The organism is Flavobacteriales bacterium, assembly GCA_030584065.1.
GTDB lineage: Bacteria > Bacteroidota > Bacteroidia > Flavobacteriales_F > PHOS-HE28 > PHOS-HE28.
The window spans coordinates 2,352,056-2,467,398 of sequence record CP129489.1; the positions used below are offsets into that span (position 1 = coordinate 2,352,056).

The 115,343-nt window shown below is 65.3% G+C and carries 99 protein-coding genes, 3 tRNA genes and 1 other RNA gene (2 of these 103 running past the window's edge); 49 read left to right on the forward strand and 54 right to left on the reverse strand.

Annotation, left to right across the window (positions count from 1 at the left end):
- Positions 1-32 carry the start of a carbamoyl-phosphate synthase large subunit gene (carB, locus tag QY325_09935; protein WKZ65082.1) on the reverse strand. 2,779 nt of this gene lie to the left of the window's left edge, so 32 of the gene's 2,811 nt are visible here — the first part of the coding sequence; its start codon is at positions 30-32; its stop codon lies beyond the left edge, outside the window.
- A gap of 118 nt (positions 33-150) precedes the next feature.
- On the opposite strand from carB, the gene QY325_09940 reads away from it, so the two are divergent.
- From QY325_09940 to QY325_09955, 4 genes are all read left to right on the forward strand, one after another.
- A complete protein-coding gene (locus tag QY325_09940; GenBank protein ID WKZ65083.1) occupies positions 151-681 on the forward strand; it encodes a hypothetical protein in 531 nt (176 codons plus the stop codon).
- A 125-nt stretch (positions 682-806) separates the two neighbouring features.
- Positions 807-1,175 (forward strand): S4 domain-containing protein, encoded by a 369-nt coding sequence (locus tag QY325_09945; GenBank protein WKZ65084.1) that lies wholly within the window; start codon positions 807-809, stop codon positions 1,173-1,175.
- Positions 1,176-1,286: 111 nt separating this feature from the next.
- On the forward strand, positions 1,287-2,765 hold the full coding sequence (locus tag QY325_09950; protein ID WKZ65085.1) for a PDZ domain-containing protein: 1,479 nt from the start codon (positions 1,287-1,289) through the stop codon (positions 2,763-2,765).
- A gap of 55 nt (positions 2,766-2,820) precedes the next feature.
- Positions 2,821-3,195 (forward strand): phage holin family protein, encoded by a 375-nt coding sequence (locus QY325_09955; GenBank protein WKZ65086.1) that lies wholly within the window; start codon positions 2,821-2,823, stop codon positions 3,193-3,195.
- A 73-nt stretch (positions 3,196-3,268) separates the two neighbouring features.
- Here QY325_09955 and QY325_09960 read toward each other — a convergent pair whose 3' ends face one another.
- A complete protein-coding gene (locus QY325_09960; protein WKZ65087.1) occupies positions 3,269-4,069 on the reverse strand; it encodes a TIGR00266 family protein in 801 nt (266 codons plus the stop codon).
- Between the two features lie 88 nt (positions 4,070-4,157).
- Between QY325_09960 and QY325_09965 the strand changes: the two genes are divergently transcribed.
- Positions 4,158-6,272, forward strand: coding sequence for a thiamine pyrophosphate-dependent enzyme (locus tag QY325_09965; GenBank protein WKZ65088.1), 2,115 nt, complete (start codon positions 4,158-4,160; stop codon positions 6,270-6,272).
- 2 nt (positions 6,273-6,274) lie between these two features.
- A complete protein-coding gene (locus QY325_09970) occupies positions 6,275-6,913 on the forward strand; it encodes a hypothetical protein (GenBank protein ID WKZ65089.1) in 639 nt (212 codons plus the stop codon).
- Here QY325_09970 and QY325_09975 read toward each other — a convergent pair whose 3' ends face one another.
- Positions 6,914-8,698, reverse strand: a complete 1,785-nt coding sequence (locus QY325_09975; protein WKZ65090.1) for a M1 family metallopeptidase — start codon at positions 8,696-8,698, stop codon at positions 6,914-6,916. It abuts the gene before it with no gap.
- 530 nt (positions 8,699-9,228) lie between these two features.
- Between QY325_09975 and QY325_09980 the strand changes: the two genes are divergently transcribed.
- The 4 genes from QY325_09980 to trxB all read left to right on the forward strand — a co-directional run bounded on the left by QY325_09980 (position 9,229) and on the right by trxB (position 14,387).
- Positions 9,229-9,302, forward strand: a tRNA-Pro gene (locus QY325_09980).
- Between the two features lie 699 nt (positions 9,303-10,001).
- Positions 10,002-12,413: a TonB-dependent receptor gene (locus QY325_09985; GenBank protein ID WKZ65091.1), complete on the forward strand. Its 2,412-nt coding sequence runs from the start codon at positions 10,002-10,004 to the stop codon at positions 12,411-12,413.
- Positions 12,414-12,415: 2 nt separating this feature from the next.
- A complete protein-coding gene (locus QY325_09990; GenBank protein WKZ65092.1) occupies positions 12,416-13,390 on the forward strand; it encodes a DUF4249 domain-containing protein in 975 nt (324 codons plus the stop codon).
- A 52-nt stretch (positions 13,391-13,442) separates the two neighbouring features.
- Entirely contained in the window at positions 13,443-14,387 is a 945-nt protein-coding gene (gene trxB / locus QY325_09995; GenBank protein ID WKZ65093.1) for a thioredoxin-disulfide reductase, read from the forward strand.
- Between the two features lie 46 nt (positions 14,388-14,433).
- On the opposite strand, the gene QY325_10000 is transcribed toward trxB, so the two are convergent.
- The 4 genes from QY325_10000 to QY325_10015 form a co-directional block, all read right to left on the reverse strand.
- On the reverse strand, positions 14,434-15,351 hold the full coding sequence (locus QY325_10000) for a hypothetical protein (GenBank protein WKZ65094.1): 918 nt from the start codon (positions 15,349-15,351) through the stop codon (positions 14,434-14,436).
- A 50-nt stretch (positions 15,352-15,401) separates the two neighbouring features.
- Positions 15,402-16,121: a hypothetical protein gene (locus tag QY325_10005; protein WKZ65095.1), complete on the reverse strand. Its 720-nt coding sequence runs from the start codon at positions 16,119-16,121 to the stop codon at positions 15,402-15,404.
- Between the two features lie 112 nt (positions 16,122-16,233).
- Positions 16,234-16,626: RNase P RNA component class A (gene rnpB, locus QY325_10010), an RNA gene on the reverse strand.
- Positions 16,627-16,647: 21 nt separating this feature from the next.
- A complete protein-coding gene (locus tag QY325_10015) occupies positions 16,648-17,232 on the reverse strand; it encodes a Smr/MutS family protein (protein ID WKZ65096.1) in 585 nt (194 codons plus the stop codon).
- Positions 17,233-17,259: 27 nt separating this feature from the next.
- On the opposite strand from QY325_10015, the gene QY325_10020 reads away from it, so the two are divergent.
- The 7 genes from QY325_10020 (at position 17,260) to QY325_10050 (ending at position 24,628) form a co-directional block, all read left to right on the forward strand.
- The gene (locus QY325_10020; GenBank protein ID WKZ65097.1) at positions 17,260-18,024 is read left to right on the forward strand and encodes an energy transducer TonB; all 765 of its coding nucleotides are present in this window, start codon (positions 17,260-17,262) and stop codon (positions 18,022-18,024) included.
- Between the two features lie 301 nt (positions 18,025-18,325).
- Positions 18,326-20,470 carry a hypothetical protein gene (locus QY325_10025; protein ID WKZ65098.1) on the forward strand — a complete coding sequence of 715 codons (2,145 nt, stop codon included), beginning with the start codon at positions 18,326-18,328 and terminating at the stop codon, positions 20,468-20,470.
- Complete coding sequence (locus QY325_10030) at positions 20,400-21,878, forward strand: S8 family serine peptidase (GenBank protein ID WKZ67975.1); 1,479 nt, start codon at positions 20,400-20,402, stop codon at positions 21,876-21,878. The genes QY325_10025 and QY325_10030 overlap by 71 nt, the downstream gene beginning before the upstream one ends.
- A gap of 193 nt (positions 21,879-22,071) precedes the next feature.
- Positions 22,072-22,569 carry a hypothetical protein gene (locus tag QY325_10035; protein WKZ65099.1) on the forward strand — a complete coding sequence of 166 codons (498 nt, stop codon included), beginning with the start codon at positions 22,072-22,074 and terminating at the stop codon, positions 22,567-22,569.
- 85 nt (positions 22,570-22,654) lie between these two features.
- Positions 22,655-22,915, forward strand: coding sequence for a hypothetical protein (locus QY325_10040; GenBank protein WKZ65100.1), 261 nt, complete (start codon positions 22,655-22,657; stop codon positions 22,913-22,915).
- An 11-nt stretch (positions 22,916-22,926) separates the two neighbouring features.
- Complete coding sequence (locus tag QY325_10045) at positions 22,927-23,952, forward strand: hypothetical protein (protein WKZ65101.1); 1,026 nt, start codon at positions 22,927-22,929, stop codon at positions 23,950-23,952.
- A gap of 109 nt (positions 23,953-24,061) precedes the next feature.
- The gene (locus QY325_10050) at positions 24,062-24,628 is read left to right on the forward strand and encodes an NUDIX hydrolase (GenBank protein WKZ65102.1); all 567 of its coding nucleotides are present in this window, start codon (positions 24,062-24,064) and stop codon (positions 24,626-24,628) included.
- Between the two features lie 34 nt (positions 24,629-24,662).
- Here the strand turns inward: QY325_10050 and QY325_10055 are convergent, their stop codons facing one another.
- The 6 genes from QY325_10055 to QY325_10080 form a co-directional block, all read right to left on the reverse strand.
- Positions 24,663-25,568 carry a DUF2279 domain-containing protein gene (locus QY325_10055; protein ID WKZ65103.1) on the reverse strand — a complete coding sequence of 302 codons (906 nt, stop codon included), beginning with the start codon at positions 25,566-25,568 and terminating at the stop codon, positions 24,663-24,665.
- Between the two features lie 26 nt (positions 25,569-25,594).
- The gene (locus tag QY325_10060) at positions 25,595-27,001 is read right to left on the reverse strand and encodes a phosphoglucomutase/phosphomannomutase family protein (GenBank protein ID WKZ65104.1); all 1,407 of its coding nucleotides are present in this window, start codon (positions 26,999-27,001) and stop codon (positions 25,595-25,597) included.
- 66 nt (positions 27,002-27,067) lie between these two features.
- A complete protein-coding gene (gene mltG, locus QY325_10065) occupies positions 27,068-28,093 on the reverse strand; it encodes an endolytic transglycosylase MltG (GenBank protein WKZ65105.1) in 1,026 nt (341 codons plus the stop codon).
- Positions 28,094-28,096: 3 nt separating this feature from the next.
- On the reverse strand, positions 28,097-28,876 hold the full coding sequence (gene dapF / locus QY325_10070; GenBank protein WKZ65106.1) for a diaminopimelate epimerase: 780 nt from the start codon (positions 28,874-28,876) through the stop codon (positions 28,097-28,099).
- A gap of 31 nt (positions 28,877-28,907) precedes the next feature.
- Complete coding sequence (locus tag QY325_10075; GenBank protein WKZ65107.1) at positions 28,908-29,933, reverse strand: NAD(P)-dependent oxidoreductase; 1,026 nt, start codon at positions 29,931-29,933, stop codon at positions 28,908-28,910.
- Positions 29,930-31,045 carry a glycosyltransferase family 4 protein gene (locus tag QY325_10080; GenBank protein ID WKZ65108.1) on the reverse strand — a complete coding sequence of 372 codons (1,116 nt, stop codon included), beginning with the start codon at positions 31,043-31,045 and terminating at the stop codon, positions 29,930-29,932. The genes QY325_10075 and QY325_10080 overlap by 4 nt, the downstream gene beginning before the upstream one ends.
- 176 nt (positions 31,046-31,221) lie before the next feature.
- Between QY325_10080 and QY325_10085 the strand changes: the two genes are divergently transcribed.
- Positions 31,222-33,963, forward strand: a complete 2,742-nt coding sequence (locus tag QY325_10085; protein ID WKZ65109.1) for a right-handed parallel beta-helix repeat-containing protein — start codon at positions 31,222-31,224, stop codon at positions 33,961-33,963.
- A gap of 42 nt (positions 33,964-34,005) precedes the next feature.
- On the opposite strand, the gene QY325_10090 is transcribed toward QY325_10085, so the two are convergent.
- From QY325_10090 to QY325_10120, 7 genes are all read right to left on the reverse strand, one after another.
- Positions 34,006-35,277 (reverse strand): hypothetical protein, encoded by a 1,272-nt coding sequence (locus tag QY325_10090; protein ID WKZ65110.1) that lies wholly within the window; start codon positions 35,275-35,277, stop codon positions 34,006-34,008.
- Positions 35,278-35,293: 16 nt separating this feature from the next.
- Positions 35,294-36,286 carry a nucleotide-diphospho-sugar transferase gene (locus tag QY325_10095; protein ID WKZ65111.1) on the reverse strand — a complete coding sequence of 331 codons (993 nt, stop codon included), beginning with the start codon at positions 36,284-36,286 and terminating at the stop codon, positions 35,294-35,296.
- Positions 36,273-37,544, reverse strand: coding sequence for a hypothetical protein (locus QY325_10100; GenBank protein ID WKZ65112.1), 1,272 nt, complete (start codon positions 37,542-37,544; stop codon positions 36,273-36,275). The genes QY325_10095 and QY325_10100 overlap by 14 nt, the downstream gene beginning before the upstream one ends.
- Complete coding sequence (locus tag QY325_10105; protein ID WKZ65113.1) at positions 37,541-38,884, reverse strand: flippase; 1,344 nt, start codon at positions 38,882-38,884, stop codon at positions 37,541-37,543. The genes QY325_10100 and QY325_10105 overlap by 4 nt, the downstream gene beginning before the upstream one ends.
- 15 nt (positions 38,885-38,899) lie before the next feature.
- Positions 38,900-41,236 carry a polysaccharide biosynthesis tyrosine autokinase gene (locus QY325_10110; GenBank protein WKZ65114.1) on the reverse strand — a complete coding sequence of 779 codons (2,337 nt, stop codon included), beginning with the start codon at positions 41,234-41,236 and terminating at the stop codon, positions 38,900-38,902.
- Between the two features lies 1 nt (position 41,237).
- Positions 41,238-42,023, reverse strand: a complete 786-nt coding sequence (locus QY325_10115) for a polysaccharide biosynthesis/export family protein (protein ID WKZ65115.1) — start codon at positions 42,021-42,023, stop codon at positions 41,238-41,240.
- A gap of 146 nt (positions 42,024-42,169) precedes the next feature.
- The gene (locus QY325_10120; GenBank protein WKZ65116.1) at positions 42,170-43,339 is read right to left on the reverse strand and encodes an acyl-CoA dehydrogenase family protein; all 1,170 of its coding nucleotides are present in this window, start codon (positions 43,337-43,339) and stop codon (positions 42,170-42,172) included.
- Positions 43,340-43,438: 99 nt separating this feature from the next.
- Between QY325_10120 and QY325_10125 the strand changes: the two genes are divergently transcribed.
- The 21 genes from QY325_10125 to QY325_10225 all read left to right on the forward strand — a co-directional run bounded on the left by QY325_10125 (position 43,439) and on the right by QY325_10225 (position 59,359).
- Positions 43,439-44,491 (forward strand): anhydro-N-acetylmuramic acid kinase, encoded by a 1,053-nt coding sequence (locus tag QY325_10125; GenBank protein WKZ65117.1) that lies wholly within the window; start codon positions 43,439-43,441, stop codon positions 44,489-44,491.
- Positions 44,492-44,570: 79 nt separating this feature from the next.
- The gene (locus tag QY325_10130) at positions 44,571-45,794 is read left to right on the forward strand and encodes a Glu/Leu/Phe/Val dehydrogenase dimerization domain-containing protein (GenBank protein WKZ65118.1); all 1,224 of its coding nucleotides are present in this window, start codon (positions 44,571-44,573) and stop codon (positions 45,792-45,794) included.
- Positions 45,795-45,844: 50 nt separating this feature from the next.
- Positions 45,845-46,567, forward strand: a complete 723-nt coding sequence (locus QY325_10135) for a MotA/TolQ/ExbB proton channel family protein (protein WKZ65119.1) — start codon at positions 45,845-45,847, stop codon at positions 46,565-46,567.
- Between the two features lie 6 nt (positions 46,568-46,573).
- The gene (locus QY325_10140) at positions 46,574-46,969 is read left to right on the forward strand and encodes a biopolymer transporter ExbD (protein WKZ65120.1); all 396 of its coding nucleotides are present in this window, start codon (positions 46,574-46,576) and stop codon (positions 46,967-46,969) included.
- 102 nt (positions 46,970-47,071) lie between these two features.
- Complete coding sequence (locus QY325_10145) at positions 47,072-47,827, forward strand: hypothetical protein (protein ID WKZ65121.1); 756 nt, start codon at positions 47,072-47,074, stop codon at positions 47,825-47,827.
- Between the two features lies 1 nt (position 47,828).
- On the forward strand, positions 47,829-49,046 hold the full coding sequence (locus tag QY325_10150) for a folylpolyglutamate synthase/dihydrofolate synthase family protein (GenBank protein ID WKZ65122.1): 1,218 nt from the start codon (positions 47,829-47,831) through the stop codon (positions 49,044-49,046).
- A gap of 31 nt (positions 49,047-49,077) precedes the next feature.
- Positions 49,078-49,155 (forward strand) — tRNA-Val (locus tag QY325_10155).
- A 44-nt stretch (positions 49,156-49,199) separates the two neighbouring features.
- Positions 49,200-49,274, forward strand: a tRNA-Val gene (locus QY325_10160).
- 446 nt (positions 49,275-49,720) lie between these two features.
- The gene (locus QY325_10165; GenBank protein WKZ65123.1) at positions 49,721-50,230 is read left to right on the forward strand and encodes an RNA polymerase sigma factor; all 510 of its coding nucleotides are present in this window, start codon (positions 49,721-49,723) and stop codon (positions 50,228-50,230) included.
- Positions 50,230-51,717, forward strand: coding sequence for a phytoene desaturase family protein (gene crtI / locus QY325_10170; protein ID WKZ65124.1), 1,488 nt, complete (start codon positions 50,230-50,232; stop codon positions 51,715-51,717). Before QY325_10165 ends, crtI begins: the two co-directional genes overlap by 1 nt.
- Positions 51,714-52,556 carry a phytoene/squalene synthase family protein gene (locus tag QY325_10175; protein ID WKZ65125.1) on the forward strand — a complete coding sequence of 281 codons (843 nt, stop codon included), beginning with the start codon at positions 51,714-51,716 and terminating at the stop codon, positions 52,554-52,556. Before crtI ends, QY325_10175 begins: the two co-directional genes overlap by 4 nt.
- A 3-nt stretch (positions 52,557-52,559) precedes the next feature.
- Entirely contained in the window at positions 52,560-53,111 is a 552-nt protein-coding gene (gene idi, locus QY325_10180; GenBank protein ID WKZ65126.1) for an isopentenyl-diphosphate Delta-isomerase, read from the forward strand.
- 8 nt (positions 53,112-53,119) lie between these two features.
- Positions 53,120-53,800 (forward strand): GTP cyclohydrolase I FolE, encoded by a 681-nt coding sequence (gene folE / locus QY325_10185; GenBank protein WKZ65127.1) that lies wholly within the window; start codon positions 53,120-53,122, stop codon positions 53,798-53,800.
- Between the two features lies 1 nt (position 53,801).
- Positions 53,802-55,148 (forward strand): deoxyribodipyrimidine photo-lyase, encoded by a 1,347-nt coding sequence (locus tag QY325_10190; GenBank protein ID WKZ65128.1) that lies wholly within the window; start codon positions 53,802-53,804, stop codon positions 55,146-55,148.
- A 2-nt stretch (positions 55,149-55,150) separates the two neighbouring features.
- Positions 55,151-55,312 (forward strand): hypothetical protein, encoded by a 162-nt coding sequence (locus QY325_10195; protein WKZ65129.1) that lies wholly within the window; start codon positions 55,151-55,153, stop codon positions 55,310-55,312.
- A gap of 3 nt (positions 55,313-55,315) precedes the next feature.
- Positions 55,316-55,477, forward strand: coding sequence for a hypothetical protein (locus QY325_10200; GenBank protein ID WKZ65130.1), 162 nt, complete (start codon positions 55,316-55,318; stop codon positions 55,475-55,477).
- Between the two features lie 111 nt (positions 55,478-55,588).
- Positions 55,589-55,975, forward strand: a complete 387-nt coding sequence (locus QY325_10205) for an SRPBCC family protein (GenBank protein WKZ65131.1) — start codon at positions 55,589-55,591, stop codon at positions 55,973-55,975.
- A 4-nt stretch (positions 55,976-55,979) separates the two neighbouring features.
- Positions 55,980-56,471, forward strand: coding sequence for a sterol desaturase family protein (locus QY325_10210; protein ID WKZ65132.1), 492 nt, complete (start codon positions 55,980-55,982; stop codon positions 56,469-56,471).
- 62 nt (positions 56,472-56,533) lie between these two features.
- Complete coding sequence (efp, locus tag QY325_10215; GenBank protein ID WKZ65133.1) at positions 56,534-57,097, forward strand: elongation factor P; 564 nt, start codon at positions 56,534-56,536, stop codon at positions 57,095-57,097.
- A 112-nt stretch (positions 57,098-57,209) separates the two neighbouring features.
- Positions 57,210-58,133 (forward strand): UDP-3-O-(3-hydroxymyristoyl)glucosamine N-acyltransferase, encoded by a 924-nt coding sequence (locus tag QY325_10220; protein WKZ65134.1) that lies wholly within the window; start codon positions 57,210-57,212, stop codon positions 58,131-58,133.
- Positions 58,134-58,135: 2 nt separating this feature from the next.
- A complete protein-coding gene (locus QY325_10225; protein ID WKZ65135.1) occupies positions 58,136-59,359 on the forward strand; it encodes a PP2C family protein-serine/threonine phosphatase in 1,224 nt (407 codons plus the stop codon).
- On the opposite strand, the gene QY325_10230 is transcribed toward QY325_10225, so the two are convergent.
- The 11 genes from QY325_10230 to QY325_10280 all read right to left on the reverse strand — a co-directional run bounded on the left by QY325_10230 (position 59,352) and on the right by QY325_10280 (position 74,129).
- The gene (locus QY325_10230; protein ID WKZ65136.1) at positions 59,352-60,818 is read right to left on the reverse strand and encodes an O-antigen ligase; all 1,467 of its coding nucleotides are present in this window, start codon (positions 60,816-60,818) and stop codon (positions 59,352-59,354) included. The two genes, QY325_10225 and QY325_10230, sit on opposite strands and share 8 nt — an antisense overlap.
- Positions 60,819-60,820: 2 nt before the next feature.
- Positions 60,821-61,762, reverse strand: coding sequence for a hypothetical protein (locus tag QY325_10235; protein WKZ65137.1), 942 nt, complete (start codon positions 61,760-61,762; stop codon positions 60,821-60,823).
- Positions 61,752-62,798 (reverse strand): Wzz/FepE/Etk N-terminal domain-containing protein, encoded by a 1,047-nt coding sequence (locus tag QY325_10240; GenBank protein ID WKZ65138.1) that lies wholly within the window; start codon positions 62,796-62,798, stop codon positions 61,752-61,754. The genes QY325_10235 and QY325_10240 overlap by 11 nt, the downstream gene beginning before the upstream one ends.
- 38 nt (positions 62,799-62,836) lie before the next feature.
- Positions 62,837-64,294 carry an oligosaccharide flippase family protein gene (locus QY325_10245; GenBank protein WKZ65139.1) on the reverse strand — a complete coding sequence of 486 codons (1,458 nt, stop codon included), beginning with the start codon at positions 64,292-64,294 and terminating at the stop codon, positions 62,837-62,839.
- A gap of 47 nt (positions 64,295-64,341) precedes the next feature.
- Positions 64,342-65,190 (reverse strand): outer membrane beta-barrel protein, encoded by an 849-nt coding sequence (locus tag QY325_10250; GenBank protein ID WKZ65140.1) that lies wholly within the window; start codon positions 65,188-65,190, stop codon positions 64,342-64,344.
- Between the two features lie 761 nt (positions 65,191-65,951).
- Positions 65,952-66,512: a sigma-70 family RNA polymerase sigma factor gene (locus tag QY325_10255; GenBank protein WKZ65141.1), complete on the reverse strand. Its 561-nt coding sequence runs from the start codon at positions 66,510-66,512 to the stop codon at positions 65,952-65,954.
- A gap of 59 nt (positions 66,513-66,571) precedes the next feature.
- Positions 66,572-68,065, reverse strand: a complete 1,494-nt coding sequence (locus QY325_10260; protein ID WKZ65142.1) for a PKD domain-containing protein — start codon at positions 68,063-68,065, stop codon at positions 66,572-66,574.
- A 153-nt stretch (positions 68,066-68,218) separates the two neighbouring features.
- Positions 68,219-70,237, reverse strand: a complete 2,019-nt coding sequence (locus tag QY325_10265; GenBank protein ID WKZ65143.1) for a PKD domain-containing protein — start codon at positions 70,235-70,237, stop codon at positions 68,219-68,221.
- 90 nt (positions 70,238-70,327) lie between these two features.
- Positions 70,328-72,355 (reverse strand): urocanate hydratase, encoded by a 2,028-nt coding sequence (locus tag QY325_10270; protein ID WKZ65144.1) that lies wholly within the window; start codon positions 72,353-72,355, stop codon positions 70,328-70,330.
- 48 nt (positions 72,356-72,403) lie between these two features.
- Positions 72,404-73,891, reverse strand: coding sequence for a T9SS type A sorting domain-containing protein (locus QY325_10275; GenBank protein WKZ65145.1), 1,488 nt, complete (start codon positions 73,889-73,891; stop codon positions 72,404-72,406).
- Positions 73,892-73,928: 37 nt separating this feature from the next.
- Positions 73,929-74,129 (reverse strand): DUF5522 domain-containing protein, encoded by a 201-nt coding sequence (locus QY325_10280; GenBank protein WKZ65146.1) that lies wholly within the window; start codon positions 74,127-74,129, stop codon positions 73,929-73,931.
- Between the two features lie 192 nt (positions 74,130-74,321).
- Between QY325_10280 and QY325_10285 the strand changes: the two genes are divergently transcribed.
- Positions 74,322-75,308 (forward strand): glucosaminidase domain-containing protein, encoded by a 987-nt coding sequence (locus QY325_10285; GenBank protein WKZ65147.1) that lies wholly within the window; start codon positions 74,322-74,324, stop codon positions 75,306-75,308.
- Here the strand turns inward: QY325_10285 and QY325_10290 are convergent.
- The 7 genes from QY325_10290 to pheT form a co-directional block, all read right to left on the reverse strand.
- The gene (locus tag QY325_10290; protein WKZ65148.1) at positions 75,305-75,706 is read right to left on the reverse strand and encodes a group III truncated hemoglobin; all 402 of its coding nucleotides are present in this window, start codon (positions 75,704-75,706) and stop codon (positions 75,305-75,307) included. The two genes, QY325_10285 and QY325_10290, sit on opposite strands and share 4 nt — an antisense overlap.
- A 13-nt stretch (positions 75,707-75,719) precedes the next feature.
- Positions 75,720-76,409 (reverse strand): TrkA family potassium uptake protein, encoded by a 690-nt coding sequence (locus QY325_10295; protein ID WKZ65149.1) that lies wholly within the window; start codon positions 76,407-76,409, stop codon positions 75,720-75,722.
- Between the two features lie 6 nt (positions 76,410-76,415).
- Positions 76,416-78,176, reverse strand: a complete 1,761-nt coding sequence (locus QY325_10300; GenBank protein ID WKZ65150.1) for a potassium transporter TrkG — start codon at positions 78,174-78,176, stop codon at positions 76,416-76,418.
- An 87-nt stretch (positions 78,177-78,263) separates the two neighbouring features.
- On the reverse strand, positions 78,264-80,849 hold the full coding sequence (locus QY325_10305) for a hypothetical protein (GenBank protein ID WKZ65151.1): 2,586 nt from the start codon (positions 80,847-80,849) through the stop codon (positions 78,264-78,266).
- An 89-nt stretch (positions 80,850-80,938) separates the two neighbouring features.
- Complete coding sequence (locus QY325_10310) at positions 80,939-81,538, reverse strand: ribonuclease HII (protein WKZ65152.1); 600 nt, start codon at positions 81,536-81,538, stop codon at positions 80,939-80,941.
- Positions 81,539-81,543: 5 nt separating this feature from the next.
- Positions 81,544-82,743 carry a glycosyltransferase family 1 protein gene (locus QY325_10315; protein WKZ65153.1) on the reverse strand — a complete coding sequence of 400 codons (1,200 nt, stop codon included), beginning with the start codon at positions 82,741-82,743 and terminating at the stop codon, positions 81,544-81,546.
- A 74-nt stretch (positions 82,744-82,817) separates the two neighbouring features.
- The gene (pheT, locus tag QY325_10320; GenBank protein WKZ65154.1) at positions 82,818-85,328 is read right to left on the reverse strand and encodes a phenylalanine--tRNA ligase subunit beta; all 2,511 of its coding nucleotides are present in this window, start codon (positions 85,326-85,328) and stop codon (positions 82,818-82,820) included.
- On the opposite strand from pheT, the gene QY325_10325 reads away from it, so the two are divergent.
- Both QY325_10325 and QY325_10330 read left to right on the forward strand, forming a co-directional pair.
- A complete protein-coding gene (locus tag QY325_10325; GenBank protein WKZ65155.1) occupies positions 85,327-86,544 on the forward strand; it encodes a sterol desaturase family protein in 1,218 nt (405 codons plus the stop codon). The genes pheT and QY325_10325 overlap by 2 nt on opposite strands.
- Positions 86,545-86,634: 90 nt before the next feature.
- Positions 86,635-87,366 carry a lysoplasmalogenase gene (locus tag QY325_10330; protein ID WKZ65156.1) on the forward strand — a complete coding sequence of 244 codons (732 nt, stop codon included), beginning with the start codon at positions 86,635-86,637 and terminating at the stop codon, positions 87,364-87,366.
- Positions 87,367-87,369: 3 nt separating this feature from the next.
- On the opposite strand, the gene recG is transcribed toward QY325_10330, so the two are convergent.
- Positions 87,370-89,460 carry an ATP-dependent DNA helicase RecG gene (gene recG, locus QY325_10335; GenBank protein ID WKZ65157.1) on the reverse strand — a complete coding sequence of 697 codons (2,091 nt, stop codon included), beginning with the start codon at positions 89,458-89,460 and terminating at the stop codon, positions 87,370-87,372.
- Between the two features lie 49 nt (positions 89,461-89,509).
- Between recG and QY325_10340 the strand changes: the two genes are divergently transcribed.
- Both QY325_10340 and QY325_10345 read left to right on the forward strand, forming a co-directional pair.
- On the forward strand, positions 89,510-90,910 hold the full coding sequence (locus QY325_10340) for a hypothetical protein (GenBank protein WKZ65158.1): 1,401 nt from the start codon (positions 89,510-89,512) through the stop codon (positions 90,908-90,910).
- Between the two features lie 5 nt (positions 90,911-90,915).
- Entirely contained in the window at positions 90,916-92,316 is a 1,401-nt protein-coding gene (locus QY325_10345) for a hypothetical protein (GenBank protein WKZ65159.1), read from the forward strand.
- A gap of 34 nt (positions 92,317-92,350) precedes the next feature.
- Here QY325_10345 and QY325_10350 read toward each other — a convergent pair whose 3' ends face one another.
- Complete coding sequence (locus QY325_10350) at positions 92,351-92,890, reverse strand: SRPBCC domain-containing protein (GenBank protein WKZ65160.1); 540 nt, start codon at positions 92,888-92,890, stop codon at positions 92,351-92,353.
- A gap of 263 nt (positions 92,891-93,153) precedes the next feature.
- On the opposite strand from QY325_10350, the gene QY325_10355 reads away from it, so the two are divergent.
- Positions 93,154-93,531, forward strand: coding sequence for an RNA-binding protein (locus tag QY325_10355; GenBank protein WKZ65161.1), 378 nt, complete (start codon positions 93,154-93,156; stop codon positions 93,529-93,531).
- Between the two features lie 150 nt (positions 93,532-93,681).
- Positions 93,682-96,186 carry an outer membrane beta-barrel protein gene (locus QY325_10360; protein WKZ65162.1) on the forward strand — a complete coding sequence of 835 codons (2,505 nt, stop codon included), beginning with the start codon at positions 93,682-93,684 and terminating at the stop codon, positions 96,184-96,186.
- Between the two features lie 9 nt (positions 96,187-96,195).
- Here QY325_10360 and QY325_10365 read toward each other — a convergent pair whose 3' ends face one another.
- From QY325_10365 to QY325_10375, 3 genes are all read right to left on the reverse strand, one after another.
- The gene (locus QY325_10365; protein WKZ65163.1) at positions 96,196-97,164 is read right to left on the reverse strand and encodes an HmuY family protein; all 969 of its coding nucleotides are present in this window, start codon (positions 97,162-97,164) and stop codon (positions 96,196-96,198) included.
- Positions 97,161-99,371 carry a TonB-dependent receptor gene (locus QY325_10370; GenBank protein ID WKZ65164.1) on the reverse strand — a complete coding sequence of 737 codons (2,211 nt, stop codon included), beginning with the start codon at positions 99,369-99,371 and terminating at the stop codon, positions 97,161-97,163. The genes QY325_10365 and QY325_10370 overlap by 4 nt, the downstream gene beginning before the upstream one ends.
- Positions 99,372-99,532: 161 nt before the next feature.
- On the reverse strand, positions 99,533-100,777 hold the full coding sequence (locus tag QY325_10375; protein ID WKZ65165.1) for a T9SS type A sorting domain-containing protein: 1,245 nt from the start codon (positions 100,775-100,777) through the stop codon (positions 99,533-99,535).
- Between the two features lie 188 nt (positions 100,778-100,965).
- Here QY325_10375 and QY325_10380 point away from each other — a divergent pair, with 188 nt between their 5' ends.
- Positions 100,966-101,586: a DUF4190 domain-containing protein gene (locus tag QY325_10380; protein ID WKZ65166.1), complete on the forward strand. Its 621-nt coding sequence runs from the start codon at positions 100,966-100,968 to the stop codon at positions 101,584-101,586.
- Here the strand turns inward: QY325_10380 and QY325_10385 are convergent.
- On the reverse strand, positions 101,583-102,434 hold the full coding sequence (locus QY325_10385; GenBank protein ID WKZ65167.1) for a glutamate--tRNA ligase family protein: 852 nt from the start codon (positions 102,432-102,434) through the stop codon (positions 101,583-101,585). The two genes, QY325_10380 and QY325_10385, sit on opposite strands and share 4 nt — an antisense overlap.
- Before the next feature lie 75 nt (positions 102,435-102,509).
- Between QY325_10385 and QY325_10390 the strand changes: the two genes are divergently transcribed.
- Both QY325_10390 and QY325_10395 read left to right on the forward strand, forming a co-directional pair.
- Positions 102,510-103,844: a HAMP domain-containing sensor histidine kinase gene (locus QY325_10390; GenBank protein ID WKZ65168.1), complete on the forward strand. Its 1,335-nt coding sequence runs from the start codon at positions 102,510-102,512 to the stop codon at positions 103,842-103,844.
- Positions 103,841-104,542, forward strand: a complete 702-nt coding sequence (locus QY325_10395) for a response regulator transcription factor (GenBank protein WKZ65169.1) — start codon at positions 103,841-103,843, stop codon at positions 104,540-104,542. Before QY325_10390 ends, QY325_10395 begins: the two co-directional genes overlap by 4 nt.
- Positions 104,543-104,554: 12 nt before the next feature.
- Here QY325_10395 and QY325_10400 read toward each other — a convergent pair whose 3' ends face one another.
- The 10 genes from QY325_10400 to mraY form a co-directional block, all read right to left on the reverse strand.
- Positions 104,555-105,010 (reverse strand): GatB/YqeY domain-containing protein, encoded by a 456-nt coding sequence (locus QY325_10400; GenBank protein ID WKZ65170.1) that lies wholly within the window; start codon positions 105,008-105,010, stop codon positions 104,555-104,557.
- Between the two features lie 71 nt (positions 105,011-105,081).
- The gene (ftsZ, locus tag QY325_10405) at positions 105,082-106,770 is read right to left on the reverse strand and encodes a cell division protein FtsZ (protein WKZ65171.1); all 1,689 of its coding nucleotides are present in this window, start codon (positions 106,768-106,770) and stop codon (positions 105,082-105,084) included.
- A 47-nt stretch (positions 106,771-106,817) separates the two neighbouring features.
- Positions 106,818-108,110, reverse strand: a complete 1,293-nt coding sequence (ftsA, locus tag QY325_10410; protein ID WKZ65172.1) for a cell division protein FtsA — start codon at positions 108,108-108,110, stop codon at positions 106,818-106,820.
- A gap of 5 nt (positions 108,111-108,115) precedes the next feature.
- Positions 108,116-108,928 (reverse strand): hypothetical protein, encoded by an 813-nt coding sequence (locus tag QY325_10415; protein WKZ65173.1) that lies wholly within the window; start codon positions 108,926-108,928, stop codon positions 108,116-108,118.
- Positions 108,925-110,304: a UDP-N-acetylmuramate--L-alanine ligase gene (gene murC / locus QY325_10420; protein ID WKZ65174.1), complete on the reverse strand. Its 1,380-nt coding sequence runs from the start codon at positions 110,302-110,304 to the stop codon at positions 108,925-108,927. The genes QY325_10415 and murC overlap by 4 nt, the downstream gene beginning before the upstream one ends.
- On the reverse strand, positions 110,301-111,419 hold the full coding sequence (gene murG, locus QY325_10425) for an undecaprenyldiphospho-muramoylpentapeptide beta-N-acetylglucosaminyltransferase (protein WKZ65175.1): 1,119 nt from the start codon (positions 111,417-111,419) through the stop codon (positions 110,301-110,303). Before murG ends, murC begins: the two co-directional genes overlap by 4 nt.
- Positions 111,391-112,563: an FtsW/RodA/SpoVE family cell cycle protein gene (locus QY325_10430; GenBank protein WKZ65176.1), complete on the reverse strand. Its 1,173-nt coding sequence runs from the start codon at positions 112,561-112,563 to the stop codon at positions 111,391-111,393. The genes murG and QY325_10430 overlap by 29 nt, the downstream gene beginning before the upstream one ends.
- 33 nt (positions 112,564-112,596) lie before the next feature.
- Entirely contained in the window at positions 112,597-113,094 is a 498-nt protein-coding gene (locus QY325_10435) for a hypothetical protein (GenBank protein ID WKZ65177.1), read from the reverse strand.
- Between the two features lie 12 nt (positions 113,095-113,106).
- Complete coding sequence (gene murD, locus QY325_10440) at positions 113,107-114,441, reverse strand: UDP-N-acetylmuramoyl-L-alanine--D-glutamate ligase (protein WKZ65178.1); 1,335 nt, start codon at positions 114,439-114,441, stop codon at positions 113,107-113,109.
- Positions 114,438-115,343, reverse strand: the 3' portion of a protein-coding gene (gene mraY / locus QY325_10445) for a phospho-N-acetylmuramoyl-pentapeptide-transferase (GenBank protein WKZ65179.1). Its footprint extends 342 nt past the window's final position; the window shows 906 of its 1,248 coding nt (coding positions 343-1,248); its start codon lies off the right edge, out of view — the gene reads right to left on this strand; it ends in the stop codon at positions 114,438-114,440. Before mraY ends, murD begins: the two co-directional genes overlap by 4 nt.

Here is a 115,343-nt window from a genome sequence, read left to right on the forward strand (position 1 = left end):
AGGACGGACTTGATGCTTTGATCTTTGGGCATGTCCGGAGGGTATCCGGGTCGCGAAGGTAGCCGCGCCATACCGGCCGGGAATGGAATGTGGAAAAGGCGGGGGGATCGTGGAGAAAGGACGGATTCCTGGAACGCCTACTTTCGAGCCATGCGGTCCATTTCAATTGCTGCAATCGCCATTGGGCTTTGCCTGTTCACCGCCTCCTGCCGGAAGGAGAGCCCGTCTGACGCCTCCCACCAGAGTACGCCGTGCGGGCAGTTCGATGGGATCCTTAGGCGCGACATCAACGGCACCATCATCCCGATGCAGCCCGACTGGACCGATTGGCTCACCACAGATGATTGGTGCCCTGAGGCAGAGTCCTTGTTCCGCCCTGTTCCCGGGCTCTCATGGGCTGCTGAAGACACCAGCGCCCTGTTCGCTGCGCTACCGAACCCTGCGCAGAGCCAGTTCATGTTCGTTTGCGTCCGGGACTCGGCTGCTTACGTGGATGTGCGTGTCGTCCGCGAGAACATGCAAGTCCTGTTTCAGCTGGATTCGTTGACCGAACATCGGCTCATCTTCGACCTTGCTGGGGCCTCGGTTGCGCAAAGCGAGGTGATCCGTGTCTATTACCGCATCGTTCATCCCGATGGCACGGCGAATCGCGGCCACGGCGATGTGGAGCGCGCGCTCTAGCCTTTGGCGATAGTTTTGGAATCGTCCTGGCGGGGTCATCTCCATCATATTGCTGCTGTTGGCCGTAGGCCTTTATTCACCCGCACCTGACCACGGTCGAACCATAGGTCGACGCTACCGCCCCCATGCGCATCGACAAATTCCTCTGGTGCGTGCGCCTGTTCAAGACGCGCAGCCTGGCCACCGAGGCCGTGCGGCGCGAGCAGGTGCAGGTGAACGGCCGCGCGGTGAAGGCCAGCGCCGAGGTGAAGCCCGGCGACCGCATCGCCCTGCGCGAGCCGCCGATCTGGCGCAGCTGGGAGGTGCTGGCCCTCCCGCCCTCGCGCGTCGGCGCCAAGCTGGTGCCCACGCTCCTGGCCGAGCGCACGGATTTCGCCGACCTGGAGAAGCTGGAGATGGCGCGCCTGGTGAAGGCGCAGCATCGCGCGCCGGGCGAGGGGCGGCCCACCAAGCGCGACCGGCGCCGCCTGGAGCGCTTCCAGGACGAAGGCTAGCGTTCCGTCCCGCGCCCAACCGCCGGTCACGCGGCTTAACGTCTTTTCATTTCCCTTAACAGCGCTTCGGAAAGGCCCCGGATAGCTTCGACCCACCAAACCGTCAAGGCCATGCTCAAGGCATTCCTCTTCATACCGCTGGCCGCCGTGCTGCAGAGCGGACAGCAGGACCCGGTGCCGCCCGCGCCCGACCGCAAGGTGCGCATCGAGATCGTCAGCACCGAGAACGGCGAGACCAAGCGCATCACCAAGGAGTTCGATGCCTCCGACGACGCCCAGGTGGAACAGGCGCTGCGCGAGATGGGCGTGCTCAAGCACATGCGCATCGGGCCCGGCGAGCGCGACATCACCATCGACATCCGCGGCTTCGGCGCCGAGGAGGACGGCATGGCACGGCTGCGCTTGGCACCCGCCCCGCCAGCGCCGCCGGCACCACCGGCTCCGCCCGCAGCACCGCAAGAGCCGATGGCCTATCTCGGCGTGAGCACCCGGGGACTGGAGCAGGACGAGCAGGCGAAAGCGAAGGGGAAGCAGGGCGCCGTGGTCATGGAGGTGATGGACGGCAGCCCCGCGGCAGCCCTTGGCCTGAAGGAAGGCGACATCATCGTGAAGGTGGGCGGACAAGCAGTGGACGGCCCCCAGCGCCTCTCGGAGCTGGTGCGGGCGATGAAGCCGGGCGACGCGGTGAAGGTGGAATGGCTGCGCGACGGCAAGGCCATGAAGGACGGCGTAAAGCTCGCCGAACGCGAGGCGGAGGCCTACTCCTTCAGCTTCGATGCCGATGCGATGAAGGAACTGGCCGAGCGCGCGCACGCGGGTGCCTGGGCCAGCGAACGGCAGGCTTTCCTGGGCGTCACGCCCGCTGAGGGCGATGGCGGGCAGCCCGGCGTGGCCATCGGGAGCGTGGAGTCCGGCAGCGCAGCGGAACAAATGGGCCTGGCACCCGGCGACCGCATCACGGCGATCAACGGGGAGGCCGTGACCGACTTCCCCGGCCTGGCCGCGCGCATCAAGGCCATGAAGCCCGGCGACGAGGTGACCGTGAGCGCACTGCGCGACGGCATGGCCCAGGAGCGCAGCGGGACGCTGGGCGAGCGCCGCACGCACGCCTACATCAGGCATGGCGATGAGGGCTTCGAATGGCAGGGCATGGCCCCCGAGGACCGGGAGATGCTGCGCCGCGAGATGGATGAGCTGCGCCGCGAGATGGACGAGCTGCGCCGGGAGCTCGGCAAGGATATGAAGCGCGAGGTGCGCGTTCGCGTAGAGTCGCGTGCGCTCACAGCAGAGGAAAAGGCCCTGCTGCGCGACAAGGGCGTGGCGGTTGACAAGGAGCTGCAGCTCGACCTGCAGGTCTTCCCCAATCCGAGCGCCGGGTTCTTCCGGCTGCGGTTCGATGTGCCCGAGCGCGGCGACCTCAGCGTGGATGTGCACGACGCCAAGGGCGAGCGCGTCCACCAGGAGCGCATCGTGGGCTTCAAGGGCCGCTACGAGCGCACGCTCGACTTCAGCGACCGTGCCGCGGGCAACTACTACGTGGTGGTGGCCCAGGGCGGGCGCACCGCCACCGCCAAGCTGGTGAAGGAGTGAGCCGCTCCGGCGCTCACCGGGGAAGGGCCGCAGGGCCCTTTCCTATTTTCACCCCATGAACACGCTCGTTAAGCTGCTCATCAGCACCATCGCCGTGCTGATCGCCGACCTGCTCCTCCCCGGCGTCTCGCTGGGCAGCATGGACACCTTCAACGGCGTGCTCACCGCCCTCCTCACCGCGGCGGTGCTCTCCCTGCTCAATGCGCTGCTGAAGCCCATCCTCATCCTCTTCACGCTCCCGATCACGGTCTTCACGCTGGGCCTCTTCCTGCTGGTGATCAATGCGGGCATGGTGCTGCTCGCGGCCAAGCTGGTGCCGGGCTTCCATGTGGACGGCTTCTGGTGGGCCCTGGGCTTCAGCATCCTGCTCTCCGTGGTGCAGGGCCTGCTTCAGAGCTTCGACCGGAAGCAGCCGCGCAACGAGCCCTGAGCGGCCGCGCGGCAACGCCTAGGGCCGCCCCGGCGGAGCGGCCCTAGGATGCGACCCGGATGGAAGCGGCGGTTCAGTTGTCGCCGTCCAGCAGGCGTCCCAGCCCGCCGAGGATGCTCCCCTCCTCCTTGCCACGGCCACCGGCGCGCGGCGCGGCGGCGATTATGTTGTCCGCGAGCCTGCTGAAGGGCAGCGATTGGATCCACACGTGGCCGGGGCCGCGCAGCTGCGCGAAGAAGAGGCCCTCGCCGCCGAAGAGCGTGTTCTTGATGCCGCCCACGAACTGGATGTCGTAATCCACGGTCTGCGTCATGGCCACCAGGCAGCCGGTGTCCACGCGCAGGGTCTCGCCCGGGGCGAGCTCGCGCTGCACGGTGGTGCCGCCGGCGTGGATGTACACCTGGCCGTCGCCCTCGAGCTTCTGCATGATGAAGCCCTCGCCCCCGAAGAGTCCGGCGCCGAGCCGCTTCTGGAACTCGATGCCGATGCTCACCCCCTTGGCAGCGGCCAGGAAGCTATCCTTCTGGCACACGAGCTTGCCTTGGAAATCGCGCAGATCCAGCGGCATGATCTTGCCAGGATAGGCCGCCGCGAACCAGGCCGTACGGCGCACCTGGCTCTGGTTGGTGTAGGTGGTCATGAAGAGGCTCTCCCCGGTGAGCACGCGCTTGCCCGCGCTGAGCATCTTGCCCAGGAAGCCCTGCACCTGGCCGCGCCCATCGCCGAAGATGGTCTGCATGGCGATGCCCTCATCCATCATCATCATCGTGCCGGCCTCGGCGACAACGGTCTCACCGGGGTCGAGCGTGATCTCCACGCATTGCATGTCGTCACCGACGATGCGGTGATCGAGCTCATGGGCTTGGCGGTTCATGGTCATCGGTATTCTGGGGGCAAAGCTATCCCGGGCGGCACCTGCCGCCCCGCCGCCCATCCCGTACTTTCGCCGCTCACGCGCTGCCATGGCATCCACCGCAACGAAGAAGGACCTGAGGAAGCCCGCCCCCCCCGACCAGGGCACGCTGCTCCGCGCCTGGGAGCTCCTGTGCACGGCCAAGGCCATGACCGAACTGTACGAGGAGCACTTCAAGCTCACCAGCAAGTACGTGCATGCCACCAGCCGCGGCCACGAGGCCATCCAGCTGGCGCTGGGCATGCAGCTGAAACCGCAGGACTTCGTCGCGCCCTACTACCGCGACGACAGTATCCTCCTGGGCATCGGCATGGAGCCCTATGAGCTGATGCTGCAGCTGCTGGCCAAGCGCGAAGACCCCTTCAGCGGCGGCCGCACCTACTACGGCCACCCCAGTTTGCGCCGCGAGGGCATGCCGCGCATCCCGCACCAGAGCAGCGCCACCGGCATGCAGGCCATCCCTACAACGGGCATCGCCATGGGCCTGTGGTACAAGGAGCAGGCGGGCATCGCGCACGACCTCAACGGCTCGAAGGACCAGGACGCGCCCGTCGTGGTGTGCTCGCTCGGCGATGCATCCGTGACCGAGGGCGAAGTGGCCGAGGCCTTCCAGATGGCGGTGCTGAAGAAGCTGCCCATCATCTACCTGGTACAGGACAACGAATGGGACATCAGCGCCAGCGCCGACGAGATCCGCGTGGGCGATGCGAGCGAGTACGCCAAGGGCTTCCCCGGCCTGGAGGTGCGCAAGGTGGACGGCGCCGATTTCATCGCGAGCTACAGCACCTTGAATGAGGTGATCGGCCTGGTGCGCAAGGAGCGCCGCCCCTTCCTCGTGCATGCCAAGGTGCCGCTGCTCAACCACCACACCAGCGGGGTGCGCATGGAGTTCTACCGCAGCGAAGAGAACCTGGCCGAGCATCGCAAGCGGGACCCCTTCCCCCGCTTCTTCCAGCAATGCCTGGACAACCGGCTGCAGCTCGATGGCCTCAAGCAGATCGAGCGGAAGGCCATCGCCCGCGTGAAGGCCGACTTCGAGCGCGCCCGTGCCGCCGATGATCCCGCGCCGGCCGACCTCACCACGCACATGTTCGCGCCCACGCCGATAACGGATGAGCAGGGCGAGCGCGCACCCAAGGACCGCCAGCCCACCGTGATGGTGGACAGCGCGCTCTTCGCCATCCGCGAGCTCATGCAGGAGGATCCGCGCTGCCTGCTCTACGGGCAGGATGTGGGCGCGCGCCTCGGCGGCGTGTTCCGCGAAGCGGCCACGCTCGCGCGCGATTTCGGTGGTCACCGCGTATTCAACACGCCGATCCAGGAGGCCTTCATCATCGGCAGCACCGTGGGCATGAGCGCCGCAGGGCTGAAGCCGATCGTGGAGGTGCAGTTCGCCGACTACATCTGGCCGGGGCTGAACCAGCTCTTCACCGAGGTGGCGCGCTCGTGCTACCTCACCGTGGGCAAGTGGCCCGTGAGCTGCATCCTGCGCGTGCCCATCGGCGCGTACGGCAGCGGCGGCCCCTACCACAGCAGCAGCGTGGAGAGCGTGCTCTGCAACATCAAGGGCATCAAGGTGGCCTACCCCAGCACCGGCGCCGACCTGAAAGGGCTGATGAAGGCCGCCTACCACGACCCCAACCCCGTGGTGATGCTGGAGCACAAGGGCCTCTATTGGAGCAAGATCAAGGGCACCGAGGAGGCGAAGACCGTGGAGCCCAGCGCCGACTACATCGTGCCCTTCGGCAAGGCGCGCCTGGTGCTGGAAGCCGAAGCCGATGCGGTCGCCAAGGGCGAAGCAGCGGTGATCGTCACCTACGGCATGGGCGTGTATTGGGCGAAGGCAGCCGCAAAGGACTTCCCCGGCCGGGTCACCATCATCGACCTGCGCACCCTGGTGCCGGTGGATGAGGAGACGGTGATGAGCGCCGTGCGCGCGCATGGCCGATGCCTCGTCGTCACCGAGGAGCAGCTCACCAATTCCTTCGCGCAAGCCTTGGCATCGCGCATCGGTAATGCCTGCTTCGAGCAGCTCGATGCGCCGGTGCGCACGCTCGGCTCGGTGGACATGCCCGCGATCCCGCTGAACAGCACCTTGGAGGCCGCGATGATCCCGAGCGCGGAGAAGGTCGCAGCGGCGCTGAAGGAGCTCCTCGCCTACTGACCGTGGAGGAGCGCTTCATCCGCGTGCAGCGCACGGCGCGCTACCATGTCCTCGGCACCTTGGAGGCATCGCCTGAGATCTGGATCGTGATCCACGGCTACGGGCAGCTGGCGCGCTACTTCCTCAACAACTTCAAAGGGCTTGAAGAAGGCCGCTGCCTCATCGCGCCGGAAGGCTTGAGCCGCTTCTACCTCGATGCCCAGCACAGCCGCGTGGGCGCCACCTGGATGACCCGCGAGGACCGGCTGCACGAGATCGACGACCATGTGGCCTACCTCGATGCGCTGGTGGACGAGGTGCGGAAGCAGGCGATTCCTACCGCTTCGCTGAACGTCCTCGGCTTCTCCCAAGGGGTGGCCACGGCATCGCGCTGGATGACGCGCACCGACCATCGCATCGCGCGGCTGGTGCTGTGGGCGGGCTCATTGCCGTCCGAGCTGGATCGCGAGGCGCTGGCCCGATGGCGCGGCACAACCGTGGATGCCGTGCTCGGCGACGCGGACGAGTTCGCAAAGCCCGATCAGCTGGATGAGCAGGTGAGGAAGCTTCAAGGGGCTGGCCTGGACGTGAGGAAGCACCTCTTCCAAGGCGGCCATAAGCTGGATGCGGTGACGCTGGCCCGCGTGATCGAGGCGACGTGATCAGAAGCTCGCCGGAGGCCTATTGTCCTTCCACGCCAGCAGCTCATCGAGCGAGCGCACCGCCACGCTGTGGTAATTGGCGCGGGCATTCGCATAGATGGCCTGCGCCATCACCCGGCCCTTCTCGGTCTTGATGAGCGCCGTGTAGAGGGGCATCAGGAACTTGCGGCGGCCCACATCGGTGAGGAAGGAGTCGAGCTTGGCGAAGGCGGGATCATAATCGTTGCGGATGCACTGCTCCAGCCACGCGGCCAGCACCTCCGCATTGCCGGTTCCCGTGAAGCCGAAGGCCTTGTCGAGCTCCGCCATGCGAGCTTCCTCCAGGCCCTCGGGCAGGTGCCGCACGAAATGCATCCACTGGAAGGTGACCCACCCCTGCGTGGCCAGCGCGGCTGCCGGCGTACCCGCCGCCCAACGCGCGAGTTCGGCATCCACCTTCACGAAGGCATCGCTCGCCGGCTCGATGGCCGTCTTCGGCAGGCCCGGTGCATCGATCCATTCGCCCAGGTCGAGGCGCACCCCCTCGGGCTCCAGCAGCTGCTCCTGCAGATAGGCCGTGAAGGCATCGGTGGTCATGGTCTTGAACGCATGCGCGTCGAAGTAGCCGCGCAGGAAGGCATCGAAGCGCTCGCGTCCCACACGCTCCTCGATCAGCTTCAGCAGGGCGAAGCCCTTCTCATAGGCTACATCGTTCATGCCATCATCCGGGTCGCGCCCCTCCAAGTGGAGCCGCAGGTGCGTATCCCCGGCGCGGCCCTTGGCCTCCAGGGAGGCAAGCGTCCCGCGGAGGTCCTGCCGCCCCAGGAGCTGGAGCATACGGGCGTACTCATCGCCATAGACCGCCTCGCATATCCGGTTCTCGAAGTAGACCGTGAAGCCCTCGTTCAGCCAGAAGTCGTTCCAGGTGGCGTTGGTCACCAGGTTGCCGCTCCAGCTATGCGCCATCTCGTGCGCGATGAGCGCGGTCAACGACCGGTCGCCCGCGATGATGGTCGGCGTGGCGAAGGTGAGGCGCGGGTTCTCCATCCCTCCGAAGGGGAAGCTGGGAGGCAGCACGATCACATCGTAGCGGCCCCAACGATACGGGCCATAGAGCCCTTCGGCCACCTCGAGCATCCGCTCCATATCGGCGAACTCCCAGGCCGCCTTCTTCACGGTGCCGGGCTCGGCATAGACGCCGGTGCGCTCACCGATGCGCTCGAAGGCCAGGTCGCCCACGGCCAGTGCGATCAGGTAGGCCGGAATGGGCTGTTCCATGCGGAACGAATAGGTCCCGTCGCCGCTCAGCGCCTGCGGGTTCTCCGCGCTCATCAGCGCCATGAGCCCCTGGGGCACCTTCACGCGGGCCGTGTAGGTGAAGCGGATCCCCGGGCTGTCCTGGATGGGGATCCAGGTGCGTGTGAGGATGGCCTGGCCCTGGGTGAAGAGGAATGGATGCTGCTTGCCCGAGGTCTGCTGCGGCTGCAGCCACTGCAGCGCCCGCGCGCCGGGGCCTGTCCGGTAGCGGATGCTCACCTGCCTGGTGCCCGGCTCCAGCGCCACCTCCAGCGGCCGGCCCAAGAAGGTGCTGTCACCGAGCGTGTAGGCGGCCGCCTTGCCGTCGTCGAGGAGGACCTCCTCGATCGTGAGCCCTTCCGTGTCGAACACGATGCGGGAGGCATCCTTCACCGCGATGTCGTACCGGGCGGTCCCGCTCACCCGTTGGACTTCCATGTCCACTGCGATATCCAGGTCGAGGTGCGTGATGCGCGCCTCCTGCGGACGAGCGTAGCTGTGGGGGTCCATGGGCTGTGAAGGTTCGGTCGCGTGCGCGGCATCATCCGGCTTCCGGTCCTCACCGGAGCAAGCGGCGAGCAGGGCGGCCAAGGCAAAGGCCGCCGAAAGGTGTGTCTTCTGCATTTCCGTGGAGGGCGCCAAATGTAGAGGCCGCGGCAGCCGCTGGCGGGGGCCATTTGACCAACCGTTGAATGCGCCCGATGAGCGCCCGGCAATGGCCCACGCCCTTGGGTTCCGATGCGATCCGCACCGCGATGGGCTCCGGGAAGACCCGATCACTGCAAGGCCTGAAGCCTTGGTCCGTGCGGCCCACCCATCGGCTTGCACGGCGCGCTGGCGCATGAATCGGCACCCCTCCATGGGCAAGTCCTGCCGGGGAAGCCGCCGCTTTACTACATTCGCAGCCCCTGAATGGGGACCAACCTGCTCAAAAGCGCGCCCCGAGCGCCTTGGCGAGCCGGATGGCCAACGGGCCTAACGCAGCCCGGCAGCCGACGCCTACCAAGGGCGGTGGCCGCGATATGCGGGACAAGGCACTTCGGGGTGTAGCGCAGCCCGGTAGCGCACTTGCATGGGGTGCAAGTGGTCGCTGGTTCGAATCCAGTCACCCCGACCGGTGAACGAAGCCCGCAACGCCAGTTGCGGGTTTCTTCGTTCCGTACCACGGCGTGCTTGCACAAGCGGTCGCACGGAACGAAGGAACCAAGCGGCACGAAGGGCCGCCCGCTTCGGTTGCCGTGGCCTCCCCCTCTTGGAAAGACCGACCGAAGGGAGGTCAATCCAGTCACCCCGACCGGTGAACGAAGCCCGCAACGCCAGTTGCGGGTTTCTTCGTTCCTTACCACGGCGTGCTTGCACAAGCGGTGGCACGGAACGAAGGAACCAAGCGGCACGAAGGGCCGCCCGCTTCGGTTGCCGTGGCACCCCCCTCGGTGGGAATCGACCGGTCCATCGCCTGTGCGGTCCATGCCGTACACTGCACGCTTCTCCGGAGTCCGTGCAGACTTCGCCGCAGGCGGGCGAATCCGCCTCACATGAACGGAGTGGCCAGGGCCAGCGCTGCAACCGCCAGGTACACGGCGAGGGTGACCCAGGCGTAACCGTCCCTGATGGTGCTGGTGCGTGGCATGGCGGAGGTTCTACTGGAGCGAAAGTGCGACCGGCCACGTTCCCCGAGCGTTTCGAGCAGGTCAAATCGGCACGGCTTGCGAACATCGCGCTGTGCGTTGCTGTTGTTACGAGCGGCCGACCGGAGGTACCGACGGGACAGATTCCGTTGCACCCCTGGATACTTTTGGCGCCCCGTAAACGCATGCCCTACCATCGCGTCCTCCTGTTCGCTGCGGTCCTGTTCCAGGCTCTCGCGGCCTTTGCGCAGCGCTCTGCCACCGTCAGCGGCTACGTGAAGGACGCCTCCAGCGGCGAGACGCTGATCGGCGCCAACGTCTACATCAAGGAGACCATGCGCGGAGCCGCCACGAACGTGGCCGGCTATTACGTCCTCAACGTGGAGCCCGGCACCTGGACCGTGGCGATGAGCTATATCGGCTTCGAGGAGTTCACCAAGAAGGTGACGATCACCGGCGACCTCAAGCTCAACATCGACGCCCGCCCGAAGGCCATCATGGCGAAGGAGGTGGAGGTGGTAGGCGAACGCAAGCAGGACAACACGGAGGACACGCGCATGGGTACCGTCGACCTGGATGTGCAGCGGCTGCAGACCCTGCCTGTCCTGCTGGGCGAGGTGGACATCCTCAAGACCATCCAATTCCTGCCCGGCGTGAAGAGCAACGGCGAGGGGAACAGCGGCTTCTATGTGCGCGGGGGCGGTCCCGACCAGAACCTGATCCTGCTCGACAACGCCACGGTGTACAACGCCTCCCACCTCTTCGGCTTCTTCAGCGTGTTCAACGCCGATGCGGTGAAGAACATCGAGCTCATCAAAGGGGGCATGCCGGCGAACTACGGCGGCCGCATCTCCTCGGTGCTCGACATCAACATGAAGGAGGGCAACGAGAAAGCCTTCCACGGCCAGGGCGGCATCGGCCTAATCGCCTCCCGCCTCACCCTGGAGGGGCCGATCGTCAAGGACAAGGGCTCCTTCATCGTCTCGGGCCGGCGCACCTACATCGATGTGCTCACCAAGCCCTTCATCAGCGATACGGCGGCCTTCGCCGGCTCGGGCTACTACTTCTACGACCTCAATGCCAAGGCCAACTACCGCCTGGGCGAGAAGGACCGGGTCTACCTAAGCGGCTACTTCGGCCGGGACGTCTTCAGCTTCCAAGGCCAGGGCTCCAACGGGCCCAACTTCCGGATCCCCTGGGGGAATACCACCCTGAGCGCGCGGTGGAACCACGTCTTCGGCCCCAAGCTGTTCCTCAATGCCACGGCCACCTTCAGCGATTACAGCTTCGAGTTCGCCGCCAAGCAGGACCAGTTCGCCTTCAGCCTCTTCAGCGGCATCAAGGACTACGGGCTGAAGGTGGACCTCTCGCACTACCCCAACGCCCGGCACCAGCTGAAATACGGGGGGCAGTACATCTATCACATCTACACCACCAGCACGGTGAACGTGAGCAGCGGCGACACCGAATTCAACATCGACGCTCCGCCGAAGCTGCACGCGCACGAAACGGCGCTCTACGTGATGGATGACTTCGATGTGACCGATGCGCTCCGCATCAATGCCGGGGTGCGCTTCACCCGCTTCGACCATGTGGGGCCCTACACGGACTACATCCAGGACGACCGCGGCCGGACCGTACGCAAGGACGAGATCTCACCGGGCCGCCCCATCGCGAGCTACATGGCGCTCGAGCCGCGGCTGAGCATGCGCTACCGCACAGGCCCCAACAGCAGCATCAAGGCCTCCTTCAACCGGGGGCAGCAGTACGTGCACCTGGCCAGCTTCAGCTCCGTGGCCCTGCCCACCGATGTGTGGATCCCCAGCGGCACCCGCGTGAAGCCCCAGATCGGCACCCAGTACGCGGCGGGCTACTTCCGCGACCTGTTCGAGGACGTGGTGGAGGCCTCCATCGAGGTCTATTACAAGGACTTCGACAACCTCATCGAGTACGCCGAAGGCGCGCAGCCGCAGGAGAACGGGAACGCTAACTACGACAACCAGCTCGTGTTCGGCGACGGCTACAGCTATGGCGCGGAGCTCTTCCTGAAGAAGCGAACCGGCAAGTTCACCGGCTGGTTGGGCTACACCTGGAGCAAGACCATGCGGCGCTTCCCGGACATCAACGAAGGCCGTGAGTTCCCCAGCCGATGGGACCGGCGGCACGACCTCAGCGTGGTGGCCTCGTACGACCTCAACAAGCGCTGGTCCTTCGGCGCGGCCTTCGTGTACGCCACGGGGCAGGCCGTCACCATCCCCGTGAACCGCTACTTCATCGAAGGGCGCCTGGTGAGCGAATACACCGAGCGGAACGGCTACCGCATGGCCCCCTACCACCGCCTCGACCTGAGCGCCACGCTCAACGGCCGCGACACCCGCGAGGTGAAGGACCCCGCCACAGGCGAGGTGCAGCAGGTGCCCAAGCGCTTCACCAGCAGCTGGACCTTCGGCGTTTACAACGCCTACAACCGGATGAACCCCTACTTCATCTACTTCGATGCGGCGGGCAATCCGGCCGAAGGCAACTTCCAAGTGGTGGCCAAGCAGGTGTCCCTCTTCGCCATCCTCCCATCCGTCACCTGGAACTTCAAGTTCTGACCATGCGCCGCCACCTGCCCATCGCCCTGCTCAGCGCCGCCATCCTGCTGGCCGGCTGCGAAAAGGAGATCACCGTAGAGCTGCCCGACACCGGCGCCAAGGTGGTGGTGGAGGGCAGCATCGAGAACGGCCAGCGGCCGATCGTGCTGCTCACCCGCACCCAGAGCTACTTCGCCCCTACCAACCTGGCAGCCATCGCCGCGGTCTTCATCAGCGATGCCGATACGGTGACCGTCGATGACGGAACCACCGTGCACGGACTGGACCGCATCTGCAGCGCAGGCCTCCCGGATTCCGTGCTGGTCCTGGCTTCGGCGGCCACGGGAATCGACATCAACCTGCTGCGCGCGGCGAACATCTGCGCCTGGACCTCCACCGCGCCCGACGGGCTCGTGGGGGAGCCCGGCCGCACCTACCGCCTGCGCGTGCTGGCCGATGGCCAGGAGCTCACGGCAGTGACCACCATACCGCAGGTCGCTCCGCTCGATTCCGCCTGGTTCCGCCTGGCCAACGAGCGGCCCAACGACGACAGCCTCGGCTTCATCTGGGGCCGCCTTTCCGACCCGGACACCATCGGCAACGCCTACCGCTGGTTCGCCCGGCGAATCAACCTTGGGAGCAATGGCCGCCCGAAGGACGACCGCTTCATCTCCCCGTTGTTCGGCGCGTTCGAGGACCGCTATGTGAACGGATTGACCTTCGACTTCGACTACAACCGCGGCAACGTCGCCTTCAGCGGCGCGGAGGATGACAACAACGAGGAGAGCGGCTACTTCAAGCGCGGGGACACCGTGGTGGTCAAATTCGCCAGCATCGGCCAGGCGGAGTACCGCTTCTTCAACAGCTACTCCATCAACGTCACCTCGCAGGGCGATGCATTCAGCAACCCCTCGAACGTGCGCTCCAACATCAACGGCGGGCTGGGCATCTGGGTGGGCTACGCCTCGTGGCTCGACACCGTGGTGTGCGCACCGTGACGGCGGTCACGCGCAATGGCCGGGTCGCGGTTAGCTTTGCCGCCCCTGAACCATGAGCACACCTGAGCACGTCCACTGCCTGATCATCGGGAGCGGCCCCGCCGGCTACTCCGCTGCCATCTACGCCGCCCGCGCAGACCTGAAGCCCGTGCTGTACGAGGGCCCGCTGCCCGGAGGCCAGCTCACGCAGACCACCGAGGTGGACAACTACCCCGGCTACCCGGATGGCCGCACAGGCCCTGAGCTCATGGAGGACCTGAAGAAACAGGCGCTGCGCTTCCAGACCGACGTGCGCCACGGATGGGTGACCAAGGTGGATTTCTCCGGCCCCGTGCACAAGGTCTGGGTGGATGACACCAAGGAGATCCACGCCGATGCGGTGATCATCAGCACGGGCGCCAGTGCCAAATGGCTCGGGCTGCCCAATGAGATCCGCCTGCGCGATATCGGCGGCGGTGTCACCGCCTGTGCCGTGTGCGACGGCTTCTTCTACCGCGGCCAGACCGTGGCCTTGGTGGGCGCCGGAGACAGCGCCTGCGAAGAGGCCACCTACCTGGCCAAGCTCTGCCCCAAGGTGCACATGCTCGTGCGCAGCGACCGGTTCCGCGCCTCCAAGGCCATGCAGCACCGGGTGGAGAACACGCCCAACATCGAGGTGCATTTCAACACCGAGGTGAAGGACGTGCACGGGGCCGACCGCGTGGAAGGCCTGACCATCGTGAACAACAAGACCGGCGCCGAGGGCCGCCTGGATGTGACGGGCCTCTTCCTCGCCATCGGCCACACGCCGGCAACGCAGATCTTCAAGGGCTGGCTCGACATGGATGAGCAGGGCTACATCAAGCATGCACCGGACAGCACGCGGACGAACGTGCCGGGCGTGTTCGTGGCGGGCGATGCCGCGGACAAGGTGTACCGCCAGGCCATCACCAGCGCAGGCACCGGCTGCATGGCAGCCCTTGATGCCGAGCGCTACCTCGCCGCCCGGGGCCATTGAGCGGGCGCCGTTCGAGCGGCCTGCACGGGGGCGGCGTTCCGACGTCTCAGGGCACAGCCTGCCATTCTCCGTACTCCAGCCAGAAGCGGACCAGTTCCCGCTGCTTGAAGGGAATGTCCCAGTCGCCGTCGTAGTCGACGCGCACCGGTACCAAGGCATCACCGATGCGCACGTTGCGCACATGGATCGTGATGTCGAAATCGAGGAACACCGACGCATGCGCGATGCGGTAGCTGCGCGCGAGCACATCACCTGTAGCCTGGTCGAACCAGGTATCCATGGTCTTGATCACCGTGCGGCCGTCGCGGAAGCCGGGCTTGGCCTGGGCGCTGAAGACCCAGCAGGGGCGCCCGCCCCGCTCATCGGCCCAGATGCGGAAGTCGTAGAGCGGCGCCATCTCCGGGCTGAAGAGCGCGAGCTTGTCGCCGATGAAGGGCACGCTGGCGATCTCGGTGCCCGGGTCGAACATGAACTTCTTCAGCTCGCCCTTGTACTTCTCGAAGCGGTTCCCGCGCTCCACCTCCAGCCTCCTGCCGGCCACGGTGTTGTCGGCGGTGAAGGCGCCCTTCGGGAAGAAGACATCATCGTACATCTCCACGGTGAGATAGCGGTACTCCCCCTTGCGGTCGCGCAAGCGGCCCGTCTCGCGCACCGAATCCACCCGCTGCTCGGCCCGCCGGCCATCGCGCACGAGTCGCGCCCTCCGGTACATCGTCGCCGTCTCCCGATCGCCCTTGGCGCGCACGCGCACCTCGGAGCGCAGGAGGTGCGGATGATGGCGCGTGTTGAGGAAGGCCTTGTGGAAGGTGGTGTCCGTGCGCACGCGCCGGACGAAGGCCGCCACATCGAAGCCCTCTGCCTGGGCGGAGATCACCACCTCGTCCAATGCGATGTGCCGCAGCAGCGTGTCGGGCTGCGCCCTGAGCCCATGCGCCGCTGGCAGCACCGCCAGCAGGGCAATCAACGCCCGAACAAGGCAGCGCGGGCGGATGGCCTGGGTGCTCGACACGGCGTTCAGTGCCTGCGCGTTGGGCCGAGGCTGCCGTAGAGCTCGTACTTCTTCTTCACGTAGAGCAGGAACTCGTACTGCGTAAGCCCCTTGATCACCTCGTCCGGCACGGCGCAGAAGTCGATGAAGTCATCGAAGGCCTCATCGCTGAGGTTGATGATGTCGTACTCCACGTACTTCTGCAGCAACTCGCGGAGCAGCTCCCGTTTGCGGTCCTCATTGCGCATCTGGGCCACGAGCCGCTTGCTGCGCTCGCGGCGGCTGAACTCCTGGTAGAGGAAGGTGATCGGGCTCTGCAGGGCGTCGACCTGGCTGATGCGGTAGTCGCTGTCGCGGTAGCCGAGCTTCTCGATGTCCTTCTGAATCTGCTCCAAGGTGCGCGGGCTGAGCACCTCCACCTCCGGCAGGCGGACCACCAGCGGCAGCAGGCGCACCAGCACGCGGTACTCGGGCTTGGGCACGCTGTCGGCCATGGTGATCATGGCCGTGCGGTGCCCCACCGACCCGATCAGCAGCGTATCGGTGCGCAGTGCCTGCACCACGAAGCTGCCATCGGGATTGCCGAACGCCCCTGTGCGCGAGCGCTTGTTCACGATCATCAGGTCGTAGTACGCGCGGTCGTTGGCCGAGGAGGTCACCTGGCCTCTGATGGTGACGAGGTCCTGCGCCCAGGCCGCGGTGGGCAGCAGGGCCAGCAGCAGGACGAGGCGGACATGGCGGATCACGACGGCCAAAGGTACCGGGCCGCACGGGCCAACATCGGGCCAAGCGCGGTCGACCCGTGAAAAAAGGTGAAGGGCCCCCGCACAGGCCGTCGCCGTGCAGGAGCCCCTCATGAAGGCCTGTGCATCTGTAAGCCGGGTCCTGTATCCCGCTCGCACGGGACCCCCACCATCTATCTGGGACCGCGCTCACGCGCGGCCTCGATCGACCTACCCTCCGGGATCGGACGGGCCGCCCTTATCCGCCTTGCGGCGAAGCCCCGGTATACATGGTCTTTCAGCCCGTGGGGTTTACCAAGCCGCCGATGTCGCCACCGGCGCTGGTGGTCTCTTACACCACCTTTTCACCCTTGCCTGCCTTGCGGCCGGCGGTTTCCCTTTCTGCGGCACTTTCCGTGGCGCCGCTGTTCCCAGCGGCACCCCTTCCCGTTAGGAAGCACGGTGCCCTACGCTGCCCGGACTTTCCTCCGGCCCGCTTGCGCAGACCGGCGGTGGAGCGATGCACAGGATGCCAAGGAACGGAATGCGCCTAGCGATGGCGCAGGATGATCACCTCCGTGGCGCCCGATCCGTAGCGCCGCATGTCGGCGTCGTGGAACTGGACGCCATCGTAATACTGAAGCACCTTCCGCACCTCCTCGCGCAGCACCCCCTCCCCCACCCCGTGGATGACGATGAGCTTGCGCTTGCCGTTGCGGATGGCGCTCTCCAGCGCGCGCTCGAAATAGCGCATCTGGAACTCCAGCTTCTCCCCGTCGCTCAGCCGCCGCTCGTCGTCCACCAGCTCGTGCAGGTGCAGGTCCACTTCCGCCACGCTGTTGTCCTCGGGCTTCTTCGGCGTCTTGCCCGGCCTGATGGACGGGCGCTTCCCGCGCTTCTCCTCAAGGATGTCATTCGCCACCCGCATGCCCACGGCATGGTCCGACACCCGGAGATGCGCCTTGCGCTGCTCCTCCTGCACCGCCACCAAGCGCCGCTCGGGCTGCTCCAATTCGAAGCCGTCGTCCGTGCGCAGCACCACATGCCCGGGGCGGCCGGGCCGGAGCACCACCCCACCGCCCACCTCATCGATGTAGGTGACACGGTCTCCCGGCCTCAACTTTGCAGCGGACATGCCGCAAAAATACCGAACCCCAGCTCCATGACCCGTGCCCTGCCCTTCCTGCTGCTCGCTGCGGCGAGCCTCGCCGCCCATGCCCAGACGGAGGGCACCTGCATGGCCACCGGCGGAAAGGCAGCGCTCGACAAGCTGTTCGAGCAGGAGCTGCACTATCCGGCCGTGGCCCTGGAGGCCGGCATCAAGGGCGAGGTGGTCGTCACCGCACGCCTGGCCCCCAACGGGGAGGTGCGGTCGCTCCGGGTGGGCAAGGCGCTCTCGCCGGAGTGCGATGCCGAAGCGCTCCGCGTGGCGCGCATGGTGCTGTGGCGGCCGGCCACCGCCGGTGAGCTCTGCTCGGGGCAGGAGCAGCATCTCGCCATCCCCTTTGAACCGGGCCGCCATAAGCGCTGGGCCAAGGAACGCAAGGTCCGCACAGGCGAGCGCTTCACCCTTCCGGCGGACACGTCCCGCTCGGTGCATGCGCCCAAGCAGGTCGACTCCCAGGTGCAGCCCGCCATCCCCAATGGCATGAGCGGGCTGCCTTCCTACATCGCACGCGAGATGCGGTACCCGGCCGAGGCCATGCGCTACAGCCTGGACGGCACTGTGAAGGCCGAGTTCGTGGTGGAGCCCACCGGCAGCGTGACCAACATGCATGTGCTTCAGGATGTGGGAGGCGGCTGCACGGACGAGGCGCTGCGCCTGCTCTACCGCATCCCGTGGGAGCCGGGCATCAAGGACGGCCAACGCGTGCGCAGCAGCATCCAGGTCAGCATCCGGTTCGACCTGCCGAAGGAGCGCCGCTGAGGTGCCGCCTATCATGCCGCCATGGAGGAGCGCGGCCCTTGGAAGACCCTCAAGGTGTAGGAATGCTCCGCCGATATTGGCAGAGATGGGACTTGCATGATTCAACAGGACTTCTACCTTCGGTTTCAATTCATTTGGAGAATGCAACAGCCCAACAGCCCAACAGCCCAACAGCCCAACAGCCCAACAGCCCAACAGCCCGACAGCCCGACAGCCCGACAGCTCGACAGCTCGACCGCAGGCGCTTATTGCTGCTCTCTCCTCTGCATGCTCAGCAAGGAGTATCCACCAATCCTCCAGTTTGGTTCGTAGCGCCTTCAGCGCTTTAAGCTGGCGGCTGCTGATCTCCTTCTTCCTTGTCGGAATCTGTCTATTTGGCACGAATACCTCTAACGGCCAGTTCTATGTGAACAGGGATTGGGTGCAAGCGAATTGCCAACCCGCCGAATTGAATTGGGCGGCGAGCGTCAAGGATGGACAAGGGCACCTGGCGGTGGTGAGCAACACCACCGTAGCGCCCGGAGACGTTGATATCCTGGTCACGAAATACGGGCCTGCTGGCGATGTAATCTGGCAGCAGACATATGGAAGCCCAGGTGGCGGGCTGGATTACGGCATTGCAGCGACCGCGACAGAAACAGGCGGATTCGTGGTCACCGGAGTTGTTAGCCTGGCGAACAGCGCGCAGGATATTGTGGTCATGATGCTCTCAGGCAACGGTGATGTTGAATGGACTGCCCATTGGAACAGCCCGTACAACGGAGCAGACATTCCCGGCGCGATCCTGCGCACCAGTGATGGCAGCATCTACGTGGGCGGAGCAACTGCCGTGAGCCTGAGCAATAGCGACTTCCTATTGCTCAAGTACGCTCCGAACGGCACGCTACTCTGGTCGGCCACCTATGACTACAGCGGCTTCCACGATGGGGGAGTCGGATTGGCCAACGATGCCGATGGGAACCCCATCATCACCGGTGCATCGGCCAGCGACCCGTTGAATTGGGACTACGCAACGGTGAAGTACCATCGGCTCACGGGTGCCCAGATTGATGAGGCCCGGGTGAACATCCCCGGATTGGGGCTTGACCAAGTGCTCGCGTTCGACCAGGACGCGCAAGGTTCCGTCTACATCACCGGCTTCAGGGAGGTGAACGGGCAGAAGGACGCACAAACCGTGAAGATATCGAGCTCGTTCGAAGTGGACTGGGTCGTGAACTTCGACGGCGGAGGGCTTGATGATGCCGGCAAGGCCGTGAAGGGAGATGACCAAGGGAATGTCTATGTGGCCGGTTACACCCGGAAGAGCAACGGCGGCACGGACATCATGGTGATCAAGTATGATGGCTCCGGTACGGCCCTTTGGGAGAAGCGCTATTCCGCCTTGGACCCCACCCATGCCTGCGAAGCACAACGAATGGCGGTGACCAATGACGGAGGCGTCATCGTGGTCGGAATCGCGAACAATGGCGTCAACGACAATTTCCTGACGCTCATGTTCGGCGGAGACGGAGCGCTGCAATGGGATAAGGAGTACGATGGCCTTGCAGGCGATGACCGCGCGCTCGACCTCTTGGTAGAGGGCAACCACGTCTACGTATGCGGCCCTTCCCAGACCATCACGGGGCCGATGATGGCCACCTTGAAGTACACAGCCACGTTGAAGCCTGATGGCTGGCTATATGATACCGAAGGCAGTCCCCTTTGCGTAGCTGAAGAGGTCGTGGTGAAGTTCAATCGAAGCGTGATCAATTTGGATGCTGTTGATGACCCTCAATGGGAATTCGGAACCTTGGACAAAATCGTGTCGGACAGTCTCGCCGGTGCCATCGGGGAGAAGCTCGGCATAGGCGCTACAGCAGGACGAAGACTCCCTGTTTACAAAGTCTTCCGCTGGATGACCTCAGCGGACAGCATCACCATCACCCGGCTCGGCGAGGAAGAACCCGTGCCCGATTTCTGGACAACCTTCCTTCTCGGCATCGGCCCTGTGCTCGATGTGCAGGTTGCTATCGACAGCTTGAGCACCATGCCCGAGGCGATCTTCTATGCATGCGCCAATACGGTGTATGAGCCGACGAACCTGCCGAACGACCCCTTGCTGTCCAGGCAATACAGCATCGTGCCCATGGAGCCCTATCCGGATGCCAGCATCAACATGGAACCGGCATGGGGAATCAATACCGGCAACCCGGCTATCAAGGTCGGCGTGGTCGATCACACCACGTATGGAGACCATGAGGATCTCTCCGGGGTGGTCATTGGCGGGTTCGACTGGATGAGCAACACGCCCTATGAGCCGGGCTCAGTGGGCCAAACCGAACACGGCACCGCCTGCGCAGGCATCATCGCGGCCAAACGGAATCGGAATAGCCGGAATCGCGGGCGGCGATCACGACGGCACCGTTTCGCCCGGCTGCTCGCTCGTAAGCCTAGGCACCAATTATGAGAGCACGAATGCCGCAGTGGCCATCATTCACGGTTCGGGTGCTGTGCCAGGCAACTATTACCCAGGCTACGTGCCCGGCCAATTCCCATGGTACGGCGTGCATGTGCTCAACAATAGTTACGGTTGCTACTTGAACACCATCTTCTGCTACAACCCGCTCATGCGTGATGCCGTGCAGTTCGCCTACCGGAACAAAACGGTGTTCGCTGCCGCCCGTGGCAACTCGGGAACCACGGTAGGCTTCCTGCCCGCCACGCTGGGCGGCAACAACCTCAATGACCATGCTGTGCTCAGCGTGGGTGCCAGCGGAATCGATGGAGATTACATGTCTGGATCGACTCTTGGAGATTTATCCAGCAGCTTTAGCCAAGGCATGGACCTCATCGCACCGGGCACAGTTCGCCTGGTCACCTCCACAGCCGATGCGCCCTTCAACTTCGCGCAGTGCATACCGGCACCGACAGGCTACGATTGCTTCCGTGGCACCTCCGCAGCTTCTCCGCATGCTGCCGGGGTTGCGGCCCTCATGCACAGTGGGCATAACACCATCAGCAATGCCTACATGAACAATCTGGCGCCGGAGGACATCGAGCGCATCTTGGAGAAGAATGCCTATGACGTTGTTGGTGATCCCTTCAGCGGGTGGACAATCGGCTACGGTGCGTACAACGGCCATGGCCTATTGGATGCGGGAGCCGCGATGGAGCAGGTGGCCTATCCGTACTACGTGTACCACAACCAGCCTCCCGCCAGCTCCTCCTTCGTGCAGTTCCCGGACCAGCTGGTTTACCTGAGCGGCAATGCGGCTGGGCAGCCCAATGGGTACTACTATGCCACGCGTGTGGATGCCACGCACACCTATGTTGATGCGTTCCCGACCACTGATTTCATCATCGGCCATTGGCCGCGCGAGAGCAGCACCACAGGCTCCTTTCCGGAGAATAGCATCAGCAGCAGCTACGGCAGCACTTACGAGGCGGTGGTCACCGACCACACGGCCCAGATCACCATGACCACCACGGGCTGGTACATCATCGCCAGCAGCTCGGGTCAGGCGGTGTCCGCCTGGTGGCCCAGCAATCCCTTCCAGGCCAAGACCGCGTATTCGCTGCACTTGCACAAACAGCTCTCCGTAGGCGAATCGGAAGCGGAGGAAGGAGCTTCCGAGGCCACGCGCTTATGGCCTAATCCGGCCACGGATCGTGTGCAGATCGACTTCAACCACACGACTGCTTCGCCCGTGGATATCCTCGTGGTTGACGCTATGGGCCGGTTGGTGAAGCGACATCGCGTACCTGCCGGCGCAGACCGTGATGCAATCAGCCTGCATGGCTTGGCTCGCGGTGCTTATGCTGCGCGCTTCACCTGGGACGGTGAGATCAGTAACCATTCCTTCATCATCTACTAGTCCGGCCATGAGAACCCGAGCGTCCCTCTACTTGCTCCTCTTGGCCGCTGCCGCGTGCCGCAAACCTGAGCCTGTGCCACCTTGCCCAGCGAATGGCGACGCACCCGGCCCCTGTGGGTCGCATACGCCTTGCACCCCATTGCCCCAGCCTCCTTTAGGCGGCGATTGGACCTTGCAGATACAAGAGGATTTCGTGAAGCACGCAGTATTCAATCCGGCCAATGGTGACGAAATCCTGGTGCAACGTGATCCCAATGGTGGTGGGTGGGCGAATTCACAGTTCTATCGCTTGAACCTGAGCACAGGCACATTTCAACTCGTGCATGAGGGCGCATTCACATACAGTCCGGCTTGGGGTCCGAGCGGCTGGATCGCCTTCACCCAGGCCAGTGCACCCAACTGGAACATCTGGAAGGTTAAGTCCAACGGCGACAGCCTGACTCAACTCACGTTCACGGGTAATTGCTTCAGGCCGATCTGGAACCCGGACGGAACAGAAATCGGATACAGCACGGGAAATCTGTCACAAGCACCCCTGAATTCCCTGAGCATACGGATTGCCGCTGATGGCAGCGCCATTGACACCCTCTGGGATTGCATGGCATTCATGAACTCCACTGAATGGGTGCTCCCAAACATGACCATCAACTCTGTGCGGTATTGCCTTAGGCACCTGCACTTTCGAGAGTGATTGCGAATGGCACATCGCGCACGCTTTAGAGCAGACCCTGATTGACACCAGCGGACTGATTCAAGGGAGCACATACATCCCAGGGATGAATGCCGTACTCTGGTCGCATAGAACGGGGCTCTACAGGACGGATTTGGCTACAGGTGCCACTCAGCGCTTGGTGGAGACCTACAACTCGAGCTATTTCACGGATCTCGATTACTCGCTTCACACGGGCAAGCTGCTGGCCGTGCGCTGGCGTGCCAGCACCCCCGATGGCGTGATCCTGAACATGGAGAACGATGTGCTGCTGATGAATCCCGATGGAAGTTGCCCGCAGGTGATCCAGATACCATGGCCGCAGTAAGCCCTTGACCCATGCGTTCATCCTGCCTGTGCATCGGCCTGCTAGCCGCGCTAGCGGCCTGCCGCAAGCCTGAGTCTGTGTGTCCCGAACCGCCAAGCGCAGGCGCTGGGTGGCCGTGTGGCACGCATGCCGATTGCATCCCTCTCCCAGACCCACCGCTGGGCGGTGATTGGAACTGGCAGGTCGAGGAGAATTTCGTTGGCCACGCGGTTTTTAATCCGAATAGTGGCAACGAAATCTTGATTGAGCGCGTAGCGTATGGAAGCAACTGGACGAATTCGCAACTCTACAGCTATAACCTCAGCAGTGAAGTGCTTCAGTTGGTTTTCCAAGGCCCCCTGAGCGGCTCCAAATCTTCCTGGGGAACAAGCGGCTGGATCGCCTTCACCCAGGCCAGTGCCCCCAATTGGAACATCTGGAAGGTGAAGGCCAATGGCGATAGCCTCACGCAGCTCACCTTCAATGGCAATAGCTTCAGACCGCTGTGGAGTCCCGATGGCACACAGATCGGCTACGAGACCGGTGCGCTCGGTCCGCCGCAATACAACATGCAGAACATCAGGATGACCAGCTCTGGCACGCCAATCGACACACTGTGGAACACAGGGGCTTTCGCCGGCCAAGCGGTCTGGGCGTTGCCTAACAGAACATTCAATGTGTTCGCTTGGGTGTACTCATGCCATTGGGAGGGCAATCCCAGCACGGACCTGATCTACCAGCTTCCTGACTCGATCATGCAGAATGGCCTGCCTAAAGGTGCAGCTTACCTACCAGGCTCGCATAGCATGATCTGGTCTCATCTAACTGGGTTGTACAGAACCGACTTGACCAGTGGCGCTACCGAGCGGCTCTTGGCCACCTGCAACTCCAGCTATTTCATGGATCTCGATTACTCGCCGCATACGGGCAAGCTGCTGGCGGTGCGCCGGCGGGAGAGCACTCCCGATGGCGTTATCCTGAACATAGAGAACGATGTGATGCTGATGAACCCCGATGGCAGTTGCCCGCAGGTGATCCAGATACCATGGCCGGGGTGAGGCCTTGATGCACAAAGACGCGCAATTGGTGCGTTCAGCCCCGCTTGAGTCGGGAGTCCACCCTCATCTGCCGAAGGAGCGCCGCTGAGGTGCCGCCTATCTTGCCGCCATGGAGGAGCGCGGCCCTTGGAAGACCCTGAGCATCGAGGAGCGGTACAGCACGGCCTGGATCAGCGTGAGCCATCACGAGGTCATCGACCCCAGCGGCCGGGAGGGCATCTACGGGGTGGTCCACTTCAAGAACCTGGCGGTGGGCATCATCCCGCTCGATGCCGAGGGCAACACCTGGCTCGTGGGGCAGCACCGCTACCCCATCGACGCGTACAGCTGGGAGATCATCGAGGGCGGCGGCTCGCGCCAACGGCCTCCGCTGGAGAGCGCCCAGCGCGAATTGCGCGAGGAGGCGGGGATCGTGGCCGAGCAATGGACCGAGGTGCTGCAGATGGACCTGAGCAACAGCGCCAGCGATGAGGTGGCCATCATCTACGTGGCGCAGGGGCTCACCTTCCACGAGCCGGAGCCCGACCACAATGAGCAGCTGGAGCTGCGCAAGGTGCCCTTCGCCGAAGTGGTGGGCATGGTGATGCGCGGCGAGCTCCGCGACAGCCTCACCGTGGCGGGCGTGCTCAAGGTGGACCGCTTGCTGCGCGATGGCGCATTATCGCTCCGGGCTTGACCGGGAGTCGCGAAGGCCTCAGCCCCGGATCCCTTCAGAAGTGGAGCCAATGCCCCTTCCACTCCCCGTTGCTGCGGTATTCCAGCGCGGGCGCCGGCACCTTGATGCTGTTGGCCAGGAAGAGGAGCGTGCGCACCACGCGGCTCTTCGTCTTGATCCGCGTCAGGTCCACGTCGGGCGAGAGGTAGAACTGCCGGAACACAGCCGGGCCACCGACCTGCTCCAGCGGGTACGCGCTGATCATGCCCTCGGCGCCATAGCCCACGGCGATGTTGAGCCACTTCGGCAGGCGCGTGCTGCCGCTCAGGCCAGCCAGGTTGCCGCTGAGCCAGAGCGTGACGCCGTTGTAGTCCTTCAGCAGGCGATCGGCGAACCCTTCACCCAGCAGGTCGGGGCGCTGCGCTGCGTACGGCGTATGGCGGAGCGAGATCTTCAGCGCCATGCGCTGCTCGCCCCAAGCGGCATCCTGCGCGATGAAGAGCCCCGCGCCCGCGGCATTGGCGGCCATGTCGCTCCAAGAGAAGCCCCAGCCGGCCGAGGTCCCATCGAGGATCTCGATGCCGGTCATGAAGGCGAGGCCCACCGAGCCGCCGACCCACCGAGCCGAGCGGTCATTCGACCCGCAGTGCTTCATGGCCGCATGGCCCCAGGCCCCGAGCATGTAGCCGCTCAGCAGGTGGCCCGTCTTGTCCATCAGCAGCCACTCGTCCGAATCATCGAAGGTGCGCAAGGGGCCCCTGTCGTATTGCGCATACCAAGCCTGGTCGAGCCCGATGTAGGCCACCGTGGCCGCCACGCCCGCACCGGCGGAGATGAAGGCGATGCAGCGCTTGCAGGGCCGTTCGCACGCCACCGATGTGTCCGGCTCCTGGGCCGATGCGTTCCCGGACAGGAGCAACAGGCAAGTGCTCGCGCGGAACACGTGCTTCAGGAGCCGCATGGCGCAAGGTATCGGCGCGGCGCGCTTCAGGCGCCGATGGCCTGCTTGCACGCGGCCAGGATCGCCTGCGCGCCGGCCATGGTGCCCGACTCCGCGTAGCAGCGCAGCACGGGCTCGGTGCCGCTGGCGCGGATCATGAGCCATTGCTCGTCGTCGAAGTGGTACTTGTAGCCGTCGATGGTCTCCAGGCGGCGCACCTCCAGGTCGCCGAAGCGCGTGTAGGCGTTGGCGGCGCAGTTCTTCAGCACCTGCTGCTTCAGCGCCTCGCTGATGTGCAGGTCGTTGCGGTCATAGGCGAAGGGCCCCACGATGGCGTACACCTCCTGGATCAGCTCATCGAGCGTCTTGCCGCTCTTGGCCATGAATTCCCAGATGGTGAGCCCCATCCAGATGCCGTCGCGCTCGGGGATGTGCCCCTTGATGGCGATGCCGCCGCTCTCCTCGCCGCCCAGCAGCACATCCTCGGTGATCATCAGACCGCTGATCCACTTGAAGCCGATCTTGGTGACGCTGTACTCCAGCCCGTAGTGCTCGCAGAGCTTCTTCACCTTGGGCGTGGTGCTCACGGCCACCACCACCTTGCCGGTGAACTTCTTGTACTTCACCAGGTAGTGGATGAGCAGGAGGATGATGTGGTGCGAGTCGATGAACTCGCCGCGGCCGTTGTACAGGCCGATGCGGTCGGCATCGCCGTCTGTGGCCAGGCCGCAATCGATGCCGCCCTGCTTGATCAGCGCGCTGAACTCCTGCAGGTTCTTGTGGATGGGCTCCGGCGCCTGGCCCATGAAGGACGGGTTGTAATCGCAGTGAAGGAGCGCGGCATCGGGCAGCAGGCGGCGCACCACGTTCTGGCCGGCGCCGTACATGGCATCGTAGCCCCAGCGCATGCCGCATTCGCGGATGGCCTTCATGTCGAAGCTCTTCTCCACATGCTCCACGTACATGTCCTCGAGGGCGATGTGCTTCAGCAGGCCGTCCTTGCGCGCCTGGGCCAGGTCGATGGCATCCAGGTCCACGCCATGCGCATCGGGGATCATGTCCTCCACTTGCTGCACCTCCTCGGGGATGAGCGGACCGCCGTGGATGCCCTTCAGCTTGTAGCCGTTGTAGCTGGGCGGGTTGTGGCTGGCGGTAAGGATCACGCCCATGCCCGCCTGCACGCGCTGGGCGCCCAGGCTCACCATGGGAGTGCTGACGAAGCCCTGGGCGAGGTGCACCTCGATGCCGCGGCTCACGAACACCTTGGCGCAAGTCTGGGCGAAGAGCTCGCCGGCGAACCGGCAGTCGTGGCCCAGCACGATGCGGGTGTTGCCGGGGTGGTTGCGGACCACCCACTCCGCCACGGCCACGCTCACGCGCGCCACATTGTCCACGGTGAATTCCTGCGCAATGATGGCGCGCCAGCCGTCGGTTCCGAACTTGATCTTGGTCATCGATGGTGAATTGTCGCTGCGGCCCTTCCGGAGCGGCCGCGAAAATAGGTTTCCCGTGCAGCCCTGTCAGCGGTAGATCCGGCGCTCGTTCAGCGCCTTCTGGTAGCGGCGGGCGTTCACCAGGTGCTGCTCGTAGGTGCGCGCGAAATCGGTGTAGCCGCTCAGGTCGGCCCGCGCGCAGAAATACAGGTAGTCATGGCGGGGAGCGGTCAGCACCGACTCGATGAAGCGCGGCTCGGGCATGTTGATGGGGCCGGGCGGGAGCCCTGGGTTCTGATAGGTATTGTACGGCGAATCCACCAGCTTGTCTCGGTTCAGCACGCGGTTCACGCTGTCCAGCCCGAGGGCGAACTTGAGCGTGGGGTCGGCTTGGAGCGGCATGCCGATGCGCAAGCGGTTGAGGTAGACCCCTGCAATGGTGGGGGCATCGATCATGCGCACGGTCTCGGCCTGCACGATGGAGGCCAGGGTGGAGACCTCCGCCGGCGTAAGCCCGAGGGCTTCTGCCTTCGCCCGCCGCTCCGCGTTCCAGAAGGCATCGTACTCCTGGCGCATCCGGGCGATGAACCGCTCGGGGGTGGTGGTCCACCACAGCTCATAGGTGTTGGGCAGAAACAGGCCGATCATGGTCGCCTCATCAAGTCCGGCCGCGCGCTGCTGCTCCGGGTCGAGGAAGGCGCGGAGAAAGGCGATGGAATCGGGCTCCAGTGCATGGTCCAGCCGCCCGGCCAGCTCCTGCAGGTGGTCCACGTTGCTGAACGTGACCCGCACGGGCTCCTGCTCCCCCGCATGCAGCATGCGGGCCAGGGCGCGGGCGCTCATGCCCCGCCGGATGCGGTACCGGCCCGGTTTGATCCGGCCGCGCTCAGCCAGCCGGCGGAACACCTGTTCATTCCCCACGGCTCCGATGCGGCGCAGGCTGTCCATGGCGGCATCGAGGCCGGCTCCCGTGGGGATGAGCACCACGCGGCTCTCCTCCGCGAAGCGCGTGGCAGGCCCCATCACCCCGCGCCAAACGGCGAATGCAGCAATGCCGGCTGCGGCCGCCACAATGGCACCCGCGATGATCCACTTGCTTCTATGCCCCGCCATGCCTCAGGCCGCGATGGTGCCATCGAACACATGAACGGCCGGGCCGATGAGCCGTATCCTGTGCCAGCCCTCGCGATCCGCCCGTTCGGCCTCCACCAGCAATTGCCCCCCGCGCGTGATGACGCACGCGGGCGATTGCGATTCATGCCGTGCCATCGCGCTCAGCGCAGCGGCCACCACGCCGGTGCCGCAACTCAACGTTTCCGCCTCCACGCCGCGTTCAAAAGTGCGCATGCGCACCGTGCCTTCGCGCACGCACACGTAGTTCACATTGGTGCCGCCGGGGCCCCGCCGCGGGTCGTGCGCGCGCTTCGGGCCATCCACCATGACCTCCACCGCATCCACATCGGGCACGCGCACCACCTCGTGCGGCGATCCGGTATGGACGAAGTCGTGGTCGTCGTGCTGCGCCACGCAGGGCACGGAGCCGAGCGTCACCGCCACCTCCTCGCCATGCCATGCGCCCTGGTGCCAGCCATCGATGGCCGTGAAGCGCGCCTCCTCCACACGGCCGTTGAGCGCACTCCAGAAGGCGAAGGCGCAGCGGCTGCCGTTGCCGCAGAAGCTCCGGCTCGCATCGGGGTTGTAGAACTCCATATGGAAGTCCGTGCCCGTCGCTCGCGGCGCCTGGATCAGGATGAGCCCATCGCTCCCGATGCCGAAATGCCGGTCGCAGAGCCGCCGGATGAGGCCCTCGTCACCCGAGGGGAATGCGCCGGACCGGTCATCGACCATGATGAAGTCGTTGCCGGTCCCGTGCCATTTGGAGAAACGGATCAGCATGAGGCCGTAAAGATGGCGCACCCGGCCGGGCTCACTGCGCGTCCGAATCGGTTCGTGCGTCCTTCTTCGGGCCGGCGGTCCAGCGCTCGCTGCCGTCGTCGTACCACCGCACCATCTCGCGCACGCCATCGGGAATGCTGAAGGGCGCCTGGCCCACCGCCTCGATCGTGCGGTCCATGGGGGTGATGTAGTCGGAGGTCATGCTTCGGTAGCGGCCGCTGGTGATGGGGAAAGGCAGCCCGACCGCCTTGAAGGCATCGCCGACGAGGGCGATGGAGCGCACCAGCAGGCTGGGGATGTACCGCACCGGCCGGCCGGTCAACTGCTTCGACACCTCCTCCACCCATTCCTTGAGGTCGAAGGGCGGGTCGCCCACGTAGAAGACCTTCCCGTTCACCGTGGCGTCGGGTACGGTGAGCATCCGTTCGATCTGCCACACCACATTGCCCACATAGCCGTAGGAGCGGACCACGCGCTGCCGCCCGGGGTGGAAATAGAGCCCCTTGCGCATCACCTTGAACAGGACGTCGCGGTAGCGCAGCGACCACGGGCCCCAGATGGTGGTGGGCCGGATGATCGTCCAGGTACAGGCCAGGCCGGCCTCACGCGTGGCCATTTCGGTGAGCCGCTTCGACTCGCCGTAGACCGTGAATGGCTTGAAATCGAGGTCGTGCCGGGGCTGGTAACCGGCCTCGCAGACGAACTGCGTGCTGGTGATGATGATGCGGCGCACGCTGGGGCATGCCTTCACTGCCTCGAGAAGCCGCCGCGTGCCCTCGTGGTTCTGCCTGTAGGCGTCCACATCCACGGGCTCCTCGGTGTCCGTGCGGGCTGCGAGGTGCACCACGTGCGTGGGCTTGAAGGCATCGAATGCGGCGGCCAGGGCTTGCCGGTCCATGATATCCGCCTCGCGCCAGTGAACGGCGTGGGCCGGGTTGAGCGGAGGATTCCAGTCCAGGTTGAGCAGCGGCACGCCCAGGGCGGTGAAGCGCTCCACCAGATTGGTGCCGATGAATCCCGAGGCGCCGGTGACCAGCAGCCGCATCCCCTCACTCATTCCAATGCGGATAATTCGCGCTCCATGGCGCGTTGAAAGGCCTCTAACGTGAACCGTTGCTCAAAGATGCGCCGGCCGGCCTGCCCCATGCGGGAGCGGAGCCCGGGATCCTGTGCGAGCTGAAGCAACCGTGCGGCCACGGCGCCGGTATCCCTAACCGGTACGAGGAAGCCATTGACGCCCTCCTCCACCACCGACGGTATGCCCCGCCAAGTGGTGCTCACCACGGGCTTGGCGAACTGCATGGCCTCCACCAGCACCAGACCGAAGCTCTCCGCCTCGAAGTAGGATGGGAAGCAGAAGATATCGCATGCCGCGAATCGGCGATCCTTCTCCGTGCCCTGCAGCACGCCGAGGAACTCCACCCTGTCCTTCAATCCGCGCCCAGCGATGAACGCCATGCTCCAGGCCTTGAGGGGCTCCTCGCTCCAACGGCCCATGACCCTCAAACGGGCATCTACACCAAGGTCGAGCAGCTGCGCGAAGGCCTCCAGAAGCACCCGCACGCCCTTGCTTTCCACCAGCACGCCGACGAAGAGGATCTCCAGCGGCTCACCCGGCCCTGAACAGCGCTCAGGCACCTGTCCGCGATGATCGGGGATGCCGTTGGGCACCACCGCATCGCGCAGCGCCCCCAAGGCCATGCCATCAGGTGGATTCTGCGGCGCAGTGCGTATGGCCAGGTGGGGCCTGCGGTAGGCGAACCGGAAGAAAGGGCGGAAAAAGCCCGGCAAGCGCTCCTCGAAACCGGAGACGCCTCCGGCATGGAAGTGGAACACCACCTTGCCGAAGAGCCACCGGGTGGCGCACAGCAGGGCGATGTCGCGTAGCACCGGCACCATCTGAGGGCCGCTCGGGGGGTAATAGAGCACGGTAGTGCCGTGCCTGAGCCTCGCCCACCAGATGCGGGCAATGGTGCCGGCGAGCACCGCCAGCTTGCCTACCGCGAACTTGCCCACGCTTTCCATGTCCGAGGAGAATGCCATCCGCACATGGAACAGCCTGATGCGCTCGTACCGGCCATCCAGGAGGGCTTGGATCATGACGGCCTGTCCGCCGAACGGTGGCGGGGTCTGGCCGACCACCAGGATGCGCATGGGGGAACGGGGCACCCGGCAAAGCTACCGGCGGCCCCTCCGCGAGGCCGAGTCCGTGCCGCAAGCATTCAACAATCGGACGTGGAGCCCCATCGGGGGAGAGGCGGATTCGTCGAAAGCCACGGCGCCTCCGTCGAGTTTGGGGAACATTGGCTTGGCGGGGGGGGTTGAAGGCCCCAAGTTCACTCCCCATGCGATACTCCTTGCTCCGCACGCTCCTCCTCCTCACCGCCGCCATCGTGTGGCATGCCGGCCGGAGCGCCACCTACTACATCTCTCCGACGGGGAACGACAGCAACAACGGCACCAGCCAGGCCACCGCCTGGCAGACGCTGGAGCGCTTCAACCAGATCTCCTTCTCACTGCAGCCCGGCGACCGCGTCCTGCTGCAGCGTGGCGGCGTATACCGAGGGAAGATCAATATCAATGGTAGCGGCACCGCGTCCAGCTACATCGAGGTCGGTGCCTACGGCAATGGTGCGCAGCCCATCATCAGCGGAAGCGTGGCGGTCGCCGGATGGACCCAGCACAGCGGCAACATCTGGCGCGTGCCCATGAGCCAGGCGGTGAAGCATGTGTACGTGAACGGGGCCCTGCAGACCATCGCCCGCTTCCCCAATACCGGCTGGCTGCGCGTGGACCAGGGTACGAGCACCAGCCTGACGGACGCCGAACTCTCGCAGCCTAACGGGTACTGGACCGGCGCGACTGCGGTGATCCGCACCACCAATTGGAGCTACGACACCGCCTACGTCAGCGCCTTCAGCAATGGGGTGCTCACCCACAGCAGCACGGGCAACAACCTGCAAAGCCAGCAGTGGGGCTACTTCCTGCGCAACAAGCTGGAGCTGCTCGATGCTCCCGGCGAATGGTTCCACGACCGCGCTGCCGGCCAGCTGTACCTGTGGTGCCCCAACAATGCCAACCCCAACAACGTGCTGGTGGAGGCCAGCGTCACCGACTTCGGCGTGTACGTGAGCTGGCAGCGCCACCACATCAAGGTGGACGGCATCCACTTCAAGCACCAGCACACCGCCTCGCTCCGCCTGTCGGGCACCTCCGACCTGGAAGCCATGAACTGCACCTTCACCGACACCTGGCAGGCCATCCTCAGCACAGGCAACAACCAGGACTTCCACCACCTCACGGTGCAGCGCACCTACGGCACGGCCATCTCCCTGCTCGATAACGGCACCAGCCTCCATCACTGCACGCTTGAGGACATCGCCACCGTGCCCGGTCTCGGCGAGAACAACATGGGCTACCTCGGCATCCGGATGAACGGCGCCGATGTAACGGTCGCCGACAACCGCCTCGTCAACGTCGGCTACATCGCCATCGCCGTGGCCAACAATGCCGTGGTGGAGCGCAACGTGGTGATCAATGCCATGGCGATCCTCAACGATGGCGGGGGCATCTCCTTCGACCACGCCGATGGCGCCGTCATCCGCAACAACATCGTCCGCGACCTTCAGGGCGACATCGAGAGCTGCGCCCCGAACTGGATCAATGCCTACCCCATGTGCCATGGCATCTACTTCGGCAACACGAGCATCAAGAACACCCTGGTGAAGGACAACACGGTGACGAACTGCAGCGTGAGCGGCATCCATGTCGACCATACGATGGTGAGCACCGGGAACCGGATCGAGGGCAACGTGCTCTTCAACAACAAGATCCAGCTCAGCATCTCGGACTTCAGCAACTACAACGGCCCCGGAGCCACCGCACCCTACTTCGTGCCCGCGTTCAACACGGTTTACACGGGCAATGTGCTCTATGGGGTGACCAAGGACCAGCTCTGCATGCGGCAGTACCATGTGAACGGCTCGGCCTATGTCGATTACGGCACCTTCACGAACAACCGGTACTTCAACCCGTACAACGACCGCAGCATCTACCTGCACAACACCTTCGCCGGCACGCACCGCTACTTCACGCTGGAGCGCTGGCAGAGCACCTTCACCGAGGATGCCGGGTCCACCCGGAGCCCGCTCTACCTCCCCAGCATGGAAGTGCTCGAGGTGTTCGGCACGAACGCGGTCGCCAACGGGAGCTTCAACAGCAACGTGAACGGATGGGGCGGATGGCCCACGCAGGGACAGCTGACGCACAACGCCAGCCGCCTCGACGGCGGATGCATGCGGGTGTCCTTCACCGACAACGCCTCCTACAACACCTTCAACCTGAAGCACAGCACGAATGCCAGCTTGCAGCAAGGCAGCTGGTACCGGCTCCGCTTCAGCATCGTGAGCGACCTGATGGGCGAGCTCACCGTGGGCTTCAAGGGCATCAGCCAGCTGAGCACGCCGGTGCAGGAGGGCGAGCGGGTGTTCCCCTTCGATGCCAACCGGCGCGATGTGGAGCACTTCTTCCAGAGCAGCATCACCGACCAAGGCGCCTGCCAGTTCACGAACCACTACACCGAGGGCGTCTACTTCATCGACAACATCGCCCTGGAGCGGGTGAGCGCCGTGCCGGTGGACCCCTTCGAGCGCCAGCAGCTGCTGATCAACGAAGGCCCGACCGACCAGACCTTCAGCCTGCAGGGCTGCTGGAGCGACACGGATGGCAACCTCCACACCGGCTCCATCACGCTGCCGGCCTACCGCTCCGTGGTGCTGGTGAAGGAGGACGATTCCACCTGCCTCACCACGGGCATGGGCGATGGCAGCGATGGCACTTCTGCTGCGGCCAACGCGTTGCATGCCTTCCCGAACCCCGCCAGCCCCGGCCAATCCATCGCGGTGGAGGTGCCGGCCGGCTCGGGCGCCTTGATGCTGTATGGCCTGCAGGGACAGCTGCTGCTCACCGAGCGCGTGACCGGTGCCCGCTCCATGCTGGTGCTGCCCAGCGGCCTGGGAGCCGGCACCTACCTCCTGGTGCACGAGGATGACGGGCGCCGAACACCGCAGCGGATCTCCGTCCTGTGAACACAGTCGGAACGGCCCGGCCTTGAGGGCCGGGCCGTTCCGCTAGGCGCCGAGGCCATCGGGCTGCCGACGGACGCAGAGCGGCGCCAGCATCGACAGGAGGATCGAATGGCCGATGTCCACGCCATAGCAGAAGATGTCGAGCTGCCAGATGAAGAGCAGGTAGGCGAAGGCACCGAACATCGGCGCCTGACCGGTGCCATCGAGGTACTGGCGGCGGTAATGCATGAAGCCCCGCCAGAACAGGACATAGAGCAGCACCACGCCCAGGATGCCCTGGCCCACCAGCACCTCCGTGAAAGTGCTGTGCGTGTGCAGGTTCACCGGGTTCTCCACATCCCACATCACCGCCACCCGATCGAGCAGGCCCAGCCTGTAATGGCCCTTGAAGCCATTGCCGAACAGCAGGCCCGTGCGGTCGTTGACGGCCCAGTCGCCCACGGAATACCAGATATCGCTGCGTCCATTGAATGTGGTGACGTCCTCCTTGGAGACGCGCTCGAGCACCGCCGAGAAGAAAGGCAGGCTCAGCACCTGGTATACGAGCAAGGAGAAGCTGAGGAGCAGGGGCAGCGTGAAGAGCGAGATGGTGTACAGGCCGCGGACCACCTTGATCGCACGGGTGACGAAGAGCACCGCGAGCATCAGGAAGATCATGAACGACAAGCGGCTGTTTATGCGCACCATGAAATACAGGCAGATGGCGAGGGCCGCCAGGCCCAGGGCGAAGGCGACCGGGCGGCGGGCGGCATCGCGCATGCCCACCATGAGCATGAGCGCCCAGGCGGCCAGGACGTGCGCCCCCGTGTAGATGCCCCGGATGAACGGGAAATTGGCACGTCCCTCGAAAGCGTGCCCGTAGGACTGGACACCGGCCAAAAAGCCGAGCACGTTGATGGCTAGCAACAGGCCCAGGCCGAGGAACAGCAGGCGGCCGAAATCGAAGCCGGGGTCGCCCCGATTGTGGAGGACCACCACCACCGCCGCATTGAACGGCGCCAGGAAGATGAGGCAGGAAAGCAGCGCATTCCCCGTCTGCACCCCGGGTATCCCGGCGCGCATGGCCACGAACATGGAGGCGCAGAGCGTGCCCACATAGAGCATGGCGAGCCACCAGGTGCCCGTTAGCACCCGCCCCATGCGCTTCCTGTACATGGCGTCGACCAGGTGGAAGAGCAGGATGGCCACGAAGGGCGCCACCGTGATCATCATGCCCTTGGCGAGGCCGGACTTCAGGCCGTAGTAGTTGCCGAAGCCGTAGACCGGAAAGCCCAGCACGAAGAGGGCGTTGACGAGCTGGCTCTTGCGGATCATGGCAGCGCACGCGGGGCTAGCCTCCGAACTTACGCTTCAGCCCGATGAGCCCCTGCACCAAGGGCCCCTTGGGGCCGCCCGGTATGAGCTCCTTGATGCGCTGCTTGAAGCGCTCGCGGGGCGTACTGCCGATGTACCTGCGGAAGTACTCGCGGTCGCGCCGGGCGTCGAGCATCATGAAGCGGGGATGCCGCAACGGGAAGGAGATGTCGCGTGCCGTGCGCTTGTTGCGCGGATCGGAGAGGCTGACGGTGTGCGTGCCATCGTCCCCGAAGCCGATGTTGTCGATCAGGTTCGTCTCAGGCAGGATGTTCAGGCCATGGTTGATGACCCTGGTGATGTCCAGCTGGTAGCTCCAGGAGTTCATCACGCCGGAATGCACGCGGTCGAACATGGCATGCACATCGCGCTCCTCCTCCTTGCTCAGGAAGAAATCGGCCAGCCGCGCGGTGGTCTTGAGGGCAGGCCATTGGCCCATGGCGGAGTCATAATGGCGCCAGACCCGGCGCCAGCTGGCCCACCCCCACGGCGCACCATAGCCATGGGCGCTGAAATAGTAATCCCCATCGCGCTCGCCCGCCCAATCCTCCATGAGGTTGTTCCCCATCACCACCCATACGCGCTCATCCTCTCGGTACCGCTCCAGCATCTCCTGGGCGAACCGGAAGAACGAGGGCACCGGCAGGGTGTCGTCCTCCAGCACGATGCCCTCCGGCTCATGCAGGAAGAACCAGTCCAGGGCCGAGCTCACGCCCATCCGGAGGCCCAGGTTGCGCTCGTTGAACCGCGTATGCACCTCGCAGGGCCAGTCCACCTCCTTGGCCATGGCACGCACGGCCTCGCAGCGCTCTCGCTCCTTCTCGTTGCGCGGCCCGTCGGCTGCGAAGTAGAGCCGGGATGGCCGGGCCGCACGGATGGCCTCGAACACCTGCCGGAGCGGCCCCGTTCTGTTGAACCCGATGAGGAGCACCGGCGTGGTGAGCGTGAAGGGGCGTTCAGCGTCCTGCATGATGAGGGGGGTTCACGCGGTTGTTTCGATTGAACAGCTCGAAATCGCGCAGCATGGAGACGGCATGCCGAGCGACATCGGCGGAGGTGGCGAACTCATCCACGAAGCGGTAGAGGAAGAGCTGCATCACATCGTTGTAGCGCACGGCCACGTCCTGGGCCAGGTTGATGTAGCGGTCGCGCGGCAGCACCTCGATGCAGCCCGCTGCTAGCGCCGTGGGCAGCAGCATATTGGAGCCATGCACCCCCACCACGAGCTGGCTGCCGGCGTAGGCGGAGCACCATGCGCGCTCAACCTGCTCGTCGATGCGCCGGGTCCGCAGGTCGGTCACGCCCGTGGGCACCAGCGAGGGATCGCCAAGGCCGACGATGGTCGCACGCACCCCCGGCACAGCCAGGCGGATGCGGGCCAGCGCCCCCATGGCAAGGCGCTGCTGGTCCCTGAGGAAGAAGCAATCGGCCAGGCGCCTCAGCCCGATGCGGCGGAGCGCCCGGTGCATCAGCTTGTGCAGCGGCGTCCGGTACCAGAGCCGGTCCTCACGGAGCACGAAGGTGATGCGCTTCGGAGCCGTGGCATAGTCCTCCAAGGGGAAGGGCTCCACGCCGGTGTAGCGGGCGATGTCGATGGCGGTCTTATCCGGATGCGCATAGCCGCGGCCGAGGAAGACCTCGTCATAGTCCTTGAGGAACGCCTTCACCTGCCGGTCGATGGAGCGGTACCATCCATGCGCCTTGCCGAGCCGCTGATCCACGACCCACACCTCGGCAGCGCCCTTCGGCACCAGCCAGGCGAACGCGCGGGGCACCAGGAGCACGAGCCCCAGGTCGGGATGGGCCTCCAGGTAATAGGTGGCATTCCAGAGCTTCAGCAGCACATGGCCGTACAGGAAGTCGAGCGTATTGAGGAGGACCACCCGCTTGCAGGGCCGGATCACGCGCCGCTCGATCCGCACCTCCTCATCGCTGGGCGCACGGAAGCCGGACATGAGCGGACCGTGCACCCACCCATCCACGTCCTTCGGGTTGTGCAGCGTGCCATCCGCCTTGCCGATGGCCACATCGTAATCCACGGCGAAGCCCACGGGCATGTCGTGGTAGAACCGGTATCCGCAATCTCTGCACGCGTAGTCGCCGAGCACATGGATGCCCGGAAAGGCCACATCCACCGCATCAACCGCGGTGGAACCGCACTTCGGGCAGGCCCGCTCCGCGAAGGGCCGGGGCTTCAAGGGGACCAGATGCCTGCTGAGCGCGCTCATGCTGCACGATGGAATCGCCAGAAGGTGAGGATGCCGGTGACCATGAGTCGGAGGTTCTCGCGGGTGCGTGGGAACAGCAGGTCGAGGAGGAAGATGCTCACCAGGAAGGAAATGATCGTAGCCCAGATGGCGCCGATCGACCGCAGGTCGGGAATGAGGAGCCAATTGATGCCGACATTCACGAGCACACCGACGGCCGCCGTGAAGAGCGAGTACCGGAAGAGGCTCTCGTTGGTGATGAAGCTGCGCTTCCCCGTACCCATATTGGTGAAGAAGAGCCGGATGGCGAACAGCGACAGCAGGACGCCCGCCGGTTCGTACTCGGCGCCGAACAGCAGCACGATGATCGGACGCGCCAGGAAATAAAGGGGCACCGCAGTGACGAGGAAGAGCAGGAACATCAGCCGGTACTGATTGAGCAGGCGATCGGTGTACATGGCATGGGAGACCCCCTTGGCACGGGTGATGGCCGGAGCGAGCGAAGCCTGCACGATCACGGGCAGGAACCCGAGCGCCTCGATCATGCGCAGGGCCACGGAGTACTGGCCCACCTCCGCGTAGGCCGCCGCCTCCCCCTCACGCGCCGCCAGCATGTCCTTGATCATCACCTGGTCGATGCGCGCCTGCACGAAGAGCGCCATGCCGTAGATCAGCATGGGCCACGACTCACGAAGCAGGTGGCGCGCCATGGACCGGCTGGCCCTCCATGTGCGCCAGCTGCCGCCCCAGCGCTGCAGCGCCAGCAGGTAGCCCAAGGTGAGGACCACGGACTCGATGACGTACACCCAGGCGAACCCGATGAGCGCCTCGCGCGCCGTGAGCACGCCCGCATGGATCAGTCCGAGCAGGGCGAACTTCACCCCGGAGCTCACCAGGACCTGCGCCATCTGCACGCGCACGACGGGGCCGGCCTTCACCTGCGACATGAACCATTGCTCGATGACCCCGAACGGGCGGAGCAGCTCCGCACTGGCGATCACCACCACCAGCGACACCGTGAGCGCATCCATGCCCTTCAGCAGGGAGCCCAGCGTGGCCAAGAGTACCAGCAGGGCGGCACCAGCCAGCTTGATGAGGGCGCCGGTGCCCAGGAGTTCGGCGCGCCGCTCGGGGTGCTTCACGAGGTCGCGTACGAGGATCTCGTCGATTCCCATGGCGCCGAGCGCGAAGAACAGCCCGACGAAGCCCGTGGCGTAGTTGAGATGGCCGAAGAGCTCCTCGCCGAGACCGCGCGCCACATAGATGCCGGTGAGGAGCACCACCGCCAGGCGCACCAAGCGCTCGACGAACAGCCAGGACACGTTCCTGAGGACCTTGCGCGAACCCTCGGTGCGGATCATGCGTGGGCCGAAGGCCTACTTGGTGTAGTAGCCGTATCCATCCGAACTGCCGGCCTTCACGTCGTTGAGGAGCACATCCACGCGTCCCACCTTGCCGCTGGCCGCCATCTCGTTGATCACACGCAGCGCGCTGCGCTGCGTACGGCGCTCGCGCACCACGTAAAGGGTCAGGTCCAGGTGGCCCATGAGGACCACGAACTCGCTGACGAGGCCGATGGGCGATGAATCCACCAGGATGTGGTCGTAGCGGCTGCGCATGGCGGAGATCAGCTCACCGAAGCGCGGGCTCTCCAGCAGCTCGCCGGGGTTGGGGGGGATGGGGCCCGCTCCGATGACATCGAGGCCCGGCACATCCGTCCGCCGCACGATGTCGTTGACCCCGGCCTCGCCGATCAGCCAGGTGCTCAGGCCGGCTCCCTCGGCTTGCTCCAGCGTCTTCATCACGCTGGGCCGTCGCATGTCCGCATCGATGACCAGGACCCGCCGCCCCGACAGGGCCATCACGGTGGCCAGGTTCACCGCACTGAAGGTCTTGCCCTCTCCGCTGGTGCTGCTGGTGAATCCGATCACCTGGCGCGGCACGTTGGCGTTGAGGTACTGCAGGTTGATCCGCGCCGTGCGGAAGGACTCGGCCAGCAGCGACTTGGGCTCGTCGGCCGTCACCCTGCGGCGCTTGCTCGAGGGTATCACGGCGAGCACGGGCAGGCTCGTCACGCGCTTCAGCTCGTCGAGGTCCGCGATGCGGTCGTTGAAGAAATCGCGGAGCACGATGATGAGCACAGGAATCATGAGCCCGAGGAGCATCGCGCCGCCCAGCACCACCTTCTTGTCGGGCCCTACGGCGCCGCCCCCGGCCACGCGGGCCTCGTCCACCACGCTCTTGTCCACCTGGTCCGAGGCAATGGCGATGCCGGCCTCGGCCTTTTTCTCCATGAGGTAGTTGTAAAGGCCGCCGCTCAGGTCGAGCTTGCGCTGCTTGATGCCCAGTTCGCGCTCGCCCTTGGGGATCTGCCCCAGCTGGAAGTTGATGGAGGAGAGGCGGCTCGAGAGCTGATCGTAATCGATATCGGCCTGCTGCACGAGGCTTTCGGCTGTCTGCGCCAGTGAAGCGGTGAGGTTCTTCACCTTCCGCTCCATGGCGATGACCGTTGGGTTGTTCTTCGGTCCCGAGCTCACGTTCTGCGCAGCGAGGTCGGCGCTCAGCCGGGTGATCTCGATCACGAGGTTGTTGAGAACGGGGTCGTCGATGCCCGAGGAGGACGGGGCCGGCACGTTCCGCAGGTCGCTCTGGGAGCGGATCTTCTCCAGCACCTGGTTGCAGTAGGCCCTGCGGCGCTGCACGCTGTTGCGCTCGTTCTCGAGGCGGTTCCGCTCCTGGAACAGCGCATCGGAGGTGGCCGCCACGTTGAACACGCCCGTGGTGCTGCGCGCACCCTCCATCTCGCTCTCCGCGCGCCGCAGCGAATCGGCCACCGACCCGATCTGCTCGTCGATGAACTCGATCGTCCGGAGGCCCTTCTGGTGCTGCTTGCGCAGCTCAGCCTCGATGAATGTCTCCATCAGGGTATTGATGAAGGCGATCTCCTTGCTCGGCGTGGAGCCGGTCATGCTGAGGGTGATGACATGGCCATTGCCCTCCGGCTCGCTCACCCCCAGCCGCGTGCCGTAGTTCATCACCTGGGCCTCCAGGCTGTTGATCTTGAAGTAGTAGTCTGTGTCAGCCTGGTACTCACGGTCCTCGGGGAACTCGATGCGGAAGCTGAGGTTGGGACCCACGAAGGGCTCACCGATGCGGAGGGTCTGATCGACGTTGTACTCCTCGATGTATTGCTCCAGCAGCTCCTGCTTCTGCACATTGTAGAGCAGCACGTTCTCGCCCTTGGCGGAAACGGTGTAGGTGCCTGCCGTGCGGTCCACCCTGACATGGATGGGGACGCCGGTCACCTGGACCGCCACGGAGTCGAGGAAGACGCGGAACGGGGGGAACTCGTGGTGCTCCTGCGTGAGGAACTGGCGGGTGGTGTAATAGGAGATGCCGAAATCGAGCTTGCGCAGCGTGCGCACCACCATGTTGCGGGAGGTGAGCACGGCGATGTCATCCTCCAGCTGCGAGTTGCCGCGCACCAGCGACATGCCCTTCAGGAAGTCCTCCTTCTGCCCGAATCCGGTGCGGCTGCCCTCGCCCATGAGCATCTTGGCCTCCACGCGGTAGCTCTTGGGGGTGGTCTTCAGGTAGGCCACGCCCACTGCGCCGGCCAGGCCGCAGGTGATGACGAACCACCACCACTTGGCCAGCAGCTTGCGGACGATGGCCCGCAGGTCGATGATGTCGTTCGCGGGTGCGGCGGCCATGCTACTGCGTGTTGTTCTTGATCACCGTGAAGACCACGGCGGCGGTGCTCAAGGTGGCCAGGATCACCGAAAGGACCTCCAGGTTGAGGCGGCCCGGGCGGGCACCGAGCGCCGGCACGTACACCACGTCATTCGGCAGCAGGTAGTAGTACTCGGAGCGCAGCACATCGGTCGTGCTCAGGTCCACGTACAGCGCCTGCACCCCCCGGTCGCTCTGCCGCATCAGCGTCACATGCGACTTGTCCGCGAGCTCATCCGGCCCCCCCGCCATGGAAAGGGCATCGAGGATGGTGATCTGGTTGTTGTACACCACGTAGGTGCCCGGCCGGGATACCGCCCCCAGCACGCTCACCCGCCAGTTCACCATCTTCAGGATCACCGTGGCGTTTGTGAAATACTCGTTGATCTTCCGCTGCACCAGGTCCTGGGCCTCCCCCACCGTCAGCCCCTGCACCTTCAGCTTGCCGATCTGGGGAAGGTGCACCTGGCCGTTCTTGTCCACCGAGAAGCCGTTCACGTAGAGGGCTGCATCGCTCACCATGGCCCCGCCGCCCGGCCCTTCCACGTTGAAGTACCGGTGGGTCTGGTCGTCGAGCCCGAGCACGCGGATGCTCAGCACATCGTTCACCTGCAGGCGATACTCGAACTTCTGGTTCTCGAACAGCTTGCTCGCCCCGGGCGTCAGGGAGGGGTCGTTGAGGTAATTGAGGCTCCGACGGCCCACACAGGAGCCCAGCAGCAACATCAGCAGGGCCAGCAGGCCGAGGTTCTTGGTAGTGGTGCGCATGCGGTGTTGGGTGCGGGGCAGGCAGGGTCAACGGCCCCGTAAGGCGCCTTTCGGCACCGGCCAAAGATAGCCGCGGCTTTTGCGGCGCTCACGCGGGGCGACGAACGCCTTTCAACGATCGGTGGAGGACTGAGGTTGCCCTCTGATCAGCCCTTCAGCACGCTGCGGCTGATCACGATGCGCTGCACCTCGCTGGTGCCCTCGTAGATCTGGGTGATCTTGGCGTCGCGCATCAGGCGCTCCACGTGGTACTCCTTCACGTAGCCGTAGCCGCCGTGGATCTGCACCGCCTCGGTGGTCGTCCGCATGGCCACCTCGCTGGCGAAGACCTTGGCCATGGCGCTGGCCTGGTCGTAGTTCAGGTGCTGGTCCTTCAGCCAGGCGGCCTTCAGGCACAGGAGGCGTGCGGCCTCGATCTCGGTGGCCATGTCGGCCAGCTTGAAGGCCACGGCCTGGTGCTCGCTGATGAGCTTGCCGAAGGCCTTGCGCTCCTTGCTGTAGGCCAGGGCCAACTCGTAGGCGCCGCTGGCGATGCCAAGGGCCTGGGAAGCGATGCCGATGCGGCCGCCGCTCAGGGTCTTCATGGCGAAGGTGAAGCCGAAGCCATCCTCGCCGATGCGGTTCGCCTTGGGCACCTTCACGTCCTGGAACATCAGCGTATGGGTGTCGCTGCCGCGGATGCCCATCTTGTCCTCCTTGGCACCCACGGTGAAGCCGGGCATGCCCCTCTCCACGATGAGGCAGTTGATGCCCTTGTGCCCCTTGGCCGCATCGGTCTGGGCCATCACCAGGTAGGTGCTGGCGCTGCCGCCGTTGGTGATCCAGTTCTTGGTGCCGTTGAGCAGGTAGTGGTCGCCCATGTCGATGGCGGTGGTGCGCTGGCTGGTGGCATCGCTGCCGGCCTCGGGTTCGCTGAGGCAGAACGCGCCGATCTTCTCGCCCTTGGCCAGGGGCACCAGGTACTTCTGCTTCTGCTCCTCGTTGCCGAAGGTCTCCAGGCCCCAGCACACCAGGCTGTTGTTCACGCTCACCACCACGCTGGCGCTGGCGTCCACCTTGCTGAGCTCCTCCATCACCAGCACGTAGCTCACGGTGTCCATGCCACCGCCGCCGTACTTGGGGTCTACCATCATGCCCAGGAAGCCGAGCTCACCGAGCTGCTTGATCTCCGCGGCGGGGAAGCGCTGTTCGCGGTCGCGTTCGATCACGCCGGGCTTGAGTACGTTCTGGGCGAAATCACGGGCGGCATCGCGCGCCGCGATCTGCTCCTCGGAGAGTTCGAAGTTGAGGCCGGCGAGGGTGGCGGTGTGGGACATGGCTGCTTGTTCAGGGGTCGGCGAAGGTAAACGGCCTGGCCCGAAGGATGTTCAAGCCCTTCCGGGCGCCGGAACCCGGTGATGGGCCACCTTTGCCCCATGCCCACCTACCGCGCCCTCGGCGTCATGAGCGGCAGCTCCCTCGACGGGCTGGACCTGGCGCTGTGCGCGCTCACCGAGCGGCGCGGGCGCTGGAGCCATGCGATCATCAAGGCGCGCACGGTGCACTACCCGCAGGCGCTGCGCGATCGGTTGCTTCACGCCATGCACGGCAGCGCGCTCGAGCTGGCCCGGCTCGATGCGGACCTCGGTGGCTTCATCGGCCAGGCCTGCAAGCGCTTCCTGCGCGGAGAGAGAGCTGAGCTGATCGCCTCGCATGGGCACACCATCTTCCATCGGCCCGAGCTGGGCTTCAGCACGCAGATCGGGTCGGGCGCGCGCATCGCGGCCATCACGGGCATCACCACCGTGTGCGACTTCCGCAGCGCCGACATCGCGCTGGGCGGGCAGGGGGCGCCCCTGGTGCCGCTGGGCGAGCGCCTGCTCTTCCCGGAGTTCAAGGCCTTCATCAACCTCGGCGGCATCTGCAACATCAGCCTGCACGGGCCGGATCGCATCGTCGGCTATGACGTTTGCATAGGCAACCAGGCGCTGAACCACCTGGCGAATGAGGCCGGGGTTCCCTTCGACCGCGATGGCGAACTGGCGCGGAAGGGCAGCCTGGATGCGGCCCTTCTGAAGCGGCTCAACGATTTGCCCTTTCACCGTCAGCGGCCGCCGAAGTCACTGGGTCGTGAGCGGTTCGAGGAGTCGGTGCTACCCTTGGTCGATGACCGCAGTGAGGCCTTGGAGAAGCGGCTCCGGACAATGGTGGAGCACATCGCTGGGCAACTGGCCAAGGCGCTGAAGCATGCGGAAGGGCCCGTGCTCCTGACCGGCGGCGGGGCGCACAACCGTTTCTTGGTGGAGCGCATCGCGGCCTGCGGCCGCGCCGTGCTGGTGCTGCCCCCAAAGACCACCATCGACTTCAAGGAGGCGCTGATCTTTGCGCTGCTGGGCGCGCTGCGGATGCGGGGGGGGCCTACGGCACTGGCCACCGTGACCGGGGCCAGGCGGGACACGGTGGGCGGAGCGGTGCACTGGGCCAATTAACATGCCGTTGGGATAACGCCCACACGCGCTGCAGGGGCAGGGGAAGCGGGCAGACTACTTTCGCCCCACCTGTACCGGAATGCGTGATGCCCTGAAGCGCTTCGAGGAGCGCGCCCCCGAAATCGTCTTCGAGTGGAACGATGCACCCACCGGCGCCCGTGGCTGGGTGGTGATCAACAGCTTGCGTGGCGGCGCGGCCGGTGGCGGCACCCGCATGCGCAAGGGCCTCGACAAGCGCGAGGTGGAGAGCCTGGCCAAGACCATGGAGGTGAAGTTCAGCGTGTGCGGCCCGCCCATCGGCGGGGCCAAGAGCGGCATCGACTTCGACCCCGCCGACCCGCGCAAGAACGCCGTGCTCGACCGTTGGTACAAGGCCGTGATGCCCTTGCTGAAAACCTACTACGGCACCGGCGGCGACCTCAACGTGGACGAATTGCACGACGTGATCCCCATCACCGAGCGCTACGGCCTGCGCCATCCCCAGGAGGGCGTGGTGAACGGCCACATCGGCACGCAGGACGAGGTGAAGCTGAAGGCCATCGCCCAGCTGCGCGAGGGCGTGAGCAAGGTGGTGGATGACACCGCCTACGTGCCCGTGCCCGGCAAGTATGCGGTGGCCGACATGATCACCGGCTGGGGCGTGGCCGAGAGCGTTCGCCACTTTTACCGGGTGTATGGCGGCGAGGTGAGGGGCAAGCGCGTGATCGTGCAGGGCTGGGGCAACGTGGCCGCCGCCGCAGGCTACTACCTGGCCCAGCAGGGCGCGCGCATTGTGGGCATCATCGACCGCCACGGCGGTGCTATGCGCCACGAGGGTTTCAGCGCCGAGGAGGTGAGGCGGCTCTTCACCGACAAGGCCGGCAACGCGCTCCGCATGCAGGATATGCTGCCCTTCGAAGAGGTCAACGCGCGCATCTGGGACATCGGGGCCGAGGTCTTCCTGCCCTGCGCCGCCAGCCGCCTGGTGACCCAGGACCAGGTGGACCGCATGGCGAAGGCCGGCCTGGAGGCGATCAGCAGCGGCGCCAACGTGCCCTTCGCCGACCCGCAGATCTTCTACGGCCCCATCGCCGAGCACGCCGACCACAAGGTGAGCGTGATTCCCGACTTCATCGCCAACTGCGGCATGGCCCGGGTCTTCGCCTATTGCATGCAGCCCGGCAGCCCGCTCACGGACCGGGCCATCTTCGAAGACGTGAGCACGGTGATCGGGAAGGCTCTGGAGGATTGCCACGCCCGCCACCCTCACCGCCTGCACCTGACGCGCACCGCCTTCGAGATCGCACTCGCCAAGCTCAGCTGATAAAATACGCAGGCCGCCGCCCGCGTTCCCATCCAACCCGAACACGCCCGATGCAACTCCCGCTCTTCGCCCAGATCCAGGACAATACCGACGCCGCACGCCAGCTGCTCGAGCAGACCGCGGCAGCGCCCGCGGAGCCCGTGATGGAGACCATCTCCATCTGGCAGCTCATCGTGGACGGGGGCTGGTACATCATGGGGCCACTGGGCATCATGAGCCTCATCGCCATCTACCTCATCATCGAGCGCGCCATGGCCATTCGCAGGGCGCTGAAGGAGGAGAAGGACTTCATGAGCAAGATCCGCGACTACGTGCACGAAGGGAAGATCGAGAGCGCCCGCAACCTCTGCGCGCAGACCTCCACCCCCGTGGCCCGGATGCTGGACAAGGGCCTGAGCCGGATCGGTAAGCCCATGAAGGACATCGAGGTGAGCATCGAGAACGCGGGAAGGCTGGAGATCTACCAGCTGGAGAAGGGCCTCCCTGTTCTGGCCACCATCTCGGGCGCCGCGCCCATGATCGGCTTCCTCGGCACCGTCATCGGCATGATCGTCACCTTCCACACCATGAAGATCAGCGGCTCCGGCGTGGAGATCAGCCAGCTCAGCGGCGGCATCATGCAGGCCATGGTCACCACGGTGGCGGGCCTGGTGATCGGCATCATCGCCTACGTGGCCTACAACACCCTCACCGCCCGTGTGAACAAGGTGGTGCAGAAGATGGAAGCCACTACGATCGCCTTCATGGACGTGCTCGAATCACCCGCCAAGTAGGGCGCCATGGCACTGCGAAGCACACACAAGGTGGACGCGGGGTTCAGCATGAGCTCCATGACCGACCTGGTCTTCCTGCTGCTCATCTTCTTCGTGATCGTGAGCACGCTGGTGAGCCCCTACGCCCTGCCGGTGGACCTGCCCAAAAGCGCCAACAAGACCAAGGAGAAGCCCAAGGTGGCCGTCCGCATCGATGCCGACCAGCACTACAGCGTGAACAACCGCCTGATCGAACCGGCCGACCTCGAGGGTGTACTGAAGGACGAGATGAGCAAGCACCCCACGGACCAGGCGATCGTGATGCACGTTGACCAGAGCGTGCCCACCGGCATCACCGTGAGCGTGCTGGACATTGCCAAGCGGAACAAATGGAAGATCATCCTGGCCACCAAGCCCGAGTAGGGGGCGCGACATGTCGCGCCCGGACCGTGAGTGCAAGCGAGCCAGCCGCGCCAGCGGCCGATGAGGGTTGATCGGCACAGGATCAGTTAGAACACCCAGGCCATGAGCACCATCGCCATGCAGCATCGGGAGCAGGAGCGAGACCGGCGCACGGGCATCATCGTCACCTTGGTATTCCATGCCCTGGTGACGCTGCTGTTCCTGTTCTTCGGCCTCACGCAGCCAAATCCGCTGCCGGAGGAGGAGAGCGTCGAGCTGGTCTTCGAGAGCGCGGGCGGTCTCACCGGGGGCGACCCCATGCCCAACCCCGGCGCACCCCAGGAGTCGGCCGTGCCCACGCCAGCCACGAGCACTCCAGAGGAGGTGGCCACCGAGGACGAGAGCCTCGTTGAGGCCCCCAAGCCGGTAACGCCCAAGCCCAAGCCGCAGCCGAAGCCGGAGACCCCGAAGCCTCCCAAGCCCAACCCGAACTCGCTGTTCACGCCCAGCACGAACCCGGCCGACAACAGCAACACGAACCCCGGAGGCAGCAACACGCCCGGTTCGCAGCCCGGCGGCGGCGGCGTGGGCGACTTCAAAGGCCGCGGCTTCGAAGGCCGATTGGAGGGCCGGGGCCTGATGCGCGGCCCCAATATCTCGGACAAGCCGGACCACGGCGGAAAGGTTGCCCTCAACATCTGGGTGGACCGCGAAGGCAGGGTGACACGCGTGACGCAGAACCTCGACAAGAGCACGACCACCAGCCAGGTGCTCTTCAACATCGCCAAGAAGGGTGCGATGCAGTGCACGTTCTCCGCACGTACCGATGGGCCCGCCGAGCAGATGGGCCTGCTGGTCTTCATCTTCGAACTGGAGTAAGGTGACCTACCGGGAAACGCTCGCGTACCTCTACGCGCAGCTGCCCATGTTCCAGCGGGTGGGACAAGCGGCGTACAAGGCGGATCTGCGGAACACCCATGCGCTGATGGAGGCGCTGGGCCATCCGGAGCGTGGGCTGAAGTGCGTGCACGTGGCGGGCACCAACGGCAAGGGCAGCACCAGCTCGCTCATCGCCAGCGCGCTGCAATGCGCAGGGTACAGCGTGGGCCTCCACACCTCGCCGCACCTGAAGGATTTCCGGGAGCGGTTCCGGATCAATGGGGCAATGGTGGATGAGGAAACGGTCACGCGCTTCGTGGAAGGGCACCGCTCCGCATTCGAGCCCATTGCGCCCAGCTTCTTCGAATGGGGCGTGGCCTTCACGCTCTGGTGGTTCCGCGAGCGGCAGGTGGACATTGCCGTACTGGAAACAGGCATGGGCGGCCGCTTGGACAGCACCAACGTGGTGAACCCCGAGGTGAGCGTCATCACCAATATCGGCTGGGACCACATGCAATTCCTCGGCGACACGCTTGAGCGCATCGCGGCGGAGAAAGCGGGCATCATCAAGGCCAAGGCGGCCGTAGTCGTCGGCGAGGCAGAAGGCGAAGTGGCCGAGGTGTTCCGGCGGAAAGCCGCACGGGAGCATGCGCCCATCTCCTTCGTAAACAGTGGACGCCCCCTGCCCTATCGCGTCGGCCTTGCCGGAACACACCAGCTGCACAATGCGCGCACGGCCCTGGCCGCAATCGAGGAATTGAGGGACCGCGGCTGGTGCATTCCGGACCAGGCCATCGCCGTTGGCTTCGAGGAAGTGGCGGCGCGCACGGGGCTGCGCGGGCGCTGGGAGACCATCGGACAGGCGCCGCTCACCATCGCCGATGTGGCCCACAACGTGGATGGCATGCGCGTGGTGAATGAGCTGCTCGCGCACGCCCGATTCGACCGCCTCCATGTGGTGCTGGGAATGGCGAACGACAAGGACGTCGACGCCCTCCTGCGCTTGATGCCGAAGCATGCCCGCTACCACTTCTGCAAGGCCGACATCCCGCGCGGGATGGACGCCGGTGAGCTATGCCGGAAAGCCGCGCTCCATGCGCTCCAAGGGATGTGCCACCCCTCCGTTGCCGCAGCCTTGCAGGCCGCGCGCAACGAGGCCGGCGCGAACGACCTGGTGCTGGTGACCGGAAGCGTGTTCGTGGTGGCCGAAGCCCTTTAGGCCGGCTGTCTATATTTGCCGCCCTCGTTCCGGAAGCATAGCTCAGCTGGTTCAGAGCATCTGCCTTACAAGCAGAGGGTCGCTGGTTCGAATCCGGCTGCTTCCACCAGGGCCCCCAGGGTCGCCGTTCTTTCCTACATTCGCGCGCCATTCGGGATCTTAGCTCAGCTGGTTCAGAGCGCATGCTTCACACGCATGAGGTCACTGGTTCGAATCCAGTAGGTCCCACGAAGCCCCGGAAAGCCGGGGCTTTTTCTTTTCCGACCCCGCCGAAGAAGAGCCCGGGCACCGCCTCGCCTCAGTGCCCATGCCCGACTGGCCATTCCCTGCTGCAGCTCCATCGTAGGGGGTAGCCGCGCTGGGGGTAGTCACCGCCCGTGCATGCATCAATCCTCCGCTCCACCGAACGGACCGGCCCTCCCGTAATGGGCGTCCCTGCGGACTCCCAGGCATATGGAGACCCGCAGCAGCATCAAATCAGCCCCCAGGAGGTCTTACGAGCCGGCTCCAGTGCAGCGTCGCACCTCGGATTCACGGCGAGCCTCAAGTTGTATTCAACTGAATACCAGCACACTAACTGCTTCGATAAATTTTGTTCATGTTTTTTTCTTGTTTCTTAGACAACTCGCCTCATCTTTGTCCAGCCATTCAGCCAAATCATTAAACACAATCACATGTCCACCCTCGAGTTCAACCAACAGCTGATCGGACTGCGCCAGCAGCTTTTCTACTTCGCGCTGAGCTTGACCAAGGACCGGGAGAATGCCTTGGACCTCTTGCAGGAGAGCACGCTCCGCGCCATCACCTTCCGGGACAAGTTCCGTGACAACACCAACTTCAAGGCTTGGGTGTACACCATCATGAAGAACACCTTCATCAATGGTCACCGCCGCACGAAGCGGACCCGGGTGATCATGGACTCCGTGGAGCGCGAACGGACCCAGGTACGACGGGTGGAGACGCCGGCAAGCGCTGAGGCCACGGTGCGAATGGACGAGATCAGCCGTAGCTTGGAGCGTTTGGATCCCGCGTTCCGCACCCCGTTCACCATGCATCACGAAGGCTACAAGTACCACGAGATCGCCGAGCACATGGGGATTCCCATCGGCACCGTGAAGAGCCGGATCCACCAGGCCCGTCAACGCCTGCAGGAGATGCTCTCCGACAAGCACATCGCATCCTGATGAAGGACGCCGTGGTCATCGGAACCGGCTTCGCCGGTTTGGCCGCCACCGCCTCGCTGGCACGGAGGGGCTTCCGCGTGACGGTGCTCGAGAAGAACGCCGAGCCCGGTGGACGGGCACGCACCTGGAGCGACCGCGGGTTCACCTTCGACATGGGCCCCAGCTTCTACTGGATGCCCGAGGTGTTCGACCGGTTCTTTGCCGAGTTCGGGGAAAAGACCAGCGACCACTACCAGCTGGTGCGGCTCGATCCGAGCTACAGCGTGGTCTTCGGCCCCCAGGAGAAGTGGGCCATCCCGGCCGACCCGATCGCCCTACGGGCCTTCTTTGACAGCAAGGAGAAAGGTGCCGGAGCCCAGCTGGACCGCTTCCTGGCGGAGGCCAAGTTGAAGTACGACCTGGGCATGGGTGAACTGGTGTACCGCCCCTCCTTGAGCTGGGGCGAGTACATGCACCCGGGCCTGATCGGGGGATTGTTGAAGACCAAGGTCTTCCGCAGCCTGCGCAAACACGTGCAGGCCCATTTCACCGATGAACGGCTCCGCTTGCTGATGGAGTTCCCGGTGCTCTTCCTGGGCGCCGCTCCTCAGAACACCCCCGCGCTGTACAGCCTGATGAACTACGCCGACATGGAACTGGGTACCTGGTACCCCATGGGCGGCATGGGCAAGGTGGTGGATGCCTTTGTGCGCGTGGCGGAGAAGCAGGGTGCCACCATCCGCTGCAACGAGGCGGTGAAGCGGATCGTGGTGGAGAACGGCAAGGCCGTGGGCGTGGAGACCACCTCCGGTGTGCTGCGTGCGGACCTGGTGGTGGCCGGTGCCGACTACCACCACGTGGACCAGGAACTGCTGCCAGAAGCCCAGCGCGGCTACAGCCCTGATTACTGGAAGAAGCGCACCATGGCCCCCAGCGGGCTGCTCTTCTACCTGGGTTTCGACCGACGGCTGCCGGACCTGGAGCACCACACCCTCTTCTTCGACGAATCGCTGGACCAGCACAGCGCGGAGATCTACGACAACCCCGCGTGGCCCAGCAAGCCCCTGTTCTACACCAGTTGCGCCAGCAAGACCGACCCCTCGGTGGCGCCCGCCGGCCAGGAGAACATGGTGATCCTGATCCCCATCGCTCCGGGGCTGGATGACCGCGAAGAGACCCGCGAGCGTTACTACCACCTGGTGATGGAGCGCCTGGGCCGGCACCTCGGCTTCGACCCGCGCCCGCATGTGGTGGTGAAGCGCAGCTACAGCATCAACGACCTGCTGGCCGACTACAACGCCTTCCGCGGCAACGCCTACGGCATGGCCAACACCATCATGCAGACCGGCCCCCTGCGCCCCAGCATGAAAAGTCGCAAGGTGCAGGGCCTGTACTACACCGGGCAGCTCACCGTGCCCGGCCCCGGCGTCCCACCCGCGATCATCAGCGGGCAGGTGGTTGCCGAACTGATCGAAAAGGAATTCGCACGCAACCCCATCAAGGCATGAACACCATCGCACTCTACGATAAGGTCTGCCTGAAGGCAAGCAGGCAAACCACGTACAGCTACAGCACGTCGTTCTCCCTGGGGATCCGTTCGCTGGACAAGCGGTTCCATGCGCCGATCCATGCCATCTATGGCTTCGTGCGCTTCGCGGACGAGATCGTGGACACCTTCCATGGTTATGACAAGAACGACTTGCTGAAGCGCTTCCGCGAGGACACCTACCGCGCCATCGCGGAGGGGATCAGCCTCAACCCCATTCTGCACAGCTTCCAGAAGGTGGTGAACGAGTACCACATCGAGCGCGAGCTGTACGACACCTTCCTGGACAGCATGGCGATGGACCTCACGGACACCGCCCACGACCAGCGGAGCTACGAGACCTACATCCTCGGGAGCGCGGAAGTGGTGGGCCTGATGTGCCTGCGCGTGTTCTGCGAAGGCGATGATGCGCTCTATCACAAGCTGAAGCCTGCGGCCATGAAGCTGGGCGCGGCCTTCCAGAAGGTCAACTTCCTGCGCGACCTGAAGGACGACCACCAGAACCTGGGCCGCACCTATTTCCCTGGCATCGACCTGAGCCGCTGGGATGAGGACACCAAGCGCACCATCGAGGCGGACATCCAAGCCGACTTCGATGCGGCGCTGGAGGGCATCCGGCAACTGCCGAAGGGTGCCCGGTTCGGCGTGTACATGGCCTACATCTACTACGTGAACCTCTTCCGCAAGATCAAGGCGCTGCCCGCAGGCCGCATCATGCAGGAGCGCGTGCGCGTGCGCAACCGCCGGAAGATCGCACTCCTCACCACCAGCTACCTGCGCCACAGCTTCGGCATGCTCTGAGCCATGCAGGACCACGCGATGGATGAGGAACTGGTGCTGCTCGTGAACGAGCGCGACGAGCCCGTGGGCACCATGGGCAAGTTGCGCGCTCATCAGGAAGGTGCGCTGCACCGGGCCTTCAGCGTCTTCCTGTTCGACGACCAGGGCCGCTTGTTGCTGCAGCGCCGCGCGGCGGGCAAGTACCATAGCCCAGGCCTGTGGACCAACACCTGCTGCAGCCATCCCCGTCCGGAAGAGTCCGTGGCCGATGCTGCGCGTCGCAGGCTGATGGAGGAGATGGGCATCGACACGCCCGTGGAGCACCGCTTCAGCTTCCATTACCGGGCAGACTTCGACAACGGCCTCATCGAGCATGAACTGGACCATGTCCTCTTCGGCCGTTGGAGCGGGGATGTCCGTCCGAACCCCGAGGAGGTCGATGATTGGACCTACATCCACCTGAATGAACTGGACGCCGAACTGACCCGGCATCCCGAGCGCTACACCGCCTGGTTGCGCATCTGCTGGGAGCAGGTGCGTGAAGCACTGCGCGAAAGCGCACCCACCACCAACTGAACAGACCCATGCTGATGAAACGCAACGGCGCGGTGATCCCGCTGGCCGCCCCCACTGAGCTTCTGCACGAGGACCATCCGGCCTCCATCGACACGCCGATGCGTGACGATGCCTTCGCGCTTTCGCCCGAGGAGAAGATCCACCGCATCGAACAGCACTTCCGCGGCATCATGGAGACGCTGGGCCTCGACCTCGCCGACGACAGCCTGCAGGGCACGCCCAAACGCGTGGCCAAGATGTTCGTGAACGAGGTGTTCAGCGGGCTGGACCCCGCCACGCGCCCCGAGCCCACCTTGTTCGCCAACAAGTTCGGCTACAAAGGGATGCTGGTGGAGCGCGACATCACCGTGCACAGCTTCTGCGAGCACCACTTCGTGCCCATCATCGGCAAGGCCACCGTGGCCTACTTCAGCAGCGGACAGGTGATCGGCCTCAGCAAGCTGGACCGGATCGTGAAGCACTACGCTGCGCGGCCCCAGGTGCAGGAACGACTCACTGAGCAGATCGCCGCCGAGCTGAAGCGTGTGCTGCGCACGGAGGATGTGGCTGTGCTGATCGACGCCGAGCACATGTGCGTGAAACTGCGGGGCGTGAAGGACGAATGCAGCAGCACCGTGACCTCGCACTTCAGCGGTCGCTTCGAGGAAGCGGAGGTGCGCAACGAGTTCCTGACCTACCTCAAGCGCTGACGTGTCCAAGCCACGCATCAGCATCCACTGGTTCCGGCGCGACCTCCGCCTGGCCGACAACCATGGCTTCTTCCGCGCGCTGAGCGAGCATGGCAATGTGCTCCCGCTCTTCATCTTCGACACGGAGATCCTCGACAAGCTGGAGGACAAGGCCGACCGGCGGGTGGACTTCATCCACCGCGCCCTGAGCGGCATGCAGGCGGAACTCGTCAAGCGCGGCTCCACCCTGCTGGTGGAACATGGGCGTCCCTTGGATGTCTGGGAACGGCTGCTGGCGCAGTACGAGATCGCGGCGGTCACCACCAATCACGACCACGAACCCTACGCCATCGCGCGGGACAAGTCGGTGGGCGAGTTGCTGGCCGCGCATGGCGTGCCCTTCCGCACGTTCAAGGACATCAGCATCTTCGAGCGCGGCGAGGTGGTGAAGGATGATGGCGGGCCGTACACCGTGTACACCCCCTACATGCGCAAATGGCGGGCGCAGTTCACGCCGGAGATGGCCGCGCCCCACCGCAGCGAGGACCGGTTGGACCGGCTTTGGAAGAGCGCTGCCCTCCCGCTGCCCAGGTTGGAGGCCATCGGGTTCAAGCCGACCGACCTGCAGGCCCCACCTTCCACCTTGACGGATGAACTGCTCCGCAACTATGACCGCACACGCGACATCCCGTCCGTGACCGGGACCAGCCGGATGAGCACCCATCTGCGCTTCGGCACGGTGAGCGTGCGCGAACTGGTGCGTCGCAGCCTCGAGACGAGCCCGAAGTACCTGAACGAGCTCATCTGGCGGGAGTTCTTCATGCAGGTACTCTGGCATTTCCCGCACCCGGAGCGGGCCTTCAAGCCTGCGTACGACCAGATCGCGTGGCGTGCGGACGAGGCCGGGTTCAAGGCCTGGTGTGCGGGCCGGACAGGGTATCCCTTGGTGGACGCCGGGATGCGCGAATTGAATGCCACCGGACTGATGCACAACCGGGTCCGCATGGTGGTGGCCAGTTTCCTCACCAAGCACCTCCTCATCGACTGGCGCTGGGGGGAGGCCTACTTCGCGGCGAAATTGCTCGACTTTGAGCTGAGCAGCAACAACGGAGGCTGGCAATGGGCCTCAGGCTCAGGCTGTGACGCAGCCCCCTACTTCCGCGTATTCAATCCCCAATTGCAGCTGGAACGATTCGACCCCGAGTTAAAATATGTCAAGTACTGGGTGCCGGAGTATGGATCGGCAAACTATGTGCGTCCAATGGTCGTTCATCAAGCAGCCCGAGAACGGGCGATAAGCGTCTACAAGCAGGCCTTGTCAGCCGCAGGAAGAACGCCACACACACAACAAACCCAACTCTTCGCATAGCCATGCCCCGCAAGAAGAAATCCCTGATCCTCACCCAGCCGGTGAAGGATGGCATCAAAGCGATCAAGGTCCGGCTGGATGCCCGCACCGTCATCACCCTCGCGAGCCAGAAAGCGCTGGAATTCTGGAAGCAGCGCTATCCCAAGCTCGAGGTGATCGGCTGAGCCATGCCCCGCAAGAAACCAGCTCTGATCCTCGAACGCCCCATGAAGGCGGGCGTCAAGGAGACCAAGGTGCGGCTCGATTCGCGCACGGTCATCACCGTATCCTCGAAGGCTGCCCTGGAGCGCTGGCGCCAGCGGTATCCGAAACTCATCGTTCTCGACTGAGCAATGGCGGTACGGGTGCTTGAGCGGCAGCAGCTCCTTCGCACAGGCCTGCAAGAGGCATGGGAGTTCTTCAGCACTCCAAGGAATCTGGCCCGGATCACTCCCCCGGACATGGGGTTCGTCATCCGCGAGCCTTTCGATGACCGTCCCGCCCACACCGGGCAGCTCATCACCTACTCGGTGAAGCCCCTCTTGGGCATTCCGGTGACCTGGGTGACCCGCATCGAGGAAGTGCAGGCGCCCTACCGCTTCGTTGACACCCAGCTCCGTGGCCCATACAAGCGCTGGTGGCACCTGCACACCTTCGAGGAGACCGCGGAAGGCGTGCTGATGCGCGACCGGGTGGAGTATGAGATGCCGTTCGGCGCCCTGGGCGAGGCGCTCCACGACCTGGTGGTGAAGCCCCGGCTCAAGCGTATATTCGACCACCGCTGGGCCGTGCTCGACGTACTTTTCGCAGGCCGGAGGCGAACTGGTTCGTCCTCGGCGGCGTTCTGAGCGCATGACCATCTGGGCCATCATCGGCATCGTTGCAGCCACTGCCTTCGTCATGGAGTTCGTGGCCTGGGCCACCCACAAGTACGTGATGCACGGCTTCCTCTGGGTGCTGCACGCCGACCACCACAAGAAGGACCACTACGGCTTCCTGGAGCGCAACGATGCCTTCTTCCTGATTTTCGCCATCCCTTCCATGATCCTCTTCATCGTGGGCAGCCTCAAGGGCCTGCACACGCCCTACCTATGGATCGGGCTGGGCATTCTCATCTACGGCCTCCTCTACTTCTTCGTGCACGAAGTGTTCATCCACCAGCGCATCAAGTGGCTGCGCAACACGAAGAACCCCTATTTCCTGGCCATCCGCCGTGCGCACAAGGTGCACCACAAGCACCTGGGCAAGGAGCATGGCGAGTGCTTCGGCATGCTCATCGTGCCGATGAAGTACTACCGCGAGGCCAAGCGCATCCTGGCGCAGCAGGGGGGCGTCAAAGCCTGAGCCGGCAGGGCGCGCTTCCGCGCCAAACCCCTATTATTGCGGCCCTTTTCAACGCTTGGGATATGGCCTCCACCGCTGACGTGAGCATCGGCTCCTACATCCGTTTCAACGGCGACATCTGCCAGATCATGGAATGGCAGCACCGCACGCCGGGCAACCTGCGCGCCTTCTACCAGGGCAAGATGCGCAACCTGCGCAACGGCAAGCTCAATGAGCACCGCTGGCGCAGCGGCGAGAGCATGGAGGTGCTGCGCGTGGAGGTGCATGAGCTGCAGTACCTCTACCGCGAGGGGGACAATCTGGTTTGCATGGACCAGGTGACCTATGACCAGAAGTACATCCCGGTGGCGCTCTTCGGCGATGCGATGAAATACCTCAAGGAGGAGATGGTGGTGCAGATCGGCTTCGAGAGCGACACGCCCATCTTCGCGCGCCCTCCGAAGACCGTTGAGCTCCTGGTCACCGAAGCGGAGCATGCCGTGAAGGGCGACACCAGCAACAAGGTGATGAAGCAGGCCAAACTGGAGACCGGTGCCGACATCTCGGTGCCCATCTTCGTGGAGGCCGGCACCGTGGTGCGGGTGGACACCGAGACCGGGGAGTACCTCGACCGGGTGAAGAAGTAGGCCAACCGTGGAAGCATCCGGGAGTCCCGCCTGTCGGCGGGGCTCCCTCATCCTTCCGGGGCCACCGGTGCGCACGGGGCGCCCGCCTACCTTTACCGGCGAACCATTCACCGTGCAGCTTCAGCAACCGTACACTGCCGCAGAGATCGCGCGCCTCATCGGTGGGGAGGCAAGGGGATTGACCGATCGGCTGGTCACCGGCCTCAACGAGATCAACCGGGTGAGCGAAGGCGACCTGGTCTATGTGGACCACCCCAAGTGGTACGACAAGGCGCTCCAGAGCGCGGCTACCACGATCCTGATCGACAAGGCGGTGGAGCCCCCAGCTGGCAAGGCCATCATCATCAGCCCCGACCCCTGCCGCGACTACAATGCCCTGGTGCGTCGATTCATGCCGCGTGCGGGCTGGACCGAGACCGACATCCGTATCGGCGCAGGCAGCGAAGTGCACCCCAGCGCGGTGATCGGCCCTCACGTCACCATCGGCGAGGATTGCATCATCCATCCGGGCGTGGTGATCTACGAGCGCACCACCATCGGCAACCGCGTCACCATCCATGCCAACAGCGTGATCGGAGCGGACCCCTTCTACTACAAGAAACGACCCACGGGCTATGACAAGATGGAGCCCTGCGGGAGCGTGGTCATCGAGGACGACGTGGAGATCGGCGCACTGAGCACGGTTGACCGTGGAGTGAGCGCCGATACGCGCATCGGCCGCGGCACCAAGATGGATAACCATGTGCAGATCGGGCACGACACGATCATCGGGGCGGGCTGCCTGTTCGCCGCGCACGTGGCCGTGGCCGGGGCCTGCGTGATCGAGGACGGCGTGACCCTCTGGGGCCAGGTCGGCATCCCCAGCAAGCTACGCGTGGGAAAAGGGGCGGTCATCCTCGGCCAGAGCGGCATCATGTCGTCCGTGGAGGGTGGCCGCACCTACCTAGGGTCCCCTGCGCGCGAAGCGAAGCAGAAGCTCCGCGAGATCGCGCTTAGCGCCCGCCTGCCTGAGATCGCGAAAAAGCTGGGGCTGTAGCCATGGCGCGGCTCGAACGCATCGTGGAGCGGCTGGAGCTGAAGGAATTCCAGCTGCGCACCCTGCTCGACGTCAGCAAGGCGATCAACAACAATGTCGGCCGCCAAGACCTCCTCCAGCTCTTCGAGCGCATCGTGCGCGATGAGCTCGGCATCACCCGGCTCAGTCTCTATGAACGGACGGAAACCTGGGAGCGCGTGCTGAGCTATGGCAACCGGGACCGTGACCCGGCCGTGGATGCCGAGCAGCTCTTCGGCACCTTCACCGACATCCAGACGATCAATTCGGACATCGAGGGTCGCCTGGGCGCATTCGATGTGGCGATACCGGTGTTCCACCGCGACCGGCCGCTGGCCTTCCTGCTGATCGGCGACATCGATGAGGAAGAACAGCGCATGAGCCCGGTGGTGAAGCACCTGAACTTCATCCAGACCTTGGCGAATCTGGTGGCCGTGGCCCTGGAGAACCGCCGGATGGCCGAGCGGCAGCTGCAGCAGGAGCGCGACCGGCGCGACATGGAACTGGCGGCCCAGGTCCAGAAGCAGCTCATTCCCGCAGAGCTGCCGCGTACCGCAGCGCTCCAGGCCGCCGCTTGGTACCTGCCGCATCGGATGATCGGCGGCGACTACTACGACCTCATCCCTTTGGGCGATGACCGCTACCTCGCCTGCGTGGCCGACGTGAGCGGGAAAGGCATCCCGGCCGCATTGCTGATGAGCAACTTCCAAGCAACGCTGCGTGCGTCGGTACCGGGCATGCTGGACCTGGAACAGCTGATCCGGCACCTGAACGAGCGCGTCTTCGCGAGCGCACGGGGTGAGCGTTTCATCACGCTCTTCGCGGGCATCCTTGACCTGCGCAACAGGTCTATCCGGTATGCGAACGCCGGCCACAATGCCCCGCTGCTGCACCATGGCGGTCGCATCAGCACGCTGCACGACGGCAGCATCGCACTCGGCATGATGCCTGCATTGCCCTTCCTGCGCATCGGCGAGGCCGCAGTTCCTGCCGGCAGCTTGCTGGTGTGCTACACGGATGGCCTGGTGGAGCAGGAGAACGCGGAGGGCATCGCGTTCGAGGATGCGCCGCTGATGCGCCTCCTTCAGGAGTCGGGCAGCACCTCGCCGGAGGCGCTCAACGAACGCATCATCACGGCATTCGAGGCGCACCGGGGGGCGCAGGCCTACCTGGACGACATCGCGCTGCTCACCTGCCGCATCAGCTGACCGCTTCCGCCCCTTGGCGGGCCGCGCGCTCAGCTGGAGGCTCCGGCGGGTACTTCAGGTCGAACAGCACGACCATGGCCGTGAAGGCCCAGAACGGCACGGAAGCCTTGTCCATGTCGAGGAAGTTGTTCAGCGCGCCATGCAGGTAGTAGGTCACCAACCCCATGAAGGCCGCCGTGACCAGCCTGCGATCGGCACCGGCCGGCATGCGCTGGTACAGGCGGATCGCCCGATAGATGGTGACGGCAATCAGCGCCACCATCAGTCCCATGCCCAGCACGCCCTGCTCGGCCAGCGGGCCCAGGTACTCGCTGTGGGCATTGCCCTGCAGGCCGAAGTTGGTGCTGATGATCGTGCGGTCCTCAGAAGCCTGGAAAGGCGCATACTGGAACATGTAGGTGCCCGGGCCCCAGCCGAACAGGGGCCGCTCCTGCCACATGCGCAAGGCCGAGTTCCAGCGGTTGATCCGCTCCAGGTTGCTGGCGTCGCTGCTGATGTTGGAGATGGACTGCACGTGCTCCTTCAGGTCATCGCTGCTCTCCTCACGGTTGCGCTCCAGGGCGATGGTGATCTGGTCGCGGTTCACCACGTAGCCCACCCCCCCCACGGTGAGGAGCAGTCCCAGCGCCCAGACCGGGACCCGGAACCGCATCAGGAGGAACAGCCCTGCGGCACCCATCAGGCTTAGCCACGCCGCACGGGTGTAGGAGAACACGAGCCCCGTGCCCAGCACGACGAGCAGCAGCAGCGCGATGCCCCGCTCCGTGCGTGAGTAGCCGGGCATGGCCACGGCAGCCACGGTGAAGGGCAGCATGAACGCGATGACGGCGCCGTAGCTCGTATGGTCCTTGAAGAATGGGCTCATCACCCAGTGGGCCGGGTCGTGCTCGAAATGGAAGCGCGAATGCTGGTAGAGCGTGTAGACGATGACGACCATGAGGCCCGCCAGGAAGGCCTTCATGAACCGGTGCATGTTCCGCTCGTCGCGGAACAGCCGGCTGGCCAGGAAGTACATGCAGGTGACGAACCAGAGGCGGGCGAGCAGGTACTTCACCGACACCATGGGCATGCTGCTGGGAACGATGCAGACGGCCATCCAGATGAGCTGCGCGAGCACGATCCAGGTGATGGGGTGCCTGATGAAGGAGGCGTCGAGCTGGCCGCGGTGCAGCGCGAGCTTCAGTAGGAACAGGCACATAAGGCCAACCATGAGCGGTTCGGTGGGCAGCGAGACCCCGATGCCGCCGAGATCGAGCTCCTCCAGATTGATGGAAAGCGGGGTGGCGAAGGCGATGAAGAGAAGCAGGCGCTCCGGGACCATGATCATGGCCCAGGTTGCGAGCAGCGCGGCGGGCAGCACCGCGAGCCACGGGAAGTCCATGGCCGTGAGCACTGCGTTCGCCAGGACGAAAGCGATGCACGCCGCCCCGATCCACTCCCGCTTGATGACCCCCACCATGATCAATGGCGATGGTCGCGCCAGACCAGCAGCACGAAGCAGAGGAAGAGGGCGGAGAGCGTGGCGGTGGAGACGATGAGCCAGCGCACCGGGTAGACCTTCTTGTCGCTGACCTCGGGATAGACCACCACGTTCGTATAGGTGAGCTCCTTGGTCACATCGTTCACCACCTTCTCGTACTCGGTGAGCAGGCGGTCGTAGTTGGACCGGAACAGGTTGCTCAGCTCGGTAAGCTCGCGGAATTCGCCGCCCTTCTCCTCCAGCCGGCGGATCATGGAGAGAACGGCATCCCGCTGTGCCTGGGATGACCCGCTCGAGAGCATCCGCACATAGCCCTTGGTGAGCTCCTTCACCTGCGACTCGTAGCTGAGCAGCCCCTCCTCCTGACGCAGGGCATTAAGGCGCCGTTCCACGCTATCGAGCTTGGCGCGCTCATGGCCGAGCGCCCGCTCGGCGATCGCGAGCACCTCGTAGCTCTTCTCGCGCTGCAGGCGTCGTGCGAGGAGATTCACCTGCTCCAGCATGGCGAGCACCATGTCGCGCGCGGCACGGGGGTCCTCGTCGACGACCTCGATCAGCACCGACTCGTAGCGCGTCTTGGAGATCTCCACACGGTCGTTGAACTCGTTGTAGAGCGCGAAGTAGCCCCCGCTCGCCACCGTGTCGATCTCGTACTTCGCGGGCAGATCGAAGGCCTTGATGAGGCTGTCCCTGATGCTGTTGCTCTCGAGGAGCTGCAGCAGCTGGTCCGTACGCGTCTCGATGCTGTAGCTGTTGAGGTTCACCGGATAGACGGTGGCCGTGCTCTTGAAGCGCGGCGGCATGAACGCAGGTCCGCTGAGGATGGCTGATGCAATGGCGGCCACGGCGCCAACCGCGACGAAGAGCCGCGCATTCCGCCGGAAGACGGAAAGGAAAGTGGTGAAGTTGAGCTCAGCGGCCATGGGATGCGCGCACCTTGTTCACGTTCTCCTGGATGACGATGAGCAGCAAGGCCAGGAGGAAGGCCGAGATGCCGCTCATGGCCACGATGAGCCATCGGATGGGGTAGGACTTCTTATCCGCCGGCTGGGCCCTGTTGACGACGAATTTGTGCGGAAGGTCGCTCTCCAGGTCGGCCTGGGCCTGCTCCAGCTTCATGCGCAGGATGCTCAGGCGCTTGGTCTCGTTGAAGAGGCGGTCCTGCAGGGTCACATAGGCCCCGCCGTACTGGGCGAGGACCTTGAACCGCTCCTCGAACTCCTTCACGGCCCGCTGGTCGCCCTTCACGATGGCCGCGCCGAGATACTCGTTGTAGCGCTCGGTCTGGGTATGGTAGTCGTGCACGCCCAGGTCGCGCAGCACGCGCATGCTGTCCTGCCATTGGGAGATGTCCGCCTCGAGCTGCTCCACCTTGCTGCGGACGATGCGAAGGCCCTTCTCGGCGCGCTCACGGGCCATCTCCTTCCACACGCTGTCCACCTGTGCCGAGATGAAGTTGGCGATGTCCGCTGCGCGCTGGGGATCCGGGTCGTTCACCTCCACCTTCACGCTGCTGAACTTGGTGTACTCGAATTTGATGTGGTCGCGATAGGCCTCGCGCAGCTCGCTGTTGCGGTGGCGGCTGTCGGGCTTGATGCGGTACACCTCGAAGAGGTTGAACCGCTGGGCGACCCTGTCGCGGATCTCATCCGAATGCAGCAGCTGCAAGAGCTGCTCGCTGTCCTCCTCATCGCCCAAGGCAAGGATGTCGTCGCGCCCGGTAGCCTGCTCGTTGAGCAGGGCCTTGGAGGCGCTGTTGGTGATGGCCGGGAACATGATCACCTCGCTGCGGTAGAGCGGGGTGATGAGGAACGCGGCGGCAACGCCGGCTGCCAGACCGATCAGAGTGACCCCGATGATCAACCGGCGGCGCTGCCAGAGGTAAAGGACGAGGTCGAAGGGCGGCGGCTCGGACGCAGCGGCCATGGGGGCTCTGCGCCTGGTGAGGGTCTCCTGCATGCGGGGCCTAACGGTGAAAGGTCGGCTAAAGTACGCGTTCACCCCTGTCGGCCAGTCCCTTCCAGCGCCATGGCCGCGCGGAGCTCCGCCGGCCGCAACAGGCCCGTGAGCAAGGCCGCTCCAGCCGCGAGGAGGGCGAAGACCAGGCCCGTCATCCAAAAGGGCAGGGCGAGCCGGTCAAGCCCCAGACCAAGGCCGGCCAAGCCGGTGGCATAGAGCGCCGCCCGGAAGAGGGTCGGGGCGATTCCGGCCAACCGGTGCATGCGCGCCGCGAGAACCACCTGCGCCGTCGCTGTGAGCACCTGAGTGACCAGCGCTGCCCAGGCCGCCCCCTCGGCCTGCAGGCGGGGAATCAGGATGGCGTTCAGGGCGATGTTGAGCACCGCACCGCCTGCGGCCATCCAGTTCAGGAGCCGCAGTTCACCGCCAGCCGTGAGCAGGGTACCGAAGACATAGGTGGTGCAGACGGCCGCGAAGCACCAGATGAGGAGCGCGAAGACCCGCGCCGCCTCGGCCACATGATCGGCATAGAGCAGGCCCATCACGCCTGCCGCATGAAGGCTGCCGAAGACGGCGGCTGCCAAGGAAGCCACCAGCACCAGCCGGAAGGCCAGGCCGGCAAGCGGGGTGACATCGGCGCGCTCCTGGAGCATGCGGCTGAACATGGGCAGCAGCAGGCCCGCCACCAGATAGCCGAGCATGTTGAGCGCCTCGAACCAGCGGAACCCCTGGTAGTAGATACCCGCCTGCAGTGCGCCGTCAGGCAGCATGCGCTCCAGCATGACGGTATCGATCCGGTAATAGAAGGTCATCAGCAGGATGAGCACCGCGAAGGGAAAGCTCTGCCGCACCACCACGATGCTGAAGGCCGGCCGCCATGCCATCGACACGGGCCCGCTCAGCCGCAGCACGAACGCCAGTGCCACCAGGAAGGTGACCGCGTAGCTCAAGGTCTGCGCCCATACGAACCATTCGATGCGGAAGGGCTCCCCTGCCGCCCGCCCCCAGAGCAGCCATCCGACGCCGCCGATCAGCAGCACGCGGTCGAGCACGCTGAGAAGACTGTCCCATCGGAAGCGCTGGGCGCCGGCGATGTTGCTGCGCAAGTAGAGGATGCTGGCCACCAGGCCCTGATTCAGCACCAGCCAACCCAGCATGCCCAGCCTCTCGCCCCGGTAGCCGAGCACCACCCCGGTGGCCACCGTGAGCACGGCATAGGCCAGCAACAGCGCCATGCGCACCGCCGCCACCCCTCCCAGGTACTTGCCCATGAGATGGGTGTGCCGCGCCACATGCCGCGTGCTGTAGTTCGTCAGCCCCAGGTCCAGCACGATGTTGAGCAGGAAGCCCAGGCTGAGGAGGGCCGCATAACCGCCGTAAGCCTCCGCACCCACTGCGCGCTGCACCCCGGCATCGATGCCCAGGATGTAGAAGGGCTTCACCAGCAGGTTGAGCGCCAGCAGCAGCAGCAGGTTGGTCAGGAAGGCACGGCGCATTCGGCGGCGTGAAGATGAGAAGTCGGGCCGGTGCCCGATCCCATCGGTCAGGGCAGCCGGTAGCTGAGGCTGAGGACGAACCCGCCGGCCGTCGACCTGCGTGCCACGCCCTCCTGCACCACCGCATCCATGAACTGGCCGCGCAGCGCCGGCTCCAGCCCGATGCTCCAAGCGCTGTTGAACCGGTAGCGCACATAGGCCCTGGCCGTCCAGCCGAGCACCCATTGGCGCACGGCAGCCGGGTCCGCATCCGCGTAGCCATCGCCTTCTTCCGCCGGCAGGGAGATATCACGGCGCGTCAGCAGCCCGATCGACGGACCGCCGCGCACCCCGATGCTCCACCGGCCTTGGACTGCGTGCGCATCGAGCAGCAGCGGCAACTCGATGTAGCTGGTGCGGTTCACCCGCTGGCGGGCCTGCCGGATGACCAAGCGGGTGGCCGTGGTATCGTAAGCTGAACGGATCACCATCACCGTGGCAGGCACGTTGAACCCGTAGTATTCCATCTGCCCCTCGCCGTTGAAGGCCGAGTCCGTGATGACAAGCAGGGTGGTGTCAACCGGGGTCAGGTACCAGTACCGGTCGAGCTCAATGGTCGTCCGGATAGCCTCCGGGGTGCTGAGGCGATCGGCGAAGGACCCGTGATGCAGTCCGAACCCGATGCCGAGGTTCCGGTTCATCCGCATGGCCTCCGCTCCAACGCCAACGCTCAGCTGCGGGGAAACCGACCAATCGCTCGCGGCATTGCCCCGATAGTCACTGGTGGCAGAGAAGCCTCCCGCCAGCGCCCCCACCTCCCAGCTCCAGCGGCTGATCCGGAGCGGCTGGATCACCGGGCCTGGCTCCACCGTGTGGGGCAATGCCGGAGCAAGGCTGGCGGAGATGCCCAGCAGCATGGGAATGGCCGTCCGCTCCGCCCCTTCCGATCGGGAGGCATCCTCACTGCGCAGACCGATCAGTGAGGCTGAAGCGTCCTCCCCAAGGGCCGACCGCAGGACACCCGGTTCATCGCCCGACAACGCGAGGGCGGAACTCAGCTCGGGGTTCGGCTCAAAGCGCCGACCCGGTGGCAGGCCGGCATCCCGTAATCCGCTCCCGACAGGCTCCGGTACAATGCCACCATCGCCCGTATCGGCTGTGCGGTCCGCGGGGGCATGGGCAGCTGGTTCCGCGGCCGCGCGCCCAATGGCCGGATTCACGGGCAGCATGGGATTGGCTGCTGCGAAAGGGGCCGTCGCGTCATGATGATGGCTTCCGGTCACGGATGGAGCACGGGGCGTGTCCGGAGCAGCAGCGTCTCCGCCAAGGCTGGATGCCCGATCGGCCCGTTCGATCGGCGCTGCGGCCTCTGTCTCACGCGAGGTGGCTCCTCCTTCCATCTCCGCATTCCCTGCCGCCGCCGGCTGCCCGGCTGCACCGGCAGCAGCGCTCCCCGACACCACGGTCCTGCTGTGCTCTCGGGCCCATGGCTCGCCGCCAAGGATCCAGGCCATGCCCACTGCTGCCAACAAGCCGCCCAGGTACCAACCCCAACGACGACGCCTCCCCTTCCTGGCGGCAATGGCACGTTGCGCATCGAGCCAGGCCGATTCCTCAAAGGGGTATGCACGCTCTTCCAGCTTGCGCCGCGCCAGCTCGTCGAATTGCTCGTTCAGGTTCATGGCAGTGCGTTCTTGACGGCGACGGTGGCCAACCGAGCGATGGATTGCTGCAGCACCTGCCGGGCATGGCTCACGTGCCATTTTGAGGTGCCCTCGCTGATGCCCAGCATGGTGGCGATCTCGGCATGCCCGAAGCCGTCGATGGCGAAGAGATTGAAGACCTTCCGCGACATGTCGGGGACGCGGGAGAGGAGCTCGGCGAAGGCCTCGGCATCCATCTGCCGCAGGTAGTCGTTCACCTCGGTGAGCGCGCCCTCATCCAGCGGCGCATCGAGCGATTCGCTCTGCCGGCGCTGGCGGTCGTGGCGGTGCTGGTCGATCACGGTATTGATCATGATGCGTCGGGTCCAGAGCTCGAAGGGGACCTCGGGCCGTCGTTTGTCCAGGTTCGTCAGGATCTTCAGGAAGCCCTGGTTCATGCGGGCCACGGCATCCTGCTTGTTGCGTTCGTAGCGGCCACAGATGGCCATCATCTGCCCGTACAAGGCGCGGTACAGCTCGTACTGCGCCTTGGGCTCCTCGCGGAGGCAGCGTTCGATGAGGCTCTCGGGGACCATGCCATTGTGCCGAAGGGCACCCGCCTCATGGCGGGTGCCCTTCGGCCTCAGGTGTGCAATCAGTGTTTCACGAAGCGGAAGCTCATGGTATCCTGTCCGTTGCCCATGCGGAGCATGTACATGCCGGCTGGCAGCGAACTGGTGGCGACCTCCAGCTGGTTGGTGCCGCCGGTGACCATCGCACCCGTGCTCAGCACCACGCGCCCGTTCACGTCCACTACGGCCATCGCCAGATTGCCGCGCAGGTTGGTGTCGAAGCGGAGGTTCAGCACATCGTTCACCGGGTTGGGCCACAGGCGGGTGTCGGTGAAGGCGGGCTGGTCGGCGATGCCGGTGGGCAGCTGGCTGATCACGCGGATGGTGAAGCCGTTGCGGACCTCGGCCTCTGGTGCCATACCCTCATAGAAACCGCCCCCATCGATGCTGATGCTGTCGCAATAAGTGCTTGAGCACCCGGCATCGTCGGTGAGCGTGAGGCAGAGGTTGTAGGGGCCGCTCTGGGCATACACGTGCGTAGGGTAGGGATCGAAGCTGCCGGTACCGTCTCCGAAGTCCCACTCGAACTGGAAGGGGCTGGTGCCGCTACTCAGGTTCCACACCCAGAGCTCATACGGGATGGGGGCCACCTCCCCGCCGAGGCTGTCATAAGCCTGGATCACCCAGAAACCGGCCTGGCAACCGGTGGTGTTGGTGATGCACTCGCAATTCACGCTCCACGTGCCGCTAGCGCCGGTGGCAGGGTTGGTGCAGGGTGCTCCCGGGACGTTTGGACCATTGGGGATCTGGAGGCAGTCATACACGACCGGTCCATCCACCAGCATACCGTTCGCATCGAACAGCACGGTATCGCAGAGGTAGCTGGTGCATCCATCGGCATACATGTTCAGGCAGGCACCCCAAACACCGGGGCCATTGTAGGTATAGCTGGTCTCGAAGGCGGTGATCGCCGTGGAGGGGAAGTCCCAGATGTACTCGATGGACCCCGTGCCGCCGCTGGAGCAGTTCGTGAACGCCGCGGTGAAGGGGATCGGGGCGCCATTCCCATCGGTGGCCTGCGATGCGGTAAAGCAGGCCTGGCAATCACCGTTCGTGAGGATGCACTGGCATTCCGCGTTCCAGATGCCGTTCCCGCCGCCAGTGCTGGTGCAAGGCGTTCCCGGCAGGGCACTGCCACCGGGTACGCCAAGGCAATCCGGTGTCGTGCTGCCACAGTTGAACACCACGTACACCATGGCCGAGTCCAACACCGGGTCCGCCTCGTAGAGCACGGTGTCGGATTGCATGACACCGAGGCACGGTGTGCTGATGATGAAGCCACCAGACCCCGAAATCATGTTCAGCGTCACGCTGAAGCTGCACGTGGGAGGCAGCACCGGCACATCAATGTCCTGCGCAGGCTCAGTTCCGGGCAGTGTTTCGATGTTCACGAATGAGTTGGGAGTGCAGCCGGCCACCGTACCGTATACGGTGACCTCGTATGGGATTTGGGCAATGGCGGCCATACCGGCCGAGAGGGCGGCGGTGAGGGCCAGGGAGCGAAGTGCGTGTTTCATGGGATTACGGTTCGTTCGTTGGGCGTTCATTCCCATACACGGTGCCGCTGGCCCCTGGGTTGGGTGCGTCTGAAAATTACTGCGATCGGACCGCCCGAACGCAGAAGCGCCCCGCATGGCTGCAGGGCGCTCCTGGAAGGATCGAACGGCGGATCACCTCGCTTTCACGAACCGAATGCTGAGGCTGCTGCCGTTGCGGTCGGTGGCACGCAGGGTGTAGATGCCCGCAGGCAGGTCGGCGATGTCGAAGCGATGCTGGCTGCGACCGGCGTTCATGGCCCGGCTTTCCTGGCGGACCTCACGGCCGTTGACATCGAAGAAGCGGATGCTCAAGGGGCCATCGGCCGTGGATACCAGGGCCAGGTTCAGGTCGCCGTTGCTGGGGTTGGGCCAGATGGCGGCGTGGGAGAGGTCCTGCAGCTCGGCCATGCTCGTGGTGAGCGGGTTCTGCACATTCAGCGTGAAGCCGTTGGTGCGATTGGCCGACGATGCGTCGTGGCCACCGAGGATCATCCCGTTCAGCAGGCCGTTCTCATCAATGGAGACACTGTCGCAGCTGGTGCTGGTGCAGCCGCTGGCATCGGCGATGGTGAGGCAGAGCAGGTAGGGACCGTTCTGGCTGTAGGTGTGCGTGGGGAAGGGGTCGGTGCTGGTGGTGCCATCGCCGAAGTTCCACAGGTAGGAGAGCGCGCCGTTGCCGGTGCTCAGGTTCCACACCCACACTTCGTTGGGCACGGGCAGGCTGTCCTGGCCGTAGGCTTGGATCACCCAGAAGCCGGCCTGGCAGGGCAGACCGCTTCCGCTGGTGCAGTTGCAGTTCGCATCCCACACGCCGATGAAGTTGGTGCCGGGTGTCCAGCAGGGGGTGCCGGGCAGGTTGCTGCCGTTCAGCACACCGAGGCAGTCGTAGGCGCCGCCGGTTGAGTCGGGCACACAGACACAGTCGGCGCTCCACGTGCCGGTGAAACCGGTGGCCGGGTTCGTGCAGGGCGTGCCGGGCATGTTGGGGCCGTTCAGGACCTGCAGGCAGTCGTAGAGCATGGGCGGGTTCACCGAGATGCCGCCATTGGCATCCACCACCACGGTGTCGCAGTCCACGCTCGTGCAACCGCTGGCATCGGCGATGGTGATGCACACGCCATAGACACCGGGTTCAGCATACGCGTGATCACCGGACGAATTGGCTACCCCATCCCCCCAGTTGATCTGGTAGGTGAGCGGCGCCGTACCCTGCGAGCAGTTCGTGCCCAGCACGGCGAAGGGAATGGCATTGCCGCTCTGGTTGATCACCGGCCCCAGTTCGATGCAGGCCTGGCAGTTCATCAGGGTCGGCACGCACTCGCAGTTGGCGTTCCAAATGCCCGTCGATCCGTTGGGGTTGACGCAGGGCGAGCCCGGCACGTTGGGGCCGTTGGGGATCTGCAGGCAGTCGAAGTAGTTGGCGCTGGCCGAGACGCCGCCGTTCGCATCCACATACACGGTATCGCAGAGCACGCTGGTGCATCCACCCGCATCGGCGATGGTCAGGCAAACGCCGTATGCCCCTGCGGCAGTGAAGGTCCAATCCGCGTTCTGTGAGGTGGAAGCGCTCCCGTTGGGCAGCCACCACTGGTAGGTGAACGGCGCGTTGCCGGTGGAGCAGTTCATGAATCCTGCGGTCCACGGACTGTTGGAGTACACCGTGAAGCAGGCCTGGCAGGAAGAGGCGTTCGGCACGCATTCGCAGCTGGCGTTCCAGGTTCCGTCCACGCCGAGGAAGGTGGTGCAGGACGTGCCGGGCAGGGCGCTGCCGCCGGGCACCCCCAGGCAGTCAGGCGTTCCGCCACCGCTGCAGTTCAGGGTGACCATGATCGAGTCGGCACCCGAAGGGCCGACTTGGTACTGGCCCACTGCGGTGAGCATGGCCCCGTTGCAGGCCACATTGAACGTGAAGCCGCCACCAGGGCTTTGCATCCAAGCCACGGTATCGAACCCGCAGTTCACCAGGTCGAGCGTGTAGCTCCAGGTGGGCTGCGTGTTGGGCATGGACGAGATGGTCACCTGGCTGTTGGGCATGCAGCCCTGCACCATTCCCGTGATGAGGATGGGATAAGGCGGTATGGGCTGGGCGAAGGCGGCCAGCCCGACAAGGGAGGCGCCTGTGAGCAGCAGGGAGCGGAATGTGTGGTTCATGGGCGTGAGGATCGGTTGTTGGGCGTTCACATCCATACACGGTGAACACCCTGGCCGGGTTGGGTGGCCCACGAATTTAATCTTTCGCCCTCAGCCCAAGGCCCCGTCGATCACCGCATCATCAGCCTCGTTCGGCAGGGTCACCTTCAGCAGCGGCGTGCGCTTCATCTCCTGTTCGATGCTCCATACCGCGTTGGGGTTGCGGGCCCAGGCGCGGCGCGCGATGCCGTTGTTCACGTCCCAGTGCAGCATGCTCTTCAACCGCCGGTCGCTGTCGGCGCTGCCGTCGAGCACCATGCCGAAGCCGCCGTTGATCACCTCGCCCCAGCCCACGCCGCCGCCGTTGTGCAAACTGATCCATGTGGCGCCGCGGAAGGCATCGCCCACGAAGTTCTGCACGGCCATGTCGGCGGTGAAGCGCGATCCGTCGCGGATGTTACTGGTCTCGCGGTATGGGCTGTCGGTGCCGCTCACATCATGGTGGTCGCGACCGAGCACGATGGGCGCACTGATCTCGCCGCGTTTGATCGCCTCGTTGAAGGCCTGCGCGATGCGGATGCGGCCCTCGCTGTCGGCGTAGAGGATGCGCGCCTGGCTGCCCACCACGAGCTTGTTCTGCTGCGCGCTGCGGATCCAATGCAGGTTGTCGGCGATCTGCTGTGCAATCTCGGGCGGTGCCTCCTTCCCCATCGCTTCCAGCACATCGCCGGCGATGCGGTCGCTGGTGGCGAGGTCCTTCGAATCGCCGCTGGTGCACACCCACCGGAACGGACCGAAGCCGTGGTCGAAGCACATGGGGCCCATGATGTCCTCCACGTAGCTGGGGTAGCGGAATTCCTCGCCGTGCTTGCCGGCGATGTCGGCACCCGCGCGCTTGCTTTCCAGCAGGAATGCGTTGCCGTAATCGAAGAAGTACATGCCCTGCTCGGCGAGGGTGTTCACGGCGGTCACATGGCGGCGCAGCGTCTCCTGCACGCGCTGCTTGAAGGCGGCCGGGTCCTTCACCATGAGCGCGTTGCTCTCCTCGTAGCTCAGGCCCACGGGGTAGTAGCCGCCGGCCCAGGGATTGTGCAAACTGGTCTGGTCGCTGCCGAGGTCCACATGGATGTTCCGTGCGGCGAGGCGCTCCCATAGGTCCACCACGTTGCCGAGGTAGGCGATGCTGTGCGCCTCGCCTTTCTTCTGCCAGGCGAGCGCGGCATCGATGCACGCGTCCACGTCGGTGATCACCTCATCCACCCAACCCTGGCTGTGGCGCTTGTAGGCCGCCGTGGCGTTCACTTCGGCACAGATGGTGACCACGCCCGCGATGTTGCCGGCCTTGGGCTGGGCACCGCTCATGCCGCCCAGGCCTGCGGTGACGAAGAGCTTGCCCTTCGTTCCCGGCGACGACTGGATCATGCGGCAGGCGTTGAGCACGGTGATGGTGGTGCCGTGCACGATACCCTGCGGGCCGATGTACATGTAGCTGCCCGCGGTCATCTGGCCGTACTGCGTCACGCCGAGGGCGTTGAAGCGCTCCCAGTCGTCGGGCTTGCTGTAGTTCGGGATCATCATCCCGTTGGTCACCACCACGCGCGGGGCATCGGGGTGGCTGGGGAAGAGGCCGAGCGGGTGGCCGCTGTACATCACCAGCGTCTGCTCGTCGGTCATCTCGCTCAGGTACTGCATCACCAGACGGTACTGCGCCCAGTTCTGGAACACCGCGCCGTTGCCGCCGTAGGTGATCAGCTCGTGCGGGTGCTGCGCCACGGCCGGGTCCAGGTTGTTCTGGATCATCAGCATGATGGCCGCGGCCTGCTTGCTCTTCGCGGGGTAGTGGTCGATGGGCCGCGCGTGCATGGGGTGCTCCGGACGCAGGCGGTGCATGTAGATGCGGCCGTATTCCTGCAGCTCCTGCGCGAACTCGGGCGCGAGGGTGCTGTGGTGCTTCGGGTGGAAGTAGCGCAGCGCGTTGCGCAGGGCCAGCTTCTTCTCCTCGGCGGTGAGGATATCCTTGCGCTTGGGCGCGTGGCTCACGCCGGCGTCGAGCGGGCGGGCAGGCGGGAGCGCCTCGGGGATGCCTTCACGAATGGCCTGCTGGAAGGCCTGGAGCTCGGAAGCGGTTGCGGTGGGCATGTGTGCGAATGCTATGGCCGGAACAATCGCGGCGCGGCGAAGTTCGGGCTAGCGGGCTATCACCACGCGTTGCGGTGCCACGCCATCCACCGAAACGAAGTAGATGCCCGGCGCGAGGTGCTGCACGTCGATGGTCTCGTTCGCTGAAGCGATGTGCTGGGTGAGGACGAGACGCCCCTCGAGATCTCGGATGCCCAAACCAGCGCTAATTGGCGCTTGCTTCATGAATATCCTGTCTGTTGCGGGATTGGGGAACACTAGACCGCCGTTGTTCTCACGTTCCACAATTGCGACATCCCAATTGATGACAGGAGGCGGCACAATGGTATCCCCACCGATAACCGCTCCAACCAACTCCACAAGGTGCTCGCCTTCTCCTGGAGAGAGGCGAAACCACATCGTGCGAAGACCGACACCCTCCTCGTACCATGCAGATACTGGTTCGGGGTGCCGCGGAAACATCCCTTGAAGTGGGGATCCAGTGGCGTTAAACCCGCAAAGCATGCTGTTGACAGACGGTCCAATTGGTTGATATCGCATCTCGGCTTTTCCGCTTGGAGCCAAACTGTACTGGGCAATTGATCGAACGTCATAACCGGGATAGTAGGCATTCTCACAGATGGAAGTGTCGATTACCTCGCCAGGGAAAGCCCCAAGCAGCGGGTGCTTCACGAGTAGCTCATCGCGCACCAAGGACCATCCATTGTACGGAACTGGCCAGTCCGGTACACTTATCGGCGGAAACGTGACCCCTAGTCCGCCAGGCCAATCAATTGCCCACGATGTCGTATAGAACACGCCTTCCGATGAATCCATACGGCCGGTAATCCTAACCTTCCAATATGATGGAAGAGAGGTATTGTAGTGAAGCCCACCCGGATACGATATGTGGTAGATTGAAAGAAGCCAATACGTCAACTCATCCCCCGGCTGATAATCGAAGTACGCCAGCGGATTAGGATAAACCCGCCCAACACCTGGCCCTTCCACGCCTATCAACTCCACGGCATTCGAGCCGCGACAGAAACGCCGGATGCCGAATGAACGACTCAAGATGATCGTGTCCTGGCTGCTCAGCACGATGCTGCGCAGGGTGTCCTGCACCCCGAACAGCGCTTCGGTCCATTCGGCATCAACAGTAGCCGTTACTCCGTTGCTTAAGTCAAAGCTCCATGTAGCACCGGGGCCAGCAGAACCGCGAATTATGAAGGTGTCCGCACCGAAGAAGCGCCAGTCGTTCCCCGCCTTCACGCACTCGATCCCAAGGAACTGCGGTTGGTTCACTCGAACGAAACAGCCGGCGCAGGTATTGCCGATCGCAGGGCAGGTATCACACACAACCGCCACCCTGTTCAGTTCATATCTGAAGCTATCCGGCCCCAGCGTATCCACATCCATCACGCGGATCTGGTGGCGAATGGTATCGGTGCCGTCGTTGCTGTAGTTGTAGCGGTACGCGGGATTGAGCAAGACCCAATCCTGGGCGGCAGCCGTAAGGGCTTGGAAGAGCAATACCAAGAGTATGATTCCCCGCATGGCACAGTGAAGATAGCCGGGCGTTCCGTAACGCTGCTTACCCCCTCACCTTCTTCACCGCCTCGTGCCCATAAGGACAGTGCTTGCAACGGTTGCCGCAGCAGTATCCCCGTTTCAGGTGGTACTGCTCCGTGAAGACCAGGTAGCCTTCCTTGGAGAAGTAATAATCGCCCGGCTCCAAGCCAAGGCGCTCGAAGCGGTCGTCAGCGGGACGTTGGGCGTTGCCGTCGCGGTCCATGATGCCGGGTTAACACTTGCAGCGGCGGTTGGTTCAATCGCCCGGGCGAAGTTCCGGGCCGGGACACCCGAAGTGGGCCTTCCGGCACGTTCTTTCCACAGGAGGTGGTTGATTCACCGGTGGATGGATTGTGAACAACACCCTGGAACCCCGGTAGTTTCGCCCCTTCCCGGGGACTGCCCCGTACCGACCATGCGCCTTGTTGATCTGTGGATAACCCGTTTACTGGCCCTGCTGCTGCTGGGTGTGCAGGGCGCTTGGGCTCAAGGGCAGCCGCCCAACAAGCGCTTCACCGCAGAGGAATACATCGGGCAATGGAAGGAGGTGGCGGTGCGGAAGATGAAGGAGCACGGCATTCCAGCCAGCATCACCCTGGCGCAGGGGCTGCTGGAGAGCGGCAATGGCAACAGCGAGCTGGCGCGGACGGCCAACAACCACTTCGGCATCAAGTGCACACCCGACTGGACCGGGGGGAAGAGCTACCACGACGATGACCGCAAGAACGACTGCTTCAGGAAGTACCGCGATGCCGCCGACAGCTTCGAGGACCACAGCAAGTTCCTGAAGCGGCAGCGTTATGCGGCCCTCTTCGAGCTGCGGCCGACGGATTACAAGGGATGGGCGCGGGGGCTGAAGGCGGCCGGGTATGCCACAGACCCGAGCTACCCGCAGAAGCTCATCACCCTCATCGAACGCTATGAGCTGCAAAAGCTCGACCAGGGCATCGACGTGGCGTACAAGCCTTCCAAGGGGGAAGGACCCAAGCCTGCTCCCGAGCAGAAGGGGCGTCGGACGGCCATCGGGGGGGAATCCATCACCATCACCGCCGGGCGGTCCGTGGAGGTGTCGGATGGCCGGGTGAAGTTCGTCCGTGCCCGGTCGGGCGACAGCTTCCGCAAGCTGGCCGATGAGCTGGGGACGACCCACGGCATGCTGGCCCGTTGGAACGACCTGGACAAGGAGGCGGCGCTGAACGAGGGGCAGATCATCTACATCCAGCCCAAGCGCAACAAGGCCGCCAAGGCCGATGTCCACACGGCGCACGAGGGCGAGACCCTGTGGGGCGTTAGCCAGGCGTACGGCGTGAAGCTGAGCAAGCTCGCGCGCTACAACAACCTGCCGGAGGGCGCGAAGCTGAAGGGAGGCCAGCGCATCGCCCTGCGCAAGCCGCGCCGCTAGGTGGCCGCACGGCCCACCTTATGGGCCATGATGCCGGCGATGGTGCGCGCCCGCTCCTTGGCCTCATCCGCCTTCGGGCCGCTGAAAAGGTCATCCACTGCGGCCTGCCAATGCGCCAGCCATCGCTCGAAGTGGCGCGGCTCCATCGGATGGGTTCGTGCCAGCCGGATGTGCGTCGTCATCGGATCGCCCTGGTAGGAGCGGTCGCCGAGCAGCACCATTGCCCAGAATGAGGCGATCCGGGGGATGTGATGGCCCCAGTCCAGGTCCGCGAAGAAGTGGCCGAGCTCCGGGTCGGGGCGCACCCGCTCGTAGAACGAGCGCACCAGGATGGCGATGTCATCGGTCGTGCGGATGTCGTGCCTCCCCGCCTCCCTTTCAAACGGCCGATTCCCCACGCCCTTGCCCCGCTCAGTCGTTCTCGCCGGTGAAACGCGCCACCTCCTCCTTGGTGCCGAAGAGCACGAGGATGTCGCCCTTCACGGGCACGAAGTCAGGGTCCATGACGCCCAGGGCGCCGAGCTTGATGGACCTGCGGCCAAGGAAGCTCTTCTCGCTCTCCTTTCGCAGCACGGTGACCAGTCCGAGCTGCCGCTGACGCAGCTCCTGGATCTGGCTGAGGGGCTTGTCCACGAACTTGTCGGGCACGACGATCTCTGCGATGATGAAGCCGCCCGGCAGCTCGAATTGGTCCACGAGCCGGCGCAGATTGAGTTTGCGGGCGAGGCCCTCGGCGGCCTTCTCCTCCGGGTGCACGATGTCGGTGACGCCCATCGAATTGAGCACCATCTCGTGGAGCGGATTGATGGCGCGGCTGATGACGCGCTTCACCTTCAGGTTCACCAGCAGCGCGGTGGTCATGATGTTGGCGCCCTCGTTCTCCCCGATGGCCACCACGGCGGCATCCACGTCGGTGAGGGGCAGCGTGCTCATGGCCTGCGGGTCGTTGCTCTCGAGGCACACCGCATAGCTCACCTCGCCCTTGATGGCCTCCACCTTGTCCATGTCGTGGTCGATGGCGATCACCTCGTGGCCCATGGCGGTGAGCTTGATGGAGAGGTGCCTGCCGAAATTGCCGAGGCCGAACACTGCGATCTTCATGGGCGGTCAGTTGATGAGGATGTCCTCCTTGGGGTACCTGTATTTGCTCACCTGCACCTGGCGCAGCACGCCCACAAGCAGCGTGAGCGCGCTCACACGGCCGACGAACATCACAACGACCAGCACCACGCGGGCGGCATCGCCCAGCTGCGGAGTGAGGTTCATGCTCAGGCCCACGGTGCTGAAGGCGCTGAAGCACTCGAAGGCGATGGGCATGAGCCCATGCCTTGCCTCGAGCGACGCCACCACGCTGATGGACAGCCCCAGGAAGATGAGCGAGAGCACGATGGAGGCGAAAGCGCGCCGCGTGCTGAGGTTGCTGATCTCGCGGCCGAAGAACTCGATGCGACGGCGTCCGCGCGCCGTGGCGAAGATGTTGAGGGTGGCGACCCCGAAGGTGGTGGTCTTGACGCCTCCGCCGGTGCTGCCGGGCGATGCGCCCACATACATCAGCAGCAGCACAACCATGAGCGTAGGCGTGGTGAGGAGCGCGGTATCCATGACATTGAAGCCGGCCGTCCGCGGGGTTACGCCCGTGAAGAAAGCCGCTGTGATGCGCCCCCACCAGGACCCATGCTCAGCAAGGCCGTGGTTCCACTCGAAGACCAGAATCGACAATGTGCCGAGCACGATGAGGAAGGCCGTGGCGAGGAGCACCAAGCGGGTGCTCAGGTTGACCACGCGCGGGTAACGCTGGCAAGGCGCACCGGTCAGGAATCGCCTGATGCGCCCGGCCACCCAGAATCGCACGTAGCGGCTGAAGTTGAAGATGATGCCGAACCCGAGGCCGCCGAAAACGAAGAGCAGCGCGATCACCCAGAGCAGCGGGTAATTGAAGCGGAATGCAGGGTCGTAGAGCCCCAAGCTCGCGGTTGAAAAGCCTGCGTTATTGAAGGAGGAAACGCTGTGGAAGAGCGCGAAGAACATCCGGTCCGCGAACGAGTCGAACACGGTATCGGAGACGCTCAGGTAGATGAGCCCCGTGCCTAGCAGCTCCACGCCGAGCGTGAAGAGGATCACCTGGACAATGAAGCCCCGGGCGCCGCTGAGCGTCGTGTTCGCGATGTCGCGCACGCGCAGTTGCTCCTCGAGCGAGGTTCGTCCCTTGAAGAAGAAGGCGAAGAAGCTGGTGAAGGTCATCACTCCGAGGCCACCGAGCTGGATCAGAAGCAGCAGCACCCATTGCCCCATGGCCGTAAGGTCCTTGCCGACATCGATGGTGCTGAGGCCGGTGACGCACACGGCGCTCGTGCTCGTGAAGATGGCCTCCACCAGGGTGATGGGGCGCGTAGTGGCATTGGGCAATAGGAAAAGGGCTGCGCCTATGGCGATGAGGACGAGGAAGCTGGTGACGAAGAGAAGCGCCGGGTTGAACAGCGTGCTGTTGCGCCCTATCTCCAGGCGCGATAGCTCGATGAAAGAGAAGGTGAGCAGGAACCCGAGCAATGGCCAGTGCCCGAACCCGGCGAACACGCGCGCAGCCACCGCTTTCCCGATGACCAAGCTGAGCACCGCCACCAACCAGATGAGCTCGGCCTTGCGGACATGCTCCCCGCGAAGAGCCGTGCGCAGCAAGCTGCCCAAGGTGACGAAGGCCGCTGCGATGACCAAGCCGTAGCTGAGCTGCTCAAGCAGCACGTAGGTGGAGGGATCGGCGCGATAGCCGAACTCCAGGAGCAGCAGGAATGCGGTGAGGATGATGACCGTGACCTTGGCCAGGCCCACCACTTCCTTGCGCAATGCCGTGCGGAGAAGTGCTCGTTTCATGGGGCCTGGCGGCGCGGGCCGCCGGATAGCCGTGGCAAATCTAGCAGGGCACGTGCACAGCGCAACCGGGATGGCGCGTTGCCCGGCTCATGGCAGCCGGAAGGTGGTGAGCCGGCCGTCCGGTGTGACCGTCACCGCCTCGGGGAGGCCATCCAGGTTCAGGTCACCCATGGCATGGGGCGCATGGGTATGCCCGGGCCATGGCACGGCGGCCCTTACCCACCGCCATGCATCGCCGGTCGCTGCATCCAGTTCACCGATGGCCAGGCTGTCCGTCCGGCTGGCATCCAGCGCGGCCACGGCGGGCGGAGCGGCACCATTGCCCAGTGCTGCCAGCAGCTCGGCGGCGGTCGGCACCTCCAGCGGCATCACCCACTCCGGCGCGCCATCCCCATCGAGGTCCTGCGCAAGGCCATCGGGCAGCGGCTGCTCCTCGCCGGAAAGCGATGCGCAGCGCAGGCGCAGGTCCTGATCCAGCCAGATTAGGCGCGTCCGCAGGGCCTCCTGACCCGGGAGCACAGCCACCAGCCGCTTCGGTCGCTCCAGGGTCGCCGTCACATGCAGGCGGTCCTTGCCGCGCCGATCGAGGAGCCTCACCCCGCCGGCCTCATCCAGAACGAGCAGGTAGTCCTTGCCGCCGATGCGCAGGTGGCGAACCGGCGCGATCGCCGGATGCGCCAGCCGGGGCGGCTCCCAGCCTTGAACCGGAGCCCAGTCCAGGTCTAGGTTGAGGATGCGCCTGTCCTGCAGCGGGACAAGCACGCGGTACTCCCGCCGACCCTCGTAGTCGACCACGGCCATGGGTGCCGCCACTGGCGACGGCAGGGCATGCGGCGGTCCGCCGACATCGTTGCCGTTGCGGTCGATGAGGTAGGCCGTGCGCGCCGTGGCCAGCAGCAGCTGAAGCTTGCCGTTCCGGAACCGATCCACCTGGTGCACGCCGCCTACGATGGGGCCTTCGAGCGCCCGGCTCCAGAGTAGCTTGCCCGAAGCGCCGAAGAGGTGGATGCGGTGCAGGGTATCCTGCACGAGCACTTCGCGCGTGCCGTTGACGTGGTTGAGGACAATGTCGGGCCGACGCGCCACGTGCGCATCGAGCTTCACCGACCAGAGCGCTGCGCTGGTAGAGGAATCGGCGCGCCCCGCCTGCGACCGGGCCCGCAGGCCCACCGCGACGTGGAGCATGCCGTCCGGTGCGCCGGAGGCCTGGATGGAGAGCGCCGAATGATGCGACAGCAGGCCCACGAGGCGGTTGAAGGTCGGCTCGGCATCAGCACGCAGACCGGACCTGAAATGCGCCGCCTCGCGCCCGGGGTCGCACCACCAGGTGAGGCCGGCCTCATCGGCCATCTCCTTGAACCAGGCCTTGGCAGCAGGCTCTTCCGCCAGGCTGCCCCCATCGAGCCAGGCATCGATCGAGGACCGCACGGCATCGGGGTCGTCGCTCATCACCACATGGCTGCCGAGGATGGCCCACCACGGCTGCTGCGGCAGGGGCGCCGGCCGGCCCATCAGCGTCTCCTTGGGCAGAAAGGACGGGTAGCGCGTGAGGCGGATGCCGCGATAACCGATAGTGTCGCAGGGCGCGCCGGCGCAGGGCTCCATGAGTTCCTCTTGGGCGCGATCGGGATCCACGGCACCGGCGATGAGCCAACGGCGCTCCGGGCCGAGCGCCAGGGCTTCACCCACCGGCCCGAGCATCCATGGAGTCGCTGCCTCCGCTGCCCGCGAGCGGTCATCCTGCCCGGCCATCGAAGCGACGAGCGCATCGGCATCCCCGATGTGCCGCACGTGAAGCGAGGAAACCGATGCCGGCAGCATCCGCGCCACGCTCCAGGGGCCGGCACCCTGCTCCAGCAGCCCGCGAATCAGGGGCGAATCCTGCGCTCCCGCGAAGAGACCGCTCAGGATCAGCGCATCAGGCTTCATGCGCACATCGAACGCCATCCATCCGGCAGGAAGCGCGAGGGCTTCCACCTGCCGGGCCTCCCAGATGTCGCTGAGCAGCCCGGCGAGCCGCCGGGTCTCCACCAGCAGATGGGGTTCGTCATGGCCGCTCAGCGTGGCGCGCGCCTTGGCGAATAGCGAATCGGACGCGATGGGCCTGCCGCGCTCCAGCTGCAAGAGCGCCTCATCGAGGAGCTGGCTCGAGGGCGAGGCCAGCCACAGGCCGCTTCGGGCCGCCGCGCTCAGGTCCACGCCCTCCACGCGCACGGGCGTGGGGCGGCCCTCGGAAAAGGCATTGCGCGAGGCCTCGTCCAACGCCAGCAAACCTGCCAGCGCATGCAGATCCGCCTCTCCTTGGGCACGGCCGATGACCAGGGGCGCCGCGCCCGCCTGACCAACGCGCATCACCGCCACGATCACCGGCGATCCCGCCAGCGCATCGCGCAGCGCGGCATCGCCCTCCATGCGCTTGGCGGCATGGGCCATGACCCGCGCCAGCCGCACCGCCGCGGAATCGCTCTCCCACGCGCGCCAGACGAGGGAGGCATGGGTGAAGCGGTCCCAGGCAGCGAAGGCATCGGGGACCTCGAGCACGATGGCAGCCTCGGCCGGCACCGCGCGCCAGGGGTCGGCGCGTTCCACCTGGTCGCGATCCCATTGCCAGAGCGTAAAGGCCGCGGCACCCAGGATGGCCAGCAGCACAAAAGCGATGAGCGGACGGCGCATGCGAGCCACAAATGTGGCCCTCCATGGCACCGGTGGCCCACCGCCCGCAAGGGCCTTGCGCACAGGGCCCTGTGGACGGAAGGGGCGGATCAGAACAGCGAAGGCTGGCCTGGCAGCAGCCGGAAGCTGCGGCGGTGGTGGGGGCTGGGACCGAAGCGGGCGATGGCCGCGCGATGATCGACCGTGGGATAACCCTTGTTCACGGCCCAGCCATACTGCGGATGCGCCTCGTGCAGGCGGCGCATCAGCTCATCGCGGTGCGTCTTGGCCAGGATGCTGGCCGCCGCAATGGCACGGAATCGCCCATCACCCTTGATGTGGCAGCTGTGCGCAATGCCGGGATACGGCGCGAAGCGATTCCCATCGACCAGCAAGTGCACAGGACGGATGGCCAGGGCATCCACGGCCCGGTGCATGGCGCGGAACGATGCCTGCAGGATGTTCACCGCATCGATCTCGGACGGATCCACGATGGCCACCGCCCACGCGAGCGCCTGCTCCTCGATGAGCGGGCGCAGCCCTTCGCGCGCCCCTTCGCTGAGCTTCTTGCTGTCGTCAAGGCCGCGCAGCCTTACCCGGTGCGGAAGGATGACCGCCGCCGCGACCACGGGACCGGCCAGGCATCCGCGTCCGGCCTCGTCGCACCCGGCTTCGAGCACGCCCTTGAGGTGATAAGCGGCGAGCGGCATGCGCGCTAGCGTGTGTCGGTGGTGCGGGGTATGGCGACGGGGTCCGGGCGAAGGCTCATCGCAGCAGGATGCAGGCCGGCATCATGGCACATGCGCTCGAAGCTGGCCCATAGCGCCTCAGCGGCCTTCTCCCATGTGTAGCGCTCACTGCGCTTGAGCCCGGCCCTGCGCAGCTGGTCGCAGAGGGCCCCATCGCCCCAGACCTCATAGAGGGCGCGGCTGATGGAGGCCACGCTGAACGGATCGCAGTAGTGGGCGGCATCGCCCGCCACCTCGGGCAGGCAAGAAGTCTCGGCCGCCACCACGGGAACGCCGCAGCGCATGGCTTCGGCCACGGGGATGCCGAACCCCTCGAAGTAGCTGATGAAGGCGAGTGCATGCGCCGCGCCGAGGGCCTTGTGCAACTCGTCCTGCCCGAGCCTGCCGGTGAACACCACGCGTTCCTTGTGCCGCACCTGCTTCCAGGCCTGCTCCATGCGCTGGTCCCACCAGAAACGCTCACCCACGATCACCAGCCGCATATCGCTCGGGTGCTGGATGAGCAGCTGGTCGAAGGCGAGGAGGAGGCGCGCGATGTTCTTGCGGGGATGCAGGGACCCTATGCAGACGAAGTAGGGCGCTCCACCGGTGAGCCGGGCGCGGGCGGCCGAACGCTCCGATGGATCCAGCGGCCGGAAGGCCTCGCCGACGCCATTGTAGAGCACATCGATGCGCCCTTCGTCCACCTCGTACCGGGCAGCGATGTCGCGCCGGCTGAATTCGCTCACGGTGGCAAGCCTCGTGGCGTGGCGGGCGAACCGCGGGAAGTAGGAACGGTAGTAGCGACTGTACGCGCGGGGAAGGTCCTCCGGGTAATGCTCGAAGTTGAGGTCGTGCACCACGGCGAGCGCAGGCACCGTGCTCCGCAGGGCCACGAATCCATCGGGGCTGATGAACGCATCGGCTTTCAGGTCCCGCAGCTTCCGCGGGAGCAGCCAGTCGAACCACAGCCGGTAGAGCAACGGATGCCGCGTGGGCGGACCCATCACCACGGGACGCACATTGTGCCCGTAGATGAAGCGCTCATCGTACGGCCGGTCGAAGAGGAAGAGGAACTCGTGCTCCGGATGCGCCTGCACGATGCGCCTCATCACCTCATGGGTGAACCAGCCGATGCCCTCGAGCTTGTCCGGCAGCAGCAGTCGGGTGTTGACGGCGATGCGCATCCAGCGGCAAAGGTGGCGATGCTCCGGCCTGGAATCCGCATCGGATCACGGGCCGGCGATCGGCCGCAGCGCGCTCAACCGCGCAGCTCAGCACCGGCCTCCTTCTCCAAGGCAGCACGGATACGCCCCATCGCCTTGTCCACCTGCTCGTCCGTGAGTGTCCGTCCCGGGTCCTGCAGGATGAAGCTGAGCGCATAGCTCTTCTTCCCCGCAGGAAGCTTGTCGCCCTCGTACACATCGAAGAGCCCCACCTCGCGCAGCAGCTTGCGCTCGGCATGCAGCGCGATGCGGCGAAGATCCTCGAACCGCGCCCCCGCGGGGAGCAGCAGACTCAGGTCGCGCCTCACCGCCGGGAACCGCGGCACCTCCTCAAATGTCGTGGCGCTCCCCCGGCAGGCGTCGAGCAGGGCTTCCTCATTCAGTTCGGCGTAGAGCACCGGCTGGTTCACCTCCGCCGCCCTCAGCTCCCGGGCCTTCACCTGGCCGAGAACACCCATCGATCGATGGCCCACGCGCAGCTCCGCACAGGCATCGAGCAGCGGGTGCGCCGCGTCCGTCCATTGCACCTGGGCAAGCAGGCCCAGCCGTGCGAGCAGCGCCTCCACCTCCTCCTGGGCATCCGCCCGCTCCACACTGCGCCCTTTGGCGCGCCAGCTCTCGCGGCCTGCCCTGCCGGTGAGGGCCAGGGCGAGGGTCTCGGTCTCCCGTGATGCCGAGCCTTGGGCGGCATAGATGCGCCCGCGCTCAAAGAGCCGCAGGTCGCGTTGCTGGCGGTTGAGGTTGTGAGCCAAGGCCTGCAGCGCCCCTGTGAGCAGCGTGGGCCGGAGCGCGTCGAGCTCCGAGCTGAGCGGATTGCTGAGCATGACCAGCGCCGCCGTTTCCGCGCTGCCGGATTCCACGGCCCGGCGGGCGTTGATGAGCGAGGGGGTCATGATCTCGCGGAACCCGCGCGCGGCGAGGTGCATGGCCGTGCCGTGCCGCAGCGACTCCAATGTCAAGGGCTCACGGGCGACCATGGGCACCATCAGCCGGGCCGGGAGCGGCACGCGATCGTAGCCATGGATGCGCAGGATCTCCTCGATGACATCCGCCGGGCGCGATACGTCGACCCGGTAGGCCGGCACCTGCAGGGTAAGGACCGCCGCTGTGCGCTCGAGCACCCGGAAGTCCAGGAGTTCCAGCGCGCGCACCACCTGATCGGGGGCGATGGCGATGCCGGTGAGGCGCTCCACCTCGGCGAAGCGCAGGCGCACTTCGGCGCGGCTGCGGCGCGAATGGTCGATATCGATGACCGGTGAGCTGACGCGCGCCCCTGCCACCTCGCGGAGCAGCATCGCGGCGCGCTTGAGCGCATAGACGGTGATCTCCGGGTCCACGCCGCGCTCGAAGCGGAAGGAAGCGTCGGTGCTGAGCGCGTGGCGGCGTGCCGTACGACGGATGGTTGCAGCATCGAAGCAGGCGCTCTCCAAGAAGACCGCCGTCGTGGCCTCGGTGACGCCGCTGTCAAGCCCGCCGAACACCCCCGCGATGCAGGCCGGCTTCACGGCATCAGCGATCACGAGGTCGCTGGCATCGAGCCTGCGCTCCTTGCCATCGAGGGTGGTGAATGGCTCACCCGCCGCGGCTTTCCGGACCACCACGCGTCCATCCGTGAGCCGGTCCGCATCGAACGCGTGCAGGGGCTGGCCGAGCTCATGCTGCACGAAGTTGGTCACGTCCACCACATTGTTCACGGGCTTCAGGCCGATGGCCACGAGCCGGTCCCGGAGCCATTGCGGCGAAGGGCCCACCTTCACCTGCGTGAGGGTCACGCCGCAATAGCGCGGGCAGGCATGCGCATCCATCACCTCCACGGCCGTAACGCGTGCATCATCGTCCTGTGCGAACCCGGATACATCTGGAAGCCCCAGCTCCATCGCCAGGCCTTGCCGGTAGCGGAGCGCCGCAATGAGGTCGCGCGCCACCCCTACATGCCCCATGGCATCGGTGCGATTGGGCGTCAGACCGATCTCCAGCACGTGATCGCTCACCAGGCCCAGATGCCGGGCCGCCGGTGTGCCCGGCACTGCGGCCGCATCGAGCACCAGGATGCCGTCGTGGCTGTGGCCCAGGCCGAGTTCATCCTCGGCGCAGATCATGCCGTGGCTCTCCTGCCCGCGTATGCTGCTCCGCTTGATGGTGAGGCTGCCGCCATCACCCATGTGCAGGATGGCCCCCACCGTTGCCACCAATACCTTCTGGCCAGTGGCGACATTGGGTGCCCCGCAGACAATCTGCACCGGCTCGCCACTACCGAGGTCCACCAGGGTCACGCTCAAGCGGTCGGCATCGGGATGCTTGGTGCATTGGAGCACATGGCCAACCACCACCCCGGCGAGCATCCCCTTCACGGGCTCGAAGGGCTCCACGCTTTCCACTTCAAGGCCCGTGCTGGTGAGCACCTCGGCAGCCTCGTGCGGCGTGAGGGCGGTGTCGACGTAGTCCTTGAGCCAGTTCCAGGAGATCCGCATGCTGATGCCGTCGCCCGCGCGCGTTAATGCCCGGCGAAGGCCGGCGAAGATACCCTGCCGGTATTTTCGCTGCATGGATTACATCATCCTTGCCATCCCGCTGTTCTTCGCCCTCATGGCGGTCGAGATCGGGTGGAGCGCATGGGCCCGAAGGAGGGTGTACCGGGTGAGCGATTTCGTGGCCAACCTCGGCTGCGGCATCGGCTCACAGGTGGTAGGGGCCTTCACCAAGGCCGGCATCTTCGCCATCTACCTGGCGGTGTACGACCACTGGCGCCTCCTCACCCTTCCCAGCACGCCGCTCACCTGGCTGTTCGCCTTCCTGCTGATCGACCTGCTCTACTACTGGTTCCACCGCCTGAGCCACGAAGTGAACTTCCTATGGGCGGCGCACATCGTTCACCACCAGAGCGAGGAGTACAACCTGAGCGTCGCCTTGCGGCAGAGCTGGTGGCAGGGGCTCTTTAGCTTCTGGTTCTACGTCCCTGTGGCGCTGCTGGGGGTGCATCCGGCGGTAATCGTCACGGTAGGCGCCTTCGTCACCCTCTACCAGTTCTGGATCCACACCAAGGCTATCGGGCGCATGGGGCCGCTCGAACGGCTCTTCAACACGCCCAGCCACCACCGCGTGCATCACGGCAGCGACCCGAAGTACATCGACCGCAACCATGCCGGTACGCTCATCATCTGGGACAAGCTCTTCGGCACTTTCCAGCGTGAGGAGGAGGAGCCTACCTACGGCATCACCGTTCCCCTGCGAAGCTGGGATCCGCTCACCGCGAATTTCCACTACTGGGGCGATCTCTTCCGGCTCGCCGGGCAATGCCGCACATGGGCCGACCGGCTGCGGGTCTTCCTGAAGCCTCCCGGTTGGCGCCCCCTTTACCTGGGCGGGCCGGACCGGCCCAAGGCAACGGGCCGCCCGACGCATCGAGTGCTCGAGGACAGGGCACACCGGGCGGTGAGCGGTTATGTGGTCGCGCAATTCGCTGTCCTCGTCTGCGCCACCGCCGTCTTCCTCTTCCTGCAGGAATCCATGGATCCCCCGCGGCAATGGCTCTCCGCTGCACTGATCCTGTGGTGGGTGATGAACCTGGGCGCGCTCCTCGATGGCCGGCGTTGGGGCGTCTGGAGCGAGGTGGGCCGGATCTCCCTTCTGGCAGCGCTCATCGCTGCTTCTGCCGACCTGCTGCAAGCACCATGGCATGCGGTGCTCGCCGGCGCGCTTTGGGTCATCTCGGTGATGCATCTGCTGGCCGCCCAGCGCCGCCCGGGAAGCCCAGGGGGATGATGCGGCCCGGCGTCCCAGCCCCGGGTGATCCCGCCGCATCGGCCGCAGGCCCGGTGGCTTGCCGCTGCGGCGGCTAACTTGGCCGCGCTGATGAGCCTGCTGAAGAACAACTGGGTGAACGGGGCGCTGTTCGCAGGAGCCACCGCAGGCGCTATCGTGGGCGAGGTGCGCGACATCCACCCGCTGGTTTATGCCTGCAAGCCGCTGATGATGGCGGTGCTCTCGAGCTGGTTCTTCTTCAACAGCCGGCGCTACGGCGACCGGTTCACACTGCTCATCCAGGCCGGCCTGTTCTTCTCGCTCATGGGCGACATCGCGCTCATGTTCGACCACCTTGACCAGTTCTACTTCATCATCGGGCTGGGCGCCTTCCTCCTCGCGCAGATCTGCTATCTCCTCGCCTTCGCGCAGAACGTGGCCGATGTGGGCGGCGGTCAAGGGCTCCTGGTCTCTTCGCTCCTCGCCGCGGTGATGATGACCTACGGCGTGCTGTTCGGCATCGACCTGACGGAGCACCTGGAGGAGGAGGTGCTGGTGCCCGTGGGCATCTATGCCGTGGCCATCACGGTCATGGGCATGGCGGCGGCGCTCCGCTTCGGCCGCACCTATCTGCCCAGTTTCCTGATGGTATTCATCGGTGCAGCCCTCTTCATCGCGTCCGACAGCATCCTGGCCACGAGCCGATTCGTCCGTCCGGTCCAGCACGCGGATTGGTCGGTGCTGCTCACTTACGCCGCGGGCCAGTACCTCATCGCCCGTGGCGCGCTCCGGCATGTGCTCGACCCGGAGGAGGTGCGGCGGAAGGCGGCCTTGGACACTTGAGGCTCAGCTGATCCTCCCCCATACCGCCTCGTCGCGGCGATTGCGGAGCGCGGTGGCGATGGCCGCATGGCGCGGCTCTGCGAGCAGCGGATCCTCATCGAGCACGCGCATGGCGGCCTGCCTGGCCTGCTGGAGCAGATCCGCATCCTCGATGAGGTCCGCGATGCGCAGCTGGGGCAATCCGCTCTGCTGCGTGCCGAGCAGATCGCCCGGCCCCCGAAGCCGCAGGTCGGCCTCCGCTATCTCGAAGCCGTCGTTGGTCCGCACCATGGTGCCGATGCGTGTGCGGGCATCGCCGGAGAGCTTGTCGCCCGTCATGAGGATGCAGAAGCTCTGCTCTGCCCCTCGTCCCACCCGGCCGCGGAGCTGGTGGAGCTGCGAGAGACCGAAGCGCTCGGCGTTCTCGACCACCATGACGCTCGCATTGGGGACATCGACGCCCACCTCGATGACCGTGGTGCTGACCAGGATGTCCGTCTCCCCCTTCTTGAACCGGGCCATCTCGTAATCCTTGGTGGCCTGATCCTGCCTTCCGTGCACGATGCCCACCGCATGCTTCGGCAGCGGGAACCTCCGCGACAGGCTCTCGAAGCCGTCCATCACATGCTTGAGGTCGCTCTTCTCGCTCTCCTCGATGAGCGGATACACCACGTAGATCTGACGGCCCTTGGCAAGCTCCTCCTCGAGGAAGCCGAACACGGCGTTGCGCGCGCTGTCGAACCGGTGCACGGTGCGGATGGGCTTGCGCCCCGGCGGCAGCTCATCGATGACGCTGGTTTCGAGGTCGCCATAGAGGGTCATGGCCAGGGTGCGGGGGATAGGCGTGGCGGTCATCACAAGCACGTGCGGCGGCACCTCGCTCTTGGCCCAGAGCCGGGCGCGCTGCGCCACCCCGAAGCGGTGCTGCTCGTCGATGACCACCAGCCCCAGCCGCTGGAAGACAACCCGGTCCTCGAGCAGGGCATGCGTGCCCACGATGATGTGCACCTCGCCCTCGCGGAGCGCCGTGAGGATGCTGCGGCGCTCGGCGGCTTTCGTGCTGCCGGTGAGCAGCCGCACGTTGACCGGCATGTCGCCGAGCATGCGGGCGATGGTGGAGAAGTGCTGCTGCGCGAGGATCTCCGTGGGCGCCATGAGCGCCGCTTGGTACCCGTTGTCCAGGGCGATGAGCATGCTCAGCAGCCCCACCAGGGTCTTTCCGCTCCCCACATCTCCCTGCAGCAGGCGGTTCATCTGGCGCCCGCTCCCCATGTCGCGCCGGATTTCCTTCACCACACGCTTCTGCGCGCCGGTGAGGGGGAAGGGCAGGTGCCGCTCGTAAAAGGTATTCAGCCGCTCGCCGACCTGCCCGAACACATTGCCACGCACCTGCTGCTGCGCGCGCTGCTTCTGGCGCAGCAGCCCCAGCTGGATGTAGAAGAGCTCCTCGAACTTGAGCCTCCGCCGAGCGAGCTCCAGCCGCTGCGGATCCGTGGGGGCGTGCACCTGGCGGATGGCCTCCTCGCGCCCCATGCCGCCGAGCCACTGCAGCTGATCGCGGCCGAGGTTCTCGGGCAGCAGGCCGGCCACCTGGGGAAGCAGCGCCTTCTGCAGCTTCCAGATCGCACGGCCGGTGAGCCCCTTTGCCGCCAGCTTCTCCGTGGTGCTGTAGATGGGCTGCAGCGCGGCCTCAAGGCCGCCGTCCCACGCCGAGGCCAGCTCCAGTTCGGGGTGGGGCATATTCAGCCGGCCCTTGAAGGCACTCGGCCTGCCGAAGACGATGTACTCCTCGCCCGGCTTCAGCGCCTGCTGCACCCATTTGAGGCCCTTGAACCAGACCAGCTCGATGGTGCCCGTGGCATCCGTGAAGAGGGCCGTCATGCGCCGCCCCTGCTTCTCGCCCATCACCCTGGGCACCCCGATCCGGCCGCGCAACTGCACCTGCTGCATGTCCTCTTGAAGCCCGCTCACCGTGTGGAAGCGGCTCCGATCGATGTAGCGGAACGGGAAATGGAAGAGCAGGTCGCGGAAGGTGGCGATGCCGAGCTCCTTGCGGAGCAGCTCCCCGCGCTGGGGGCCTACGCCCTTGAGGTATTCAATGGGACTGTCGAGCATCGGCGACGGGTGAAAAGTACCATGGCGGGCGCACCGTTACTTTTCCCGCATGCCCGGTCCCGCAGCCACGTTCTCCGGACGCGCAGCGACCGTCGCTCTGCCGCTGCTGGTTCTGGCCTACCTCGCAGCCTTCGCCTGGCGCTTCGCCGACGAGCGGTTGTATGCGGACAGCGGCTACTACCTGGCGCAGGTGGTCAACGGCGGCGGCTTCCGCATCGAGCACGGCCGATGGGCCCTCGCGCTCTCCCAGATACTGCCCCTGCTGGGCGTGAAGGCCGGCGCCTCGATGAGCGCGCTCATCCTACTGCACTCCTTGAACAACGTGGCGTGGCTCGGCCTGTGCATGCTGATGGCCGCCCGCGGGCTCAAGGATGCCACTGCAACGGCAGCATTGGCGGCCACCCATCTCATCGGGCTCACGCACGGCCTCCTCTGCCCCATCTTCGAGCTGTACTACGGGGTCGATCTGCTCATCCTTCTCCTGTCCGCCCGTCGCTCATCGCGCATCCGCACCCCCTGGCGCTGGCCGCTGCTGGCCCTTCTGTTCCTGGGCGCCGTATCCGCGCACGCCATGGCGCTGATGCTCGCCGTGGCATTGCTTGCGGCGGAACGCATCTGGGAGAACCGGCGCGACACGCTCCTGCTGGTCGCATCGCTGGCGGCCTACCTCCTGATCCATGGAGCGCGCCTCTCGCCGTATGAGAAGGACAGCGCGTCCTTCCTGCTGCGGGCAACCGATGGCGCAGCACTCTGGTCCGCAATGGGTCCGGACAGCCTGCTGGAGCTCGCCGGCTATGCGGCGCGCCACTATCCCGATGTGATGCTGCTCGCGGCCTGGGCCGCAATCGCGCTGCTGATGGCCCGCCGATGGCGCCAGGCCATGCTGTTGATCGGATTCCTTTACGTGCTGCACGCCCTCATCACCCTCAAGCTCCAGGGATTCCTCCACGACCGCTACCGGGAGCAGTTGAACTTCGGAGCGGTCGCCTGGGTGCTGCTGATGCTCCTGCGAAACGCACCGTCGCTCCGCCTCTCGGCCTTGCTGCCCCATGCTCTGCTGGCTGCGCTCGTGTTCCGCATGGCCAGAGCGGAGTGGATTGCGCCGCATTACGCGGAGCGCACGCACCGCATCGAGCAGGCCATCGGCTCAGCGCGCGAAGCAGGCGTTTCCAAAGGCATCATCGCCGCCCCCCTGTTCTTCGGCCCCAGGCACCATGCCATCGACCTTTCCTGGTCGGTCCCGGTGGAGAGCCTGCTCCTCTCCTCGAAGTACGGCCCCGAGGGCACGGTTTCCATCATCACGGCGGAGGATGCGGCATGGCCCGGTGCCACGGACCATCTCGATCGGTTGGTGTTCCGGCGTTGGGATATCGTTGCAGCGGGATGGCTCAACCCGCGTTATTTCAGCGCACCGCAAGGGCGCTATCTGCCGCTCACGGCCCAACCATGAAGGGCATGCCTGTGGATCGCAGCGTACGGATTCCGCGGTCGTCCGTGCTGCTCCTCGCCATGGTAGCGGCCTACCTGCTGGCCTTCGCGATCCGCTTCGCGGACGAGCGTCTCTACGCGGACAGCGGCTACTACCTCATCCGCACCCTCAATGAGGGCGCCTTCCGCATCGAGCACGGCCGGTGGGTGCTGGCCCTTGCGGAATGGCTGCCCTGGGCCGGTGCCCAATCCGGCCTACCCATGGCCGGCATCATAACGCTGCACTCCTTGGGCAACGTGGCCTTCCTGCTCACCGGCGCTGCCTTCGCCTTGCTGGTGCTGCGGGACGGGCGCGCCGCGATGGCCCTTGCAGCCCTGCAGCTGATCGGCCTCGCACACGGCCTGTTCTGCCCGGTGTTCGAGCTCTACTACGGTTGCGGCCTCATCGTGCTCCTGCTCACCACCATCGGCCGGAACAGGTCCGCAACCGCCCTGGACAAGCTGGGCGCGGCCCTTCTCCTCCTGCTCGCCCTCAGCAGCCACCCCATGGCCTGGCTGTTGGCTGCCGGAGCGCTCCTGCTCGAACCGCGGGCCAACCTGCGGTGCTTCCGCATGGCCTTGCTGCCGGCGGCACTGGCCTTCGCATCGATCCGCGCTGCGGGCATGAGTGCGTACGAGGCCGCGCAGCTCTCCTTCATCCAGCGGCTCGCCTTCCCCGATCTCGTGCTCGGCCTCTTCGCTCCGGACGAGCTGGCGAGGCAGGCCGCCCGGTTCATGCGCCACTATCCCGACGTACTGGCGATCGCCGCCTTCACTGCCGTGATCCTCTGGCGGGAAGGGCAATGGCGCAAGGGAATGGCGTTCGTGCTCGGGTGGGCGGTGCTCTACGTGCTCACGTGCCTCTACCTGCCTTCTCCGGACCATGACCGCTACCGCGAACAGGTCGATTTCGGCTTCGCCGCCTGGTCTGTGCTCGCCCTCCTGTTCCATGCTTGGGACCACGCGGATTGGCGACCGGCCATCGTGGCGCTCCTCGCGACATGCATGCTCTTCCGTGCGGCTGAAGCTGAGCGCGTCGCTCCTTTCTACACGGCACGCACTGCTTGGCATGCATCGCTGATCCGCGCCGCGCATGAGCAGGGCATGCGAAAGGCTGTCGTGGATCTCGATGGCATCGGCTTCGGCGCAGCGGGCGAGCGCGTAGCGCCGTATTGGAGCACCGCCATCGAGGGCCTTCTCCTCTCGGCGCGCGAAGGGCCTGAAGCCGTGGTCGCCTTGGCCACAACGGATGACCTCCGAGGCCATGCAGCGCTACCGAATGACCGCATCATCCTGCGCCGATGGGATGTGATGCCGGTCGACTACTTCAATGCGCGCTGGTTTCGGCTCCCCGCAGATGAACCTTATCGGATGCTCCGCGAGCCCTGAGGGCGCTGGGGGGGCGTTCCACCTGCGCCGGCTGTCAGGCGGCCTTCGATTCCCACACCTCCTCGGCCACGCGTTTCAGGCCTACGAGGTGCTCCACCCAATTGCGGCCGGCCTCACGGGCCCTGCGTTCCGCATCCGGGAGACCGGCGAAGTCGCCCTGCCAGAACTCGACCCGCGTGCGCCCATCCTCTTCCGGCACCAGGTGCAGGTCCACGGTGGTATGGCTGGCCGGCTCATCCGGCAGCTTGCTCGCCATGCTGTAGAAGCTGTAGCGGAGCCTTCGCCCCGGCTGCACGGCCAGCACCAAGCCTTTCGCCACCAGGGTCTGATCGCCATTCTCCTCGCGCACGAACCATTGCATCGGCTTGCCGGGGCGCAGGTCGCAGCAAGGCATGGACCCCATGTAAAGGCGGGCCAGCTTGGGATCGGTGAGTGCTTTCCAAACCGCACCAGCAGGCGCATCCACCAGCAGGGTGCGCATCACATTCGTCTCGGGATTCAAGGTATTCATCACAAGCGTGGCCGGCAGGTACCGTGCCAAGAGGATAACGCTGTCAGGCAGGCATGGTTTCATGGCAGGGTTGTTAAGGAAATTGAACGGCAGGGTCCAATGGGCCGCCGCGGGCGTGGATGGGCTGCCATCCTGCCCGGTGCGGTCCCGGGTGAGGCATACCGGGCGCCACAGGCGCACTCCGGGGCGGGATTCCCGGAAATGCCCGTCCCTGTTGCCAACCCGGGGAATTGGCCTACATTCGTCCCGCCCAACGGCCGGGGCGTTCTTTGGCGAGACCTCCACGGCACAGGCAGGAACAAACAAAAACCCAGTCAGTAGAACTCATGAACATTTACGTCGCCAACGTGCCTTACTCTGTTAGGGACCAGGACCTCCGCGAGCTCTTCGAGCAATACGGAGAAGTGACTTCGGCCAAGATCATCATGGACAAGGCCACCAACCGGAGCCGCGGCTTCGGCTTCGTGGAGATGTCCGATGATAACGCTGGCCGCACCGCCATCGAGGGCACCAATGGCAAGAACTTCCACGGCCGTGACCTCGTGGTGAACGAGGCCCGTCCCCGCACCGAGGGGGACCGCGGCGGCTTCGGCGGAGGCCGGGGCGGCGACCGTGGCGGCTACCGCAATGACCGCGGTGGCGATCGCGGCGGCTATCGCAGCGACTATCGCAGCGACCGCGGCTCGCGCAACGACGACTACTAGATCGATACCCCGAAGAAAGAGAGGCCCCGCGCTGCGGGGCCTCTTCCTTTTTCGGCCCCTCCCAAAAGATGTCAATGGGGCCACGCGCCGCCTCGCATCGAGGAGCCTTCGGCCCGGCATGCTGGCACGGGCCGGTACTTTCGCGCCTCCATGACGCTTCGCTATTCCCTGTTCGCCCTTTCCGTCCTCAGTGCAGCCGCATCGCACGGACAACGCCCGGGGGGGACCTCCGGAGCGGGGACGCCCGCTGTGGGGCGGGTGCTCGGCCGCGTGATCGATGGCGAGACGCGCAAGGGCGCTGAATTCACCACCATCGCCATCCGGATGGCCGCCAACGACAGCATCGTGGGCGGGGGCATCAGCCGGAGCTCGGGCGAGTTCAGCATCGACAAGCTGCCCGTGGGGCCGCCGCTGAAGGTGGCCATCAGCTTCATCGGATTCAAGCCTTACGAGAGCCAGTTGCGCCTGACCCGGGACCGGCCCGAGCAGGATCTCGGGAACATCACGCTGATGCCGAATACCGAGCTCTTGCAGGAGGTGGAGGTGACGGGTGAGCGCGCCACCATGGTGATGCAGGTGGACCGCCGGGTCTTCAACGTGGAGAAGGACCTGAGCACCCAGGGCGGCAGCGGGGTGGATGTGATGAAGAACGTTCCGGGCCTGAGCGTGGACCTGGATGGCAACGTGGAGATGCGCGGCACGCGCCCGCAGATCCTCATCGATGGCAGGCCGACGGCCATGACGCTGGAGCAGCTGCCCGCTGAGGAGATCGAGCGCGTGGAGGTGATCACCAATCCATCGGTGGCGTTCGATGCCAATGCCACGGGCGGCATCATCAACGTGGTGCTGAAGCGGAGCACCAAGCCGGGGTACAGCGGACAGGTGCAGGCCGGCATCGGCACCAACGGACGCTACCAGGGCAGCGCCAACCTGAACATGAAGGAGGGCCGATGGGCCTTCAACCTGGGCTACAACTTCAATACTGGCACCAACGTCACGGACGGCAGCACGGAGCGCACCGAGCGCAGCGCTGGAAGCACCACCGGCTATTTCATCCAGGATGCATCCAGTGAGAGCGCGCGCACCATGCACGGCGGCCGCATCGGCGCCGAGTGGCAGGTGACGAACCGCAACCTCCTTACGTTCTCCCAGAGCCTGCGCATGCACGAGATGAGCAATGCGGAGGACCTCGATGCGCGGATACTGGGTCCCGGCCGTGAGCTGCTCAGCACCGCCGAGCAGCGCAACGCCACGCGCGGGGAGACGATGAGCACCAACACCCAGATCGGATTCAGGCGCCGGTCGGCCAAGGAGGGACGTGAATGGACCGCGGACCTGAGCTACAACACCTGGCGGCGCAGCAGCCGTGCCGACTTCGACCAATACGCGTACGATGCATCCGGCGGGCTGCTCAGCGGAAGCCCCCGCCTGCAGGACAACCTGGGCGGCAGCGGCTACCGGCAATTGAACCTGCAGGCCGATTTCATCGAGCCGCTGGGCGACAGCGACAAGCTGGAATACGGCATCAAGGGGAGCTGGAAGCTCGACGACACCTACCTGGACGTCTTCGTCTCCTCGCCGTCCATCGGCCAGGAGGTGCTGGACACCAGCCTGACCAACGACTACGGGATCACCGACCTGATCAATGCGGCCTACGTGAACTGGCAGCACCGGTTGAGCGACCATTGGAGCATGCAGGCCGGCTTCCGCTTCGAGCAGACCTGGTTCGAGACGGTGATCCGGAACAAGGACATCACCTTCAGCTACCGTTATCCCGATGGGATGGAGAACCTCGGCAAGGCGCTCTTCCCAGCGCTCTACCTCTCCCGCAAATGGGACGGCAGCCTGCGCGAGGCGCAGTTCAATGTGTCGCGGAAGATCAGCCGGCCGAGCTTCTGGCAGATCATGCCCTTCATCATGAACGCGGACAGCCGGAACGTGCGCATCGGCAACCCAGCGCTCGCCCCGGAACTGAGCACACTGGCCGAGGCCAATCACCTCCTGCCGTTCATGAAGGGCAAGGGCAGCTGGCTTACCAGCGTCTTCGGCCGTTACACGCAGGACGTCATCACCAGCTACGCCACTCCCCTGCCCTCGGACACAACGCTCCTCCTGAACACATTCGTGAACGGAAGCCAGAGCATCAGCGGCGGGTGGGAGAACATCGTGAAGATCGAACCCCTGCAGGGGCTGCAGCTCACCCTGAGCGGCACGCTGCAGTACACCGACGTCGCACTGGGCGATGCCCAAGGGGGGCTGCGCAACAAGGGCTTCAACTGGAACGCGAAGGGGCTGCTGGCCTGGCGCATGCGCAAGGACTGGAGCGTGCAGGTGAATGCCGAGTACGAGGCGCCGCGGATCCAGCCCCAGGGCCTGAGCCTGGCGCAGTACGGCGTGGACCTTTCCCTGAGCCACGATATCACGAAGCGGGTCAGCGCGGTGCTCAACGTGAATGACGTGTTCTTCACGCGACGCTGGGGCAACATCATCGACACCGACCGCCTCTACCAGGAGAGCTTCCGCAGGCGGGAGATGCGCTTCGTGCGCTTCACGCTCACTTGGAAGTTCGGTGAGCAGAACACCTCGCTCTTCCGGCGCAAGCAGAACCAGCGGCCCGAGCCCGGCAGCAACGGAGGCGGCGACATGGATATGTAGGCGGACCGCTCACAGGGGCACCACCTCGAAGCGCGGGCAGCCCACCTGGCCCTGCTCACCGTAGAAGTCGATGAAGTGCATCTTGTAGAAGTACCCTTCCGCATCCTGCAGGATGTACACCATCCGCGTGTCCACGGCATAGGTGGAGGTCTCGAAGGAGTAGCGCTTCCAGTCGTAGCCGATGGCGTCGCGCTTCGACCCGAGCGGGTGCATGAGCGTGTCGGCCAGGGTGACCGCTTCGAATTCCGCATCGGGGATGAGGGCTGCCCGCGTGGTGGGCGCGGTGAGCACGCCGGTGACGATGTAGGGCATGAAGGGGTCGTAGAACTGGTGGGTGTACTGCGTCACCACCATGTCCCAAGCACCGCGCGGCGGCTCAATGGGCACCGTGCCGACCCCCGCCTTGTAGCAGGTGAAGGAGCGCGACGGGTCCTTCACCACGGTGACGGTCTCAAGCTGCGTGCCGTCGAGCAGCGCCACCTCGAATTCGTATGCGGTGCCGGTGACGGAGCGGAAGCGGAACTTGCGCAGCCCTTGCGACTGACCCAGGGCATTCACGCCGAGGTCGATGATGTACACCGCATCCGTACCGCGCCAATCCCGGATGGCGGTGCTGTCCCGATGCCCGCTGGGCGCGTCGATCCGCCGTCCGGCACCCATGCCCGCCGTATCGTGCGGCTGGGTGATGGCCACGGCCCCGCGGTCCCAAGCGGTCATCAGCTTCGATCCGTTCAAGTAGATGCGCCATCCCTCGGGTGCGCTCTCGAACGCCAGGTCCCACGCCGTCTTCGGATTCGTGCTGACCGCCATGCCGCTGCTGATGTCGAGCCACAGCTGGTCCTGGTAGCCGGGACCCATGCAGGCGCTCACGGTCATGGCATCGCCCCGCGTGCGGGGCTGAACGGGCAGTTCCTCCTTCATGCATGCGCTCAGGGCAAGCATGAGGCCCAAGCCGATGATGATGCTCTTCGTCCTCATTCGGATCCGCGCTTCAGGTCCATCTCGATCCTCAGGAAAGCCAGGCGTCCGGTGGCCATCGGCACGCTCGCACCGCCGCCGCCATGCGCACCCCCTGCCATGGTTGCTGCGATCGCCTGCACATCGAACAGGTTCTTGCAGCCTGCGGTCATCGCCGCCCGGCCGCGCCAAAGACGCTTGGTCAGGGAGGCGTCCGCCATGTGGAAGGCATCGATCCACGTCTGGCCCACCTTTCCGTCCGCCATCAGCGCATAGTTCACCAGGCGATCCTGCCACTTCCAGAAGACCGAACCGCTCCACCCCTTGCGCAGCCATTGCTTGGTGATGGAGGCGCGCACCTCACTGGTGAAGAGGTAGGGGCTTCCCGTAGACCGTGCCACATCATCGTAGCGGCCCGTCACGGCCGCGCCGCAGGTGACCACCCAGTGGCCGTTGTCCCACCCCGCACCGATGCTCCCACCCGTTGTGCGGAACCCGCCCACATTGATGTACGAGTACTGCGTGCCGCTGACCTGGGCGAGGGTGATGAGGTCCTCCACGCTGTTGTGGAAGAGGGAGACCTCGCTTGTATAAACGCCCTTGTCCTTCGCGTGGCGATAGCCCAGGGCCGCGCTGAGGTTGCGCGAGCGCTCGGCCTCCAGGGCGGTGTTCCCGGTGATGTCGTGGTTCACATCCACGAAGAACAGGTAGAGCTCCTTCAGCGATGGGGCCCGGAATCCGCTGGCATACGAGGCGCGAAGGGTGAAGCCCCGGCTCATCTGCCAGCGGACATTCAAGGAGGGCACGATGGGTGCACCGTAGCGCGTATTGTAGGCGTATCGGGCACCGGGCCGGATGGTCAGGGCCTCCACCGGGCGGTACTCGGCACTGGCCAGCACGGCATAATCCCCGATCTCCTCCATGCCATCACCGATCCTGCGCCCCCCCCCGGTCTCCAGGTTCAGGTCGGCGCCCAGCTCATAATTCAATCGTGCGCCGGCCTGGGCCCGGATGAAATTCGCGCGTACGTTCGTAAGCGTGAATCGGGAGGTATCCTGCTCGCCAGCGCCATCCACGAGCTGTTCACCGAGGGTGGTGAGGTCGCGGTACCAGAGATTGCTCCTGCGCAGGTAGCGGTTGTGCGCGACAAGGGCGGTCACCTTGCGACCCGCCAAGAGACGACGCTCCGCGGATACTGCATTGTCGAACCGGATGGTGGTATACCGCTCGTCGAACGCCGATTCGAAGTAAGGCGCGCGCGGCCTGCCCCGGTTGATGATCACATCGTGCATGGCCTCGGCCTTGTATCCTAGGTCCCAATCCGCCGCGGAGCGCCTGAGACTGAGTCGGCCGAAATACTGCTCACGCGGCTTCCATTGCTGGAACCGATTGGAATCGGCGATGGCCGGGGAGAGGTCGACGATTCCGGTATGGCGCGGGTCCCAACCGGCGAAGAAGTTGCGGCCCAGGGTGACCACCGCATCGTGGCCTCCCCATTGTCGGGCGCCGGTAATCGTGGTATTCAGTCGGCCGATATGCTCGCCGTATGCCGAGGCCTTGAGTGACAAGGGCTGTCCGCCGCTCTTCCGGGTGATCAGGTTGATCGTGCCTGCGAGCGCGTTGGTTCCGTAATTGACGCTCAGCGGACCTTCCACGACCTCGACGCGCTCGATGCCCGTGAGGTCGATCTGTGCCAGGTCAATGTTGCCGTCCTGCCTGCCGATCACCGGCACGCCATCGATCAGGAGCTTCACGTTCTGGCCGCCAAGCCCTTGCATGGAAATGGAGGTGCCGAGCACATTGTCCTGTGAAAGACGGATGTTGAGCTCGTTGCGGAGCGCATCGGCCAGGCTGTTGGCGGCCATCCGCTGCATCTGCGCGGCATCGATCACCCGCACACGATGCACCGCCTTCTCCGGGGATGCCGGCGCGTACTGACCGGTTACCACGAACTCCGATAGCGCAAGCGCCTCCGGCCGCATGCTGTACACCAGAGGGGCGGTGCCGCGCGCCTCCACGGTGTCCGTGATGGTGCGATAGCCGACGAAGGAGACGCGCAGCGCAAGGCGGTCGGCAGCGGCTTCCATGGCCGGGATGCTTCCTTGCCCATGGGCATCCATCACCGCCATGCCGCTGCCCCCCCCGCTTCCCAATGCCTGCCACACGATGTGCGCATAAGGCACGGGGGCGCCGGAAGCATCGCGCACGGTGACCGCGCGCTGCCCCATGGCGTTCAGCGCCAAGAAGCAAGCCGCAAGGGCCGCCGCCACACAGTCTATCCGGCTCGTTATCATTCCTCCGTCAACTGCCTGTTCCTCTCCTTGGGGACCGTTGGCCCGGAATGCCGCTCTCCTGCATGAGCAATCCATGGGCAGCAGCGCCGAACCGATCACTCCACCACTACGCGCGCCGCACGCACCCCGCTATCCGAGGCCAGGCGCACGATATAGATTCCGTTTGCGAGTCCGCGCAGATCGACCAGGACCCGTGCTGCAGCGCCCGTGGCGGCTATCTGCGCCTCCTTCACGATGCGGCCGCTGCGGTCAACCACCTGCAGCGCGCCCTTGATCAACGGCTCATCGAGCAGCAGGCTCAACTCGCCGTCGGTGACCGGGTTGGGATACAAGGCGAGGCCGTTTTCGGCCGTCTCCGCCATGCCGGTGGCGCTCACCAGCTCCTGGGTGAAGGTCATGGTGCCCGTGCTCCCGCCGCCGTAGCCGATGAACACGAGTTTCCAGATGCTGCCCGCGCGGTCCTTCACGAAGTAGGTGCGGTCCTGCGCATACTCGTACTGCATGAGCGAGGCGTTGTATGTCTTCCAATCGTAGCCGATGATATTGATGGCAGAGTCCAAGGGCTGGCTGGTCCAGAGGGCATCACCGGTCGGCACGCCATCCACCTGTGCGGCAAGCACCGACTTGTTCTGGAGAACGCCCGCCACCGCATACGGCGTTGGGGCCGGAGAAGGGATGATGGACGTGTATTTGGTGAACACCAGGTCCCAGGCATCCGCTGCGGGCTCCAGGTCGACGGCGGCGTTGGTGGCGAAGCTGAAGTAGCCGAAGTTCTTCCCCGGAAAGGCCGATTTCACCAGGGTCGCATTCTGCTCGTTGCCGCCGTCCAGGTCCGCATACGTGAAGGAGTAGGTACCGGTAGCGAGCGAATTGATACGCAGCTTCTTGTAGATATCGCCCGGGAACTTGATGACATACACCTTGGCTCCCACGATGGCGTGGGTGATCATGCTGTAGTCCCCCCAGCCCACATTGAAGCCATTGGCCTGATCCAGGTTGTTGCCGTAGGTGAGGGCGCCGGCGGACCAATCGATCTCCGAATTGTAGATGGCCGTCCAGCCCGCCTCGTTCGGACTGGTGATGGAACTCCAGTCGGCGAGAGCGGTGGACGCTTGCCATACCGAGAGGCCCTTGGCGGTATTCACCAGGACGGAGGAGTTGAAGGAATTGATCTCGAAGGCGAGGTCCCATGCGGCAAGGTCAGTGGTGGCCTGCACGCCATTCTCCAAGCTGTACCAGACCTGCTGGGCATTGGAAGGTCCGGTGGCGATGGTGACCTCGGTCTGAGCGAATGAAGCGGTCACAGCGAACGCCAGGGCGAGTGAGAACAGGGGTTTCATGCGGAATTCCGATTTGGTGGCGCAAAGCAACGGCTGACAAACACCCCGGTCCAAGCCCGGGATCACTGCAACAGGGCCTGTTCCGTCACGCCTGTGTAAGAACCGGCATGGGCAATGGTCCTCTGCCCCTTCTTGAGCATCCGCAGCGCCGCTTACGGGGCGAGTCGGGCCGCGCCTACCTTCACCCCATGACCCGGGCGGCCACGATCCTGCTCCTCATTCTGCTCGGTGCATGCAGCGGCCAGCGCGGCTCGGTGCACGAAAGCGGGCTCCAGCGCAGGGTGCATCGACCGGGTTGGCACCTGGACCTCGGCCTCCGCCGCGAATCCGTTCAACGGGAGCCCATGGCCTCCGTGCAGCGGCTGGGCGAGCGCCCCCCGCCGCCCTTCGCCGCGCCCTTGCCCGAGCCGGCCTTGCGCCAGCAGCCCTGGCACGCGCTACCTGCCATGCAGCCCGTCGAGGTTGCCATGGTCTCCGCCCCGCGGCCTGCGGAAGCGCTTCCAGCGTACCTACCGTCAACCACCGCTGACCAGGATCCGGATGACCTGATGCCGAAGAAGCGGTGGAATGCACTGGCTGTTCCGGCCTTCGCCGCCGGCCTCGGGACCATCGCACTCGGCTTCGGTACCAACCTGCTGGCACTGGTCGGTGCCATTGCGCTAACCCTGCTCCTCGCTGGGCTCTCCATCCGCCGCATCCGGCGCAAGGAGCAGGCTGGCAAGGGCTTCGCGTTCGCCGCCTTGATGACCGGGGTGCTGGCGGCCTTGCTCACCGCCATGTCCATCGGTCGCTACGGCACGGACTTCTAGGCTCCGCTCAGCGCCTCAGCCAGCACCAGCGCGGCCCGGTCACGCAGGGCCTCCGGTCCGACCCCGGCCTTCCGCATGGCCAGCAGGGAGCCCGCGCCCTCGGATTTGGACAGCTTGCGCCCCTCGCCATCGACGACCAGCCCATGATGCAGGAAGCGGACCTGCCTGAACGCGTCGGCGCCGATGCGCTCTGCGAGGTAGAGCTGGCACGCCGTGGACGGCAGCAAGTCCTGGCCGCGCACGATGTGCGTGATGCCATGGTCCAGGTCATCCACGAGCGAGGCGATCTGGTAGGCCGGGCGCCCCCCCAGTTCGGCCCGCTGCCGCACGACGGGGTCGGTGAGCAGCTCCGCCGGCCGCAGCATCTCTGCACCGGAAGGCCAGCGCTCCATGCGCAGCATGGCATCGCTCGGCAGGCGCAGTCGCCAGGCCAGGTGCGGAGCATCGAATGGCAGGCCCTTCCCCCGGCATGAGCAAGGCCTGCGCCGCAACTCGCTCCGGCTGCAGCCGCAAGCATAGAGGTCGCCCTGCTCCTTCAGGAGTCCGATCACCTCCAGGTAGCGTGGCATGCGATTGAGCTGCGAGTAAGCCCGTTCATGCTCCCTGCGGTCGCGCGGGCCCTCCGTCCACGCCAGCCCGAGCCAATGCAGCGAATCGAAGATGTCATCCACGTACTCCGGCCGCATCCGTTCCGCATCGAGGTCGTCGATGCGCAGCCGCACAGCAGCGCGCTCCCGCATCGCCACCAGTGCTGTGACGAGGAAGTTGACGGCGTTCCCCGCATGGAGGAAGCCGCTCGGTGTGGGAGCGAAGCGGGTGCGGGCGACCACGGGCGGGAGCGGCCTCAAACGTAGCCATGCCCATGATGAAAAGCCTTGTTAAGGCCGTGATCGCCCATGCGGCGCGCGCTTAACATTGCAGGGATGGGACGCCGTGCGATAGGCACCTTGCTGCTTCTGGCCACGCTGAGCGTGGTGGGCGTGGTGGTGATCCAGCTCCTCTGGCTCAACCAGGCCTCGCACTACCACCGCGAGCAGGTGGCGCTCAACAAGGAGCAGGCCTCGCAGCTGGAGAAGCAGTTCAACGACCGGGTGGTGATGGCCCTGACGGACGTGACCGAGCAAATCCTCACCATCAACAAGGACAGCACGGACCTCTATGATGCGGTGAAGCAGGTGCGGCCCAACTACTTCGCCGTCACCATCAACGACACGCTCCACCCCTATCTGCTGGAGGCCCTGCTGCGCAAGGAATTCAGCCGCCGGCACATCGCCGAGGACTTCGAGTACGGCATCTACGACTGCTTCACGGACAGCATCGTCTATGGCAACTACGTTTCGCAGGACACGCTGGCCGGGGACACCATGCCGCACTCGCAGCTGCAGAAGCTCGACAAGGACGGGCACTACTTCGGCGTGTACTTCCCCACGCGGCGCAGCACCCTCTGGGACGAGGGCGGCGACGTGGGCTGGACCTGGGTCTTCCCCGTGGTGGTCACGCTGATCGTCTTCGCCTTCTTCGCCTACAGCGTATGGGTGATCCTTCGCCAGAAGCGGCTCAGCGAGATGAAGAACGACTTCATCGGCAACATGACCCACGAGCTGAAGACCCCCATCAGCACCATCGCACTGAGCGCGGAAGTGATCTCCGATCCGGGCATCCTGGAGGAGCCGGACCGGCTGCAGGAGTACGCGCGCATCATCCGGAGCGAGAATGAGCGGCTGCGCACCCAGGTGGAACGCGTGCTGCAGCTAGCCACGCTGGAACGGGACACCATCCGCATGAAGCGCGAGCCCGTGGACATGCACCAGGTGGCGGAGACCGCTGCCGACTCCATCAGGCTCCCGGCCCAGGAGCGCGGCATGCGCGTGGACCTGCGGCTGGAGGCGATGGAACCCACGGTATTGGGCGACCGCGTGCACCTGACCAATGCCGTGTTCAACCTGCTAGACAATGCCGTGAAATACGGCAGGCCCGGCACCCCCATCGAGATCCGCACGAGCCGGCGCGGCAATGAGCTGCTGCTCTCCGTGAAGGATGAGGGCATCGGCATCCGCAAGGAGGACCAGCGCCATGTCTTCGAGCGCTTCTTCCGGGTGCACACCGGCAACGTGCATGATGTGAAGGGCTTCGGCCTCGGCCTTCATTACGTGCACCAGATCGCGCTATCGCACGGCGGCGGCGTCAGCGTGCACAGCGAGCCGGGCAAAGGGAGCGTCTTCACCCTGTCACTCCCCCTGAACCACCATCGACCATGAACGACAAAGCGAACATCCTCCTCGTGGAGGACGACCAGAACCTTGGATTCGTGGTGCAGGATGCCCTGAAGCGCAAGGGCTATACCGTGCATCTGGTGCGCGATGGCAAGGAGGGCCTGAAGAAGTTCAATGAGCAGCCCTATGACCTGTGCGTGCTGGATGTGATGCTGCCGGGCAAGGACGGCTTCAGCCTGGCGGAGGACATCCGGCTGGTGAACGCCCAGGTGCCCATCGTGTTCCTGACGGCCAAGAGCCAGACGGAGGACCGCATCGCGGGCTTCAAGGCCGGAGGGGACGACTACCTCACCAAGCCCTTCAGCCACGAGGAGCTGGTGCTGCGGGTGGAGGCCATACTGCGGCGAACGCAGGGACGCACCGAGGAGGCGCGCACGCGCGAGCGGTTCGAGGTTGGCGACTACACCTTCGACCACCGCAACCTGATGCTGAGCCATCCCACCGAGGAGCGCAAGCTCACGAAGAAGGAGGCCGATGTGCTGCGCCTGCTATGCCTGCACGCCGATCAGGTTCTTCCGCGCGAACTGGTGCTGAATATGGTCTGGGGCGACGACACCTACTTCCTCGGCCGCAGCCTCGATGTCTTCATCAGCCGCCTGCGCAAGTACCTGAAGCTCGACCCCAAGGTGCAGATCGTGAACGTGCATGGTGTGGGTTTCAAGCTGGTGGTGGACCGGGCTTGAGCGCCCAGTGCATCATCCGCCCGCCAGCAGCCTCTTCACCAGCCCTGCCATCGCGCTGCCATCGGCCTGGCCGGCCCAGCGCTTGTTGGCCTCGCCCATCACGCGGCCCATGTCCTTCATCCCATTGGCACCGAGCTCGCCGATCAGGGCGATGACGGCGGACTCCAGCGCTGCGGCATCCAGGCGGACGGGCAGGTAGGCCTCGATCACCTTGGCCTGCACCTCCTCCTCCGCAGCCAGGTCCGCACGGCCCTGCTGGTGGTAGATGGCGGCGGCCTCGGCGCGCTGCTTGTGCAGCTTCTGCAGGATCTTCATGCCCACGGCCTCATCCAGCTCACCGCCACCGCCCTCCTTCGTGAGCTCGAGCAGGATGGCGCTCTTGATGGCGCGCAGCGCGTTCAGCCGGTCCTTCTCCCGGGCCAGCATGGCGGCCTTGATGTCGGAGTCGATGCGATCCTTGAGGTTCATGGGCTGAAGATCGCTCAAAAGGCGATCGGCCGGGGAATCCCGGCCGATCGCGGATGCTCGACACTGCGGGCTCAGTCCACCCGGTCGTGCAGGTGCGGATTGTTCTTGCTCAGGGTCACGCGGCGCTCGCCGTTCTCGTCCACGGTCTCGTTGAGGGAGAAGCGGCTGATGCTGCTGTCGGTGCTCTTGGGGCCCTCGTGCAGCTGCTGCTTGCGGCGTACGTAGGCCGGCTCGCGCTCATAATCGCCCAAGCCATTGGGAGAGCGCATGCGCAGGTTCATCTCCCGCACGCGGGCGATGCGCTCCTCATGATGCTGCTGATGCTCGGCGGGGCTCACCCGCACCTCCCTCGCCTCAGGCTGCCGGGCCTCCTGGGCCGCGGGGCCTGGCGCGCTGGCCGGCGCGGCACCCACGATGGCAGGGGCCTCCTCCGCCACGGGGGCCGGCGCCTCGGACTCATCGTACAGGCCATGCACCACCTTCTCCTCGTTCTCCTCCGTGGGCGGATCGGGCGTCACCACGCGCGGGGCCAAGGGCTCCACCTCGAACTCGATGTAGCGCTGCGTCACGGCGGTCACCGGCTCCGCGCGCTGCTCCGGCTCCGGCTTGGGCTCTTCCCTGGTCTTCAGGTAGGGCTCCGGAATGGCGGGCTCCTCCACGGCCGGCGGCGGCGCGGGGGCGGCAGGTGCCGATGCCCCGGTGACCGGATTGGCGATGGGCTGGGTGATCATCGTGGGGACATCGGCCTCCAAGGGGATCACGGTGCGCTTGGTCCGCTCGGCAATGCCCTCTCCAGTGTCCGGCCTGGTCTGGAAGCCCGTGGCGATCACGGTGATGCGCAGCTTGGCGCCGAGGCCTTCCTCGTGCCCATAGCCCCAGATCACATCGGTGCCCTCGCCAGCGGCCTTGGTGATATAGGCCGTGATGTCATCCACCTCATCCAAGCGCACCTGCTGCTCGCTGTAGGCCATGTTCAGCAGCACGTACTTGGCGCCCCGGATGTCATTGTCGTTCAGCAACGGCGATTCCAGCGCCAGCTTGGCGGCTTCGATGGCGCGGTCATCCCCTTCCGCCTCAGCCATGCCCATGATCGCCACGCCGCTGCGCGTCATCACGGTCTTCACATCCTCGAAGTCCACGTTGACGGTACCGGTCTTGTTGATGATATCCACGATGCCGCGCGCGGCGGTGGTGAGCACGTTGTCGGCGTGGGCGAAGGCATTGTCGAGGCTCAGGTTGCCGTAGAGGTCGCGCAGGCGGTCGTTGTTGATCACCAGCAGCGTGTCGACCGTGTTGCGGAGCTCCTCCACGCCTGCGAGCGCCTGCTTCTTGCGGCGATGGCCTTCCCATTGGAAGGGCATGGTGACGATGCCGACGGTGAGGATGCCGAGCTCGCGGGCGATGCTGGCCACCACGGGTGCGGCGCCGGTTCCGGTGCCGCCGCCCATGCCAGCGGTGATGAAGAGCATCTTGGTGCGCGTGCTGAGGATCTGGCGGATCTCATCGATGTTCTCCTGCGCGGCGTCCTTGCCCTTGTCGGGCACGCTGCCGGCGCCGAGCCCCTCGGTGAGGCCGGGGCCGAGCTGCAGCTTCACCGGAACAGGGCTGATGTCGAGCGCCTGGCGATCGGTGTTGCAGACGATGAAGTCCACGCCGCGGATGCTTTGCCCGTGCATGTGGTTCACGGCGTTGCTGCCGCCGCCGCCCACGCCGATCACCTTGATGATCGAGCTGAGCTCCTTGGGAAGGTCGAATTTCATGGCCTGGGGGTCTTAAGAGGTGATTGCTGGATCAGGGGCGCTGCGGGTCAATCCTCGTCCTCGGGGTTGAGGAGGTCGGTGGTCTGCTTGAAGACGCTGTTGAAGAAGCTGCCGAGCCGGCTGGGGCCCGCGTTCACCGGCACCTTGCGCTGGGCCGAATCGGGCATGCGCAGACGGGTCCGGTCGAGGTGAGCGAAGCCCTTCATCACCAGGCCCACGCCTGTGGCGAACAGCGGGCTGGTGACAGCCTCGATCTTGCTCGGGCCGAGGTGCTCATTGGGATAGCCGATGCGGGCATCCATGCCGGTCATCAGCTCCACCAGGTGCTTGAGGTGCTTGAGCTGCGCGCCGCCGCCGGTGAGCACGATGCCGGCGATGAGCTGGCTCTCGATGCCGCTGTTGCGGATCTCGAAGTGGATGTGCTCGATGATCTCCTCCATGCGCGCCTGGATGATCTCGGCGAGCATGCGCAGGCTGATCTCCTTGGGCTCGCGGCCGCGCAGACCGGGGATGCATACCACCTCGTTCTCCTTGTTCTCCTTGGCAAGGGCGCTGCCGAACTTGGTCTTCAGCAGTTCGGCCTGGTCGCGCATGATGCCGCAGCCCTGCCGGATGTCCTCGGTGACCACGTTTCCGCCGAAGGGGATGACCGCAGTGTGGCGGATGATGCTGTCGAGGAAGATGGCGATGTCCGTGGTGCCGCCACCGATGTCCACGAGCACCACGCCGGCCTCTTTCTCCTGCTGGCTGAGCACGGCCTCTGCGCTGGCCAGCGGCTCCAGGATGAGTTCGGTGACGTTGAGGCCCGCACGGTGCACGCACTTGTTGATGTTGCGCGCCGCAGTGACCTGTCCGCTGATGATGTGGAAGTTGGCCTCCAGGCGGATGCCGCTCATGCCGATGGGGTCGGGGATGCCCTGCTCGTTGTCCACGATGTACTCCTGCGGAAGCACATGGATGATCTCCTCGCCCGGAGGCATCACCAGCCGGTGGGTCTCCTCCACGAGCTGATCGATGTCGGCCTGCGAGATCTCCACATCCATGCTCTGGCGCATCTTCATGCCGCGGTGCTGCATGCTGCGGATGTGCTGGCCCGCGATGCCCACGTTCACGGTCTCGATGATCACGCCGGCCATGTCGGCCGCATCGTTCACGGCAGCCTTGATGCTATCCACGGTCTTGGGGATGTTGGCCACCACACCGCGGCTCACGCCCTCGCTGCGGGCCTTCCCCATGCCGAGGATCTCGATCTTGCCCTGGGCATTCCGGCGGCCCACGATGCAGGCGATCTTGGTGGTGCCGATGTCCAGGCCGGCGACGATGTCCTGGTGCTCGTTCATGGTGCTCACTGCTCGTAGGGGTTGGTTCGTTTGGTGCAGACGATCTGGTCGTTGAAGCGCAGGTCGATGCGCGCGTAGCGGCGCCAGTCCGCCTTGGGGATTCCGTTGGCGTAGAATAGCCGCAGCTTGGCGAAGCGCTGCTCGAGCGCATCGGCGCCGCCCAGCAGGATGCGCTGGCCGCCGACGATGGGGATGAGCTCGAAGGCGCCGTCGGCGGTGACCACCACCTGGTCGATGAGGGCCTTCCACAGCGGGTCGTCGCGGAGGAAGAGCGCCAAGCGGTGGAGGTCGTCCGACCGGTAGCGCTGCACCAGCGTGTCGTGGCCATGCACCTGGATGACGCCATTGGCGGCTCCGGGCTCGCTCAGCCATCCCATGGCCACCGGCACGCGTGCGGTGTAGTCGCCGTCAACCGGCATGGTCCAGCCCTCCTCGTCGATGTAGAAGCTGGTGCCGTCGCCGTTGAGCACGCGGATCACCGGCTGCCGCTGCCGCACCCTCACGTGCAGGGCCCCGCCCAGGTCATGGTAGACCTCGGCGCCCGCCACGCAGGGGATGGCGCGCAGGCGCGCCTCGATGCCCGCCAGATCCACCTGCCCGCTGGCCGCGCCCACCACGGCCGTGCCCTGATCCAGGATGGCGCGGCGCACGGCGGCCTCATCGATGAAGTGCACGCCCTCTCCGCCCTCCACCTGCACGTGCAGGTCGGTGATGGGCGCACCGGCCGTGCTGCGGTCCACGAAGCCCAGCGTGATCACCGTGACCACGGCGGCCAGCGCGATGCCCAAAGGGCGCAGCAGGCGCTTGAGCTTGTTCATGGCTTGAGGCGTTCGTTCAGCGAGCGTTCGATCCGGGGCACCAGACGGTCGATGTCCCCGGCCCCCATGGTGACCACGACATCGACCTCGCGCGAAGCAAGGGCATCCACGAGCGCGCCGTAAGCGACGACGGATTTCTTATCCATGGGCACCTGTTCGAGAAGCCAGGCGGAGGTGATCCCGGGAATGGGCTCCTCCCGCGCCGGATAGATGTCGAGCAGAAGGAGCTCATCCAAGGCGGCCAGGCTGCGGCCGAACTCGGGGGCGAGGTCGCGCGTGCGGGAGAAGAGGTGGGGCTGGAATACGCCGGTGACCTTGCGTCCGGGATAGAGTTCGCGCACGCTCCCGAGACAGGCCTCGATCTCCCGCGGATGATGCGCATAGTCATCGATCAGCACCATGCGCGGACTGCGGATGCGGGTCTCGAACCGGCGCGCCACGCCACGGAAAGAGGCCAGGCCTTGGCGGATCGCATCGGCGTCGACGCCCAGACGCAGCGCGGCGGTGGCCGCCGCGATGGCGTTCTCCACGTTGTGGCGGCCGGGCATCCCCAAGGTCAAGCCCCGGAGCGAATGGCCCTCCGCGATGAGGTCGAAGACATAGAGGCCGTCGCCCACGAAGATGCCCTCCGCCCGTGGCTCACCCGTGCTGCCGATGGCGTAGGTGGTCACCTGCGTGCGGTGGGCGAAGTGCCGGGCGATGCGTTCATGGACGAGCAGCGGCCCATCGCATTGCACAGCGAACTGGGTGTAGGCCTCGAACATCGCTTCCGGGGTGCCATAGATGTCGAGGTGGTCGGGATCCATGGCGGTGATGATGCTCTGGGCCGGGCACAGCTTAAGGAAGCTCCGGTCGTACTCATCGGCCTCCACCACGTTGAGCTGGGCATCGTCGTTGAGCAGCACATTGGTGCCGTAGTTGGCGGCAATGCCGCCGAGGAAGGCATTGCAGGGGATCCTTCCTACCGTCAGCAGGTGGGCCAGCATGGTGCTCACGGTGGTCTTGCCATGGGTGCCGGCCACGGCCACCGTGGGCTTGTCCTGCGTCACCAGCCCGAGCACCTCGGCGCGCTTCAGGATGCGCGCCCCCCGCTCCTCCCAGAAGCCCAGGAGCGGGCTGTTGGCGGGAACGGCGGGCGTGCGCACCACCATCACCTCTTCGGGAGGCGCGGTCCGGTACTCCTCCGGGATCAGCTCCGTGCGTTCATTGAACTGCACCTCGATCCCCTCGCTCTGCAGCTGGTTGGTCAGCTCGCTCGGGGTCTTGTCGTAGCCGGCCACCTGCGCTCCCCGGCGGCGGAAGTAGCGCGCCAGGCCGCTCATGCCGATGCCGCCGATGCCGATGAAGAAGAACCGCTTGCCGTCCAGGGTGCTCATGCGCGTGCCAGTCTGATGACCTCCGCGGCGATGGCCTGCGCCGCATCCGGTTTCGCCATGCCCGCGATGGCCAGCCGCAGGCGATCCAGGGCCCTCTCGTCGCGCAGCAGCTCCAGCGCCTGCGCGCCGAGCCGGCCCACGGCATCAGCATCGCGCAGCAGCACGGCGGCACCGCGATCGGTGAGGGCCCGGGCGTTGTGGGTCTGATGGTCCTCGGCCGCAGTGGGCAGCGGCACCAGGATCGCCGGCTTCGCCACGATGGTGAGCTCGCTGACGCTGATCGCGCCGGCGCGGGCCACCACCAGGTCGGCCACGGCATAGGCAAGGTCCATGCGGTCAACGAACTCATGCACCTTGCAGCGTTCGTAGGATAGCCTATCCACGGCGTCCTGCGCCTGCTTCAGGAAGGGCGTTCCGGTCTGCCACACCACCTGCAGGCCCGCTTCCTTCCACATGGGCAATGCGGCCTCCACACCACGGTTGATGCCGCGCGCACCAAGGCTGCCACCGGTGATGAATAGGACCGGCGCATCCCCATCGAGCCCGAAGTGCTCCAGGCCCCTCGGCCGCTTGCCCTTGAGCCGCACGGTCTCTCCCCGTACAGGGTTTCCGGTGAGCAGCATGCGGTCCCGGGGGAAATACCGTTCCATGCCGGCATAGGCCACGCAGATGCAATTGGCACGCCGGGCGAGGTGGATGTTCGTCTTGCCCGGGAAGCTGTTCTGCTCCTGGATCAGCGTGGGCACCGCCATGCGCTGGGCCGCCGCAAGCAGCGGACCGCTCGCATACCCGCCCACGCCGACGGCCACATCCGGCCGGAATCGCTTCAGAAGGGCGCGCGCCTTCAGCATGCTGCGGAGCAGGCGCCATGGCAGCCCGAGGTTCTTGAGCAGGCTGCCGCGCTGGAAGCCGCGGATGGGCAGGCCCTCGATCTCGAACCCGGCGGCCGGCACCTTCGTCATCTCCATCCTGCCTTCAGCGCCCACGAAGAGGAAACGCGCATCCGGCTCGCGTTCGCGCACCGCCTGGGCGATGGCGATCGCCGGGAAGATGTGCCCCCCGGTGCCGCCGCCGGCGATCATCACCCTAAGCGGTCGCTGTCCGTGGTCGCTCATCCTTCCTGACGGTTGATTGCTGCTCGGTGCCACGGCTCACGCTGAGAATGATGCCGATGGCGAGGCAGGTGAACCAGATACTGGTGCCGCCCATGCTCACCAAGGGGAGCGGCTGGCCCGTGACCGGCACCAGGTTCACGGCTACAGCCATGTTGATCATGGCCTGCACCACGAGCATGAGCCCGAGGCCCAGGGCGACGAGCGCGCCGAACCGCTTCTCGCAGCGCTTGGCCACCGCTACCGAACGGTGCAGGAGTATGGTATAGAGCAGGAGAAGCCCCATTCCGCCGAGGATGCTGCCGTACTCCTCCACGATGAACGCATAGATCATATCGCTGTAGGGGTGCGGAAGCCAGTTGCGCGATGCCCCGCTGCCCGGCCCATTGGGGAAGAGCCCGCCGGTCGCGATGGCGATCTTGGCATGCTCCACCTGGTAGTTCGCATCGGGGTCGGCGGCGCCGGAGCTGAAGGCCTTGAGGCGCGCCGCCCAGGTGGCCATGCGCGGCAGCACGTCGGGGAACGAGTCGGCGATGAGCAGCAGCAGCGCGAAGGCCGTGATGGCCGATCCGATGAGCAGCGCCAGGTGCTTCAGGGGCACCTGTGCGATGAACATCAGCGTGACGCACACGGTGAAGAGCACCGCGGCCGTGCTGAAGTTGGCTGGCAGGATGAGCCCGCAGATCACGCCCACCGGCACCATCAGCTTCAAGGCCACATCGCGCAGTGTCCACTCGCCCTCGTGCCGCCCCAGCACCCGCGCCAGGTAGGCCACCAGGACGACCTTGGCCAGGTCGCTCGTCTGGAAGCTCTGGTTGATGATGGGGATGGTGATCCAGCGGCTCGCGTCATTGATGTTGGACCCGAGCAGCAGCGTGAGCAGCAGAAGCCCGGCCGTGACCCAGATGAAGAGCTGAGCCAGCCTGGAATACACGGCGTACCGGAGCTTGCTGGCGTAGTACATGATGAGCCCCCCGGAACCGAGCATCAGCGCATGCTTGAAGAGGAAGTGGAAGGTGCTGCCATCGCGCTTCACCGCCAGGGAGCTGATGGAGCTGTACACCGCCAGCAGGCTGATCACCCCCAGCAAGAGGGCCGTCATCCAGATGGTGCGGTCGCCTTTCAGCCGGTGCAGGACGGTGTTCATGGTGCTTTCGCGTTTCGTTCCGTGGCCTTCGGTTCAGAGGTCGCGCACCGCCCGACGGAACTCGGCGCCCCGTTCCTCATAGTTGGCGAAGCCGTTGCCGCTCGGGCAGGCCGGGCTGAAGAGGACGGCATCGCCCGCGCAGGCGAGTTCGCGTGCCATGAAAACCGCGGTGCGCAGGTCATCCGTTCGGTAGAGGTGCGGCGGCAGGCTGTCCTCGGAGCCATCGGCCAGGGGCCCGAAGAGCACCACGGCGCCCACGCGCTCACGCATGAGCTCCTGCAGGGCACCCTCGCCCATGTCCTCGCTCCATGCGCCTACGATCCAAACGATGCGGCGGTCGATGGTGCCGAGCGACTCCAGCGTGGCGTCGAGGAAGGTGGCGCGGCTGTCGTTCACGTACAGCACATCGGCCACGCAGGCCACGGCCTCCATGCGGTGCGGGCCCCAGGCCTGCATGGCCGAGAGACGGGCCTCCACCAATTGCCCCCCGGCGATGCGCAGGTGAGGCTGTCGTTGATCGCGGTCCTCCATGATCGGCAGGGGTTAGAGGGCCTTGACGGCGGCTTTGAAGCGGCGGCCGCGGTCCTCGTAGTTCTCGAACAGGTCGAAGCTCGCGCAGGCCGGGCTCAGCAGCACCGCATCGCCCTCCTCGGCCAGGGCATAGGAGGCCTGCACGGCCTGTTCCGCGCTGGTCGTCTCCACCAGGTCCTTCACCGCGCCTCCGAACGCCTCCTTGATCCGCGCGTTGTCCTTGCCCAGGCAGACGATGGCCTTCACCTTCTCCTTCACGAGCGGGACGAGCTGGGCGTAGTCATTGCCCTTGTCCTCGCCACCCACGATCCAGATCACCGGCCTGCGCATGCTCTCCAGTGCATACCAGGCGCTGTTCACATTGGTGGCCTTGCTGTCGTTGATGAACTCCACGCCATTGACCATTCCGGCTCGCTCCAGGCGGTGCTCCACGTTCTGGAAATCGCTCAGGCTCTCGCGCACGGCATCGTTGCGGATGTCGAGGATGCGGGCGGCGATGCCCGCGGCCATGCTGTTGTACACATTGTGCCTGCCTTGAAGCGCGAGTTCCTGAATGCTCATATCGAAGGTGGTTTGGTTGGTGTTGATGCGCAGGCGGTCGCCGATGAGGCAAGCGCCCTGCGGAAGGGTGCGTTCGATGGAGAAGGGCCAGCGGCGGGGGCGCACGGCATGGCCATCGAGCCACGCGGCGATCACGGGGTCGTCGGCGCCATGGATGAAGTGGTCGTCCTCGCCCTGGTTGAGGAGGATGCGGAACTTGCTCTCCACGTAGCGCTCCATCCGGTACTCGTAGCGGTCCAGGTGGTCCGGCGTGATGTTGAGCAGCATGGCCACATGGGGCCTGAAGTCACGGATGCCGTCGAGCTGGAAGCTGCTGAGCTCGACCACGTACCAATCGTGGTCGCGCTCGGCCACCAGGCCTGCGAAGGAGGCGCCCACATTGCCGCCCAATGCGGCATCGACCCCGGCGCGCTGCAGGATGTGGTGGGTGAGCAGCGTGGTGGTGGTCTTGCCGTTGCTTCCGGTGATGGCGATGATCCGACCCTTGCAGTAGCGATGCGCCAGCTCCACCTCGCTGATCACGGGTATGCCCTGCACGCGCGCTGCGCGGACCAACGCCGCCGTGTCGGGTATGCCGGGGCTCTTCACGATCTCGTCGGCCTCCAGGACGCGTGCCGCGGTGTGGCCGCCTTCCTCGAAGCGGACGCCCATGGCCACGAGCGCCTCGCGGTATGGCCGCTTGATAGCGCCGGCATCGCTCACGAAGACGTCGAGGCCTCGCTGAAGCGCCAGCTTCGCCGCGCCTACGCCGCTCTCCTGCGCCCCCAGCACCACGATCCTCTTCATCGCAGCTTCAGGGTTACGATGGAGGCTACGGCGAGCATGATGCCCACGATCCAGAAGCGCGATACGATCTTGCTCTCGTGGATGCCCTTCTTCTGGAAGTGGTGGTGCAGCGGCGACATCAGGAAGATCCGCCGGCCCTCCCCGTACTTCCGCTTCGTCCACTTGAAGTACGACACTTGCATCACCACGCTCAGGTTCTCCACCAGGAAGACCCCGCAGAGCAGGGGGATGAGCAGCTCCTTCCGCACGAGGATCGCCAGCGTTGCGATGATCCCGCCGAGCGCCAGGCTGCCGGTATCGCCCATGAAGACCTGCGCCGGATAGGCGTTGTACCAGAGGAACCCGATGCATGCGCCGAGCAGCGCGCCGATGAACACCGCCAGCTCGCCAGAGCCGGGGATGTACATGATATCCAGGTACTCTGAGAAGATGATGTTGCCGCTCACGTAGGCAAGGACCCCCAACGTGAGCACCATGATGGCGCTGGTACCCGTGGCCAGGCCATCGAGCCCGTCGGTGATGTTGGCGCCGTTGCTGACCGCGGTGATGATGAAGATGACCACCGCGATGTAGATGAGCCAGGTGTATCCGCGCGCCTCGGGGCCGAAGGGCTTCAGCAGCGACGAATAGTTGAACTCATTGCCCTTCACGAAGGGGATGGTGGTGTTCGGCGACTTGCGGTCCAGCATCCAGTGCACGGTGCCGTCCTCCTCCGTGATGGTGTGCAGCGACGCGGGATCGAGCTGGTCGGCGAGCACCTCGGGGATCTCCACGCGCGTGCGGATGTCCGGATGGAAGTACACCGTGGCGCCGACGATGAGGCCGAGGCCGACCTGACCCACCACCTTGAACCTGCCTGCCAGGCCGCGTTTGTCCTTCTTGAAGACCTTGATGTAGTCGTC

Bases quoted from the DNA above. Each gene is read 5' to 3' on its own strand.
- QY325_10230 (WKZ65136.1), bottom strand. From the start codon at position 60,818: ATGGTGGGGGTCATCAAGCGGGAGTGGATCGGGGCGGCGTGCATCGCT.
- QY325_10340 (WKZ65158.1), top strand. From the start codon at position 89,510: ATGCCCGGTCCCGCAGCCACGTTCTCCGGACGCGCAGCGACCGTCGCT.
- QY325_10195 (WKZ65129.1), top strand. From the start codon at position 55,151: ATGCCCCGCAAGAAGAAATCCCTGATCCTCACCCAGCCGGTGAAGGAT.
- QY325_10260 (WKZ65142.1), bottom strand. From the start codon at position 68,065: ATGAAACACGCACTTCGCTCCCTGGCCCTCACCGCCGCCCTCTCGGCC.
- QY325_10135 (WKZ65119.1), top strand. From the start codon at position 45,845: ATGCAACTCCCGCTCTTCGCCCAGATCCAGGACAATACCGACGCCGCA.
- QY325_09965 (WKZ65088.1), top strand. From the start codon at position 4,158: ATGGCATCCACCGCAACGAAGAAGGACCTGAGGAAGCCCGCCCCCCCC.
- ftsA (WKZ65172.1), bottom strand. From the start codon at position 108,110: ATGAACGAGCACCAGGACATCGTCGCCGGCCTGGACATCGGCACCACC.
- QY325_10015 (WKZ65096.1), bottom strand. From the start codon at position 17,232: ATGTCCGCTGCAAAGTTGAGGCCGGGAGACCGTGTCACCTACATCGAT.
- QY325_10060 (WKZ65104.1), bottom strand. From the start codon at position 27,001: ATGACCAAGATCAAGTTCGGAACCGACGGCTGGCGCGCCATCATTGCG.
- QY325_09950 (WKZ65085.1), top strand. From the start codon at position 1,287: ATGCTCAAGGCATTCCTCTTCATACCGCTGGCCGCCGTGCTGCAGAGC.
- QY325_10240 (WKZ65138.1), bottom strand. From the start codon at position 62,798: ATGCAGGAGACCCTCACCAGGCGCAGAGCCCCCATGGCCGCTGCGTCC.
- QY325_10165 (WKZ65123.1), top strand. From the start codon at position 49,721: ATGTCCACCCTCGAGTTCAACCAACAGCTGATCGGACTGCGCCAGCAG.
- crtI (WKZ65124.1), top strand. From the start codon at position 50,230: ATGAAGGACGCCGTGGTCATCGGAACCGGCTTCGCCGGTTTGGCCGCC.
- QY325_10375 (WKZ65165.1), bottom strand. From the start codon at position 100,777: ATGAAACCCCTGTTCTCACTCGCCCTGGCGTTCGCTGTGACCGCTTCA.
- QY325_10245 (WKZ65139.1), bottom strand. From the start codon at position 64,294: ATGCGCCGTGCCTTCCTGACCAACCTGCTGCTGCTGCTGGCGCTCAAC.
- QY325_09985 (WKZ65091.1), top strand. From the start codon at position 10,002: ATGCCCTACCATCGCGTCCTCCTGTTCGCTGCGGTCCTGTTCCAGGCT.
- QY325_10285 (WKZ65147.1), top strand. From the start codon at position 74,322: ATGCGCCTTGTTGATCTGTGGATAACCCGTTTACTGGCCCTGCTGCTG.
- mltG (WKZ65105.1), bottom strand. From the start codon at position 28,093: ATGGCGGGGCATAGAAGCAAGTGGATCATCGCGGGTGCCATTGTGGCG.
- QY325_09975 (WKZ65090.1), bottom strand. From the start codon at position 8,698: ATGGACCCCCACAGCTACGCTCGTCCGCAGGAGGCGCGCATCACGCAC.
- QY325_09960 (WKZ65087.1), bottom strand. From the start codon at position 4,069: ATGAACCGCCAAGCCCATGAGCTCGATCACCGCATCGTCGGTGACGAC.
- QY325_10075 (WKZ65107.1), bottom strand. From the start codon at position 29,933: ATGAGTGAGGGGATGCGGCTGCTGGTCACCGGCGCCTCGGGATTCATC.
- QY325_10325 (WKZ65155.1), top strand. From the start codon at position 85,327: ATGGATTACATCATCCTTGCCATCCCGCTGTTCTTCGCCCTCATGGCG.
- QY325_10050 (WKZ65102.1), top strand. From the start codon at position 24,062: ATGGAGGAGCGCGGCCCTTGGAAGACCCTGAGCATCGAGGAGCGGTAC.
- QY325_10020 (WKZ65097.1), top strand. From the start codon at position 17,260: ATGACCCGTGCCCTGCCCTTCCTGCTGCTCGCTGCGGCGAGCCTCGCC.
- QY325_10225 (WKZ65135.1), top strand. From the start codon at position 58,136: ATGGCGCGGCTCGAACGCATCGTGGAGCGGCTGGAGCTGAAGGAATTC.
- QY325_09945 (WKZ65084.1), top strand. From the start codon at position 807: ATGCGCATCGACAAATTCCTCTGGTGCGTGCGCCTGTTCAAGACGCGC.
- QY325_10055 (WKZ65103.1), bottom strand. From the start codon at position 25,568: ATGCGGCTCCTGAAGCACGTGTTCCGCGCGAGCACTTGCCTGTTGCTC.
- QY325_10265 (WKZ65143.1), bottom strand. From the start codon at position 70,237: ATGAACCACACATTCCGCTCCCTGCTGCTCACAGGCGCCTCCCTTGTC.
- QY325_09940 (WKZ65083.1), top strand. From the start codon at position 151: ATGCGGTCCATTTCAATTGCTGCAATCGCCATTGGGCTTTGCCTGTTC.
- QY325_10380 (WKZ65166.1), top strand. From the start codon at position 100,966: ATGACCCGGGCGGCCACGATCCTGCTCCTCATTCTGCTCGGTGCATGC.
- pheT (WKZ65154.1), bottom strand. From the start codon at position 85,328: ATGCAGCGAAAATACCGGCAGGGTATCTTCGCCGGCCTTCGCCGGGCA.
- QY325_10275 (WKZ65145.1), bottom strand. From the start codon at position 73,891: ATGCGGGGAATCATACTCTTGGTATTGCTCTTCCAAGCCCTTACGGCT.
- QY325_10040 (WKZ65100.1), top strand. From the start codon at position 22,655: ATGAATGCCGTACTCTGGTCGCATAGAACGGGGCTCTACAGGACGGAT.
- QY325_10125 (WKZ65117.1), top strand. From the start codon at position 43,439: ATGCCCACCTACCGCGCCCTCGGCGTCATGAGCGGCAGCTCCCTCGAC.
- efp (WKZ65133.1), top strand. From the start codon at position 56,534: ATGGCCTCCACCGCTGACGTGAGCATCGGCTCCTACATCCGTTTCAAC.
- QY325_10280 (WKZ65146.1), bottom strand. From the start codon at position 74,129: ATGGACCGCGACGGCAACGCCCAACGTCCCGCTGACGACCGCTTCGAG.
- QY325_10370 (WKZ65164.1), bottom strand. From the start codon at position 99,371: ATGGGGCAGCGCGCGGTCACCGTGCGCGATGCTTCCGGCGCCCCCGTG.
- QY325_10175 (WKZ65125.1), top strand. From the start codon at position 51,714: ATGAACACCATCGCACTCTACGATAAGGTCTGCCTGAAGGCAAGCAGG.
- QY325_10110 (WKZ65114.1), bottom strand. From the start codon at position 41,236: ATGGCCGCCGCACCCGCGAACGACATCATCGACCTGCGGGCCATCGTC.
- QY325_10360 (WKZ65162.1), top strand. From the start codon at position 93,682: ATGACGCTTCGCTATTCCCTGTTCGCCCTTTCCGTCCTCAGTGCAGCC.
- QY325_10345 (WKZ65159.1), top strand. From the start codon at position 90,916: ATGCCTGTGGATCGCAGCGTACGGATTCCGCGGTCGTCCGTGCTGCTC.
- murG (WKZ65175.1), bottom strand. From the start codon at position 111,419: ATGAGCGACCACGGACAGCGACCGCTTAGGGTGATGATCGCCGGCGGC.
- QY325_10085 (WKZ65109.1), top strand. From the start codon at position 31,222: ATGCGATACTCCTTGCTCCGCACGCTCCTCCTCCTCACCGCCGCCATC.
- QY325_10350 (WKZ65160.1), bottom strand. From the start codon at position 92,890: ATGAAACCATGCCTGCCTGACAGCGTTATCCTCTTGGCACGGTACCTG.
- QY325_10315 (WKZ65153.1), bottom strand. From the start codon at position 82,743: ATGCGCATCGCCGTCAACACCCGACTGCTGCTGCCGGACAAGCTCGAG.
- QY325_10140 (WKZ65120.1), top strand. From the start codon at position 46,574: ATGGCACTGCGAAGCACACACAAGGTGGACGCGGGGTTCAGCATGAGC.
- QY325_10105 (WKZ65113.1), bottom strand. From the start codon at position 38,884: ATGATCCGCACCGAGGGTTCGCGCAAGGTCCTCAGGAACGTGTCCTGG.
- QY325_10090 (WKZ65110.1), bottom strand. From the start codon at position 35,277: ATGATCCGCAAGAGCCAGCTCGTCAACGCCCTCTTCGTGCTGGGCTTT.
- QY325_10120 (WKZ65116.1), bottom strand. From the start codon at position 43,339: ATGTCCCACACCGCCACCCTCGCCGGCCTCAACTTCGAACTCTCCGAG.
- idi (WKZ65126.1), top strand. From the start codon at position 52,560: ATGCAGGACCACGCGATGGATGAGGAACTGGTGCTGCTCGTGAACGAG.
- QY325_09990 (WKZ65092.1), top strand. From the start codon at position 12,416: ATGCGCCGCCACCTGCCCATCGCCCTGCTCAGCGCCGCCATCCTGCTG.
- trxB (WKZ65093.1), top strand. From the start codon at position 13,443: ATGAGCACACCTGAGCACGTCCACTGCCTGATCATCGGGAGCGGCCCC.
- QY325_10430 (WKZ65176.1), bottom strand. From the start codon at position 112,563: ATGAACACCGTCCTGCACCGGCTGAAAGGCGACCGCACCATCTGGATG.
- QY325_10400 (WKZ65170.1), bottom strand. From the start codon at position 105,010: ATGAACCTCAAGGATCGCATCGACTCCGACATCAAGGCCGCCATGCTG.
- QY325_10255 (WKZ65141.1), bottom strand. From the start codon at position 66,512: ATGGTCCCCGAGAGCCTCATCGAACGCTGCCTCCGCGAGGAGCCCAAG.
- QY325_10355 (WKZ65161.1), top strand. From the start codon at position 93,154: ATGAACATTTACGTCGCCAACGTGCCTTACTCTGTTAGGGACCAGGAC.
- QY325_10415 (WKZ65173.1), bottom strand. From the start codon at position 108,928: ATGAACAAGCTCAAGCGCCTGCTGCGCCCTTTGGGCATCGCGCTGGCC.
- QY325_10205 (WKZ65131.1), top strand. From the start codon at position 55,589: ATGGGGTTCGTCATCCGCGAGCCTTTCGATGACCGTCCCGCCCACACC.
- QY325_09955 (WKZ65086.1), top strand. From the start codon at position 2,821: ATGAACACGCTCGTTAAGCTGCTCATCAGCACCATCGCCGTGCTGATC.
- QY325_10435 (WKZ65177.1), bottom strand. From the start codon at position 113,094: ATGGAGGACCGCGATCAACGACAGCCTCACCTGCGCATCGCCGGGGGG.
- QY325_10210 (WKZ65132.1), top strand. From the start codon at position 55,980: ATGACCATCTGGGCCATCATCGGCATCGTTGCAGCCACTGCCTTCGTC.
- murD (WKZ65178.1), bottom strand. From the start codon at position 114,441: ATGAAGAGGATCGTGGTGCTGGGGGCGCAGGAGAGCGGCGTAGGCGCG.
- ftsZ (WKZ65171.1), bottom strand. From the start codon at position 106,770: ATGAAATTCGACCTTCCCAAGGAGCTCAGCTCGATCATCAAGGTGATC.
- QY325_10390 (WKZ65168.1), top strand. From the start codon at position 102,510: ATGGGACGCCGTGCGATAGGCACCTTGCTGCTTCTGGCCACGCTGAGC.
- QY325_10235 (WKZ65137.1), bottom strand. From the start codon at position 61,762: ATGGCCGCTGAGCTCAACTTCACCACTTTCCTTTCCGTCTTCCGGCGG.
- QY325_10095 (WKZ65111.1), bottom strand. From the start codon at position 36,286: ATGCAGGACGCTGAACGCCCCTTCACGCTCACCACGCCGGTGCTCCTC.
- QY325_10395 (WKZ65169.1), top strand. From the start codon at position 103,841: ATGAACGACAAAGCGAACATCCTCCTCGTGGAGGACGACCAGAACCTT.
- QY325_10130 (WKZ65118.1), top strand. From the start codon at position 44,571: ATGCGTGATGCCCTGAAGCGCTTCGAGGAGCGCGCCCCCGAAATCGTC.
- QY325_10310 (WKZ65152.1), bottom strand. From the start codon at position 81,538: ATGCCGCTCGCCGCTTATCACCTCAAGGGCGTGCTCGAAGCCGGGTGC.
- recG (WKZ65157.1), bottom strand. From the start codon at position 89,460: ATGCTCGACAGTCCCATTGAATACCTCAAGGGCGTAGGCCCCCAGCGC.
- QY325_10300 (WKZ65150.1), bottom strand. From the start codon at position 78,176: ATGAAACGAGCACTTCTCCGCACGGCATTGCGCAAGGAAGTGGTGGGC.
- murC (WKZ65174.1), bottom strand. From the start codon at position 110,304: ATGAGCACCCTGGACGGCAAGCGGTTCTTCTTCATCGGCATCGGCGGC.
- QY325_10295 (WKZ65149.1), bottom strand. From the start codon at position 76,409: ATGAAGATCGCAGTGTTCGGCCTCGGCAATTTCGGCAGGCACCTCTCC.
- QY325_10270 (WKZ65144.1), bottom strand. From the start codon at position 72,355: ATGCCCACCGCAACCGCTTCCGAGCTCCAGGCCTTCCAGCAGGCCATT.
- QY325_10045 (WKZ65101.1), top strand. From the start codon at position 22,927: ATGCGTTCATCCTGCCTGTGCATCGGCCTGCTAGCCGCGCTAGCGGCC.
- QY325_10145 (WKZ65121.1), top strand. From the start codon at position 47,072: ATGAGCACCATCGCCATGCAGCATCGGGAGCAGGAGCGAGACCGGCGC.
- QY325_10100 (WKZ65112.1), bottom strand. From the start codon at position 37,544: ATGAGCGCGCTCAGCAGGCATCTGGTCCCCTTGAAGCCCCGGCCCTTC.
- QY325_10330 (WKZ65156.1), top strand. From the start codon at position 86,635: ATGAGCCTGCTGAAGAACAACTGGGTGAACGGGGCGCTGTTCGCAGGA.
- QY325_10200 (WKZ65130.1), top strand. From the start codon at position 55,316: ATGCCCCGCAAGAAACCAGCTCTGATCCTCGAACGCCCCATGAAGGCG.
- folE (WKZ65127.1), top strand. From the start codon at position 53,120: ATGCTGATGAAACGCAACGGCGCGGTGATCCCGCTGGCCGCCCCCACT.
- QY325_10115 (WKZ65115.1), bottom strand. From the start codon at position 42,023: ATGCGCACCACTACCAAGAACCTCGGCCTGCTGGCCCTGCTGATGTTG.
- dapF (WKZ65106.1), bottom strand. From the start codon at position 28,876: ATGCTGATCCGTTTCTCCAAATGGCACGGGACCGGCAACGACTTCATC.
- QY325_10365 (WKZ65163.1), bottom strand. From the start codon at position 97,164: ATGAGGACGAAGAGCATCATCATCGGCTTGGGCCTCATGCTTGCCCTG.
- QY325_10250 (WKZ65140.1), bottom strand. From the start codon at position 65,190: ATGCTGCTGGGCATCTCCGCCAGCCTTGCTCCGGCATTGCCCCACACG.
- QY325_10305 (WKZ65151.1), bottom strand. From the start codon at position 80,849: ATGCGCCGTCCGCTCATCGCTTTTGTGCTGCTGGCCATCCTGGGTGCC.